Raw genomic sequence first — 114,180 nt, 5'->3', positions numbered from 1 at the left:
GCCGGCGTAGGCGCAGCGGTCCGACACCGCCACGGCGGCGGTCCAACCCAGCACCCGCCCCTCGTCATCGAGGGCCACGTGCCGGTGGGCGGGCAGTTTCGTCACGTCGAACCGCTCCCAGTCGGGGGCGGCGGTCTCGAAGGTCGCCTGTCCCTCGTCGATGCCGAGCCGGTAGATCGCGAGTACCTGGTCGGCGTGCTCGGGTGCCATGGCGGCGATGCGCACGCCGTCAGCGACTTGCTTTGACATGTCTCGGACCTGCCGGATCGGTAGCTCCCACTCGACACGGACTTTACCGACACGGCCGTCAACATCGCCCCCAGCCGGGTAGAGGGGCAGCCACACCGCGTGCGGACCCGAAAACGACGGATACCGCACAACGGGAACCCGAGAGGAGGAGGGGCGGTCTTCCCCACCTCGCGCACGGAGGCGGGGTTCTCCGCCCCAAGCCTTATGACCGATCTCGAGATCACCCGAACCCACCTCCCCGCCACCAAACCGGCCCGAAGCGCCGCGCGTCGCGGACTCCTTCTCGGAGCCGCCACCGTGCTGCTCCTCGCCACGGGTACAGGCGTGGCCGCCGCGGCCAGCGGCGACTCCCCCTCCGCCCGGACGACGCTGTCTCCGAGCGAGGAGACGCCCGGCGGCCACTCGATGGGCTCCATCCGCGGCGAGCTGACCATCACGAAGGAGGGCGGCGGCCAGCAGGCCCTCACCGTGCAGAGCGGCACCGTGACATCGGTCGACCAGAACTCCATCGAGATCAAGGGCCTGGACGGCGTCGCGCAGAAGTACGCCATCACCGACACCAGCCGCGTCTCCACGGGACCCAATGGGCTGGCCGAGATCACGACCGGCGACAAGGCGTTCGTTGTCGCCGTCGGAAAGGGCGACTCCGCCCCCGCCGCGTTTGTCGCGGACCTCAGCCGGCCGATGTGGCCGGGGCACGGCGGTGGCGGCACCGCGCCGACACCCTGATCGTGATCGGCTCCGGCCGGTAGAACGGCCCGCGTGAGGCGGGCCGTCGGAGCGGCGACGGCGACACGCCGTCGCCGCTCTCCGCACGGCGATGACACCCCGGGCGGCAGCGGTCGTGCTCGGGTCACATCGGATGACGGCGCTACGGAGAGAGCGATCAGGCCGGTCGCGCGGCGCCTCAGGCGTCGCCGATGAGCGCGTAGGCGAAGGCGAGACGCCGATCCAGCCATTCCTTGCGGATCCTGACCTGGGCGCTCCCCTCCGACGTCATCACGACCTCATCGCCCGCCCGCCATTCGAGTGAGCGGGGTTTCCCACCCTGATCAGACCCGTCTCCAGGAGAGAGCAGACCGTCGACAACCGTGGACAGCAACCGTACGGCCGCCAGCCCGGCGACCTCTGTGGCGCTGCCGCTCGCCCACTCGTTGCGTCCCGTGATCTCCGGATGTCCCGGCTGCTCGATCCGCCAGGTGTGCCGGAACGGGCGCTTCGGCGGGATCCGCTTTATGGTGCCGATGACCTGGCCCTGGCCGTCGTGCACGACATGGTGGCGCTCCCCGTCCACCTCCTGGGGAGCCGCGACGTAACAGAGCAGACGCTGCTGGGCGGCGTCCTCGAAGAGGGTCAGCCCCGGAGCCGCGGGCAACCCCTCGGACCGCCCGGAGGCGACGTACGCGCATGGGGCGAGGACCTTGTCGAACTTCCCGCCGCGGGGAACCCGCACCGCGTGCGCTCCCCAGCTCTCCTTCTTGCGCTTGGGCGTCTCCGGGCGCTCCACCTTGCCCACGACGAACTCCCAGGCCTCCGTCCACGCGACGGGCTCCACCGGCGGCTCATCGGCTTTCCGGATCCTGCCGAACGCCACAACTGCCTCCTGATCGCTTGATCTTCCAGGAAGCGACGACTCTAGCCGCGGTTGTGCGCGGTCGCCCATCGGCGATCTTCGCGCCGTCACTCGGCGGCGGGCTCCTCCGATCGGGGGCCGGGCCGGAGCGGCACGATGCTCTGGGGCAGGTAGACGCGCTGATCGGGTACGGACGCACAGGCACCCGTGAGGCGCAGGAACTGCAGAACCCACGCCTCGACGCCGATCGGATCCGATGGCGTGAGGGCGTCGTTGGCCATGTGATTCCCCCGACTGCTGTGTTGAGGAGCTCCCGCCGTAAGTGCGGGTCGCGCGATGTGTCTCGCAGTGGATGCCCGTTTGATCGGTGCCGGCATCGGAGCGACTGCGGACAGTAATTGCCCGTCCGACGAGCGGCGAAACGAAATGATCAGGACGGTCGTCGTCCCGGCGAACGGCTCGCGTCCGCTCTCAGGCGGGCACCAGTACGCGCAGCGCGCCCGGCACCACCGCGCAGGTCACGGGGACCGGGCCCACCCGCTCCCCGTCTGCGTAGGCGACCACATCGGCCCCGGGCCCGACCGCCTCCAGCGTGACGCGGGCCGCCCTCCGGATGGTCACCGCCGGATGCCCCACGTGATTGCCCCGGTAGACCTTCGGGAACGTACGGAGGAACTCCCCCTTGGGCACCGCCCCCAGGACGAGCACGTCGAACAAGCCGTCGTCCGGCCGGGCATCCGGACAGACCCGCATTCCGGCGCCGTACGAGCGGGTGTTGGCCACGGCCACCAGCATCGCCTCCCGCTCGATGACCTCCGTCTCCTCCGCGCCGTCGCCGGAGCCGAGCGTGATCCGGAACGGGATCGGGGAGAAGGTACGCAGTTCCTGGACCAGCGCCACGAGGTACTTGGCCATCCCCGGGGGCCACGCGATGCCGTTGGCGCGCTCGTTCACCCGCGAGTCGAAGCCGCAGGCGACGACCCCGGCGAACCATCGTCGGTCCTCGCCGCCCGGGCCGCCGACCTGGGCCGCGTCCACCGACCGGACCGCCGTACCGTCGCCTCCCGCCGCCGCGGCCACGACGGCGGCCGCGGCCAGCGGATCGCGGGGGATGCCCAGCGCGGACGCGATGTCGTTGCCCGTCCCGGCCGGGATGATGCCGAGGGGGACGCCCGTGCCCGCCACGGCCTGCACCGCGAGATGCACCAGCCCGTCGCCGCCGAGCGCGACCAGCGCGTCCGATCCCTGCGCGACCGCCGTACGCGCCTTGGCGAGGGCGTCCTCGGCGGACGCGCCGACGATCACGCGGACGTCGTGTCCGCCCTCCCGCAGCCGCTGTACGACAGGACCGACCACCCGGCGGGCCCTGCCGCCGCGGGCGGTGGGGTTCACCAGAACGACGAGATCACCGGACACACCCGGAACCTATCGGGACGAATCCCCTCAGTCGAGACCCCGGAGCGATCTCCTCGCAGTGGGCCGGACCCGCGCCCGGCCGGCTACCAGTCGTCGTCGGCGGCGGCCGTTCCGTTGAGCTCCTCTTCGAGCGCCTTCTCCCGGGCGGCCTCCTCCGCATCGCGCTTGCGGTCGCGGAGGTACATGACGCCCTCGGCGGCGAAGAACAGCAGCACCATGGGGATCGCCAGCGCCAGCATGGTGAACGGGTCCTGGCTCGGCGTGGCCACCGCGGCGAACACGAAGAGCAGGAAGACGACCATCCGCTGGTGCTTGGCGACCATCTTGAACCTCAGCACCCCGAGGAAGTTCAAGAACACCATCAGCAGCGGCATCAGGAACGAGATCCCGAAGATGACGAGCATCATGATCAGGAACCCGAGATAGTCGCTCACGTCGATCAGCGGGACGGCGTTCATGGGGACGAACCCCAGGAGCAGCGCGAGCCCCCTGTCCAGGGTGAGGTACGCGAGAGCGGCGCCCGCCCCGAACAGCGGGACGGCCAGGCCAAGGAAGGCCAGCGAGTAACGCCGCTCGTTGTTGTAGAGACCGGGGGTGACGAACGCCCAGATCTGGTAGAGCCAGATCGGCGCGCTGACGACGGCGCCGAAGATCGCCGCGACCTTCAGGTTGATGAAGAAACCGTCCAGCACGCCGTGCACGACCAGCGTGCAGCCCGCACCGCCGTTGAGCTTGTACGCCTCGGGAAGCCGGCAGAACGGCCCCGTCATGAAGGTCCAGATGGGGTCGAAGAAGACGAACCCGATGATCGTGCCGGCGAGCACGGCGAGGATCATCTTGATCAAACGGTTGCGCAGCTCACGGACGTGCTCCATGAGGGTCATGCGACCGTCGTCGTCGGCGGGGGCAGCCGTGCTCGACCGCTTCAGCAGCGCCATCTGGGGATCCTTACCGCGGGGAGGGAGCTCAGCTCGACGACTGGTCCTTCTGCGTCTGCGAGAGCGGCGCGCCGTTGACCGTGGGCTCGGCGGTGGCGGCCTTCAGGCGCCGGTTCTCCTCCTCCAGCACCCGGAGCCGGTCCTCGACCGAGGGGGCGGTGGTCACCTGCTGCGGCGCCGCCGGCGTCGTGACGGTCTCGGCCTGCGCCTTGACCACGGTGGGCTCGGACGAGTCGTCGTCGCGGAGCTTCGCGGTCTCCTTCTTGAAAAGCCGCAGGGACTGGCCCAGCGCCCTCGCCGTGTCCGGCAGCTTCTTCGCGCCGAACAGCAGAACGAGCACCACGCCGATGATGATCAGCTCAGGTGCACCCAAACCAGCCATAACGCATCCTTAGCAAACGCAGGGAGTACCTCAGCCCGATGGTACGCGGTGTGGCGGGCAGTCTTCACCCTTGCCCGTCCCGGTTGGTCCCTATCCGCACCCGAAATTCACCGGAATGTCGCTCCAGCCGCTGACGCGTCCGGTCGAGTTCCCGGCTCAGATCGCGGGCCGCGACGAACACCCGGGCCCCGAGCACGCCGAGAACGGCGAGGCCCAGGACCGCCAGTCCGACCGCGGTAGAGATCCAGATCATGATGCGCCATCGTACCGATGCCGGGTCGCGGTCGCCGCCCCAGGTCGCAGCCGATCAGGCCACGTGCTCGTAGTTGGCCAGGGCCTGCCGGGCGGCGTCGGCGATTTGCTCGGTCAGCGACAGGGGCGCGATCACCGTGCCGTTCTCGCCCAGCCGGAGCGCGAGCCGTACGAGCCAGGACTGGTCGCGCACCCGGAGGGTGACCCGCAGACGGCCCTCACCCAGCTCGGTGACCTCCTCGCAGGGGTAGTACTCCGCGACCCAGCGCCCCATGGCGGTGAGTTCCAGCTCCACCAGCTCGTCGCTTTCGGAGGGCCGGAACACGCCCTCGGTGACGTCCATCGGCTCGGCCTCGGCCGGGGGGTCGGCGGGCACGTCGAGAATCTCGACCTCGACGATCCGATCGACACGGAACATCCGCATGGCCTCGGCCCGGTAGCACCAGCCCTCGAGGTAGTGCCGCCCCTCCACGAGCACGACCCGGATCGGGTCCACCTCGCGGGGAGTGATCTCATCCCTGCCGGGCACGTAGTAGCGCAGCGAGAGCCGCCTGCGCCGCCGCGTCGCGTCCGTAATGGCCGCGTGCGCGCCCGGCGCCGCGCCGATCTCGACCTGGACCTGGGCGCTGACCGTGGCCGCGCCCTCGCCCGCCGCGCTCTCCAGCTTGGCGATCACGCGGCCGAGCACGTCCATGTCCTTGAACTCGGGTAGCTCGCCGAGCATCCGCAGCGCCACGAGCAGCGCGCTCGCCTCGTCCACGCCGAGCTTGAGCGGCCGGGCGATCGTGTCGGCGTTGTCGATGATGATCTCGCCGCCGTCCCAGGAGACGTCGATCAGGTCGCCGGGGGTGTGGCCGGGGAGCCCGCACATCCACACGAGCTGGAGGTCGTCGATGAGCTGCTTCTCCGACAGGCCGAACAGCTCGGCCACCTCGGGCACCTCCGCGCCCGGGTGCGACATCAGGTACGGCACCAGCGCGAGCAGGCGCGGCAGCCGGTCGGAACTCATCGCTCGATCCCCCTTCGTACGGCGCGGCGGTGCTGGGGCGGCGTGGCGGTCACTGGAGCGCGCCCTTCAACCGGCGGATCACGGCCTCGCGCGCGTCCGGCGGGCCGACGACGACGGCGTCGGAGCCGAGGCTGGCGATCCAGCCGGCCAGCCACTCGGGGTCGGAGAAGGTCAGCTCCGCCTCGTCCCAGCCGTCCGGGCCGGGCCGCAGTTCCTGTGCCGCGCGGCGCAGCCCGAGGCAGGTGCCCCGGCGGACCCGGACGAGGGCGGTCCGCTCGACGCCCATCTCCTGGAATCCGACCATGGCGCGCAGGTCCACGCCCTCCGGCACGATCACGCTGCCGGGCCTGCCGATCGGGGTGACCGTGCCGACGATGCGGCCGAGCCGGAACACCCGGGACGCACCCCGGTCGCGGTCGTGGCCGACGACGTACCACCGGCCGCGCCGGCTCACCACGCCCCACGGCTCGACGGTGCGGGTCAGCACCGACTCGCCCGCCGCCCGCCGATAGCCGAAGGTCACCGCGCGGCGGTCCCTGACCGCCTCCCACAGCGGGGGGAAGGCCGGGTCGCGGGTGTCCACCCGGAGTTCGAGCGGGCTCGGGGAGAGGTCCGCGCGCACGCCGCCCGCCCGCAGCTTGAGCAGGGCGCCGCTGGCCGCCTCGGCGAGGCTGGCCCGCTGCCAGACCTGGGCGGCGAGCCCGATGACCGCCGCCTCGTCGTGCTCGAGCGTGATCTCGGGCAGCTCGTACGACTCACGGACGATCCGATAGCCGGGATCGTCGTCCCAGGGGTCCTTGTGGACATCGATGGGGATGCCGATCTCGCGCAGCTCGTTCTTGTCGCGCTCGAACATGCGCTGGAACGCCTCGTCGTTGTCCGGGTCGTACCCGGGCACGGCCTGCCTGATCTGCTCGGCGCTCAGCGGCCGATGGGTCGCGAGCAGGCAGATCACAAGATTGAGCAGGCGCTCGGTCTTCCGACGTGACATCGTGCCTCCCCTCCGGCCTCGTTCGGACGCGCCCCGTCATTCCGTGCTGAACGCTACCCTTTGCGACGTGATCAGATGGCGCAAGGGCGAGGTGCTCCGGGTCCGGCGGGAATGGCCGGGGGCCATGGAGCTGGACGTCACCGTCCCGGAGGGAGAGTGCCGGGCGCTGGCCTATCCCTCGCTGGTCGGTCGTCCTGAGCCCGGCGACACGGTGCTGCTGAACACGACCGCGCTCGCCATGGGTCTCGGTACGGGAGGTTACGCCATGGTGGTCGCCGTCCCGGACCGTTTGCCACAAGATCCTTCGGGACCGGGCCATCTGGTCAAGGCGCGGTACACCCCGCTGCAGGCGACGGTCCTCGGCGCGGACGAGCAGGACTCGCCCCACCACCTGCTCCTCAGGGACGCCGACTCGATCGACGGGATGCCCGTGATCGTCGCGGACCTGCACTCGGCCCTGCCCGCCGTCCTGTGCGGCCTGTTCGACGCGACCCACTCCGTCGCGGGGGACGGCGATCTCCCCTGGCCGGGGCCGCATCCCCGCGTCGCGTACGTGATGCCGGACGGCGGGGCACTCCCCGCCTGGTTCTCCATGTCGGCCGCCCGCCTGCGCGAGCTGGACTGGCTGTGCGGCGTGGTCACGACGGGCCAGGCGTTCGGCGGCGACGTGGAGGCGGCGACCCTGCACACGGGTCTGCTCGCGGCCCGGCACGTCCTGGGCGCGGACGTCGCGATCGTCGCCCAGGGGCCGGGCAACCTCGGCACCGGCACGCGCTGGGGTTTCTCCGGCGTCTCGGCGGGCGAGGCCGTCAACGCGGTGGCCACCCTCGGCGGGCGTCCGGTGGCCGCGCTCCGGGTGAGCGAGGGCGACCTGCGCGAACGCCACCAGGGGGTGTCGCACCACTCGCTCACCGCGTACGGGCGGGTCGCGCTCACCCGGGCGCAGGTCGTGGTCCCGGAGCTGCCGGGCGAGTTCGGCAGGCGGGTGGCGGAGCAGGCCGAGGCCCTCGCAGTACGGCATGAGCTGGTCCGGGTGCCCGTGGACGGCCTGTACGAGGCGCTGCGGCGCAGCCCGGTCCGGCTGTCCACGATGGGCCGGGGACTCGACGAGGACCTCGCCGGCTTCCTGGCCTCGGCCGCGGCCGGCCGCCACGCCGCCTCCCTCCTCGCCTGACGCCCTGAATCCGAGGCCGCGCCAGGGCGCGGTCGGTCAGGAGCTCGCGAAGGCGCCGTCGGGCTCGTAGAACTCCTTGAAGGTGAACGCCTCCGGGCCCGGCCCCTCGGCGCGCAGCAGGGCCAGCCGCGCCATCCCCTCCTCCAGTGACGGGATGTGGCCCTCGGAGATCCACCACATCACCGTGTACGGCACGGCCACCCGGTGGAACCACTCGCGGCGGCGCTTCAGCACCGGAAGGTGCGGGCTGCGGTAGACGAAGTTCCACAACGTCTCGCGCGACTCCCAGACCGAGAAGTTGATCAGTAGATCGTCCCCGTAGTCGTGCTTGACGGTGTCGGTCGGCTGGTCGCCGCCCTTGAGCCGCCAGACGAAGCCGGGCGCGACGTCGGAGACGGCGTTGACGGGTTCGAGGTTGGCGACGAAGTCGGCGAGCTGGGGGCTGTCGAGGGACGCGATCAGATGCGCGACGTTCAGCTGGGCGAGATGCATGCCGCCCAGCCTTCCGCGCCCGTCGCTTCTATGTCAACTCTCATTGTTTTTAGAAATCGAGACACAGCACTCCCCCGGACGCGGGTCCAGCTCCGCCGCCCCTTCGGACACGCCGAGCCCCGCGAGCACGCCCTGGCACAGCGCCAGGTTCATCGAGCACACCAGCAGCGGATGCCGTTCGGCCGACATCCGGAACGGGCAGTTGCGCAGCCGGATCCGGCCGCCTTCCTCGTACGGCTCGTAGCCGCGCTCCGCGAGCAGTGCGGGCACGTCGCCCCCCTTGTCCGCCGGGGACGCGGCGCGCGCCAGCCGCTCACCCGCTCGCCGGGCGACCCGCTCGGCCTCCTCCTCGGCCCCGAGGAGATCGACGACCTCGGCCATCATCAGCGCGAGGGCGCGGTAGTCGCGCGGAGGCAGGCTCACCAGCCGCTCCACCCCGGCCCGCCGGTACACCTTGGCCGGGCGGCCGCTTCCCGGCCCCGTTCGCTCGCCGAGGCGCCGGAAGTCCGTTTCGAGCAGGCCGGCGTCGGCCAGCTTGTCGAGATGGAAGGCCGCGAGAGTGCGCTGGATCCCGAGGGCCTCGGCCGCCTCGTTCCGGCCGACCTCGCGCCCGCGCTCGGCCACGAAGCGGTACAGCTTCCGCCGGAGAGGGTCGCTCAGCAGGCCAACGGCGTCGAGTTCGTCGCTTTCCACAGCCGGAGTCTAGGCGGACCGCCCGGGGCGCGACGTTGACGGCGGAGATCAACCCCGCTCTCGGTAGGAAACCTTCTTAACTTGCGTCTTTCTGCCAGGATGTCCGCGGATCTTCCCCCTCACTCGACCGCCCTCGCTCCCCCGACACGCCGGCAGCGAGCGGCGGGAAACGGAGACGACCTCCATGCCTCACCCCGCCATCAGGCGAACCGCTCTCCTGCTCGCGGCGACCGCCGTCGCCGTCGCCACGGCCCAGCTCCCCGCGCGGCATCCGGTACGGGCCCAGCTCGCGGCCGCCCGGGTCTCCGCCGCAGCCGCCGACGGCCGTCACACCGACCTCAGCGACCCGCACAAGGAGGAGATCGCCATGCGGTTGGTCTCCAGCGCGGAGAACTCCTCCCTCAACTGGAAGGCGCAGTACAAGTACATCGAGGACATCGACGACGGCCGCGGTTACACGGCGGGGATCATCGGGTTCTGCTCGGGCACCGGCGACATGCTCGACCTGGTCAGGCGCTACACCCGGCGCAAGCCGGGGAACGTGCTCGCCCGGTACCTCCCGGCCCTGCGCAAGGTCAACGGCACCGACTCCCACAAGGGGCTCGGCCCCGCCTTCGAACGCGCCTGGCGCCGGGCCGCCAAGGACAGGAAGTTCCAGCGCGCGCAGAACGACGAACGCGACCGGGTCTACTTCACCCCCGCCGTACGGCAGGCGAAGCGGGACGGGCTCCGCGCGCTCGGCCAGTTCGCCTACTACGACGCCATCGTGATGCACGGCGGAGGGGACGACGCGGCGAGCTTCGGCGCGATCCGGCGGAACGCCATGAAGAAGGCCAGGACGCCGGCGCAGGGAGGCGACGAGGTCGCCTACCTCAACGCCTTCCTCGACGCGCGCACGGCCGCGATGAAGACCGAGGAGGCGCACGGCGACACGAGCCGGGTGGACACCGCGCAGCGGGTCTTCCTCAGGGCGGGCAACCTCGACCTCGACCCGCCGCTCAGGTGGAAGGTGTACGGCGACAGCTATTCGATCAAGAGGTGATCGGGCCCGGGGGCTCCGGGCATACGAGAGCGGCGCGCCGGAGACGGGTCCCGTCTCCGGCGCGCCGCCGCTTCACGACGCGGTCGCGGGCTCAGGCGGCCCCGAGGACGTCCACGACGAACACCAGGGTGTCGGTGCCCTTGATGCCGCCCTGGGGGTTGCCCTCCTTGCCGTAGCCGAGCTCCGGCGGGATGGTGATCAGCACGCGGCTGCCGACCGGGACGCCGGTGAGGCCCTGGGACCAGCCCTTCACGACCTGGTTGAGGGCGAACGTCGACGGCTCGCCGCGCTCCCAGCTCGAGTCGAACTGCTTGTCGGTGCCCCAGATCTTGCCGGTGTAGTGCGCGAGGACCGTCTGGTCGGCGGTGACCTTGGGACCCTTGCCCTCGATCACCGTCTTGACGACCAGGTCCTTCGGCGGCTTGGCGTCCGTCTTGGTGGTCAGCGTGGGAGCCTTGTCATCGCCCGGGTTGACGATCTTGACGCCCTTGATTCCCGGGTCGGTCGCGGCGCCCTGGGCCGCCTTCGGCGCCCTCGCCAGGACGTCCACCACGAGGACCTGCGAGCTGGTGGTGAAGTCGGTGCCCTGCTGCTTCGCGTTGGAGACCTGGTCCTCGGTCAGGTTGTCCTTCGCGATCACCGCGAGGACCCGCCCGCCCGGCTTGGCCCCCTGAAGCGCCTGGTACAGCGCCTTGGGCAGCTGCGGGCTCACGGTGACGAACTCGGACTTGCCCTGGTCGTAGTCGGAGCCGGGAGACTTGTTCTCCTTGCCGTCCCAGTTGTAGACGGTGACCTTGGCGGTGAGCACGTCACCTTCCTTGACCGGGTCCCCATTCCCCTCAATGATCGTCTTGGAGGAGGAGGTCAGCGACGGCTTCCCGGTCGGGAAGGTCAAGGTCGGCTTCTGGTCGGCCTTGCCCGTCACCTTGATCTCCGAAGCCGCCGCCGAGCTCCCGCTGGAGTCGCTCTTCTGGGCGGTTCCGCAGGCTGCGGCGAATATCAAGGGCAGAGCGGCGAGTACTGCCGTACGGCGGCGCATGTGGATTTCCTCAGACAGACAGCTAGGTTCGCGTAACCCTACCCGAACCCGCTGTCCGCCCGAGGTAAAGAGATCACATGCCCGCGATCAGCTTATCGACCCTTTCGTCAACGCTACGGAAGGGATCCTTACAGAGCACCGTCCGCTGAGCCTGGTCGTTGAGCTTCAGATGCACCCAGTCGACCGTGAAGTCACGGCGCTTCTCCTGGGCCTTGCGGATGAACTCGCCGCGCAGCTTCGCCCGCGTGGTCTGCGGCGGAACCGACTTCGCCTCGAAGATCCGGACGTCCGAGGCGACCCGCTCGACCGAGCCGCGACGCTGCAGGAGGTAGTAGAGCCCCCGCTTCCGATGCACGTCGTGGTACGCCAGATCGAGCTGGGCGACCCTCGGCGACGACAGCGGCAGGTCGTACTTCCGTCTGTAACGTTCAATGAGCTGGTACTTGGTGACCCAGTCGATCTCGCGCGCGACGAGGTCGAGATCGCCGGTGTCGACCGCGCGGAGCGTGCGCTCCCACAGTTCCAGGACCCGCTTGCTCGTCTCGTCGCCGCCCCTGCGGTCGACGAAGTCCTTCGCCTTGACGAGGTACTCCTCCTGGATCTCCAGCGAGGAGGCCTCGCGGCCGTTCGCGAGCCGGACCCGGCGGCGCCCGGTCATGTCGTGGGACACCTCGCGGATCGCCCGGATCGGGTTCTCCAGCGACAGGTCCCGCATCACGACTCCGGCCTCGATCATGCGCAGCACCAGGTCGGTGGCGCCGACCTTGAGCAGCATCGTGGTCTCGCTCATGTTCGAGTCGCCGACGATGACGTGCAGGCGGCGGAACCGCTCGGCGTCGGCGTGCGGCTCGTCCCTCGTGTTGATGATCGGCCGGGATCGGGTGGTCGCGGACGACACGCCCTCCCAGATGTGCTCCGCCCGCTGCGACACGCAGTAGACCGCGCCGCGCGGCGTCTGCAGCACCTTGCCCGCCCCGCAGATGATCTGCCGGGTGACGAGGTACGGGATCAGCACGTCGGCCAGCCGGCCGAACTCGCCGTGCCGCCCGACGAGGTAGTTCTCGTGGCAGCCGTAGGAGTTTCCCGCGGAGTCGGTGTTGTTCTTGAAGAGGTAGATGTCCCCCGCGATGCCCTCCTCCCGGAGCCGCTTCTCGGCGTCCAGGAGGAGTCCTTCGAGGATGCGCTCCCCTGCCTTGTCGTGGGTGACCAGCTCCACGACGTTGTCGCACTCAGGGGTGGCGTACTCAGGATGGCTGCCCACGTCGAGATACAGACGTGCGCCGTTGCGGAGGAAGACGTTGCTCGATCGGCCCCAGGACACCACTCGACGGAACAGGTACCGCGCGACCTCGTCCGGCGACAGCCTCCGCTGTCCACGGAACGTGCAGGTGACGCCGTACTCGTTCTCGAGCCCGAAGATGCGACGATCCATCACATCACCCTATTCCCCGAAGGCGACAAGCGGATAGGGATCGGTCACAGGTGTGTCGACGTACGGCTACCGCGGCGTGCGTGTGGCGGTAGCCGTACCCGGTCACGACGCGTAAATCTCCACGACTTTCGCGATCTGGTGGTTCTTCACTGTCACCAGAGCGTACAGACCGCCCTTGACCGCGCGTGAGATGAGCGTGTCACGGGAGCAGCTCTGGGTGCCGACGTACTGGCCGTTGATCGTCTGGTCCTTGCCGTCACAACCGACGGCGCTCAGGAAGACCACGTTCTTGGCGACCGGCGCGGCGAAGGCCATCACGTCGCCCTCCGCCGGCCCCTCGAACCGGCCCTGGTTGGTGCTCGGGTCCTTGACGAACTTGATCGGGACGTACTCGGCCACGTTCGCGTCCTGCATGGTCCGCAGCTCGGCGCGGATGACGCCGTCCCGGCTGGGGCTGACGCCCTTGGTGAAGTCGTGGCCGGGGTCAGCCTGGAACTGCTCGCCGAAGACCGGCGGGTTCTTGCCCGTGATCGGCGGCCAGTCGTCGTCGGCCGGGTCGTCGAAAACGCCGCCCGCGGCGGACGCGGACGCCGACGGTGACGCGTCCGGGGCCGGCTCGGAGGACGGCTCCTCGGACGGGGAGGGGGGCGCCGTCACCGTCACCGTGGCGGCGGGGGCGGCGTCGGTGCCGGACCCCGAGCAGGCGGCCAGCGAAAGGGCGGAGACGGCGATGGCGACGGGGACACCCACCCGCCGGAACGCACCGAACGTCGTAAAGTCCGTGAATATGGTCATAACCGCATGAGACTAGCGAACCCTGGGTTGGGTTTGTCCGCGGTCCGTGATCTTCGCCACTGACGCGCCGCCGGCGCGGCGGACGCGGAAGGCCGCGCCCCCTGGGGGGCGCGGCGGGGGGCGGAGAACGTCGGGGCTACTCGCCGGAGCCGGTGTCGATCTCGCCCTCGGGGCCGATCGGCGGCTGGGTCTCGGGGGCGGGAGCCGGGGACGGCTCGGCGGGCAGCGTGGGGAGCTCGGTCTCCTCGAGCAGCCGCTGCAGGCGGGGACCGGTCAGCCGGAGGAACTTGCGGTGCTCGCGGTTGCGGTCGAGCACCGCCACCTCGAGCTGGGCCGGGGCCGGGCGCTCGCCTCCCGGCTCGGTGAGCGCGAACAGCGCGGCCTCGAGCGCCTGGGCGAGCGGCAGGCCCTCCCGGTAGCGCTCCTTCAGCCGGCCGCCGACCGCCTCGGCCTGACCGCCGATGACGGCCATGCCCTGCTCGTCGAAGACCGATCCGTCGAAGGTGAGCCGGTAGATCTGGTCGCGTTCCGGCTCCTCGCCGACCTCGGCGACCACGATCTCCACCTCCAGCGACTTGATCGACTCGGTGAAGATCATGCCGAGTTGCTGGGCGTACAGGTTGGCCAGCCCGCGGCCGGTCACGTCGCTGCGGTTGTAGGTGTAGCCGTTGATGTCGGCGTAGCGGATGCCGGCCAGGCGGAGCGACTCGAACTCGTTGTACCGCCCGACGGCCGCGAACCCGATGCGGTCGTAGATCTCGCTGATCTTGTGCAACGCCTTGGACGGGTTGGGCGCCACGAACAGGATGCCGTCGGCATACTGCATGACGACCACGCTGCGGCCTCGCGCGATGCCCTTCCGCGCGTATTCCGCGCGGTCCCGCATGATCTGCTCGGGTGAGGCATATCCAAAGGGCATGGACACCGGTGGTGATCCTCTCTTCGACTTATCGCAGCGGGGCGGTCGGGCCGTCGGGGTCGGTCATCCTGCCGTCGATCAATCGCTGGACGTACTCCGCGACCTCGTCGTCGGACAGGCGGCGATAACCGTCCGCGGTGATCACGGCGACCACGGGCCAGATCTTCCGCGTCACGTCCGGCCCGCCGGTGGCCGAGTCGTCGTCGGCGGCGTCGTAGAGCGCCTGCAGGCAGGTGAGCACGACGTCCTCGGCGGAGGAGTTCTCCCGGTACAGCTTCTTCAGCGAACCGCGCGCGAAGATCGACCCGGAGCCGATCGAGTGGTACTGCCGCTGCTCGTACGGCCCGCCGCCCACGTCATATCCGAAGATGCGCCCGGCGTCGCGGTCGGGATCGTACGCGGCGAAGAGCGGGACGACCACGAGGCCCTGCATCGCCATGGCGAGATTGCCGCGGATCATGGTGGCCAGGCGGTTGGCCTTGCCCTCGGTGGAGAGCGAGCGGCCCTCCATCTTCTCGTAGTGTTCGAGCTCGACCCGGTAGAGCCGGGCCAGCTCGATGCCGGTGCTCGCGGTCCCGGCGATGCCGACGCACGAGTAGTCGTCGGTGCGGAAGACCTTCTCCATGTCCCGCTGGGAAATGATGTTCCCGGAGGTGGCGCGCCGGTCGCCGGCCATCACCACGCCTCCGGCACAGGTGGCGGCGATGATGGTGGTGGCGTGCGGGATCTGGTCCTCGACCGGGACGGCCAGCGCCTGCGCGCGGGTCGGCAGCAGGTCCGGTGCGTACGCGCCGAGAAACTCGGTGAACGACGGCGATCCCGTGTTCGTGAAGAGGTTGTTCATCCAGGCCTGCTGAGATGCCACGCGACTCCCTCCAAGCGTGCGTTGTTACGAACCGACCCTACTCATGTCGCGGCGCTGGTTGCACTCTTCCCGATCAGCTAAGGGCGAACCACCCCAACGCGGAAGCCCTTACCGGACAGGCCGACTCGTTCTTTACCGTCACGTCATCACGTGCGACTGTCGATTTGTCTGTACGTCCTAACCTCGACGAGGAGGCCGTCCATGAGACCTGCGTTCGCGGTGGTGGCGGGAGCCGTACTGGCTCTGGCGGGGTGCGGGACCGGCGGTGGATCCGGTGGTGGGTCAGGCGGGTCCGGCGGCTCCGGCGGTGAGGTCACGCTCGTCATCACGGCGAACGCCATCTCCGGCGGCAAGAACTCCGAGTCCGCCGAGTGGACCGAGAAGTGGGTGATCCCCCGGTTCGAGGCCGCGCAGAAGGCCGAAGGCCGTACCGTCCGGGTGCGCTTCCAGCCGAGCGGCGTCGCCGACGAGCAGTACAAGACGAAGATCGCGCTGGACCTCAAGTCGCACGCGGGCGCGGACGTGATCGATCTGGACGGCATCTGGGTCGGCGAGTTCGCCCAGGCCGGCTACGTGAAACCGCTCGCCGACGTGGCCGGGCCCGAGGTGGACGCGTGGGAGGGCTGGGCGCGCATCCCATCGGCCGTACAGGGACTCGGCGTCTTCGACGGGAAGCGGTACGCGCTGCCGCAGGGCACGGACGGGCGGGTCCTCTTCTACAACAAGAAGCTGTTCGCCGCGGCCGGCCTGCCCTCCGAGTGGCGGCCGAAGAGCTGGCAGGAGATCCTCGACGCGGGCGCGGCGCTCAAGCGGGCCGGGGTGCCCGTGCCGATCCAGATCGACGCGGGCACGGCGATGGGCGAGGCCACGACCATGCAGGGGATGCTGCCGCTGCTCGCGGGCGCCGGGGCCGAGATCTACGCCGACGGCAGGTGGACGGGCGCCACCCAGGCGGTGAAGGACGTGCTGGGCTTCTACCGGCAGATCTACACGACCGGGCTCGGCGATCCGCGGCTGCAGCAGGAGGCGCAGGGCCGGGACAAGTCGTTCGCCCGTTTCGCCGAGGGCAAGGTCGGCATCCTCGCGGAGGGCGACTACTTCTGGCGTTCGGTGATCGACCCCAAGACCGGGGTCGCGCCGATGGCCGCCCGCGACTCCGACGTCGGGTACGCGCTGATCCCGGCGGAGCGCCCCGGCGCGGGCATCCGCGGGCAGGACGCGGTCAGCATGTCGGGCGGCGCCGTACGCGTGGTGAACCCGTTCTCGAAGAACCCGAAGCTGGCGTGGGAGCTGCTGTCGTTCATGCACTCGGCGGAGGCGACGACGGCGCAGCTCGCGGGCGCGGTCCGGATCACCTCGCGCACGGACGTGAACGACACGGTGCTGAGCGTCGACCCGATGCTCAAGTTCGTCTCGGACGAGGTGCTGCCGATCACCGCGTACCGGCCGCCGCTGGCCGTCTATCCGCAGGTCTCGGTCGCTCTGCAGGAGGCCACCGCCGAGGTGGTGTCCGGCCGGTCGGTCGATGAGGCGGCCGCCGCCTACCAGCGCAAACTCGAATCCATCGTTGGCGCCTCCAACGTCTCCCGATGAGCCGCCTCAAGGGCGCCCCGAGCCCGCCGGGCGAAGCGAGGCAAGTAAGCACGTTCGTGCTGCCGGCGCTGGTGTTGATCGGGGTGTTCCTGGTCTTCCCCGCGTTGTGGACCATCTATCTGGGGCTGACGGACTACCGGCTCACGGGGTTGGAGGCGGCCGAGCCGCAGGTGGTCGGGCTGGACAACTACACCTCGGCGCTGGGTGACGAGCGGTTCCGCGGGTCGCTGTGGCTGACGGTGCAGTTCGTGCTGGGGTCGGCGGTGATCGGGCAGGCGGGGCTGGGGTTCGCGATCGCCTGGGTGCTGCGGGACCGCCGGGGGCCGGTGAAACGGGTCACCGAGGGGCTGGTGCTCCTGGCGTGGATCCTGCCGTCGTCGGTGGTGGCGTTCCTGTGGATCGCGCTGCTGGACCGGGACGAGGGGACGCTGAACGCGCTGCTGCACACCCCAGGGTCCGCGTGGCTGCTCGACCACCCGATGCCGTCGATCATCGTCTTCAACGTGTGGCGGGGGACGGCGTTCTCGATGATGTTGTACGGCGCGGCGCTCTCGAACGTCCCGCCTTCCCTTCTGGAGACGGCCCGGCTGGCGGGAGCGTCCACGTTCCAGCAGCTCCGGGATGTGGTGTTGCCGCACATCAAGGGGCACGTGCTGACGAACCTGCTGCTGATCAGCCTGTGGACGTTCAACGACTTCTCGACGTTCCAGATCACGGCCGGCGGGCCCGACGGGCGGTCGGAGATCCTGCCGGTCTACATCTACAACGTGGCCCTGAGCGGCGGGCGGCTCGGCTTCGGGGCGGCGATCTCGTTCCTCGTCCTGCTTGTCAACCTGGTCTTCGCTCTCGCCTATCTGCGGCTGCTCCGTTCCCGCCACGCGGAGGCCGCCCCATGAGGGAACACTTTCGGCATGTAGTGGCGGTGATCGGGCGGGCGACGTTCCTGGCCGCGGTGTTGGGGTTCTTCGCGTTGCCGCTGCTGTGGCTGGCGACGGCCCCGTTCGACGCGCGGCCGGGGATCGCGGTGTCGGTTCCGGAGTTCACGCTGCGGAACTTCCAGGCGTTGCTCGACAATCCGTACGCGCTGACCTCGCTGCGGAACTCGCTGATCCAGGCCGGGGGAAGCGCGGTGCTGGTGGTGACGCTCGCGGCGCTGGCGGCGTACGCGCTGTCGCGGGCGCGGGTCCCGGGCCGGGACGCCCTGCTGTACGTGCTGTTGCTGCTGTCGTCGGTGGTGACGGGCACGGCGGCGATGGTGCCCCTGTTCGAGCTGGCGACCAGGCTGGGCCTGATCGACACGCATCTGGGCGTGGTGCTGACGTTGTCCGGCGGCCTGCTGCCTGCGGCGATCTTCATCATGAAGGACTTCATGGACGGCACGCCGACCTCGTACGAGGAGTCGGCGCGGGTGTTCGGCGCGTCGTCGGGGCAGATCCTGCGGCACGTCGTGATCCCGCTGGTCCGGCCGGGTCTGGCGACGATCGCGGTGTGGGCGGTGGCCAACGTGTGGGGCAGCTTCCTGCAGCCGTTCATCCTGCTCCGGGATCCGGAGAAGGCGCCGGGGGCGGTCATCCTCTACACGCTGTACACCGAGGGCGGCGCGCCGCGGCTCGACCTGATCTCCGCGTTCTCCCTGCTCTACTCGCTGCCGGTGGTGGTCATGTACGTGTTCGTCAGTCGCAGGTACGGCTTCCGCTTCCACGGAGGGATCAAGAGTTGATCGCGTTGCGCGGGCTGACCAAGGAGTTCCCCGGCGGGGTGCGGGCGCTCGACGGGCTGGATCTGGAGATCGCCGACGGCGAGTTCTTCGCGCTCCTCGGCCCGTCCGGGTGCGGGAAGACGACGCTGCTGCGGACGATCGCCGGCCTGGAAACCCCCACATCCGGAAATATCTGGATCGGCGGGACCGAGGTGACGTCCGTCCCGCCGGGCAAGCGGGACGTCGCTATGGTGTTCCAGGACTACGCGCTGTTCCCCCACATGGACGTCACGGCCAACATCGCCTATCCCCTCCGGATCAGGAAGGTCCCCCGGGCCCGGCGCGAGGCCAGGGCGGCCGAGACCGCCTCCCGGCTCAGCCTCTCGGAGCTGCTCACCCGCCGCCCCGGCCAGTTGTCCGGCGGGCAGCAGCAGCGGGTGGCCCTGGCCCGGGCCGTCGCCTGCCACCCGAGGGCGTTCCTCTTCGACGAGCCGCTGTCCAACCTCGACGCGCGGCTCCGTCTGGAGGCGCGCACCTTCCTCAAACGGCTCCAGCGCGAGCTCGCGGTGACCACCGTCTTCGTCACGCACGACCAGGGCGAGGCGCTGGCGCTCGCCGACCGGATCGCCGTCATGTCGGCGGGCCGTTTCACCCAGGTCGGCACGCCGACCGAGGTCTTCCAGCGGCCGGCGAACACGTTCACGGCCGCGTTCATCGGCTCGACCCCGATGAACCTGCTGCCCGGCACGGCGGGGAACGGCGCCCTGCGCGTGGCCGGGGCCGTCCTCCCCCTGCCGGGCGGTATCCCGGACGGCCCGATCGTGTACGGCGTACGCCCGGAATATATGGATTTATCGCTCACGCCGCGAGCAGACGCGTTCGCGGGGAAGGTAGCGGTCGTGGAGAACCTCGGCACGGCGCATCTCGTCACCCTCGAATCCGGAGAACACCTGATCCAGACCGTCGTCCCCGAGGGCGCGGAGCCGTCCCCGGGCACGGCCGCGTGGGCGGTTCCCCGGCCCGGCCGCGCGCTCGTCTACCGCGATGACCGGCTGGTGTCCCCCTGCCCCGCGAACGGTGCGAACCGATGACGGCGATCAGAGGTGTGTGGACGCTCGACGACCGGATCCGCGGCCCGGTGCGGGAGGTGCCGGTCGAGCTGCCCCCGGGCACCACCGCCGTGACCGTGCGGCTCTCCTACGACCGGTCCGCGGGGACGCTGGACCTCGGCTGCTCCGGGCCGGGCGGCTTCCGAGGCTGGTCGGGCGGCGCGCGTTCGGAGTTCACCATCGGGCCGATGTGGGCCACGCCCGGATACCTGCCCGGCGAGATCGAGCCGGGTGTGTGGTCGGTCCTCCTCGGGCTCTACCGGGTCCCGGCGGAGGGCCTGCCGTACGAGATCAGCGTGATCCCGCACCGGCGCCCTCCGGCGATGCCGCGCGACCATCCGGTCGCCGGCGTCCGGGTGCCGCGCGTTCAGCACCGGGAGCCGGCCGCCTCCCGTCGCGGGCTGCCCGGACTGGAGGGGCTGCGCTGGCTCGCCGGCGACCTGCACGCGCACACGACCCACTCCGACGGCTCGCTCGGCGTGCACGAACTGGCCTGCCTCGCCGCCGACCGCGGTCTGGACTTCCTCGCCGTCACCGACCACAACACCGTCAGCCACCACGCCGAGCTGGCCGCCGCCTCGGCGCTGGCCGGACTCCTTCTCGTCCCCGGACAGGAGGTGACCACCGATCTCGGGCACGCCAACGCGTACGGCGACATCGGCTGGGTGGACTTCCGTACCGGTCCGGACGAGTGGGCGAAGACCGTGCGCGAGCGGGGCGGCGTCCTGTCGGTCAACCACCCGGTGGCGGTCGACTGCGCGTGGCGGCATCCGTGGGCCGCGGAGCGGCCGAGGGTGGCCGAGCTGTGGCACTGGAGCTGGTGGGACCGCACCTGGGGCGCGCCACTCGCCTGGGGCCAGGCGTGGGCGGAGGATGTCGTGGTGGTCGGGGGCGGCGACTTCCACCGGCCGGAGGAGGGGCATCCGCCCGGAGCGCCGACGACCTGGGTGCTCGCGGACCCGGCGGCGGGAGCCGAGGGGGTCGTCGCCGCCGTGGCGGAGGGCCGCACCGCCGTCTCCGCCGCGCCGGACGGGCCGCTGCTGCTGCGCCACGGCGACGAGTTCCTCGCAATAAACGCGGACGGCTTGGTCCTGTGGGGCCCCGAAACGCGCGCGGTGGTCCGGGGCGAGCGGGCCGCGTTCCCGGCGGGCCCCGGTACGCACCGGCTGGAGACCCCGGCGAACGAGGTCATGGCCCTGTGCACCTGACACCCGGGCCCGGTCCGCCGCATGCCGGGGCGCTTCCCAGGGAATCTGTACCTGGTCACAAATCCGACAAAGAGCTCATTCGCCCATTTCTTCCGGGCGATCGCGCCCACCGCGATTGGGGGAGCCATGAAGATCGCCGTCATGGGGCTGGGGATCGCCGCGCAGGTGATGTACCTGCCGCTGCTGGCCCGCCGCAGGGACCTCTTCGAGCTCGCCGCCGTCTGCGACCTGGACGACGCCCACGCCGCCAGGATCGGCGGAGAGCTGGGCGTGACCGCGTACGGCGATCCCATGGTGCTGCTCGACAGAGGCGGCTTCGACGCGCTCATCGTGCTCACCAACGGAACGCACGCCCCGTTGGTCCGGGCCGCCCTCGACCGCGGCTACTGGGTGCTGTGTGAGAAGCCGCTCGCGTACAGCAGGGCCGAGCTGGACGCCATCCCGGCCGACGCGCGGCTGATGGTGGGCTACATGAAGCAGTACGACCCGGCCAGCCAGCGGATGGCCGAGGTCCTCCACGAGGCGGGCGGCCCGGAGTCGGTGCGGCATCTGGACGTGACCGTGCTGCATCCGTCGAGCGAGTCCCAGCTCCTCTTCGCCAAGGTGCGCACCTCGCACCCGTCGCCGGAGGCGCTCGCGCCGTACGCCGAGGTGGACGAGAAGGCGGTCACGACGGCGCTCGGCCCGCGGGCGCCGCAGCGGCTGAGACGGCTCTACTCCCAGGTCGTGCTGGGCAGCCTCTGCCACGACATGGCGCTGATGCGGATGTTCACCGACCCGCCGACCGGGGTGGACCACGTGGCCGTCTGGCCGGACGACGTCTTCCCGCCCTCGGTGGAGGCGAACGGGGACCTGGCCGTCGGCAGGTACAGCCTGCGCTGGCACTACCTGCCGGGATACCCCTCCTACCAGGAGCGCGTGATCATCCACCACGAGCACGGCTCGCTCGAACTCGACTTCGCGTCGCCGTACCTGATGAACACGCCCACGACGCTCACCTCGGTGACCCGGATCGGGACCACCGAGCGGAGGATCGTGTTCCGGGACATCGCGGAGGCGTTCGAACGGCAGCTCGTCGCCTTCCACCGGTTCGCCACCCAGGACGAACCGCCACTCACCGGACGGGACGGCGCCCTGAGCGATATCGTCACGGCGCAGCGGATCGTCCGACGCCTCGCCGAGTCCGCCGGACTGCCGATCGGAGGCGAGGCGGCCACACCGGAGGCCTCCCCGGACGTGGGCGCGCCGCCCGCCGCGTCCCCGGAAACCTCGCCGACCACGACCTGAAGCGCATCGCCCGGCTGTCACTACCCGCAGCGCCTCGTCCGCCGCCCGGCCGCGCGGACCAGTCCGTCAGGAGGACGCGTGAACGCCCCCCACGAGATCGTCATCGTCCCGCACACACACTGGGACCGCGAGTGGTACCTGCCCTTCCAGCGGTTCCGCATGGGACTGGTCCGCATGCTGGACGAGGTCCTCGACATCATGGCGGCCGACCCGCTCTACCGCTTCACCGTGGACGGGCAGCTCGCCGCCGTCGAGGACTACCTGGAGATCCGCCCGGAGCGGCGCGACGACGTCAGGAGGTTCGTCGAGGAGGGCCGCCTCGCCGTCGGCCCCTGGATGATCCTCGCCGACGAGTTCCTCTGCTCCGGCGAGACCCTGATCCGCAACCTGGAGTACGGCATGCGCGGCGCGGCCGCCCTCGGCGGGGCCATGCGGGTGGGGTACCTGCCCGACCAGTTCGGGCACTGCGCGCAGATGCCGCAGATCCTCTCGCTCGCCGGACTGCGCCGGGCGTGCCTGTGGCGCGGCGTGCCCGCGTCGGTGCGCCGGGACGCCTTCGCGTGGACCGGCGCCGACGGCTCCACCGTCGAGACCCGCTACCTGCCCGGCGGGTACGGCAACGCCGTCGCCCTGTTCAGCGGCCCCGGCGAGGGGCTGCCCGACCGGCTCTCCGCGTTCGCCGCGTCCATGCGCCCGTGGCGTCCGGACGGCCCGCTGCTCGCCATGTACGGCGCCGACCACTCCGCCCCGGCCGCCGAGATCACCGGACACGGTCCGCGCGTCGCCACCCTCGAGGAGTTCCTCGACCTGGCCGGCGCCCCCTCGGACCTGCCGGAGGTGCGCGGCGAGCTGCGCTCCCACGCGCGGGCGAACATCCTGCCCGGAGTCGTCTCGGCCCGCGTCCCGATCAAGCAGGCGATGGCCCGCGCGGAGCGCGTCCTCATCCGGTACGCCGAGCCGCTGTCCACCCTGTGGTCGGCCGACCGCACCGCGTCCGCCCGGCTGCTCGACCTCGCCTGGCGGCGGCTGATCGCCTGCTCGGGGCACGACTCGGTGACGGGGTGCGGTGCCGACGCGACCGCGCAGCAGGTCGCCGCCCGGATCGCCGAGGCGGAGCAGATCGGCCAGGCCGTGGTGGACCTGGTGAGCGCCACGCTGGCCGCCGAGTCGCCGCGCGGCGCGCTGGTCGTGGTCAACCCGTCGCCGTTCGAACGGACCGCGCTGGTGCTGGCCGACCTGCCCGAGCACCGCTCGCGGCTGACGGACTCGGCAGGGGACGCCGTGCCGATCCAGCGGCTGGAGCACGCGCCCACGCTGCTCGACGAGACCGTCATGGACGATCTCGCCCAACTCCTCGGCCGGGTGCACGAGCGGGAGCTGTTCGGGCACGAGATCGTCTCGTGGGAGGCCGCGGACGGCGTCTTCACGATCACCGTGAGCCGGCACGCCTCCGGAGACTACGCGTACGAGGACCTGCGCCGGGCCATCGTCGAGGCGGGTCCCGGCCCGTGGACGGTGCAGACGCTGGCCGAACCGGTCGTCACCGTCGCGGCACAGGTCACCGTGCCGCCGCTCGGCCGCTCCGTCCTGACCGCGGAACCCGCTTCCTGGGGCTCCATCCCGCTGACCCGCACACCCGAGGCGGCGGCCGCCCTCGCCGCCCCCGAGAACACCCTGGACAACGGACTGCTGCGGGTGACCGTCGCCGACGACGGCACGCTCTCGCTGTACGGCCGGGACGGGACCGAGGCGCACGGCGTCGGCCGGATCGCGCACGGCGGCGACGTCGGCGACACCTACAACTACGCGCCCCCGCCGGGAGACCGCGTCGTCGACCGCCCTGCGTACGTGAAGGTCGAGGAGATCTGCCGGGGGCCGCTCGTGTCCGTGCTGGAGGTCTCCCGGTCCTACGAGTGGCCCGTGGGCGCCCTGTCCGCCGAATGGGGCGCGTCCCGCGACGAGAGCGTGAGCACGGTCGTCACCACCCGGGTGGAGCTGCGGGCGGGCGAGCCGTTCGCCCGGTGCGCGATCGATCTCGACGTCCGCTGTCGTGATCACCGCCTCCGGTGGCACGCGCCGCTCCCCCGCCCGGCCGCCGAGTCGTTCGCGGAGGGCCAGTTCGCGGTCGTACGGCGCGGCCTGACCCCGGTGGGCGACGCGGCAGCAGGTGCGGACGACAAGGCCGGAGGCTCCGGTGAGCGGCCGATCCCGACCTTCCCCGCCGAGGGATTCGTGGCGGCCGGCGGCCTCGCGGTGCTGCTCGACCACGTCACGGAGTATGAGGTGCTTCCCGCCGGGCGAGGAGGCGGCACGGATGGTGCGCCTGGGCGTGCGGAGCTGGCCCTCACCCTGATGCGGTCGATCGGATATCTGTCACGGAACCGGAACCCCTATCGGGACGAGCCCGCGGGACCGGAGCTGGCGACACCCGCCGCCCAGTGCCAGGGGCCGTTCTCGGTGCGGTTCGCCGTTCTCCCCTACGCGGGCGGCTGGGCCGAGGCGGACCTGCCGCGCCTGGCCGAGGAGTACCGCCACGATCTGCTCGCCGTCCCCGGAGCGGGAAACGCCCCGAAGCCGGTCGCCACGGCTGCTCCTGAACGGAGGAACCGCGAGATCGCGGTGTCGGGCGAGGGCGTCGTGATGGCGGCGCTGCGGGACCGGGACGGCCTGCTGGAGGTCCGCCTGGTCGCCGAGCATCCGACGGCGACAGAGGCCGTGATCCGCGGCGACTTCACGGCCGCGCGCCTGGCCGACGCCCTCGGCTCCCCCACCGCACCCCTTGCGGTCTCGGCGGGCGTCGTACGGCTCCCGCTGCGTCCCTTCGAGATCGCCACCGTTCACCTCTCGGCCTGACCGGCGACGTCAGGGGAACGCCGGGTGCCGGCCCGGGGCCTGGAGTCCGCGGATCACGTCCGCGATCTCCTCCGGACCCGGGCCTCCCCTTCGCGGCCGTTCCCGGCCTTACTGTCCGCCCTTCTGGACGTACGACCTCACGAACTCCTCCGCGTTCTCCTCAAGGACCTCGTCGATCTCGTCGAGGATGGAGTCGACATCGTCGCTGAGCTTCTCGTGGCGCTCCTGAACATCGGGAGTCGGCTGCGCCTCGGTCTCCTCGACCTCGCTCTCCTGACGGCCCGTCTGCTTCTGGCCGCCGGTGTCCCTCGTCGCCATATGGATACCTCCGCTCGGGGGATGCCTCTCTCTCGTATCTTCCCCGAACCGGCGACAATTCGCGCGGATCACCCGCGATCTTTCGCCCAGCTCGGGGAGCGGTCCAGACACTCAACCCTCCGCGCGGCCGGAAAGCAAGCCCGCGTCCCGCCCGCGGAGTCCGGGCGGGCATGCCAAGATCATCCCGGAGACCGGATCGTTACCCCCACCGGGGCCGTACCCCGGACAACCGTGATCCTTTTTACGACCACAATATGTATCCGGGAGACATTGGGGCCGTGTCGTGTCAGGGGGTGGCTCATGGGGACGGATCACGAACTACTGGGGGATCGCTATCGGCTGCTCTCCGCCGTTCGCCGCGGGCGGGAGATGGTCATGTGGCACGCGCATGACCTGCGGCTGCGGCGCAACGTGGCGATCAAGGAGTTGCGGCCGTCCCACGAGGAGGACGAGCCCGACCTGCAGACGGCGCGGCGGCGGGCGCTGCGCGAGGCCCGGTCGGCCGCCCGGCTGAGCCACCCCGGCGTGGTGACCGTGCACGACCTTCTGGAGGCCAACGGCCGGCTGTGGATCGTCACGGAGCTCCTCGAGGGCCTCACTCTGGAGGAGACGGTCCGCCACCTCGGCCAGTTGCCGGCCCATTGGGCCGCCTGGGTCGGGTTCCAGCTCCTCTCCGGCGTACGGCACGCCCACGAGACGGGAGTGGTCCACGGGGCGATCGAGCCGGCGAACGTCCTGCTGACCGAGGACCGCGTCGTGCTGACCGACTTCGGGATGGCGGCGATCGACGGCGCGGGTTCGACCACGCTCCCGATCGTCCGTACGGCGGCCTATCTGGCCCCGGAGCGGGTGACCGGCGCGGCGCCGACCGTGGCGGCGGACCTGTGGTCCTTCGGGGCGACGCTGTACCGCGCCGTGGAGGGCCGTCCCCCGTACGGCGAGACGAGGTCGCTGGCCGATCTGGTGCGCGCTCTGGGGAGTGAACCCGCGCCGTCACACCGTGCGGGCCCGCTCCGTCCCGTCCTCGAGGGCCTGCTGCGGCCGGACCCGGACGACCGGCTGACCGCCAAGGAGGCGGTCTCGCTGCTGATCGGCGTGCTCCGGCGGCTGGGCATCTCGGCGGCGCCGCCCGGCCGGCGGCCCGAAGTGCCTCCGGCCCGCGCCTTCACCAGGTAGATCTCGCCGGACCGACGTCACTTGTCGCCGGTCAGGGCCGCCACGAGGGCGGCGGCGGTGCGGCAGCGGTCGAGCAGATCCCCGACGTGGGCCTTGGTCCCGCGCAGCGGCTCCAGGGTCGGCACCCGCTGGAGGGACTCCCTGCCGGGGATGTCGAAGATGACCGAGTCCCACGACGCGGCCGCCACGGAGTCGCTGTACTGGCGCAGGCAGCGGCCCCGGAAGTAGGCGCGGGTGTCGGTGGGTGGCAGCTCGATCGCGCGCTCCACGTCCGGCTCCTCGACGAGGCGCTGCATCCGGCCGCGTGCGACCAGGCGGTTGTAGAGCCCGCGGTCGGGCCGGATGTCGGTGTACTGCAGGTCCACGAGCTGGAGCCGCGGGTGCGACCAGGGCAGGCCGTCCCTGGTGCGGTAGCCCTCCAGCAGTTCGAGCTTGGCCACCCAGTCGAGCTCGCGCGAGAGCTGCATCGGGTCCTCGGCGAGCCGGGTGAGCACCGACTCCCACCGGTTGAGAACATCCTTGGTCATGTCGTCGACGCCCGCGCCGTAGCGGTCCTCGACGTACTTGCGGGCCTGCTCCAGGTACTCCATCTGGAGCTGGACGGCCGTCATCTTGCGGCCGTTGCGCAGGGCGATCTCGTAGCGGCAGGTCGGGTCGTGGGAGACCGCGCGAAGGGCCGCGACCGGCGACTCGACCGAGAGGTCCTGGGTGAGGAAGCCGTCTTCGATCATCGCGAGTACCAGCGACGTCGTCCCCAGCTTCAAATATGTCGAAATTTCCGACATATTGGCGTCGCCGATGATGACGTGCAGCCGGCGGTACTTCTCCGGGTCGGCGTGCGGCTCGTCCCGGGTGTTGATGATCGGCCGCTTGAGCGTCGTCTCCAGGCCGACCTCGACCTCGAAGAAGTCGGCGCGCTGGCTGATCTGGAAGCCCTCGCCGCGCGAGTCCTGCCCGATGCCGACCTTGCCCGCGCCGCAGACGACCTGGCGCGAGACGAAGAACGGCGTCAGGTGCCGCACGATGTCGGCGAACGGCGTCGCCCGCCGCATCAGGTAGTTCTCGTGGCAGCCGTAGGAGGCGCCCTTGGCGTCGGTGTTGTTCTTGTAGAGCTGGATGGGCGCGTTGCCGGGCATCGCCGAGGCGCGGACGGCGGCGTCGTACATGACCCGCTCCCCTGCCTTGTCCCAGATCACCACGGCACGCGGGTTGGTGCACTCGGGCGTGGAGTACTCCGGGTGGGCGTGGTCCACGTACAGGCGCGCGCCGTTGGTCAGGATCACGTTGGCGAGGCCCAGGTCCTCGTCGGTGAGCTGGCTCTGGTCGGCCACCTCCCTGGCGAGGTCGAACCCCCGGGCGTCGCGGAGCGGGTTCTCCTCCTCGAAGTCCCACCGAGCCCGGCGAGCTCTCGCGGCCGAGGCCGCAAGGTACGCGTTGACGACCTGTGAGGAGGTCACCATCGCGTTAGCCCCCGGCTGCCCGGGTACGGCAATGCCGTACTCGGTCTCGATGCCCATCACCCGCCGTACCGTCATGCGCACCCCGCCTGCTTTAGGCCGTCGTTCCGCCGTTATATCCCCGAGCCTAGCCTCTTCTCTATGCCCGGCTACCGGATAGTTACGGCACAGATGCTTCCTTTGTTTGCGTAGCGGCCCCCGCCACCGGTGCGGGAGGGGGCGTTGCGGAAACCCCGTCGCGCAGCCGGATCCGGTCCAGCGAGGCACCCAGGGCGGCCCGCAGCCACCGCTGTCCCGGCCGGTCCACCAGCCGGTAGATGAGGTAGGCGACCGCGATCGAGGTCGCCATGGTGAGGCCGACCAGCGGCCAGCGGCCGATCGAGTCCTTCAGGCCGGGGATGAGCACGGCCGAGACGTTCTGGTGGATCAGGTAGAGCGGGTAGGTGAGCGCGCCGAGGGTGGTCAGCGCCCGCCACCGCAGCCAGCGGAGCCAGCCCAACGCCACCGCCGCGATCAGCAGGAAAATCAGCGTGATCGCGATGATCGCGCCCTCCGGGGGAGCCGGATAGTGCGCGAACCCGATCATGTCCACCCGGCCCTTGATCCGTTCGGTGGCCGCGAGCAGGCACAGCCCGTACGACACGCCCACGAAGGTCCACAGCACCAGCGTGGAGCCGAACCGGTAGATCAGGTAGAACGCCATTCCGGCGATGAAGTAGGGCGCCTGGCGGGGCATGAACAGGAAGGTCAGCACGTCGTTGTGGGTGCCCTCGGCGAGGACCACAAGGATGAGCCAGGCCGCCATGAAGCCGAGACATCGCCGCAGCGTGATGCCGACCAGCGTGAACAGGCCCACCAGGATGTAGAACCTGAGCTCCACCCAGAGCGACCAGAAGACGGCGCCCGCGTGCCCGATGCCGGTTCCGCCTTGCAGCATGGTCATGTTGACCAGGTAGTCGCGGAGCGACAGCTTGGGGTCGAAGCCCTTCACACCGACGAACGTGTACATCACGAAGAGCGCGATCACGACGAACCAGTACGCGGGGTACAGCCGGGAGACCCGGGAGACCACGAAGTCGCCGAGGCTGTGCCCCCACGCGCTCATCAGGATGACGAACCCGCTGATGAGGAAGAACAGCTCGACGCCGAGGATGCCGAGTGTCGTGACGCGGTTGACGCTCGAGAACAGCGCCGTGGGGTAGTCGTCCCAGAGCGACTTGCTGGCCGCCATGAAGTGGAAGGACATGACGGCGAACGCGGCGATGAAACGTAGCACGTCGAGTTCGACGAGGCGTGGCCCCCTCGTCGTACGGCCCGCAGCCGAACCATGCGCAGGCACATACGTCACGGGCGCACACCTAGGTAGATCACGCCCCTTTGACGTAAATCCGATCTCCCCGGTTCCACGAAATTTCCGGAATCCTCACATGACTTTCCGGAAATTAGTACATTTCACCCTAAATAGCATGTTTCCGGATATATGGAAAGGCCGGGAGGGAGATCCCCTCCCGGCCTTCGGTGTACCGGAGCCGGTGACTAGAGGTACTGGCCGGTGTTGGCGACCGTGTCGATCGAACGGCCGGCCTCGGTGCCCTGCTTGCCCTGCACGAGGGTGCGGATGTAGACGATCCGCTCGCCCTTCTTGCCGGAGATGCGGGCCCAGTCGTCGGGGTTGGTGGTGTTGGGCAGGTCCTCGTTCTCGGAGAACTCGTCCACGCAGGCGGCCAGCAGGTGTGCGATCCGCAGGCCCTTCTGCTTGGTGTCGAGGAACTCCTTGATCGCCATCTTCTTCGCCCGGTCCACGATGTTCTGGATCATGGCGCCGGAGTTGAAGTCCTTGAAGTAGAGGACTTCCTTGTCGCCGTTGGCGTAGGTCACCTCGAGGAAGCGGTTCTCCTCGCTCTCGGTGTACATCCGCTCGACGACCCGCTGGATCATCTCCGCGATCGTGCTCTCCCGGCTGTCGCCGTGCTCGGTGAGGTCGTCGGGGTGCAGCGGCAGGTCGCTGATGAGGTACTTGGAGAAGATGTCCCGCGCCGCCTCGGCGTCCGGCCGCTCGATCTTGATCTTGACGTCCAGGCGGCCGGGCCGCAGGATCGCCGGGTCGATCATGTCCTCGCGGTTGGACGCGCCGATGACGATGACGTTCTCCAGGCCCTCCACGCCGTCTATCTCCGACAGCAGCTGGGGGACGATGGTGTTCTCGACGTCGGAGGAGACGCCGGACCCCCGGGTGCGGAAGATCGAGTCCATCTCGTCGAAGAACACGATCACCGGGGTGCCCTCGGACGCCTTCTCCCTCGCCCGCTGGAAGACCAGGCGGATGTGCCGCTCGGTCTCGCCGACGTACTTGTTCAGCAGCTCGGGGCCCTTGATGTTGAGGAAGAAGCTCTTGCCGGACTGGCCGGTCTTCTCCGCGACCTGCTTGGCCAGGGAGTTGGCGACCGCCTTGGCGATGAGCGTCTTGCCGCACCCGGGCGGGCCGTACAGCAGCACGCCCTTGGGCGGACGGAGCTTGTGCTCACGGAACAGGTCGGCGTAGAGGTAGGGCAGCTCGATCGCGTCCCTGATCTGCTCGATCTGCCGGGAGAGGCCGCCGATCTCCTCGTAGGAGATGTCCGGCACCTCCTCGAGCACCAACTCCTCGACCTCGGACTTGGGAATGCGTTCGTAGACATAGTTGGAACGAGGTTCGAGCAGGAGCGAGTCACCCGCGCGGACCGGCTGCTCCTTCAGCGAGTCGGCCAGCTTGACCACGCGTTCCTCGTCGGCGTGCGAGATCACCAGCGCGCGCTCGCCGTCCTCGAGGAGCTCCTTCAACATGACGATCTCGCCGACGTCTTCGAAGCCGAGGGCCTCGACCACGTTGAGCGCCTCGTTCAGCATGACCTCCTGGCCACGCCGGAGCGAGTCCACGTCCACGGCCGGGCTGACGTTCACCCGGAGCTTGCGGCCCCCGGTGAACACCTCGATCGTGCCGTCCTCCCTCGTCTCCAGGAAGACGCCGAACCCGGATGGCGGCTGCGCCAGCCGGTCGACCTCTTCCTTCAATGCGACGATCTGGTCTCTGGCCTCCTTGAGTGTCGAGACCAGCCGTTCGTTCTGCCCAGTGAGGGCGGCCACCTGGGCCTGTGCCTCATGGAGACGCTCTTCGATGACCCTGGCCTGGCGAGGGGACTCTGCCAGCTTCCGCCGCAGTGCGGTGATCTCCTCCTGCAGGAAGGAGACCTGCGTTGTGAGGTCGGCGACCTCCCGTTCGCGCTGCGCGGCCCGAGCCTCAGCGTCGTCGCGAGCTGCCACGCCCCGTCACCTCCTTCCCCGTCGAGAACGACTACTCAAGACCCTACCTATCTTGCCGCTGTACGTAACCTGGCCGGGCAGTGTTCGTGTAGTTACATCGGGTGTCCGGTGTTTAGCACCGAATGGACGGTTTATTCAGGTGAGCATTAGGGACACACCTAGTTGTTCCCCAATCACGCGGTTTTGCCGGTTTGTGGCTGAATCGTCATATCGAGTCGGTCCCCTCTCCGTACGCCCCCTTGGCGGGGCGCCTGCGCCTCGGCGGCGGCGTGACGCCGTCCGCCATGCGGCGAGCCGTGACAAGGAACCCGGTGTGCCCCACCATGCGGTGGTCGGGGCGTACCGCGAGCCCTTCCACATGCCAGTCGCGAACCAAGGTCTCCCACGCGTGGGGCTCCGTGAAACTCCCGTGTTCCCTGAGGGTTTCAACGGTTCTTGAGAGCTGTGTGGTCGTCGCGACATAACAGCAGATCACGCCACCGGGGGTGAGCGCCTTGGCCGCGGCGTCGACGCACTCCCACGGGGCGAGCATGTCGAGGACGACGCGGTCGACGTCCTGCTCGTCAAGGGCGGAGACGAAGTCGCCGACCACCAGCCGCCACTGGTTCATCGGGCCGCCGTAGAACTTCTCCACGTTCTTGGTGGCGACCTCGGCGAAGTCTGCGCGCCGCTCGTAGGAGGTGACCGAGCCCTCCGCGCCGACGGCCCGCAGCAGGAAGCACGTCAGCGCGCCCGAGCCGACCCCCGCCTCGACCACGCGGGCCCCGGGGAAGATGTCGGCCATGGCGACGATCTGCGCGGCGTCCTTCGGATAGACCACCGCCGCGCCGCGCGGCATCGACACCGCGTAGTCCTGCAACAGGTGGCGGAAGGCGACATACGCGGTGCCTCCCGACGAGCGGACCACAGAGCCCTCGGGCTGCCCGATCAGGTCGTCATGCGGGATGGAGCCCTTGTGGGTGTGGAAGACGCCACCCTCTTTCAGCGTCACCGTGTGCCGCTTGTCCTTCGGATCGGTGAGCTGAACCTGATCTCCGGCCTGGAACGGCCCGTGCCTGCGAAAACCCATGGCGCCAAGGCTATCCGTGTTCGACCTGTACCAATCGCGCCCCGGCCCCGCCCCGTTTCTTCCCCGGGTCTTCCGGGCCGCCGCGTCCGTAACCCCGTCGCGGCGAATCGGCTCACGCTGGTAGAACCACCGTATGTACCCCGAAAACATGGTTTCCGCCGGGCCGTACACGCTGCGCAGGGCCGTGGAGGCCGACGCCGACGCGGTGGCCAGAGCCTGCAACGACCCCGAGACCGCCCGGTTCCTCCCGGTAATGCCGTCGCCGTACACGCGCGAGGACGCACTGAACTGGATCAACGAGATCTCCCGCGCGACGTGGGAGGGCGGGGGCGCGGACTACGCGATCACCGAGCCGGACACCGGCGAGTTCCTCGGCGCGGCCGGGCTCAAGCCCGCCGACCGGTTCGGCAACAGCGAGGTCGGATACTGGGTGGCCCCGTGGGCGCGCGGCCGCGGGGTCGCCACCGCCGCCACCCGGGCGCTGGCCGAGCTGGCCTTCACCCGGGACGTCCCCCGGGTCGCCCTGCAAGCCGACGCCGAGAACATCGCCAGCCAGCGGGTCGCATACGCCGCGGGCTTCCGGCGCGAGGGGGTGCTGCGCGGCGCGTCGAACCGGCGCGACGGCTCGCGCGCCGACGTGGCGTACTTCGCCCGCCTGGCGTCCGATCCCGGCGACGCGATCCGGCCGTACCTGCCCTTCTTCCCCGGCGGCGAGCTGACCGACGGCGTCGTGCGGCTGACGCCCCTCACCGTCGCGGACGCCGGCGACTACAACGCCACGGTGTCCCTCCCCGACATCTACATGCGCCGCGTGCCCCCGGAGCCGCCGCAGTACGCCGAGTCCGAGGAGCGCTGCCGGTACGCCCGCCATCGGTGGCTGGCCGGCCTCGCGGCCGAGATGGCGATCCGGGACGCCGTCACCGGCGAGTACGCGGGCGACATCCAGCTCGCGAACGTCGTCCCGCCACTCGACCAGGCGATGATCGGCTACGGCCTGCGTCCCGAGTTCCGCGGGCGCGGCCTGGTCACGCGCGCCGTGGACCTGCTCGCGGACTGGGCGTTCACGCACACCCGGCTGCGCCGGCTCATCGCGGGCACCGCGCCCGACAACCCGGCCTCGCAGCGGGTGCTGGAGCGCGCGGGGTTCGTCCAGGAGGTGCTCGTCAAGGGCTTGCTGCCCGGCCCCGACGGCACCCGCGTGGACGACATCCAGTGGTCGCGCACCCGCTGAACCCCGACCAATACTGCGTCAGTCGGCGCCGAACGCCGCCCTGAGCTTGGCGAAGGCGGCGTCGGTGCCGAGCAGCGCGCGGTCGATCTCCTCGTCCGTGTGGGCGGTGGACAGGAACCAGTTGTGCCAGGGGTGGAGGTAGACGCCCTCGCTCAGGCAGGCGGCCGCCCACCGCATGCCCTTGTCCAGGGTGGCGTCGTCCGCGAAGGACAACCAGGGGATCGACACCGGGCCGGTCTGCTTGATCACGAACCCGTGGGAGGCCGCCTGCGCGGCCAGGCCCTCCCGCAGGCGGGTCCCCGCGCGCTCCATGAGGGCGGGGCCGTCGGTCTCACGCAGGATCTCGATGGTCGCCTTGGCCGCCGCCATGGCGGTCGCCGAGAACCAGAAGGATCCGGTGGAGTACAGCGTCTGCGCCGGGCCGCGCAGGGCGTCCACACCGGTGACGGCGGCGATCGGGAAGCCGTTCGCCATCGCCTTGCTCCACGCGGTCAGGTCCGGGCGGACGCCGAAGGGCTCCCAGGAGCCGCGCAGGTCGAGCCGCCAGCCCGCGCGCACGTCGTCGATGACCAGGGCGGCGCCGATCCGGTCGGCGAGGGCGCGCAGCCCCCGGGCGAAGTCCGCCTCGGCGAACTCCTGATCCTCGAACGAGTCGTGCTTGAACGGGGTCACCAGGATCGCGGCGACGTCCCCCGCCGCCTCCTCCGCCGCGGCCTCCGCGCTCGCCAGGTCGTTGTACGTGAACTCGACGGTGTCGGCCCGCTGGTTCGGGGTGGTGCCGGACAGGCCGGGCGTGCACCAGGGGTCCGCGCCGTGGTAGGCGCCGTGCGCGACCAGCGCCTTGGTCCGCCCGGTCGCCGCGCGGGCCACCATGAGCGCCTGCGTGGTGGCGTCGGTGCCGTTCTTGGAGAACATCGCCCAGTCCGCCGACGGGATCAGGTCGACCAGCAGTTCGGCCAGCTCGACCATGACCGGCCCCGGGCCGTTCAGGCAGTCGCCGAGCGCCTGCTGGGCCGCGGCGGCGGCCTCGACCCTGGGGTTGCGGTGCCCGACGATCATCGGCCCCCAGCTGCACATCAGGTCGACGTACTCGCGGCCGTCGGCGTCCCACTGCCGGGCGCCTTCGCCGCGTACGAAGAACTGGGGGTAGGCGTCGCCGTGCAGGGCGGCGTTGAGGTGGCCGTACATGCCGCCGGGGACGACCTTGGCGGCGCGTTCGCGCAGCGACGCGTCCGAGAAACCGGTCACGGGAGAGCTCCTTCGTCCTGTCGGGGTGGTCACAGGGTGGCCGGGTCGAGCCCGGCGAGGCCCGCGTCGCTGCCCAGTCCTCCGGCGACCCTGGCGGCGAGCGCGGTGCCGAGCCGGGCGGCGCCGACGGCGTCGCGGCCCCCGAGGAGACCGGCGATGTAGCCCGCGCAGTACGCGTCGCCGCAGCCGGTGGTGTCGACCACCGGGACGTCGAGCGCGGGGATCCGGATCCGGCCGCCGGCGGTGGCCACCAGGCTGCCCTCACCACCGAGCGTGATCACCGCGCTGGACGGTCCTGTGGCGAGCAGGGCGCCGGCCGCCTCCTCGACGTCGCCCGCGCCGGTCAGCATGAGCGCCTGCTCCTCGTTGGGCAGGACGTGGTCGACGTGGGGAAGGAAGGTCCGCGCGCCGGCGACGAGGTCCGGCATGTTGGACAGCAGGTCCATCGTGACCACCGTGCCGCCCGCGCGGGCCTCGTCCAGCAGGGCGAAGAACGCGGGGTCGTGCAGGCCCCAGGTGACGTCCATGCCGCCGAGGTGGAGCACGGACGCTCCCAGGACGCGGTCCTTGTCGAGGTCGGCCGTGGCCAGCCCGAGGTTCGCCCCCGGCACGTGGAAGGACGGGCGGCCGCCGTCCGGCCGGATCGGCAGGATCGACGCGGCGGTCTGCTCGCCCGGCCTGCGGACGATCCCGGAGACGTCCACCCCGCGCCGCCGCATGATCATGACGAGGAAGTCGCCGAGCTCGTCGTCGCCCACCACCCCCATGGAGGCGACCGGGAGTCCGATCGCGGCCAGGTCGACCGCGGTGCCCGCGGCGGCCCCGGCCGCCGTGATGCGGATCTGTTCGAGCAGATGTGTGTCCTGGCCCTGGGGGATGGATTCAACCGGGCGGGCCAGCACGTCCACGATGTGGACGCCGAGGGTGACGACCGTCATGCCCGGGATAATAGACGGGCGTCCGACTAAAATGTCAACAGACGAAGGGGGAATCGGGATGCCGAAGATCGTGGACCACGCCGAGCGGCGGGACGAGGTGATGGCGGCGGCCCGGCGGGTCATCCTGCGCGACGGCGTCGAGGGCGCGACCACCCGCGCGATCGCCAAGGAGGCGGGCTACTCCAACGGCGTGCTCACGCACTACTTCGCCGACAAGGACGACATCCTCCTGTCCGCCCTGCGCGACTCGCACCGCCGCATCGCCAACCGGCTGAAGGACAAGCTGGCCGGGCTCACCGGCCTCGCCGCGCTGCGCGAGGTCCTGCTGGACAACCTGCCACTCGACGAGGAGCGGGCCGCCGAGACCGGCCTCGAGGTCGGCTTCTGGGGACGCGGCCTGAGCAGCCCGGCGCTCCTCGCCCTCCAGCGTGAGGACGCGGCCGAGCTGCGCTACCTCGTGCGCAGCCTGCTCTCCTCGGCGGCCGAGGCCGGAGAGATCCGCGCGGCCGCCGACCTCGGCGAGGACCTCGACGACGTGACCGAGCGGCTGCTCGCGCTGGTCGACGGGCTCAGCGCGCACCGGCTCCTCTACCCCGACCGGATGTCCCCGGAGCGGCTCGAACGCCTCATCCTCCGCGAGCTGGACCGGCTCGCCGGCCGCTGACGCCCGCGCGCCCCCGGGGCACGGTGATCCCGGGAGCGCGACGCCGAGGGCCCGCGGAACGGGCCCGGCCGGCTCAGGCCGTACGGTGCGGCTCGTAGCGCATGGTGCGGGAGACCCCGATCCGCACGGTCGTGCCCGGAGCGATGGCGACGACCTCGTTCGGCGGGATGTCGTAGAAGTTCGGGTCGCCCGGCGGCTGGATCTGGGTGCCGTTGACCGAGCCGAGATCGACGAGCGTGACGTCCCAGCCGTCGAGCGTGATCCGCAGGTGGCGCCGCGACACCGAACCGTCGGGGCTGGTCACCCTGGCCGGGCGCGCCTCACCCGACTGCGCCTCGGGCGCCCGCTCCGGGTCGCGCCCGAGCACGTAGTCCGAGTCGAGGCTCAGCGTGACGCCGTCGTCGAGCACCAGCACCCCGAGCGACGGCCGCACCCCCTTGTACGGCACGAGCACGTGCGCGGGGACGGGAACACCGCAGACCGCGCAGAACTGCGCCCGCGGGTCGTTGAAGTGGTCGTTCTTGCAGTCGACGCCGTAGACCATGGGCATCGGGTCCGACGACGGCGTGGAGTCGAGCTGGGTGGAGTCCCCCACCTCCTCCTCGGGCGGCGCCGACGACGAACCGGCCGGGGAAGAACCCAGGAACGGCTCGAACCCTCCGCTGTCGTACAACGACCCCTCGTCCTCGTTGCCTCGCAAGGACTCCGGCTCCGGCTGCGGGCCGGTGGAGTGGCCGGGGAACGCCTCGCCGATCGGGCCGGGGCCGAGCCCCAGGATCGGGCCGGACGGCGGGCCGGAGATCTCCGGGCCGGGCGCGGGCGGCGCGGGGTACGGCGACGCCTCGGCGAACGGCGCCGGGTAGGGGCCGGAGTCGGTCGGCGCGATGGAGTACGGCAGCGGGTCGGGCGTCACCGGGGCGAACGGTCCCGAGTCGCGGTCGGGGTCGGTCCTGGGGAAGGGCGACGGCGGCGCCTGCGGCTCCCGGTGCGGCTCCCCGGGCGGGAACGGCGGCTCCATCGGCGCGAAGGGCGCCGGCGGCGGCACGACCGGCTCGCGCGCGACGATCGGCTCGGGCGCCGGCGGCGCCACCGGAGCCGGCGTCGGCTGCCGCCTCGGCGGTGGCGGCGGGAAGGCGACCCCTCCGGTCTCGGTGAAGTCCTGGACCAGGCCGGCGCCCGTCACCACGCCGCCGTCCAGCCGCGCGTACGGGCTGGAGGGGCCGGCGCCGGGAAGGCGCAGCTCGATCGACGTCACCGGGCCGCGCACCAGGCGATCGGTCCAGGTGAGCGCGTCACGCCCGGCAAGATGGACGTCGCCGTCGGGCCCGCCGCGCACGCTGGCCTCGGCCGCGCCGCTGACCAGGACCGCGACGCCGCCGTCGGTCGGCCCGGCGATCGCGCAGGCGACCGGCTCGCCCGTGGTCCGGTCCATCGTCCCGGCCAGGACCTGGGCGACCCGGCGCGCCAGCGCCCGGCCGTCCCCGCCGGAGGTCGCGGTCTCGCGTAGCGCCGCGAGCAGCTCATCGACCGGCTGGTCCTCGGCTCCGCAGACCAGCAGCAGGCCGTTCACATGAGCGACGACGCCATCTCCCGGCAGCGGGCGGACCACTCCCACGCCCTGTTCCGTCACTGAACTCTCCCTTTCCGGAAACCCCACCAGTTGAACGGCACCGGCATCGGCGCGCTCACCGGGAATCCGTCCGCGGGGGGCGGGGCCCGGAACGTGACCGAAGGCGACACCAGGTCGATCACCCCAGAACGTAGCAAAAAGAACGGCATACAGCCTTCCTGAGGCCATCCGCTCCCGGACGCCCGCGCCCGGACATCCGATCGGCCCGCCGCCGTGCGGGGCGCGGGCACGACGCCGAATGGCTCGCGGGTCGGCGCGCCGACGCTTTGAGGGCTGGCCACTGCACGCTCCTGATCGGTTTGATCAGAACACTAGTCGCACCTGCCCCCACTAGACGAGTGGGGAGGTCGGATCGGCGTCCGCGGCCGGACGCGCCGTCAGACTCCGGAGAAAACCCGGTTCACGTCGGAGGTGACGAGCACGCCGTAGATCTCGCCGCCGCGCTCGACCAGCAGGTACTCCCCCGACGGGCTGCCGCGCATGGCGTCGAGCAGCGGCTCGCCCTCCAGGTCGGCCCCGAGTACCAGCGACGGCTCCAGGCTGCGGGCCAGGGCTCCGACGTTCACCCAGGGCCGCCTGTGCTCCGGCGTGGCGTTCACCGCGGCGTCGTTGACGATGCCCACCGGGCGGGCCTCGTGGTCGACCACGACCATGGCTCCGGCGCCCGCGTCCTGCGCCCGGCGCAGCGCTTCCGACAGCGGCACCTCGGCGGTCACCGGCACCGCGCGGCGGGCGAGGGTGCGGGCACGGAGGTGGGGAAGGCGGGCGCGCACCCGGGCCACCCGCAGCGACTGCGTGGCGCCCATCCAGATGAACGAGGCCAGGATGACCGACCAGAGCATCAGCGGGATGTCCATCTCCTGCCCGGTCATGACGGACGTCAGGAGCGGCCAGGCGATCATGACGACGGCGAGGCCCCGGCCGACCCAGGCGGCGGCCACGGTGCCGCTGACGGGGTTGCGGGTGATCTTCCACACACCCGCCCGCAGGATGCGGCCGCCGTCGAGCGGGAGGCCGGGCACCAGGTTGAAGACCCCGACGATCAGGTTGGCCCCGGTGAGCTGGAAAACGAGTACGTAGAAGAGGCCCTCGGGCGGCATGGCGAAGGTGAGCAGCAGGGACCCAAGGCCGCCGAGGCCCAGCGAGAGCGCCGGGCCGGCCGCTGCGACGAGGAACTCACGCCCCGGGGTGTCCGGCTCGCGCTCGATCTCCGAGACGCCGCCGAGCATGTAGAGGACGATCCTGCGCACCGGGTAGCCGTAGTGCTTGGCGACCACGCAGTGGGCCAGCTCGTGCGCGAGCACCGACAGATAGAGCAGCACCGCGAACAGCAGCGCCACCGCGTACGTGGCGGGGCGGCCGTATCCGGGGAGGTAGGCCGCGAACCACGGTTCGGCGCTCCAGGTGATGAAGGCGGCCACAAGGAGCCAGGTCGGCGAGACGTAGACCGGGATGCCGAACGGCCGTCCCATCCGCAGGCCGGGGGAGCCATTCACAGGGGTACTCATGGTGGTCGTCTTCCCTCCTTGGCCTCGATGGTACGCGCCGCGGGGTGGCCGCAGGCCACGCCTGACACGGGCCGTACGAGCACCGGGACCGGTTTCTGTCAGCGTGGTGTCCTACAGTGCGGGACATGGCTCTCACCGAAGAGCGCGCGATCATCGGCGCCCTCTCCCCATCCCGTGCCGGCGATTTCATGACATGCCCGCTGCTCTACAGGTTCAGGGTGATCGACCGGCTCCCCGAGAAGCCCTCCCCCGCCGCGGTCCGCGGCACGCTGGTCCACGCCGTCCTGGAGCGGCTGTACGACCTGCCCTCGGAGGCCCGCACGGTGGCGGCCGCGCAGGATCTGCTCGAACCGCAGTGGCGGCGGCTGCTCGACGAGGCCCCGGAGTACGGCGGGCTGTTCGCCGACGACGAGGAGCGGGACCGCTGGCTCGCCGAGGCCAGGGGGATGGTCGAGCGGTACTTCACGCTGGAGGACCCGCGTCGTCTCGAACCGGCCGAGCGCGAGATGTACGTCGAGGCGGTGCTGGACAGCGGACTGCTGCTGCGCGGCTACATCGACCGGCTGGATGTGGCGCCGACCGGCGAGGTGCGGGTCGTCGACTACAAGACGGGCAGCGCGCCGGGCCCGGAGTTCGAGGCCAAGGCGCTGTTCCAGATGCGGTTCTACGCCCTGGCGCTGTGGCGGCTGCGCGGCGCGGTGCCGCGCATGCTCCAGCTCATGTACCTCGGCAACGGTGAGATCATCCGGTACGTGCCGGACGAGGCCGACCTGCGGGCCACCGAGCGGAAGGTCCAGGCGCTCTGGGAGGCGATCGAGCGCTCACTGCAGTCGCGCGAGTGGCGGGCCAGGCGCTCGCGGCTGTGCGACTGGTGCGACCACCAGGAGCTGTGCCCCGAGTTCGGCGGCACTCCCCCGCCCGTCCCCGACCGTGACCCGGGGCTCAGCTCGCGCAGGAGCAGCCACCGGGCGGCCAGCGACGAGCTGTGACGCCCGCCGCCCGGCAGGCCTCGCGGGACTCATCCCTTCGGACGAGCCGAATATCCGCCCGGGGCAGGGTCGGTCGCTCAGGCGGGGTCCGTAAATTGGGAGCGTGCGCTCCACCCCCGGCAGTGCGAGATCCTCGATCCGATCGCACCCCCTGATCACCGACTCGGCTGTCGCGGCGGTTCTCACCGCGGCGTCGCTCGCGCTCATCCTGCTGCTGGGCGACGGGCTGATAGAGAGCTGGGCGGGTGTTCCAGCGGTGGAGCCGCGCGCCTCGGGCGCGCTCGGCCTCGTCCTGGCCGTGCTGTGCACGCTGCCGGTGGCGCTGCGCCGCCGCTACCCGCTGATCGCGCTGGCCTTCGCCACGCTGCCCGAGGTGGCCCTCCACGCGTTCGACCTCAACCCGGGGCTGGGCGGCGTCGCGACGCTGATCCTCCTCTACTCGGCCGCCGCGCACCGGGGGTTCGCGGTCAGCCTGATCGCCCTCTCCGTCGCCGGCCTCGGCTACGCCGTGGGCGCGCTGCTGGGCGACGAGCCGCTCTCCTGGGCGGACCATGTCATCGCGGTGGTGGTCGCCATGCTCTGCTGGATCGGCGGGCGCAGCGTGCGGCTGCGCCGCGCCTATCTCGCCGAGCTGGTCGACCGTACCGACCGGCTGGAGCGGGCGCGGGAGGCCGACACCCGGGCCGCCAGGGCCGAGGAGCGGTCCCGGATCGCCCGGGAGCTGCACGACGTCGTGGCGCACCACGTGAGCGTCATGACGGTCCAGGCCGCGGCCGCGCGCAAGATGCTGGCGGTCAAGCCGGACGTGGCGCGGGACGCGTTGAGCGCCATCGAGGAGATGGGGCGCACGGCGATGGCGGAGATGCGCAACATCGTGGGCGTGCTGCGCACCGACGGCCCGGCCGAGCTCGGGCCGCAGCCGGGCATGCAGGACGTGCCCACGCTGGTCGACCAGATGCGCGAGGCCGGCCTGCGCACCGAGCTGAGCGTCGAGGGCGGCGCGGGGGGCGACCTGCCGGCGCTCCCGCCCGGTGTGGACCTCGCCGCCTACCGCCTCATCCAGGAGGCGCTCACGAACAGCCTCAGGCACGCGGGACCGGCGGCCAGGGCATGGGTGACCGTCCGCCGGGAGGGCGGCGAGCTGCGGGTTCACGTGGAGGACGACGGGCGCGGCCCGGCGCCGGAACCCGAGCTTCCGACCCGGACCGGTCACGGCCTTGTGGGCATCAAGGAGCGGGTCGCCCTTTATGGTGGAGTCCTGCGAATCGGTCCCCGCGACGGGGGCGGGTTCGAGGTCAACGCCCGTTTCCCCCTCAAGGACAGATGATGCCGATCAGAGTGCTGCTGGTGGACGACCAGCCGCTGCTGCGTACCGGATTTCGCTTCATCCTTGAGGCCGAGCAGGACGTCACCGTCGTCGGCGAGGCGGGCGACGGCGCGATGGCCATGGAACAGTCCCGGGCGCTGCTGCCCGACGTCGTCCTCATGGACATCCGGATGCCGGGCATGGACGGCATCGAGGCGACCCGGCGCATCGTGCGGGAGGCGTCGGCCAGCGCGCACGTGCCCAAGGTCCTGGTGCTGACCACGTTCGACCTGGACGAGTACATCGTGGAGGCGCTGCGCGCCGGGGCGAGCGGCTTCCTGCTGAAGGACGTGCCGCCGGACGACCTCGTGCAGGCGATCCGGGTGGTGGCGGGGGGCGACGCGATCGTGGCGCCGAGCGTCACCCGGCGGCTGCTCGACCGGTTCGCCACCCGGCTGCCGTCCGCGCACGAGCGCGCGGTCCCGGCCCGCCTCGACCGGCTGACCGAGCGCGAGCTGGAGGTGCTCCAGCTCATCGCCAAGGGCATGTCGAACGCCGAAATCGCGGCGAAGCTGGTGGTCAGCGAGACCACGGTGAAGACGCACGTCGGCAACGTGCTGACCAAGCTGTCCCTGCGCGACCGGGTGCAGGCTGTCGTCCTCGCCTACGAGACCGGGCTGATCACGCCGGGCGCCCGCTCCTGAGGGGCCGCCCGGCGTGACCGCGCGTCACGAGGAGGTCGTCGCGCCCTCCCCCGGCGCGGCCTCTCCCTGCGTACCGTTCCCGTCCGCCGGCTCGGCGCCGGTCGCGGCCCCGCCCGCGGGGGCGTTCTCCGGGAAGTGGCAGGCCACCTGGTGGCCGGACGCGAGCGCCAGCAGCGGCGGCTCGACCTTCGAGCAGACCTCCTGCGCCTTCCAGCAGCGGGTGTGGAAGCGGCACGCGGGCGGCGGGTTGAGCGGCGAGGGCACGTCCCCCAGCAGCCGGATGCGGTCGCGCTCCTTGCGCCGCTTCACGTCCGGGATCGGCACCGCCGACAGGAGCGCGTTCGTGTACGGGTGCATCGGCGCCTCGTACAGGCTCTTGCGGTCGGCCAGCTCGATGATCTTGCCGAGGTACATCACCGCGACCCGGTCGCTGATGTGCCGGACCACCGACAGGTCGTGCGCGATCACCACGTAGGTGAGGTCGAGCTCGTTCTGCAGGTCCTCCAGGAGGTTGACCACCTGCGCCTGGATCGACACGTCGAGCGCGGACACCGGCTCGTCGGCGATGATCAGCTTGGGCTTGAGCGCGAGCGTGCGCGCGATGCCGATGCGCTGGCGCTGGCCGCCGGAGAACTCGTGCGGGTAGCGGTTGTAGTGCTCGGGGTTGAGCCCGACCATCTCCAGGATCTCCTGGACCGCCTTCTTGGTGCCCTGCTCGGTCTTGATCCCCTGGATCCGGAACGGCGCCCCGACGATGGCGCCGACCGTGTGGCGGGGGTTCAGCGAGCTGAACGGGTCCTGGAAGATCATCTGAACGTCACGGCGGAGCGGCCGCATCCGCCCCTGCGGCATGTGGGTGATGTCGTGACCCTCGAAGACGATCTTGCCGCCGGTCGGCTCGATCAGCCGGGTGATCAGCCGTCCGGTGGTCGTCTTGCCGCAGCCCGACTCCCCGACCAGGCCGAGGGTCTCGCCCTTGAAGACGTCGAAGCTGATGCCGTCGACGGCCTTGACCGCACCCACCTGCCGCTTGAGCAGCCCCTTCGTGACCGGGAAGTGCTTCTGCAGGTCCTGCACGCTCAGCAGAGGATCCCGGGCCGCGCCGGTTCCGGCCGGCGTCCCACGCTCGCTCACGACGCCTCCAGGTTGGGCTTGATCTCGTTCTCCCAGGCGGTGCGCCGGACGTCGCGGGTCAGGTGGCAGCGCACCAGGTGACCGCCCTCGCTCTCCAGGAGCTCGGGGACCTCCGAGGTGGACTTGCCGCCGGTGCGGTCGGCGAACGTGCAGCGCGGGTGGAAGGCGCACCCCGGCGGCACGTTGATCAGCGAGGGCGGCGAGCCCTTGATCGGCAGGAGGCGCTCGGTGCGCTCCCGGTCGAGGCGGGGCATCGAGCCGAGGAGACCCCAGGTGTACGGATGCTCCGGCCGTTCGAAGATGTCCTCGGCCGTGCCGTACTCGATGGCCTTGCCCGCGTACATCACCAGGATGTCGTCGGACAGCTCGGCGACCACGCCCAGGTCGTGGGTGATGACGATCAGCGCGGCGTTGAAGTCGCGCTGCAGGTCGCGCATCAGGTCGAGGATCTGCGCCTGGACGGTCACGTCGAGGGCCGTCGTCGGCTCGTCCGCGATGAGCAGTTCGGGGTCGCAGCTCAGCGCCATGGCGATCATGGCGCGCTGCCGCATGCCACCGGAGAACTCGTGCGGGTAGCTGTCCACCCGCCGGTCGGGCTGCGGGATGCCGACCCGGTCGAGCATCTCGATCGCGTGCTTGCGCGCGACCTTCTTGCTCACGTCGTGGTGGATCCGGTACGCCTCCATGATCTGCGCGCCGACCGTGTAGAACGGGTGCATCGCGGACAGCGGATCCTGGAAGATCATCGCCATCTTCTTGCCGCGCAGCGTACGCACGTGCTCGGTGCTCGCGGTCACCAGTTCCTCGCCGTCCAGCCAGATCTCACCGGAGATCTTGGCGCGGCCGCCCTTGTGCAGGCCGAGGATGCCGAGGCTGGTGACGCTCTTGCCCGAGCCGGACTCGCCGACGATGCCGAGGGTCTTGCCCCGCTCCAGCCGGAACGAGAGCCCGTCCACCGACTTGACGAGACCGTCGTCGCTCGGGAAGTGGATCCGCAGATCCTTCAGTTCCAGGAAGGTCACGCCAACCTCACCCTCGGGTCGACCACGGCGTACAGCAGGTCGACGATCAGATTCGCCACGACGACGAAGAACGCGGCGAACAGGACCACGCCCATGACCTTCGGCAGGTCCTGGTTCGTGATGGCGTCGATGGCGTACTTGCCCATGCCGGGCAAGGAGTAGGTGCTCTCGGTGAGCACCGCTCCGCCCAGAAGAAGGCCGACGTCGAGACCGAAGATGGTCACGAGGGGGGTGAGCGCGCCGCGCAGGCCGTGCTTGAGCACCACCGTACGCTCGGCCAGCCCCTTGGCCCGAGCAGTGCGGATGTAGTCCTCGTTCATCGTCTCCAGCATCCCGGCCCGGGTGAGCCGCGCGTATCCGGCGGCGTACAGGAAGGCGAGGGTGACCCACGGCAGGATCAGGCTGTACGCCCACTGGGCCGGGTTCTCCGTGATCGGGGTGTAGCTGCCGCCCGGCGCGGTGATCGAGAACGGGTTGCCGTAGCTGAACACCACCATCGACACGATGCCCGTGAAGAAGATCGGGAGCGAGACGCCGCCGAGCGCGATCGTCATCGCCGCCCGGTCGAAGAAGCTGCCCCGTCTGAGGGCGGACACCACGCCGGTCGCCACACCCGCCAGCACCCAGATGATCGCCGCGCCGAACGCCAGCGACATCGTCACCGGGAGGCGGTCGAGCAGGTCCGGCCAGACGGGCAGCCGGGTGAGGAAGGAGTAGCCGAAGCACGGAGCGGGGCAGCGCTCCACGCCCGGACCGTAGTCATAGTCCGCGCCTGCGACAATGCCCTTGGCGAATCGTCCGTACTGCACGACCAGGGGATCGTTGAAGCCGAGCTTCTCGGCGGCGATCTGCACCTGTTCCGCGTTGGCGGTACGGCCGACGTAGCGAGCGGCGAGGCTCTCCGGCGTCGCGCCCGCCAGGCGCGGCACCAGGAAGAAGATGGCAAACGTGATGATGCTCACAATGGTGAGCATCACGGCCGCCCAGATCAGCCGCTTGAAGATGTATGTGACCACAGTCCCCCCGGCTCCGAGGGCCGGCCCGAACGGGCCGGCCCTCTGCCGTGCTCAGGTGTGTCGGATCGGTTTCGCGATTACTTGACGCCGAGGCCCAGGTAGTCGTACATGCCGTACGCGTCGTTCACGAAGATGTTCGTCGCGTTCTTGCTGCGGACGAGGAGGGTCTTCGTCCAGATGCCGGGCAGGACGTAGGCGTCCTCCATGACCTTCTTGTCGATCGCGGTCCAGATCGCGTTGCGCTTGGTCTCGTCGGTCTCCGCCATCGCCTGGTCGAGCAGCTTGTCGACCTCGGGGTCCCGGACGCTGACATTCGAGGAACCGCCGGTGTCGCGGATGACGCGGCTGTCGACGATCTGGCCGAAGAAGCCGAAACCGTCGGGCCAGTCGGACTGCCAGCCGTTCTGGGCCAGGCCGATCTTGTTGTCCTTCGCGAAGCCCGGCTTGCCGGCGTACAGCGCGAAGTAGTCCGCCTGCGGGAACCCCTTGAGCGTCACCTTGATGCCGACCCGGCCCAGGGCCTGCTGCAGCGCCTCGGCCGCGGCCTTCTCGTTCGGGCGCTCGACGCGGTAGGAGATGTTGGTCTCGAAGCCGTCCGGCTGACCGCAGGCCTTCAGGGACTCCTTCGCCTTCTCCAGGTCGCCCTTGTTGTCGGCACCCGGCGGGTAGAGGTTGAAGTCCTCGTGACCGGGGATCGCCGGCGGGAGCATGCTGGACGCGATCTGACCGCCGGCGAACTCGCCGCCGAAGGCGGTCTGGTAGTCCACCTTGTTCGCGGCGTACTGAACGGCCTTACGGCAGTCGATGTTGTCCAGCGGCGGAACGTTGCCGTTGATCGAGGTGTACCAGAGGCGGGTGCTCGTCGGGTTGTCGGAGTTGGCCTTGACCGTCGGGTCGCCGAGGACACGACCGAGGGCCGCCTGCTTGATGCCGGTGCCGAGCACCGCGACGTCGAGGTCGCCGGAGAGGATCCGGTTGTCGATGTCGTCGGCGTTGACGTTGGTCGAGACCTCGTAGCCGTCCGGGAGCGCGCGGCGGTTCGGGTCGGTGGCCGGGTCCCAGTTGGGGTTGCGGACCAGCGTGAAGCCCTTGCCGATGTCGTTCTTCTCGAACATGTACGGCCCGGAAGCGATCACGTGCTCGCGGTACTTCGCACCCGTGTCCTTGGCCTCCGGGACCGGGATGGTCGCGGGAAGCTGGGCGAAGTAGTCGAAGTTGCTCAGCGACTGCTTCAGGTGGAAGACGATCGTCTGGTCGTCCGGCGTCTCGATCGCCTGGTCCGTCTTGACACCCTTGGACTTGTACGGGCCCTTGTAGCCCTTCGGCAGGTCCAGGAAGTCGTTGAAGTAGGTGTACCCGTCGGGGAACACCTCCTTGTCGAGCGAGCGCAGCACGGCGTACTTGACGTCCTTGGACGTGATCGGCGTGCCGTCCTCGAACTTGATGCCCTGCTTGAGCTTGTACGTCCAGGTCTTGGCGTCGTCGCTCGGCTGGCCCATGCCCTCAGCCAGGTCGGGCGCGAGCTCGTTGCCCTCCTTGCCCACCGCCGACTTGAACATCAGCAGCGAGCGACCGTAGAGCCGGACGAAGTTCCAGGAGTAGCCGTAGTACGTGTCGCCCGGGTCGAGGGAGTCCCAGTCACCCTCGTTGGCGAGCTTGAGGACCCCACCCTTCTTGTCCGACGGGTTGACGATCCCCGTGAGGGCGGCGTTGAACTCTGCCTTGCCCCCCTGGTCGGCGGGCTGCGCCGAGTCCTTCGGCGTCGAGCCAGAGCCGCCGCCGCAGGCGGACAGCGCGAGGGCGAGCACCGCGCCCAGCGCAGCCGCGCCCGTCGTGGTTCTTCTCTTCATCTACAAACCCCTTGGTTTCGTGGCGGGGAACAACAGGGAATCGGGAGAGGATCAGCGAGCCTTCGGGTCGAGAGCGTCCCTCAGGCCGTCACCGAACAGGTTGAAGGCCAGTACGGTGATGAAGATCGCCATGCCGGGGAAGAACATGAAGTGCGGGATCGTGTAGAACCGCACCGCGTCCGAGAGCATGCCGCCCCAGGTGGGTGTCGGCGGGCGCACGCCCACCCCGAGGAAGGACAGCGCCGCCTCGAACAGCACATTGCTGGGGATCAGCAGCGTTGAGTAGATCAGGATCGGCGCGACCAGGTTGGGCAGCATCTCACGGAAGATGACGTACGGCCCGCGCGCACCGAGGCTGCGCGCGGCGTCGACGAACTCGCGCTCGCGCAGCGACAGCGTCTGGCCGCGGATGATCCGGCCGATGTACGGCCAGTTGAAGAAGCCGATGACGAAGACCAGCATCGCGACGCGCAAGGTGTCGCCGGTCAGGCCGAACGCGCTGTCGGGGATGATGCCGGCCAGCGCCATGGCGAAGACCAGGAGCGGGAAGGCGAGGAAGACGTCCATCGCCTTGCTGATGATCGAGTCGACCAGGCCGCCGAAGTAGCCGGCCGTGACGCCCAGCAGCGTCCCGATCGCCACCGACAGCAGGGTGGCCAGGAAGGCGATGAGCAGGGAGATGCGCGCGCCGTAGACGACCCGGCTGAAGATGTCGCGGCCGTTGACCGGCTCAAGGCCGAACAGGTGGTCGGCGCTGATGCCCGTGCCGCCCTTCGGCGCCATGGTCGACGCGTCGATGAGATCGGAGTTGAACTGGGTCGGGTCCTGTCCGAACGCCTTGACGAGGAGGGGCGCGAAGACGGCGACCAAGATCAGGAAGATGACGACCAGCGCGCCGGCGATGGCGACCTTGTCGCGCTTCAACCGCATCCAGGCGATCTGTCCCAGCGAGCGGCCCTGGATGGCAGCGGCGCCGGCTCCGGCGACCGCGGGTGCCGATGCGGGGTCCACCGACGCGTCCGGCACGTCGAGCGGCGCCGTCATCGGCCCTCACCCGTCATGTGCGCCGAAAGCGCCGTCTCGCGCTTCACCGTGAGATGCGGCGTCGACTCCGCGACCGGGATGCGGTGCGTATAGATGACCTTGCTGCGCGCGGCCATGCGTGTCGGCCCCCTGGGATCCAGACGTTCTCCTGCGGTCCCGGCAGCCCCCGGGTCCCAGAAGGGAGGATCTACGTTCTGAGCTGCATAAACAAGCCCAAAGGGGGTCTATGTGGCCCAACTGTGATTGACGCGAAACTTATTCGTACTGATCTTGCAAGGAATGTCCGAGAGCCGTTTCAGTTCCGTCTCAGAATCATGACATTCACGCCATTCGGGCACCGGGGTCGCTCGGCCGCGCGCTCCGCGCCGAAGCGGCCGGGCCGGCTCAGTCGATGCCGCGCTTCCGGAGGAGGTCCTCGATGTCGGAGAAGTCGTCCGCGGCGGCGGGCTGGGCGGAACGCTCGACCGGCTTGGCCTTTCCGGCGGGCGCCGCGGCGGGGGCTCCGGTGGGGGCCGCCGTGGAGGCGTCCGCGGCGGCGGACCCCTTGCGGTCCCGCGTGACGGCACGCCCGCGCAGCGCGCCGGAGACGACGAAGAGCAGGACGGACAGGCCGGCCAGGACGATGCCCGTCCACACCATGGGCGACAGGACCAGCCGGGTCACGAAGGACACCAGTGTGGAGACGACGTTCCACAGTGTCTCCAGGATCCCGGTCAGCAGCGCGGCGAGCGGCAGCAACGACCACGCCGTGGCGCGCAGCCCGGCGGCCAGCCCCCGGCGGCGGAACGCCAGGTAGCTCAGCACGAGCCCCACGACGGTGATTCCGACGCACAGCGGCGTCCAGGCGATGGCGGTGAAGGACATGACATGCTCCTTTTACGGCGTTCGTTCCATCCTGGCACGCGCCGCCGCCGGGCGAGTGCCCCGAGATCGCCGGGAGGACCCTGAGATCCCCCTGAGATCACGCGGACGGGGTCAGGGACGTGCCGCGAGGAGCCGCGGAGGAGCCGGTCAGCCGATGAGGCCGCGCAGAAGCGCGACGTCCACGTGGCACAGCGACGGAACGACGACCCGCCCGGGCGCGGGGTCGATGTCCACCAGGCTGGGCACCGCGACCACCCGGCATCCGGCCGCCGACGCGGAGGCCACGCCGTTCGGGGAGTCCTCCAGCACCGCGCAGCGCGCGGGATCGACCGAGAGCAGGCTGGTCGCGGTGAGGTACGGCTCGGGGTGCGGCTTGGTCCAGGTGACGTCGTCGGCGGTGACGATGACGTCGAAGTGCTCGCGGCCGACCGACTTCAGCACCGAGTCGGCGATCACCCGCAGCGACGAGGTGACCAGCGCGATGGGCACGCCCTCCTCCATGATCGCGCGGAGCAGGTCGAGGGCGCCCGGCATGGTCTCGACCCCGTCGGCGAGCCGCTGCTCCATGCCGTCGAGCAGCCACTCCCCCACGATGGACGGGGCCACGTCGGCCCCGGTCACCTTGAGCATGTAGGCGATGCTGCGCTGCCACGAGCCGCCCACGAGCTGCCCCTGGTGCTCGGGACCCCAGGTGCCTCCGAGGCGGGCCACCACCTCGGACTCCACCTCGAACCACACCTTCTCGGTGTCGACCAGCAGCCCGTCCATGTCGAAGAGAACCGCGTCCAAGCTTCCCCCTTGCCGCTTCGCCGTACCGGGTGATCCAGGCGCGTCGCCGCGTGCCGGGGGAGCCCCGAGAGGTCACGATCAACGGATGCGCAGGTCAGCCATGCTATACGGGCGCATCCGGTTGATCGCGCGCGGGGCCGCTCAGACGTTGAAGTACTTCGCCTCCGGGTGGTGGACCACGAGCGCGGACGTGGCCTGCTCGGGGTGGAGCTGGAACTCCTCCGACAGGGTCACCCCGATCCGCGACGGGTCGAGCAGCTCCATCAGCTGAACCTGATCCTCCAGGTTCGGGCAGGCCGGGTAGCCGAAGGAGTAGCGGCACCCGGCGATGTTGACCTTGAGCATGTCGGCGAGCGTCTCGTCGCCGCCGATGCCCAGCTCCGAGCGGACCCGCGCGTGCCAGTACTCGGCGAGCGCCTCGGTGAGCTGGACGGACAGGCCGTGAAGCTCCAGGTAGTCGCGGTAGGAGTCCTTCGCGAACAGCTCGGCGGCGGCCTCGCTGATGCGGCTGCCCATCGTGGCCACCTGGAAGGCGACCACGTCCACCTCGCCGGAGTCGCGCGACCGGAAGAAGTCCGACAGGCACAGGTGCCGGTCCCGGCGCTGGCGCGGGAAGGTGAAGCGGGTGCGCTCGTTGCCGGCCTCGTCGAGGATGACCAGGTCGTCGCCCTCGCTGACGCACGGGAAGTAGCCGTAGGCGACGGCCGCCTCGAGCAGCCCCTCGGTCTGCAGCCGGTCCAGCCACATGCGCAGCCGCGGGCGGCCCTCCAACTCGACGAGCTCCTCGTAGGACGGTCCCTCGCCGCCGCGCGCCGCCTTGAGGCCCCACTGGCCCATGAAGGTGGCCCGCTCGTCGAGGAAGGACGCGTACTCGGCGAGCGGGATGCCCTTGACCACCCGGTCACCGAGGAAGGGCGCGCGCGGGACGGGGTTGTCCGCGGCGACGTCGGACCTGGCCGGCAGCTGCTCGACCGGGGTGCGGGTGAGGACCGCGCCGGTCTTCACCCGGCGGGCGCGCAGCGCGGGCAGCTCCGCGCCCTGCTCGCCGCGCTTGACCGCCATGAAGGCGTCCATCAGCCGCAGGCCCTCGAAGGCGTCCCTGGCGTAGCGGACCTCGCCCTGGAACAGGTCGGCCAGGTCCTGCTCGACGTACGCCCGGGTCAGCGCGGCGCCGCCGAGGAGCACGGGGAACCTCTCGGCGATGCCCCTGGAGTTCATCTCCTCCAGGTTCTCCTTCATGATGACCGTCGACTTCACCAGGAGACCGGACATGCCGATCACGTCGGCCTTCTTGTCCTCGGCGGCCTCCAGGATCGCCGACACCGGCTGCTTGATGCCGAGGTTGACCACCTCGTAGCCGTTGTTGGACAGGATGATGTCCACGAGGTTCTTGCCGATGTCGTGCACGTCGCCCTTGACCGTGGCGAGGACGATGCGCCCCTTGCCGCCTCCGTCGACCCGGTCCATGTGGGGCTCCAGGTAGGCGACCGCGCTCTTCATCACCTCGGCCGACTGGAGCACGAACGGGAGCTGCATCTCGCCGGAGCCGAACAGCTCGCCGACGGTCTTCATGCCGTCGAGCAGCACGTCGTTGATGATCTCCAGGGCGGGCCGCTGCGCGAGCGCCTCGTCCAGGTCGGCCTCCAGGCCCTTCTTCTCGCCGTCGATGATGCGGCGCTTGAGCCGCTCCCACAGCGGGAGCCCGGCCAGCTCGGCGGCCTTGGTCGCCTTCAGCTCGGCGGCGTTCACGCCTTCGAACAGCTCCATGAACCGCTGCAGCGGGTCGTAGCCCTCGCGGCGCCGGTCGTACACCATGTCGAGCGCGACCTGGCGCTGCTCGTCGGGGATCCGCGACATCGGCAGGATCTTGGACGCGTGGACGATCGCCGAGTCGAGCCCGGCGTTGACGCACTCGTTGAGGAAGACCGAGTTCAGCACCATGCGGGCGGCGGGGTTCAGGCCGAACGATATGTTGGAGAGGCCCAGCGTCGTCTGCACGGTGGGGTGGCGCCGCTTGAGCTCGCGGATCGCCTCCAGGGTCTCCATGCCGTCGCGCCTGGTCTCCTCCTGGCCGGTGGCGATGGGGAACGTGAGGCAGTCGACGATGATGTCCTCGACCCGCATGCCCCAGTTGTGGACCAGGTCCTCGATGAGGCGGTCGGCGATCCTGACCTTGCTCTCGGTCGTACGGGCCTGGCCCTCCTCGTCGATGGTCAGCGCCACGACGGCCGCACCGTGCTCCCGGACCACCCGCATGATCCGGGTGAACCGGGAGTCGGGCCCGTCGCCGTCCTCGTAGTTGACCGAGTTGACGACGGCCCGGCCGCCGAGCATCTCCAGGCCGGCCTCGATGACGGCGGGCTCGGTGGAGTCGATCACCATCGGCAGTGTGGAGGCGGTGGCGAACCGGAACGCCAGCTCGCGCATGTCGTTCACGCCGTCGCGACCGACGTAGTCGATGCACAGGTCCAGCATGTGGGCGCCGTCCCGGGCCTGCGCCCGGGCGATCTCGACGCACTCCTCATGGCTCCCGGCGAGCATCGCCTCACGGAACGCCTTGGACCCGTTGGCGTTGGTGCGCTCGCCGATGGCGAGGAAGGAGGTGTCCTGCCGGAACGGCACGTGCTGGTAGAGCGAGGACGCGCCCGCCTCGGGACGGGGACGCCGGGCCTCGCGCCGCCGGCCGCGGATGCGCTCGACGACGTGGCGCAGGTGCTCGGGGGTGGTGCCGCAGCAGCCGCCGACCAGGGCGAGGCCGTAGTCGCGGGTGAACGCCTCGTGCGCGTCGGCGAGTTCCGCGGGCGTGAGCGGATAGTGGGCGCCGTCGGCGGTGAGCTCCGGCAGGCCGGCGTTGGGCATGCACGACAGCGGCAGCCGGCTGTGCCGGGCCAGGTAGCGCAGGTGCTCGCTCATCTCGGTCGGCCCGGTCGCGCAGTTGAGGCCGATCATGTCGACGCCGAGCGGCTCGACCGCGGTCAGCGCGGCCCCGATCTCCGAGCCGAGCAGCATGGCGCCGTTGGTCTCGATCGTCACCTGGGCGATGACCGGCACGTCGCGCCCGGCCGCCTCGACGGCCCGCTTGGCGCCCACCACGGCGGCCTTCACCTGGAGCAGGTCCTGGCACGTCTCGATGATGATGGCGTCGGCGCCGCCGGCGATCAGGCCCGCCGCATTGTCGCGGTAGGCGTCACGGAGCGTGGCGTACGGCAGGTGGCCGAGTGTGGGGAGCTTGGTGCCGGGGCCCATCGAGCCGAGGACGAAGCGGGGCTGGTCCGGGGTGGACCAGCGGTCGGCCTCTTCACGGGCGAGGCGGGCGCCGGCCTCGGACAGCTCGAAGATGCGGTCGGAGATGCCGTACTCGCCGAGCGCGGCGTGGTTGGCGTTGAAGGTGTTGGTCTCGACACAGTCGACGCCCACCGCGAGGTAGGCGTCGTGCACGGCCCGCACGATGTCGGGTCTGCTGACGTTGAGGACGTCGTTGCAGCCCTCGTGCCCCTGGAAGTCGTCGATCGTGGGGTCGTAGGACTGCAGCATCGTGCCCATCGCCCCGTCCGCCACAAGCACGCGCTCGGACAGGGCTCTACGGAAGGACAGTCCACTCGTCATGGGCCAAGCCTATCCGGCCCCGCGTCAGGCCTATTGGACAATCCGGCCAATAAGAACGCACGGGGTCCGCGCCCGGTTCCCTCCCGTGCCGGAGCGGACGATCATGTTGGGCGCGTGGGTGACGCCGGAGGCTCCCCACCGAATAGTCTTATGAAAAGGTCACATCCCTGTGGGCCAGTGAAGGAGGCGGCGCGTGATCGAGCTCGAAGGGCTCCCTGAGCTCGTCGACCCGGTGCTGATCGCCGCGTTCGAAGGGTGGAACGACGCGGGCGAGGCGTCCAGCGGAGTGCTCGCGCACCTTGAGTCGGAGTGGAAGGCCACCCCGCTGGTCGAGCTGGACCCGGAGGACTACTACGACTTCCAGGTGACCCGGCCGCTGGTCGAGATGGGCGACGACGGCCTGACCCGGTCCATCGTCTGGCCGACCACCCGGCTGCTGCTCGCCCGGCCGCCGGGCGCGCAGCGGGACGTCCTGCTGCTGCGCGGCATCGAGCCGAACATGCGCTGGCGTTCGTACTGCGCGGAGATCGTGGGCCTGTGCCACGAGCTGGGCGTGGAGCTGGCGGTGCTGCTGGGCGCGCTGCTCAACGACTCGCCGCACACGCGGCCGGTGCCGATCACCGGCTCGGTGAGCGACCCCGGGATGGCGCGCGCGCTCAACCTGGAGCTGACCAAGTACGAGGGCCCGACCGGCATCGTCGGCGTGCTCCAGCACTCCCTCGGCACGGCCGGGCTGCGCACCGTCTCATTGTGGGCGTCGGTGCCGCACTACGTCGCCCAGCCGCCGAACCCCAAGGCCACCCTCGCGCTGCTGCGCCGGATCGAGGACATGCTCGACCTGCCGATGCCGTACGGCGACCTGGCCGAGGAGGCCAGGGCGTGGGAGCACGGCGTGGACGAACTGGCCGCGCAGGACACCGAGGTCGCCGAGTACGTCCGCGAGCTGGAGGAGCGCAAGGACGCCACCGAACTGCCCGAGGCGAGCGGCGACGCCATCGCGGCCGAGTTCGAGCGCTACCTGAGGCGCAGGGACCGCGGCACCGACGGCTGACCGGCCGGAAGCGAACAACCCGAGGCGTCGCCCAAGGCCGGGCGGCGATCCGCGCACGATTACTCTCCGCAACCACACGAAGATCACACATGGCGCGCGGCGCGTCATCGGATCCGCCGCGGCAACGGTGTAATAGGGATCTACCCGAGATTGGACCGCGCCCGGTGTGGGCATTTCGTTGTGGTGTCGTCGTAGCCGCGGGGAGCGTGCATGAGTGTCCGGCAGATCCGAATGTTCGGTGATTCTTCGCTACGCGACGTAGCCGAACCGGTCACCGCCTTCGACCGGTCCGTACGCGACCTCGTCCGGGCGCTCACCGCGACCATGCGGGCCGGGGCGGGACGGGCGGGGCTCGCCGCGCCCCAGATCGGCGTCCCGCTCCGGGTGATCGCCTTCGAGGTGGAGGGGCGGGCCGGCCACATCGTCAACCCGCGCCTGGAGGTCTCCGGCCGGCTGATCCGGGCCGACGAGGCGTGCCTGTCGGCTCCCGGGATGTGGTGGCCGCTGGAACGCTCCTTCTCCGCCGTCGCCCGCGGCCGCGACATGTACGGCAAGCCGATCACGGTGCGCGCCATCGGCACGCTGGCGCGGGTGCTCCAGCACGAGGCCGACCACCTGGACGGCGTCCTCTTCGTCGACCACCTGCCCGCAGAGGAGCGGGAGCGCTTCCTCGCCGCCATCCCGTAACGGCCCCTGCCCCCCGCCGGACTGGGCGGAAATGGCGCCAAACAGGGCGCAGGACAGGGCAGCGGACATACCTGTCACTATCCGACCGCGAGGAGTAGCCGTCTCCGACGCTGGGGACGATGGCTTCGACCTCCCCAATGGTCGTGGAAACCCCGAGAATCCACGCTCAACTCGGGAGGGTCAACATGTCCGTGTTCCACCGCGGTCTCACGCCGGCTGGTGAGCCCGCACGTTCCGGCGACCTCGGGTCGGCTCCCGAGGTCGTGCGCACACGCGGTCTCACGCCGGCTGTGGAGGCCGCGGTTTCCGGCGGCCTCTCGCTGGACGGCCCGCTCCCTGACGGGGTGGCCGGCACGGCGAGCGACTCGCCCGCGATCAGCAGGCGGGCGTTCCTGGCAATCGGAGGCGGCATCGCGGGAGCAGCGTTGCTCCGGCCACCGGCTCCCCCGGGCTCGCCGGGGACCGCGCGGACGCCGGCCACGGCGACCGGTGAGGGCGCGGCAACCGGAACGACGGCCGCCGGGGCCGCGAGCGCCGCTTCGGGCGGCGCGGCGACAGGCGCGGCGACAGGCGCGGCGACGTGGACGACCGACGAGTGGGCCGCGACAGAGATGGGACTCCCGGCAGGCGCGACGGGCATGGAAACGGCGGCCGGCCCCAACACGGGCATGACCGCCGCGAGCATAGATGGCACAGGCGTGGCAGGAACAGCCGGAATGACGCGCGCGGGCGCGGGCAGGACCGGCACGACGGGCACGGGCATGCGGGGGGCCGCGCCGATCGCCCGGCTCACCACGGGAACCGCGTTAGCCCTCCCGCCGCACATCTATACCCGGCAGGAGTGGCGGGCCCGCGCGCCGCGGCGGCGCGCCCAGGTGGTGCACCACGGGCCCGACCGGATCGTCATCCACCACACCGCGACCGCCAACGTCTCCGACACCGGGATCGACGCCGCCTTCCGGCTGTCGCAGGCGATCCAGCGCTACCACATGTACCGCAACGGCTGGAACGACATCGGCCAGCAGTTCACGGTCAGCCGCGGCGGCTACGTCATGGAGGGGAGGAACGGCACGCTCGCCGCCATCGCGCGCAGGGAACACGTGGTCGGCGCGCACACGGCCAACCACAACAACCACACGCTCGGCATCGAGACCGAGGGCACGTACATGAAGGAGCTGCCTCCGCAGCAGCAGATCGACGCGCTGACCCGCCTCGCCGCCTGGCTCTGCGGGGTCTACGGGCTCGACCCGACCGTGGCGATCGTCGGCCACCGCGACCTCAACACCACGTCGTGTCCCGGCGACAGTCTCTACGCATACCTGCCGGAGCTGCGCCGCCAGGTGGTCCGGCGGATGGCGCAGTTCCAGAACCCCTCGCAGGCGGCCGCCCTGGCGGCCCGGGCGGCGCGGGCCGCGCCGCCGGTGCCGTTCGAGCGCCGGCCGCCGCGACGGCTCGCGCTTCCGGGCAGGGGGGACTTCCTCGGGAGCGGCGTGCCCTTCGAGCACGGCCCGTCCTTGGGACGGCGCGACATTACGGACTGACGAACTCGGCGCGGGCGTGGGATCGGACCGTTTCCACGCCCGCGCGGCCGCATCGGGGGCCGGCCAGGCAGCGCACGACGGTTGGATCACGTTTTGGGAACGCGGTAAACGGGACGAGGAATCCGGACGTCAGCGTTGACACCCTACCGCGCGCTTGGTCAGATGAGTTTAACGATCAGCCGCCGCCGGGGGTCACGCGGTTTATCCCTCCTCCGATTCCGTGCCCCGCGTCGGCGCGAAGACCGAGTTCGGCGAGGGTGTGGGGGCATTGCGCGAGATCCGCTCGAAAATCGGGGCAAAAGGCGTACCACGCGATCGGCCGCCCGGGACATAGATCAGGAATGTAACGTAGCCCTCGTTTTTCGCCGGATTTTCGGTCGTCCTGCCAACCTGACCGGGCCGTCGCGAGACCTAACAGGTACGTTCCAACGTCCTCGCTGATAGCGACGGGCAATGTGCCCCCGCGCCGATGACGCCGTCAGCACCATGCCCCGAATGCCCCCGGAGGATCCTCATAACATGAACCCCGAGAGCACCAAATCTATCTCGCGTTCACATTTAACGACATTCACTCACAAGCCGTCCAGCGACGGATTTATCCGCTTAACGCCCGATATGGCGATATCCCCGCGCGTCAGCGTCGTGGTCCCCGCCCTCAACGAGGCCGAGAACCTCCCGCACGTCTTCGCCACGCTCCCCCGCTGGGTGAGCGAGGTCGTCCTGGTCGACGGCAACTCGACCGACGACACCGTCGCGGTGGCCCGGCGGCTGCGTCCCGGCCTGCGCGTGGTCCAGCAGAGCGGGAAGGGCAAGGGCGACGCGCTGGCCGCCGGGTTCGCGGCCTGCACGGGCGACATCATCGTGATGATCGACGCCGACGGCTCCACCGACGGCCGCGAGATCATCAGGTTCGTCGGCGCGCTGGTCGCCGGCGCCGACTACGCCAAGGGGTCGCGGTTCGCCAGCGGCGGCGGCAGCGACGACATCACCCTCTGCCGGCGCCTCGGCAACTTCGTGCTCAGCACGCTGGTCAACCGGCTCTACGGCACCCGCTACACCGACCTGTGCTACGGCTACAACGCCTTCTGGGCCCGCCACCTCGACGTGCTCGGCCTCGACTGCGACGGTTTCGAAGTCGAGACGCTGATGAACATCCGCGTCGCCAAGGCCGGGCTGCGGGTGCACGAGATCCCCAGCCACGAGCGCAACCGCATTCATGGGACGAGTAACCTGCGCGCGGTCCGGGACGGGTGGCGGGTGCTCAAGACGATCGTGCGCGAGCGCGCGAAGCGGACGGCGGCGCCCGTCCGGACCCCCGCCCAGGCCCCGCCCGCCGCGGCCGACCAGGGGGCCGCGTGACCGTCCGCACGGCTCCGCCGCTTCGCGATTCCCCTTGCGGCGCGGCGGTGTCCTGCCGGACAATCACGTCGATCTTGCCGTGCCGCCGCCCGCGGCGCGGCGTCGCCGTCCGGCCCGATGTGGGGGTACCCGCTGTGCCGCTGGAAGCAGCCCCGTGACTGAGATCCTCCCTCGCACGACGCCCGACGACGTGACGCGGGAGGATCAGGGGCGCGCGACTCGTGGCGCACGCTTCACCCTCGGCCTGCGCGACCCCCTGCTCAGGAACGCGTACGCGCTCATGGTCAGCGCGGTCGGCTCCGGCGGACTCGGCCTGATCTACTGGGTGCTCGCGGCCCGCCTGTACGACACGGCGAACGGCGGCCGCGCGATGGCCGCGATCGGGGCGATGCGCCTTCTCGCCGCGATCACGTCGTTCGGCTTCGTCGGCACCCTCACGCGGTTCATCCCGGACGCCGGCCGGGCGACGGGCCGGTTCATCCGCTCGGTCTACCTGGTCTCCCTCGCCGCGGCGGGCCTGGCGACCGTGGTCTTCCTGCTCACCCTGGACCGGTGGGGGGACAACTACCGCGACCTGGCCGGGCTCGGCCCGGGGACGCTGTTCGTCGGCGCGGTGCTCGTCTGGGTCGTCTTCACCCTCCAGGACGTGGCGCTGACCGGGCTGCGGAAGGCGACCTGGGTCCCGTTCAGCACCATCGGGTCGAGCCTCGTCAAGATCGTGCTGCTGGTCGCGCTGGCCCGGCTCCTGCCCGCGGCCGGGATCACCGTGTCGTGGGTGGTCGCGGTCGCGCTGTCCGTGGTGCCGGTCAACCTGCTGATGTTCCGCAGGCTCGTCCCGCGCCACGCGCGCGACACCGCGGACCGCACGCCGCCCACCCTGCGCGCCGTCGGACGGTTCCTCGCGGGCGACTACCTGGGATCCACGTTCATCCTGGCGATCACGTATCTGCTGCCGGTGATCGTGGGCGTCCACGTGGACGCGACAACGTACAACTACTACTACAGCACCGGGATGCTGGGCGGCATCCTGGAGATGCTGGCCTTCACGATGGCCTCCTCGCTGACCGTGGAGGCCGTCTTCGACTCGGCCGGGCTCGCCCAGCACGCCCGCCGTGCGCTCGCCCGCTCGCTGGCGGTCCTCGCCCCGGCGGTGCTCGCCGTCCTCGTGCTCGCGCCGTACGTCATGGCGGTGTTCGGGCCGGGGCACGCCGCGCACGCGACCGCCCTGCTGCGGCTCATCGCCCTGGCCGCGCTGCCCCGCGCGGTGATCGAGATCTATCTGGGCGTGCTGCGGGCGCGCAGCCGCGCCAGGACGCTCGCCGTCGTCCAGGGCGCGATGTGCGCCCTCGCGTTCGGCGGGGCCTTCCTGCTGCTCCCCCGCCTCGGGATCAACGGCGTGGGCACGGCCCTCCTGGTCGCGCAGCTCGCGGTGGCGCTCGCGATCGCGCCCTCCCTGCTGCGTGCGTTGATCGTCCCGGGACACGCCCCGACCGGCCCGGTCTCACGCATGATGGTCTCCGTGGCCACCATCCCCCACCGTGCCGGCGCCCTCGTCTCCTCGCTCGGCCGGGCCGTGCCGATCCGCGCCGGCGGCCCCGGGCCGGGCTGGGCGGAACGGGCGCGACGCTGGGTGCTGCCGGTGCTCGCCACCGAGGGTTTCGCGATCTTCGTGATCGCGCTGGTCGCCCCGCGCACCTCGCTGACCGGCGTCGACACGGACCGGATGAACGGCCTCGGCCTGATCTCCGTGCTCCCTCCGGTGGCGCTCGGCGGTCTGGCGCTGCTCATCGCGTCGTTCTTCGTGACGCTGACGCAGCGCCGCTACCGTCCGGTCCTGCTGCTCCTGCAGCTCTTCGCCGTCACCTTCTGCCTGCACGGCGCGTCGGCGCTCGTCTCCGGCGAGCCGCGGTTCCCGACGGCCTGGCTGCACGCGGGGTTCGTGGAGTTCATCGCGCGCAGCGGCGAGACGCTGCCCGGCCTGGACGCGCGCTTCAGCTGGCCCGGGTTCTTCTCGCTGTTCGCCTTCGTCGGCAGCGCGATGGGGATGGACGACCTGCGCCAGTTCATGAACTGGTACCCGGTCGCCGCGAACATCCTCTACCTGGTCCCCCTGCTGCTGATCCTGCGCCGGATGCGCGCCGACCGGCGGGCCAAGTGGCTGGCCGCGATCCTGTTCGTCACCCTCCAGTGGATCGGCCAGGACTACTTCTCGCCGCAGGGCACCACGTACTTCATGTACCTGCTGTTCCTGGCGATCATCGTCACCTGGTTCGGCAGGGAGGAGCGCGCCGAGCCGGGCCGGCCGCCGCGTACGGTGTTCGGCCGGATCGCCCGGCTGCTCGACGCGGCGGACCCCGGCGAGTTCGCCTCCCGTCCCGCGGACGGGATGACGCGGATCGTGCTGTTCGCCGTCCTGATCGTGCTCGGCGCCGCGGCCACCGCGAGCCACCAGATCACCCCGTTCATGATGACCTCGGCCGCCCTCGGCCTGGTGATCGTACGGCGCTGCTCGCTGAGCACGCTGCCGTGGCTGATCGGCGGGCTGGCCGTCGCGTGGGTGAGCTACCTGGCCACGCCGTACTGGGCGGGTCACCTCGGGGACATGTTCGGCGCCTTCGGGTCGCTGGTGAACAACCTGACCACCAACACCACCGGCCGGATCGCCGCCTCGACCGGCGACCCGGTGCACGCGCTCGTGCTGAAGGTGCGGCTCGGCTTCGCCGTCGCGCTCGCGCTGCTGGCCGGGATCGGCCTGCTGCGCCGGCTGCGGCGCCGGGTGATCGACCGGGTCGCCCTGGTGCTGACCGTGCTGCCGGTGTCCGCCATGGCCATGCAGAGCTACGGCGGCGAGATGGGGCTGCGCGTCTACTTCTTCATGCTGCCCGGGGCCTGCCTGCTCGCGGCGTACGCGTTCTTCCCCAGCTCGCCCGACAGCGTGCGGCTGCGCGAGGTCCGCCAGACCCGGCCGGCCCGCTCCGCCCTGGTGCGGCTGCGGGCCCGTCTCCCGATGGCGCTCGCCTTCGTGACCGTGCTCAGCCTCGCCGGCGGCTTCTACATCGCCAAGTACGGCAACGAGCAGTTCGAGCGGGTGACCTCCGGTGAGGCCGCGGCGCTCGACTACATCTACGCCCACGACAAGCCGAGCGCGCGCGTCCTGATGCTGACCCCGACCGAGGAGAAACCCGGCACGGTGACGGGCGACACGGCCTACAGCGTGATCCCGTGGCGGGAGAAGCACGTCGAGCGGATCGAGTGGCTGGGCGTCTCCCCGCCGGTCGATCCCACCGACATCGCGCCGATCGTGGCGGCACTGCGTGAGACGGGGCCGGGCACCTTCCTGCTGGCCGCGCGCAGCCAGGAGACCATGATGGAGGTCACCGACCCGCTCGGCGACGGGTTCCCCCGCGACTGGGGCGTCCGGATGCGCGGGGCCATGGCCGCCTCCCCCGACCTCGTCACGCTGTACGCGAACCGGGACGCCGCGGTCTACGCGCTGCGCCGGCCCCCGGCGGGTTCGGTCCCCCCGGCGCCCGACCTCACGGTGACTCCGCCCGGCGGCACCCCCTGGACGCCCGTGGGCGTCGCCGCCGTCGTCCTGTACACCGGCACGCTGATCTCCGCCGAGACGATGCGGCTGACCGGGTCGCCGCGGACGCGGACGCGCCGCCGCCTCATTCAGGCCGCCGCCGTCCTGGCGGTGATCGCGCTGGCCGTCGTGGTGGAGCGCTTTCTCACCCTCGGCCTCTGACCGTCAGCCGGTCAGCGGTCCGTCCAGCGCACCTCGTACGGCTTGAGCGTCAGCTCGCGGCCGTCCACCCGGGCGGTGAGACGGCGGTCGGTCGTGTTCACGACGATCGTCCGTCCGACACCGCCGAGAGCGCGCACCCGGGGCGTCGAGACGTCCACGGCGACCGGTTCGGTCCCTTCGGGGAACCGGTGGGCGAAGTCCCGCAGCAGCGCCAGCGCGGGCCGCGGGGCGCCGTCATCTCCCGACCACAGGCAGAGCGGGCAGTCGCGGGCCTTCGGCCGGTGGGTGTCCCAGTAGAGCGCGGTGTCCGCGCCGCTCGCGGCCAGTTCGATCAGCGCCGCCGCCGTCACCGCCGTACGGCGCCGCTCGTCCCAGTCGAGCGCGGGGCAGGCGCCGCCCGGCTCCAGCGAGGCGCAGGGCAGCGGGTAGAACTCGGCCCACCACACGGGCAGGCCGGAGCGCTCGCGCAGCCACGTGGTCATCGCGCCGAACTTGCCGAGCGCCCCGAACTCGTCCGGCCGGGACCGGCCGTCCTCGCCGGTCACCCCGCCGTCGACGACCACGAAGTCCGCGCCCCGCTTGTGGCGCAGCCAGTAGTCGACCGCCTTGAGCACCGTGGGGTCCACCGCGCCCCAGGGACCGGCGACCTCGGAGCCGGCCGCGTCCCCGGCCCGGCTGGCCACCGGCACGTACGGCCCGCCCACCTTGATCGCCGGGTTCACCGCCTTGAGCGCGTCGTACACCTGGTTGTACAGCTCGGTGTAGGCGGCGGCGTTCCATTCCCGGCGCGGGCCGTCCCAGAAGCCCTTGAACTCGTTCCACACGATGAAGTGGCGGATGTTGGGATAGCGCCGGGCCACGGCCGCGGCCAGCCGGGCGAAGTCGGCGAAGTGCTCGCGCCGCGGGGCGATCTCCAGCAGACTCCAGTCGGTCTCGCCGGGACGCCCGCCCTTCATCCAGTCGGGGGCGCAGCAGAGCGTGATGACCGGGGCCGCCCCGGTCTCCGCCATGAGCCGCGCCCGCTCGTCCAGGGAGGAGAAGTCGTACGCTCCCGGCTCGGGCTCCGGGTTGCCCGCCCCGAACCCCATGATGTGCTGGTTCTGCACGACGGGCCGGGCGCCCAGTGCCTCCCGCGCGCGCTCCGCGGCCGCCGGATCGTCCTCGGTCACGCTGTACTGCGTGTGGGTCATGCCCCAGCGCGGCCACCGCTCAGGCGGGCCCGCCACCCCCTCGAAGGAGAGCGGCGTCACCGCGGAGACCGGGCGCGGCGCCGTCGTCGCGCCACCCGCGCCTCCGGAGCGCCGGGCGGCGGCGCCCCCAAGGATCGCCGCCATCGCGGCGACCGTCACCACGAGGAGGCCGACCGCGAGCGGCCAACGAGGCGACCCCGTACCGGTCGAGTGCCGTCCCACGCGCGAAAGAATATCGAGGCGAGATAGACCTTGCGGGCGATTGGGGTCGCTTATCGGCTTTAAAGCGAGATTATGGCGTGGTGCAGATTTCTGTGATCCATCCCAGTGATCTCGGCGAACCGGAACTCGATCGGTGGCGAAAGTTCCAGGACGCGGATCCGGAACAGGACAATCCCTTTCTGTCCCCCGAGTTCGTCCAGAATGTCGGGATCCTCCGCCCGTACGTGCGCGTGGCCGTCATCGGCGACGGTTCGGGAATCGCGGGATTCTTTCCGTTCGAGAAACACCGCCTCGGCATCGGCCGCCCGGTCGCGGCGGGGCTCACCGACCTGCAGGGCATGGTGTACGCGCAGGGCCTGGAGCTCGACGCCGGACGGCTGCTGCGCGCCGCCGGCCTCGCCACGTGGGAGTTCGACCACCTCTCCGTGGCGCAGCCGATGTTCGCCCCCCACCACGCGGCCCGCTTCCCGTCCCCGGCCATCGACATCGCCGACGGGTTCGACGCGTACCTCACCGCGCTGCGGCAGCGCTCCCCGAAGACGCACAAGATGACGCGCTACCAGCGCGGACGGCTCGGCCGCGAGGTGGGCGAGGTCAGGCACGTCGCCGAGTCCGCCGACGGTGCCGCGCTGCGCGAGCTGCTCGCCTGGAAGTCGGCGCAGTACCGCAGGACCGGCCGCACGGACAGGTTCGCGCATCCGTGGATCGTCGAGCTGGTGGAGCGGCTGCACGCGATCCGCACCGACCGCTTCGCCGGCGCCCTGTCGCTGCTGTACGCCGGGGACCGGCTGATCGCCGGGCACTTCGGCCTGCGCACCGGGACCCGGCTGTGCATGTGGTTCCCCACCTACGACGTCGAGTACGCCCGCTACTCCCCCGGCATGGTCATGCACCTGGACATCGCCCGGGACTTCGCCGCGATGGGCCTGACGCTGATCGACATGGGCCGGGGCGAGAAGGACTACAAGGAGAAACTCAAGACCCGCGACCTGGAGGTGGCCGAGGGCCGGGTGGCCCGGCCGTCGCCGGGCGCGGCCGTACAGTGGCTGGCCCGCACGCCGGTGCGCGCGCTGCGCAACACCGTGCTGGCCAACCCCGTCCTGCGCGACCGCGCGGACCGGGTACTCAAGACCTACGCCCGGCTCAGGAGAACGTGACGGGCAGCCGCCGGATGGCGTGATTGAACGTGGACACCATGGGCTCGGGGGGCGCGGCGAGCCGGATGTCCGGCAGGCGGGTGAACAGCTCCTGGAAGAGCACGGTCAGCTCGCGCTTGGCCAGGTGGGCGCCCAGGCAGTAGTGGGCTCCCGGGCCGCCGAAGGCGACGTGCGGGTTGGGGCCGCGGGTGATGTCGAAGACGCCGGGGTCGGTGAAGACCCGCTCGTCCCGGTTGGCGGAGTTGTAGAACAGCACCACCTTGTCCCCGGGGGCGAGCCGCTGCCCGCGCAGCTCGTACTCCTTCGTCACGGTGCGCTGGAGCTGGGTGATGGGCGAGGCGTAGCGCACGATCTCGTCCACCGCGCCGGACATGTGGCGGTCGTAGTCCGAGAGCAGCAGCTCGCGCTGCTCGGGGTGCTCGCTCAGCAGCGCGAGCGCGTGCGACATGGTGTGGCCGGGGGTGTCGATGCCGGCCACCACGAGGAGCAGGAAGAACGCGCCCAGCTCCATGCCGGTCAGCCGCTCGCCCTCGACGTCGGCGCCCGCCAGAGCGGAGATGACGTCGTCGCCGGGGTCCCGGCGCCGCTGCCTGCCCAACCGGATCACCAGGTTGCGCAGGCCGAAAGTGGCCCTGGTGTTCTTCAGCGCGTGCCGCAGCATCCCCTTGGGGTCACTGCGCACCGCCTGGTACTCCACGGTGTCGCGGACCCAGCGCATGACCTGCGGCCGGTCCTCGTCCGGGATGCCCAGCAGGTCGCAGACCACGTGCGTGGTGTAGTCCTGCGTGACCAGCTCGACGAAGTCGCCCGGACCGTGCGCGGCCAGGGCGCTCACGGCCTGCTCCGCGCGCCGCCGCATGGGCTCCTCCAGCCGCGCCATCATGCGGGGAGCGAACGCGCGGGAGACGATCCGCCGCAGCCGGGTGTGCTCGGGGGCGTCCTTGTTCTCCAGCGAGTCGCCGTAGATGTATTTCACCCATTTGGGGGGTTCTGGATTAGTAACCGCCGGGCTGTTGGCGAAAACCGCGCCGTTCCTGCTCGCCTCGGTCACGTCCGAGTGGCGGACGAGCGCGTAGAAACCCTTGCCCGCGCGCGCCAGGGGGACCTTGGGCTGGGCGAAGAACAAAGGACGCTCTTGCTCCCTGAGCCACGCGAAAGCCTCGTGTCGCTCGGAAACGGGCCGCTCCCAGAAGTCCAGCTTCGCAATGTCAAGATCAGCGGTGAGCTCCACTCCCAAAGGATCCCACATCGCGGCATTCCGTCACCCTAGAATGGGCATTCCCCCCGCCGCGAAAGGATCTCATGCAGATCTCGGTCATCCGCCCGAATGAACTCGGCCCCGGCGAACAGGCGGAATGGCGGTCGATGCAGGACTCCCAGCCGCATTTGGCCAGCCCGTTCCTCTCCCCGGAATTCACCATGGCCGTCGGCGAGGTGCGAGGCGACGCCTTCGTCGCGGTGCTCTCGGAGGGGAACCGCACCGTCGGATTCTTCCCGTTCGAACGCCATCCGATGGGGGTGGGAAAGCCGATCGCCGGCTGGGTCTCGCTGGCCCAGGGCGTCGTCCACCGGCCGGGGACCGAGATCGACGCCGCGCGTTTGCTGCGCGGCTGCGGGCTGGCCGTCTGGGAGTTCGAGTTCCTGGTCGGCGGCCAGCCGTGGTTCGCCCCGTACGCCGCGCTGGAGGCGGAGTCGGTGCTCATCGACGTGGGCGGCGGATACGACGACTACCTGGCCAAGGTGAAGGCCAACGCGCCGCGCACCCTCAAGATGGGCCTCTACCGCGAGCGCAAGCTCGGCCGCGACGTCGGGCCGCTGCGGGTGGAGTTGCACAGCGCCGACATCGCCGACCTGCGCACGCTGATGCGGTGGAAGTCGAGCCAGTACCGCCGCATCGGCCGCCCGGACCGGTTCGGGCAGCCGTGGGTGGTCGAACTGGTCGAGCGGCTGCACGCCGGCGACGCGCCCGGCTGCGCGGGCCTGCTGACCATGCTGTACGCCGGGGACACGCCGATCGCCGGGCACATCGGGCTGCGCTCGGGCCCGCTGCTGGCCGGCTGGTTCCCCGCCTACGACGCGGAGTATTCCAAGTACTCCCCCGGGCTGGTCCAGCACCTGCTGATGGCGAAGGCCGCCGCGCAGGACGGCATCACCCAGATGGACTGGAGCGTCAGCAAGGGCGACGACTACAAGCAGAACCTGCGCACGAGCGGCCACATGGTGTCCGAGGGGTGCGTACGCCGCCGCTCGGCCGGGGCGGCGCTGCACTGGGTCCGCCACTCCCCCGTCCGGGCCGCGAAGCAGTACGTGCTGGACCGGCCGCGCCTGTACGGCGTCGCCGACCGGGTGCTGCGGCGGTACGGGAACCTGCGCCGCGGGGCCGCGGCGGACTCGCGCGGCGACGGCGGCGCGGTCAGCTCGTAGCCCCGGCGGCCGCCAGCCGGGCGAGCACCCACGAGCGGCTCACCGCGTGCAGCGCCATCGCCGCGGCCACGTACGAGCGGATCTCCAGCGGGCTGGCGCGGAACGCCCGCGAGGCCCAGCGCAGCGCCTCGCGCCGCTGGCCGAGCATGCCCTTGGACAGGGCGATCTGCCCGGCGATGCGCGCGTGCCCGCGGCGCACCCCGGCGAAGTCGGGATACTCCCGCAGCAGCCACTCCAGCGCCTCGGCGATGACCGCCCAGTTCCCGGTGAAGTGGGAGGTGCGGCCGTGCACCCGGATCCGCACCCCCACCTGCCGCACGTACGCCACGGGAGCGTGCGCGGCCAGGCGCAGCAGCATCTCGTAGTCTTCGGCGAAGCCGCCGGGGATCTCCTCGGAGAACAGCCCGGCGGGGCCGAGCAGCACGTCGCGCCGCATCAGGAACGAGGACGGCGGCGCCTCCTTCACCCGGGAGCGCAGCAGGTCGGCGAAGGTGATCTCCGGCTTGCCCCAGACGCACTCGCTGGTCCAGCCGTCGTGCAGGGACACGGCCCCGCAGGCGACGGAGCCCGCGTCGGGACGCCGCGCGAGCTCGTCGACCTGCGCGGACAGCTTGCCGGGCAGCCACGCGTCGTCGTCGTCGCAGAAGCCGACCAACTCGGAGTCGGTGGCGAGGACGCCGGCGTTCCGGCTGGCGGGCAGCCCCGCCTGGCGGTCGCTGAGCATGACCCGCACCTCGCGCGCGGGGCCCGCGGCCAGCTCGGTGAGGCTCTCGTCGGGCGCCACCCGGTCGTGGACCACCATCACGGTGATCCGGCCCGGATAGTCCTGGCGAACGATCGACTCCACTGCCTCCCGCAGGAGCTCGGCACGGTCACCGCGGGTGCAGATGACGGCCGCCACCGAAGGCGGGCGCTCTTCGCTCATGACCGTGATCGTAGCAGCGCGATCCGTTATTCATGGGGTTTGTGAGAAGGTGCGGCTTTCGCCGTGCACATGTACGTCACGATGCGATCACGAACCCGAAAGCGTGCTAATTGAATTCCTACACTTCTTAAGTGCCTGCGATCTGGATGTATCACTCAGTCGATCACTACACGTACGATCCCTACACATTGACTGTCACTCCCGACAATTTCGAAACGCAGATCAGGTGGATCTACAAGCAGGACAAGCGCGGCGTGACGATGCGGGAGCTGCTCTCCGCCGATGACCGGAGCGGCATGATCGCGCTCACCTTCGACGACGGGTACGCCGATTTCATGGAGCACGCGCTTCCCGTCCTGCGGCGCTACGACTTCACGGCGAGCCTGTACATCGTGTCGGGGCTGCTGAGTCAGTACAACAAGTGGGACGAGCCCGGCCCGCGCAAGGAGCTGATGAGCGCGGACGACCTGCGGCGCGCGTCCGACGCCGGCATGGAGATCGCCTCGCACGGCCTGACCCACACCGCGCTGACCACGCTGGACGACAAGAGCCTGGCCAAGGAGCTGACCCGTAGCCGCGAGATCCTGCGTGAGATCACCGGCCAGCCCGCGGACGGCATCTGCTACCCGTACGGCTTCGCCGACGGGCGCGTGCTCGACGCGGTCCGCGCCGCCGGGTACGCCTACGGCTGCGTCACCGTCGATCCGTACCGGGAGCAGGGCCCCTTCGCCTACACCCGGTCCTGCATCGGCGACGGGTACGGCTCGCTGCGGCTGCGCGCCGCGCCGGCGGAGAAGTGGCTGCGCACCCAGCTCCGGCGGGCCCGGCCGGTCCGCGCGGCCGGGCACATCGCGGCGATCCCGCCGCTGATCGACGGCATCGCCCGGCTCGCCGACAACCTCACCTGAGGGACGGCGGTCAGGAGGTCGCCCCGGCGGCGTTGAGGCGGCGCTGGACCCAGGAGCGGCTCACCGCGCGCATCGCCAGCGCGGTGACCACGTACGACCGGATCTCCAGCGGGTTGGCCAGGAACGCGCGCCACGCCCAGTGCAGCGCCGCGCCACGCCGGCCGAGCATGCCCCAGGCCAGGCTGATCTGCCCCGCCACGCGGGCGAACCCCCGGCGCTCCGCGCGGAACTCGGGATAGGTGGAAAGGAGCCACTCGTTGGCCTCGGCGATGGTCTCCCAGTCGCCGGTGAAGTGCGACGTGCGGCCGTGGCCGCGGACCCGGACCCCCACCTGGTGGGCGTACACGATGGGCGAGTGGCGCGCGGCGCGCAGCAGCATCTCGTAGTCCTCGGCGAAGCCGCCGGGGATCTCCTCGGAGAACAGTCCGATCGGGCCGAGGAGCGCGCCGCGGTAGACGAGGAAGGAGTCGGCGTTCGCCTCCTTCACCCGCGACATGAGCAGGTCGGCGTGCGCGATCTGCGGCTTGGGCCACATGCACTCGGCCGACCACCCGTCGTACATGGTCACCGCGCCGCAGGAGGCGAACAGCGCGCGGGGCCGCGCCTGCAGGGCCTTCACCTGGCCGGTGAGCTTGCCGGGCAACCAGGCGTCGTCGTCGTCGCAGAAGCCGACCAGCTCGGAGTCGGTGGCGAGGATGCCCGCGTTCCGGCTCGCCGGCAGCCCGGGACGGCGGTCGCTGAGCATGACCCGCACCTCGCGCGTGGGGCCGGCGCCCAGCTCGGTGAGGCTCTCGTCGGGCTCGGCGCGGTCGAACACCACCATCACGGTGATGCGACCCGGATAGTCCTGGGCGACGATCGACTCGACCGCCTCCCGCAGAAAGACGGCGCGGTCACCACGGGAGCAGATGACGGCCGCAACGGAAGGCCAGTTGTGGTCGCTCATGCCGAAAAATGCTACCTGAACGGATTATCCCCCGCGAGAAATCCAGCGGACCTCATATGGCGCAAGATCAACGACTTTTCGGTCAATTGTCGCTTTGACCGATTTATCCCGAGTGTTCACGACGACGATTCTGTCCGCCTGCCCGAGCGCGCGTACGGACGCGGGCGAGACGTTCACCGGCACGATCGGGGTGCCACTGGGGAACGAGCGGGCGAACTCCTGGATGAGGCGGAGCATCGCACTCGGCCGCCCGCCGTCCGACTCGCGCGGGTTCGTCCAGAGGCAGCCCTCGGGGCACTCCCCCCTCTCCTCCTGGCGGCTCCAGTAGAGGGCGGCGGTGGTCCTGCTCCGGGCGAACTCCATCATGGCCGCGGCGTGGACCGCGAGCCGCTTGTTCTCCGGCCAGCCGGAGCGGGCCGGCTCGGCGTACCACTCGGCCCACCAGATCGGCAGGTTCGTGTGCCGGTGCAGCCACGCGTTGACGGCGGAGAACTTCTTCAGCGCGCCGAACGCGTCGGGGACCATCCCCTTGTCGCTCTCGGACGTCCCGTCCACGACGATGAAGTCCGCGCCCTTGTTGTGCTTGATCCAGTATTTCAGCGCGTCGAGCACGCGCTGGTCCACGTTGCCCCAGTCGCCGTGCACCTCAGACGGCGCGTCGAACCCGCCCAGGGCCGGGTACGGCCCGCCGACCTCGATCTTGGGGTTGACGGCCTTGAGCGCCTGGTAGACCCGGTTGTACATGTCGGTGTAACCCTCGTAGTTCCACCGGTGCTTGTTCTCGTCGAAGAAGCCCTTGAGCTCGTTCCACACGATGAAGTGGGTGACGTCGGGATATCTGCGGGCGATCCGGGCGGCGAGGTCGGCGAAGTCCTGGTAGTGCTCGGGCAGCGGCGCCACCTCGATGCGGCTCCAGTTGGTACGGCCGGGGGTGCCGCCCTTCATCCAGTCGGGCGCGCAGCACAGGGTGATGACGGGGATGCCGTGGGTCTTGCGGATGAGGTCGATCCGCTCGTCCAGGCTGGCGAAGTCGTACACACCGGGGCGGGGCTCGGGGTTGAGCGCGCCGAAGCCCATGATGTGCTGGTTCTGCAGGACGCGCTTCTCGGCGATCGCGTTGCGGGCGACCCGGAGCGCCTGCCGCTGACCGTAGTCAACTGTGTACTGCGTATGCGTGAAGCCGAAGACGGGCCAGGTGGACGCGGTCGCGGCGGCCTCGGTGGCGGTGACCTCCGCCCCGGAGACCGCCTGGCCGGACGCGCCGCCGCCGAACGAGCAGGCGATCAGGATGAGCCCCAGAATCGTCGCACCGGCAACCATGCCGGCCCATCGGCGGAATCGAACACGCACCGTGTCTCCCCTTTGGGCCGGCCCACGCTCAGAGCCCCCGGCCTCGGCTCAAACGCTATAGCTTCCTTCACGCAAGCAGGCAAGGTTGAGGCGTGCCTGTGAGAACCTTGAAAGTCGGCTGACCGTCGGCGTGACGGTCAGAGCGCGACCCCGAGCAGCGCGTCGGCGACGTCCCGGACGAGTGCCGGGGCCTGCGTGTCGGTCCCCTCCTCCGCGGCCCATCGGTCGATCACGCGCAGCGCGCCCGGCGCGTCCAGGTCGGCGGCGATCAGCTCCCGGACCTCCTCGAGTACCGCCCGGCCGTCCGGGCCGGAGGGACGCGCCACCGCCGCCCGCCAGCGGGCCAGCCTGGCCTCGGCCTCGGCGAGCTGGTCCGGCGTCCACTCCCAGTCCGTCCGGTAGTGCCGGTCCAGCAGCGCGAGCCGTACGGCCATGGGGTCGGTGCCCCGCCGCAGCCGGGAGACGAAGACGAGGTTGCCCCGGGACTTGGACATCTTCTCGCCGTCCAGGGCGACCATGCCGGCGTGCACGTACGCGCGGGCGAACGGCCACTCCCCGGTGGCGACGTGCCCCTCGCAGGCGCCCATCTCATGGTGGGGGAAGATCAGGTCGGAACCGCCGCCCGCGACGTCGAAGCCGGTGCCGAGGTTCGCCAGCGCGATCGCGGTGCACTCCACGTGCCAGCCGGGACGGCCCGGGCCGAACGGCGAGGGCCAGGACGGCTCACCTGGCCGGTGGCCGCGCCACAGCAGCCAGTCGAGGGGGTGGCGCTTGCCCTCGCGGTCGGGGTCGCCGCCGCGCTCGCCGAACAGTTCGAGCATCTGCTCCTCGGAGTAACCCGACACGGCACCGAACTTCGGCGCCGCCGCCGCCGAGAAGTAGACATCCTCGCCGATCCGGTACGTGGCGCCTCGGTCGCCGAGCCTCCCGATCAGCTCCGCGACCTGGTCGACGACCTCGGTCACACCGACGTACTCACGCGGCGGGATGATCCGCAGCGCCTCCATGTCGGTGCGGAAAAGCTCGATCTCACGCTCGGCCAGCTCCTGCCAGTCCACACCGGTCGCCTGGGCGCGCTCGAGGAGCGGATCGTCCACGTCCGTGGCGTTCTGGGTGTAGTGGACTTCATGGCCGGCGTCCCGCCATGCCCGGTTCACCAGATCAAACGCCAAGTAGGTGTTGGCATGCCCCAGGTGGGTTGCGTCGTAGGGGGTGATCCCGCAGACGTACAACCTGGCCTCGCCCTCCGGCCTGGTCTCACGGACCTCTCGCACGGCGGTGTCGTACAGGCGCAGGGGAAGACCCGGACCGGGCAGGGCGGGGATGTTAGGAGCAGACCACGATCGCATGAACCCGAGCCTATCCGCGCCGCGGAGAGCTCGGATCAGCTCCCCTCCCCGTCACACCGTCTCGACCTGGTGCCAGGACGAGACGTCTCCGGGGACAGGGCAGAAGTCGTAGCGCACACCCTCGTCCGCCAGCGCCACCAGGGTGACCGAGAGGGACGCGAAGATCCGGCCGTCCTCGGTGACCTGCCGGAAAACGAGGGCGCGGGGGTCCTCCAGGGGCAGGCCGTCTCCCGACGCGATCGGCAGCCACTCCCCCCAGAACCTGCGCGGGGAACCGGAGCCCAGGCGCGCCGGACGTGGCGCCGCCGCGAACCTCGGCCGGAACCGGCTGACGCGCGGATTGTCGTCACCGCGCTCCCACCCGCCGTTGACGATCATGTGGACGCCGGAGGGCAGCTTCTCCTCCGTCACCCGCTCGCCGTTCCAGCTCCACAGCCGTACGCCGTCGAGGCCGCCGACGACGAGGTGGAAGGGGTCGTAGGCGGCGAGGTCGATCCGGGGCAGTTCGCCGGTGTCCGCGGCGCGCAGCGGGAGGTCGCCCCGGGAACGCCGGATGTTCTCCGGCGCCGGTGTCCCCTGCCCGTTCAGCAGGGCGGCCACCCGCCGGTTGGCCGGGTCGACGGCCAGCCAGGTGCCGCCGGCCCGCAGGTCACGCCCGCCGATCAGCCCCGGATGGGCGGCCCAGTATCGCGCCGGCGACATCCACGGCCGCGACACGAACTCGTCCCTGACACCCGCGAGGAGCACCGGCACCCGAGCCTCGGGGTCGACACTCACGATTACCGTGCACAATGCTGGTTTCCCTCCAGAATCGGTAGAGACGCATGCAGAGTGCATGGTTTCGAGCGATTTGCACAAGTCCGCCGATGTCTCAAATCGGTGGCCACGGAACCGCCGGCCAGTCATCGGAGGGGTAGGGGTGCACGCCGGTGTCGAGCAGCCGCCGTACGCGCTGCCAGGTGGCCTCCACCTCGGCCTGGGTGAGGAGCTCGCGCAGCCGGCGCCCCAGCCGGCCCCGGTCGATCTCGCGCTCGAGATGCACCAGGACCGAGACGGCCTCGCGGGAGAGCGGCTTGCCGCGCCACTGCCACAGCACCGTGCGCAGCTTGTCCTCCACGGAGAAGCAGACCCCGTGGTCGACGCCATAGATGTGCCCGTCGCCCAGCGGGAGCAGGTGCCCGCCCTTGCGGTCGGCGTTGTTGACGACGGCGTCGAAGAGGGCCATGCGGCGCAGCCCGGGAGTCCGGCCGCGGATCAAGGTCAGTAGGTCAACGGCCGGGTCGGCGTCGATCCAGAGCTGAACCATGCCCGCACCGAAGGGGCCGTCGCGGTAAACCGTCGGAGGGACGATGCGCCAGCCAGTGGCGGCGGCCACCTCGTAGGCGGCGACTTCGCGGGCGGCCAGCGTGCCGTCGGGGAAGTCCCAGAGTGGCCGCTCGCCGCGCACCGGCTTGTAGACACAGGCGGCGACGAGCTCGTCCAGGCGCACCGAGCAGTAGAGCGTCATGTTCGTGGCCTCGACCAGACGGCCGGCCACATCGATGGTGCCGTCGCGCAGCAGGCGGAGCGCCGTGGCGTCGTCCAGCCCGGCGACGCCGTCCACGCCGACGGCCGGATCGCTCTCCGCGGTCATCCGGCCCCCCTGCCCGGCGCGCCGCCCGCACCCCCGCCGGGCGGCTCGCCCGCCCCGCCGCTTCGCTCGCTCACGCCGACATTCCCCCGGGGTGGTGTCCGTTGAGACGTACGCAGATGTGCCCCTCCGGCTCCAGCGGCTGCCCGCACAGCGGGCACGGCGGACGGCCGGCGGCGACGAGGTCGAGGGCCCGCCGGCTGAACGCCCGTGCGGCGGCGGGGCTGATCCGCACCCGAAGGACCGCGGGCTCGAGCTCGAGCTCGTCGGGCTCGAGCAGCTCGTCCTCCTCCTCGGCGGCCGTGGCCTCCTGCGCCTCGATGATCACCTGGGAGGTCTCGGGGTCCCAGGCGAGCGCCATCGTGCCCACCCGGAAGTCCTCGTCGATCGGCAGGTCGAGCGGGGCATCGTCGGCGAGCTCGACGGGCGCGGAGGCGGGGACGGGGGCGCGGCCTCCGGTGCGGCGCAGCACCTCGTCGAGCAGCTCGTCGAGCCGGTCGGCGAGCACGGCGACCTGGAATTTCTCAAGCGCGACCGTGGTGATCCTGCCCTGGCCGCGGGCCTGCAGGAAGAAGGCCCGTGCTCCCGGTTGCCCGACGGCACCGGCCACGAACCTGTCAGGCGGATCGTAGTCGAAGACCGGCATAACCCGACCTTACGTGGTCCCGGCTCCGCCGCCGACGGCGGCATCGCTCCCGGTGATGTTTTCTCCCCCGCCGTGCTCCTCCGGAACCTCACTGGGAGGGATCAGGTCCGCCACGTCGCCGCCGATGTCGTTGAGCCTGAGCAGGAAGGGGCGCAACGGGGTGTAGCGGATGACGGTGAGCGAGGCGGGATAGGCGGTGATCCGCTGGAACTGGTCCAGATGCAGCCCCAGCGCGTCGGCGACGATCGCCTTGATCACGTCGCCGTGGGTGCAGACCGCGTAGGTCGCCTTCTCGCCCAGCCGGTCGTTCCACTCGCGCACGGCGCGCACGGCCCGGCTCTGGGTGTCGGCGAGCGCCTCGCCTCCGGGGAACACCGCGGCGCTGGGGTGGGCCTGGACTACCTGCCAGAGCGGCTCGCGGGCCAGCTCCTCGATCGGCCGGCCGGTCCAGTCGCCGTAGCCGCACTCGCCGAAGCGGTCGTCGGTCTGGACCGTACGGCACCGCTCCTGACGCAGCGCCACCGCGCGCGCGGTCTCCTGGCAGCGGTCGAGCGGGCTGGACACGATGGCGTCGAGGTCGAGGGGCGCGAGCCTCGCGGCCAGCGCGTCGGCCTGCCCTCGCCCGCGCTCGTCGAGGTGGACGCCCGGCGTCCAGCCCGCGAGCACCGGCCCCGTCATCGCGGTGAGGCCGTGCCGCAGGAGCAGGAGGGTCGTCATGAGGAGATCACGCCCAGCGAGAGGAGCGTGAGCAGGAAGGCGCCCGCGAAGACCCGGTAGACCACGAACACGATGGTCGAATGCTTGGCGACGTAGCGCAACAGCCAGGCGATCGAGGCGTACCCGACGATGAACGAGACGATGGTCGCGATCGCGGTCGGCACCGGGGGCACGCCTCCCCCGTCGCCGATGTGGCGCAGCTCGAACAGTCCGGACAGGACCACCGCCGGGATCGACAGCAGGAACGAGTACCGCGCGGCGGCCTCCCGGGTGTACCCGAGGAACATCGCGCCGGTCATCGTGGAGCCGGACCGGGAGGCGCCGGGGATCAGCGGCAGCATCTGCCAGGCGCCGATGATCAAACCGTCGCGCAGGCCGAGGTCGGCGACCTCTTTCTTCTTCCGCCCCATCTGGTCGGCGGCGAGCAGCAGCAGGCCGAAGAGGATGAGCATGCCGGCGTTGAGCCACAGGTTGCGTGCCGGGCCCTCGATCGCGTCCTTGAACAGCAGGCCGGCGACGCCGATGGGAACGGTCCCGAGGCCGATGTACCAGCCCATGCGGGCGTCGAGGTGGCCGCGCAGGTCCGGGGTCCACAGGCTGCGCAGCCAGGTCCACAGGATCCGGACGATGTCGCGCCAGAAGTAGATGAGCACCGCCAGCATCGTGCCGAGCTGGATCACCGCGGTGAAGGCGGCGCCGGGATCGGACCACCCCAGCAGCTTCGGCACGATCAGCAGGTGCGCGGAACTTGAGATGGGCAGGAATTCGGTGAGTCCCTGCACGATGCCGAGCACGATGGCCTGGAGAGAGTCCACGATGGGCCAGCCTAAACGTTCCGACGCGCTAATCTGGCCTGACAATGGATCAGCGACTTGTCGGGCGCAGCGGTCTGTCGGTGTCCCGGTTGGGGCTCGGCACGATGACCTGGGCCCGCGACACCGGCGCCGAGGAGGCGACCGCCCAGATCACCGCGTTCGTCGAGGCCGGGGGCACGCTGATCGACACGGCCGACGTCTACGGCGGCGGCGACGCCGAGCTGCTGATCGGCCGCCTGCTCCGCGACGTGGTGCGGCGCGACGAGCTGGTGATCTCCACCAAGGCGGTGCTGACCCCCGGCGGACGGCCCGACGCCTCGCGCCGGCATCTCATCCGCGCACTCGACGCCTCCCTGTCGCGGCTGGGGCTGGATGACGTGGACCTGTGGCAGCTCCACGCCTTCGACCCCGACGTCCCCCTGGAGGAGACGCTCGCCGCCGTCGATCTCGCCGTCTCCACGGGGCGTACGGCCTACGCCGGCGTGTGCGACTACGCCGGCTGGCAGCTCGCCGCGGCGGCGGTGTGGCAGCGCGCGGCCGACTCCCGCGCCCCCATCGTCTGCGCCCAGGGGGAGTACTCCCTGCTCGCCCGGGACGCGGAGCAGGAGGTGCTCCCGGCCGCCGCGCACGTCGGCGCCGGCTTCCTGGCCTGGTCGCCGCTCGGCCGGGGCGTGCTGACCGGCAAGTACCGCACCGGCATCCCCGCGGACTCCCGCGCGGCGACGCCGCATTTCGCCGAGTTCGTCCGGCCATACCTGGATGAACGGTGCCGCAGGATCGTGGAATCGGTCGCTACGGCGGCCGACGGCCTCGGCGTGTCGCCGCTCTCGGTGGCTCTCGCGTGGATCCGGGACCGCCCGGGCGTGTCGGCCGCCGTGGTCGGCACGCGCACGCATGCCCAGCTTCTCGGGGTTCTCCAGGCCGAGGAGCTCACCCTCCCGCGGGAGATCCGCGAAGCCCTGGACGACGTCTCCGACTCCTGAGCCGCCCCGACGTCGGTCTCCGGCACCCCTGACGTAAAAACGAGAGTTCTTCTCGCGTATCACGCGTCGATACCGAATCGCAACTTTCGGCGAAAAATCGGGGCGCATGGGAAAAGAGTGGGAGTCGTAGGGCTCGTCCGGCACATGCCGCCCATCACGTTCACGCGACATTCCACGACATTCACCGTACGGCGACGGCGAGGTGTGGCCGGGTCGGGAGCGGCGGGGCGCCGGACACGTCCGACGAGCGGGGAAACGACGAATCCGGATTTCGGGAAGGGGAGCATATGGAGATCGGACGTCACACCTCCGCGATCTCTGCGGGGGCGCTGGCGGTTGCCCTCAGCGTGGGAGTCCCCCTGCTGGCGGCCGAGCCGGCGCAGGCGGCCGACTGCACGGGCAGCGGGATCCTGTCCGGCGTGACCAACGGACTTTGCTCGGTGGTCCACGGCGTGACCGGCACGCTGGACGCGGCGACCGGCGGCGCGACGTCAGGGCTCAGCGGCGTGGTCGACACGGCGGTCGGTGGTGTGACGGGCACGGTGAACGGCACGGTCAACGGCGTGACCGGCACGTTGAGCACAACCGTGGGCGGAGTGGCCGACACGGTGGGCGGCCTCGGCGGCGGTGGCGGGCTCGGCGATACGGTCGGCGGCCTGACCAACACCCTCGGAGGCACCGTCGGCGGCGTGACCAACACCCTCGGGGACACCGTCGGCGGGGTCACGGACACGCTGAACGGCACGGTCAAGGGACTCGGTGACGCGCTGGGCGCCCAGAGCGGCACGGGCGGCACGGGTGCTTCGGCCGGCTCAGGATCGTCCGGAGGCGGTGTCGGCGGCGCGGTCGGCGGAGTCGTAGGGGGCGCGGTGGGCGCCGTCGACGACGTCGTGCGGGGCGCGGCGGACCTGACCGGCGGGCTGACCCAGACGGAGACGGAGAAGGACGGCTGCCTCCCAGGGGCCCCCGGCGGCGCCTGCGGCGACACGGGGGGCGGTACGGCCAAGCCGTCCGGCGAGGACGCGGCGGACAAGACCAAGGCGGGCATGGTGCGCGGCGAGGCCGGGAACGACATCCTCCCGACCGAACCCATCCGCCCCCCGGAGAGCCGGCCGAACCTGATCGACGAGGGGCGGACCATCCGCCCGGTCGACCTCTCGGTGGACCCGGACGACGTCGGCATCCCGCTGCTGTGGCCGGGGCAGTACGTCCCGGGGCTGTCCACCCACATGAAGGGCGCGGCGATCCCGGCGCGACGGTCGCAGAACGGCATGGAGACGGCGCTGACCGCGGCACTGCTGCTGTCGGCGGTGCTCGCCACCCGCGTGGTGTCGGCGCGCCGCGCCCGCGCGAACGTGCCCGAGTCGATGCCCCTCGAGGGCATCCGGCTCAGCGGCTCGCCGGGCCGCCACCGCATGGCCTGAGCGCCGGTCATCGGCGACCGACGGCGCCGCCGCACGATGAGTGCGGCGGCGGCCGGGTCAGGCTCCGATCGCGTGGACGCCGCCGTCGACGTGCACGATCTCCCCGGTGGTGGCGGGGAACCAGTCGGAGAGCAGGGCGAGGCAGGCCCGGGCCGCGGGCTCGGTGTCGGTCAGGTCCCAGCCGAGGGGCGCCTTGTCCGGCCAGCTCTCCTCGAACTCCTGGAAGCCGGGGATGCTCTTGGCGGCCATGGTGCGCAGCGGCCCGGCGGCGACCAGGTTGACCCGGATGCCGTGCTTGCCGAGGTCGCGCGCGAGATAACGGGAGCAGGACTCCAGCCCCGCCTTGGCCACACCCATCCAGTCGTAGACCGGCCACGCCTTGGTGGCGTCGAAGTCGAGGCCGACGACCGCGCCGCCGTCCTTCATCAACGGCAGGCACGCGACGGCGAGCGACTTGAACGAGTAGGTGGAGACGTGGAGGGCGGTCGCCACGTCCTCCCAGCTCGTGTTGAGGAAGTTCCCGCCCAGGCACGTCTGCGGGGCGAAGCCGATGGAGTGGACGACGCCGTCCAGGCCGTCCAGGTGCTCGCCCACGCGGTCGGCGAGCGTGTCGAGGTGCTCGGTGTTCTGCACGTCCAGCTCGATCACCGGCGGCGGCTCAGGCAGCCGCTTGGCGATGCGCTCGACCAGGCTGAGGCGGCCGAAGCCGGTCAGCACGACGCTCGCGCCCTCCTCCTGCGCGAGCTTCGCCACGCTGAAGGCGATCGAGGAGTCGGTGAGGACGCCGGTGACCAGCAGCCTCTTGCCGTCCAGCAGACCCATGTGTCAGCTCCAGTTCCCGGTGGCCCTCGGCCACCCGTTCTCGTCCGTGCCGGAATGCCTTCCGGGTTGCTTCCAGGAGGTCAGTGGCCCATTCCGAGGCCACCGTCCACGGGGATGACCGCGCCGGTTACGTAGGAGGCGTCGTCGCTCGCCAGGAACCTGACGACCTTCGCGATCTCGTCCGCGCTCGCCTGGCGGCCGAGCGGGATGCTCTTGCGGATCGCCTCCTGCTGGGCCTCGTCGAGCACGGCGGTCATGTCGGTCTCGACGAAGCCGGGCGCGACGACGTTGACCGTGATGCCGCGCGAGGCCAGCTCCCTGGCCAGCGACCGGCCGAACCCGATCAGCCCGGCCTTGGAGGCGGCGTAGTTGGTCTGGCCGGCCGACCCGAGCATGGCGACGACCGAGGAGATCAGCACGATCCTGCCGCGCTTGAGCCGCAACATCGGCCGCACCGCCCGCTTGGCTACGCGGTACGCGCCGGTGAGGTTCGTGTCGATGACGTCGGTGAAGGCCTCTTCCTTCATCAACGGCAGCAGCGTGTCCTTGGTGATGCCGGCGTTGGCGACCACGACCTCCACCGGGCCGTGCTCGGCCTCGGCCTTCTCGAAGGCGGCGTCCACGTCCGCCGTGTTGGTCACGTCGCAGCGGACGCCGAAGAGGCCCTGCGGGGGCTCACCGGAGCGGTAGGTGACGGCGACGGCATCGCCGGCGGCGGCGAGTTCGCGGGCGATGGCGAGACCGATGCCGCGGTTGCCGCCGGTGACGAGAACAGAACGAGCCATGCACGGGACGCTATCGCTTACTGCCGGGTAACCCACTTGTCCGCAGGGCACAAGATCACACGGTTAGGATCGTGGACATGCGCCAGATCGATCCCGATTTCCTCGCCCTGCCGCTCAGGCGGCTGGCGGACGCGGCCCTGCAGCGCGCCCGTGACCTGGGCGCCGAGCACGCGGCGTTCCGCCTGGAGCGGGTGCGCTCGGAGACCCTCCGCCTGTTCGACGCCCGGCTCGAGGGTTCCATGGACGCCGACGACCTCGGCTTCGCCGTACGAGTGATCAAGGATGGCACCTGGGGCTTCGCCTCCGGCGTCGAGTTGACGCCCGAGGCCGCCGTTCGCGCCGCCGAGGAGGCGGTGCGGGTCGCCGAGGTCAGCGCGCCCATCAACCGCGAGGCGATCGAGCTCGCGCCCGAGCCCGTCCACGCCGACGTCACCTGGGTCTCCGCGTACGACGTGGACCCGTTCGACGTGCCGTTGCGCGACAAGGTCGAGCTGCTCGGCGGCTGGTCGGCCGGTCTGCTGGGCCGGGTCGACCACGTCTCCGCCTCGCTGATGCAGGTCAAGGAGCAGAAGTTCTACGCCGACACGGCGGGGACGGTGACCACGCAGCAGCGGGTGCGGCTGCATCCGGTGCTGACCGCGATGCGCACCGACGGCGACCGGTTCGACGACATGCGCACCCTGGCGCCCCCGGTCGGCCGCGGCTTCGAATACCTGACCGGCACCGGCTGGGACTTCCCGGCCGAGCTGGCCGAGATCCCCGACCTGCTGACCGAGAAGCTCAAGGCGCCCTCGGTCGAGGCGGGCTCGTACGATCTGGTGGTCGACCCGTCCAACCTGTGGCTGACCATCCACGAGTCGATCGGCCACGCCACCGAGCTGGACCGCGCGCTCGGCTACGAGGCGGCGTACGCGGGCACCTCGTTCGCCACCTTCGACCAGCTGGGCACCCTGAAGTACGGCTCGCCGGTGATGAACGTGGTGGGCGACCGCACCGCCGAGCACGGCCTGTCCACGGTCGGCTGGGACGACGAGGGCGTCGAGGGGCAGTCGTTCGACATCGTGCGCGACGGCGTCCTGGTGGGCTACCAGCTCGACCGGCGGATGGCCCTGCTGAAGGGCTTCGGGCGCTCCAACGGGTGCGCGTTCGCCGACTCCCCCGGTCACGTGCCGATGCAGCGGATGGCCAACGTGTCCCTCCAGCCGGCCGAGGGCGGCCCCTCCACCGAGGAGCTGATCTCCCGGGTGGAGCGCGGGATCTACATCCTCGGTGACAAGAGCTGGTCGATTGACATGCAGCGGTACAACTTCCAGTTCACCGGCCAGCGCTTCTACAAGATCGAGAACGGCCGGCTGGCCGGGCAGCTCCGCGACGTGGCCTACCAGGCGACCACGACCGACTTCTGGCGCTCCATGGAGGCCGTCGGTGGCCCGGGGACGTACGTCCTCGGCGGCGCCTTCAACTGCGGCAAGGGCCAGCCGGGGCAGGTGGCGCCGGTCAGCCACGGCACGCCGTCGGCGCTGTTCCGGGGCGTGCGGATCCTCAACACGGTGCAGGAGGGCGGCAAGTGAGCGAGCGCATGGGCACTCCCCAGGAGACGGTCGAGCGGGCCCTCGCGCTCAGCCGCGCCGACGACTGCGTGGTGATCGTGGAGGAGGGGTCCACGGCGAACCTGCGGTTCGCCGGCAACACCCTCACCACCAACGGGGTCGCGCGGTCCTCACGGCTGACGGTGATCTCGATCGTGGGGCAGGGCGTGGGCGTGGTGTCCCGGGCCGCGGTGCGTCCCGACCAGCTCGCCGACGTGGTGGCCGCGGCCGACCAGGCCGCGCGGGACGCCCAGCCGTCGGAGGACGCCCGGTCGCTTCCCGGCGGCGACTCCCTCGGTGACTGGAACCGGGCGGTCGAGCCGACGACCATCGAGATCTTCCGCGACTTCGCGCCCGCGCTGGGCGAGTCGTTCGCGGCGGCCGAGGCTTCCGGCAGGAAGCTGTACGGCTTCGCCGAGCACATCCTGGCCTCCACCTTCGTCGGGACGTCGTCCGGGCTGCGCGCCCGGCACGACCAGCCCACCGGACGGCTGGAGCTCAACGCGAAGTCGGCGGACCTGTCCCGGTCGGCGTGGACCGGCGTGGCGACCCGCGACTTCTCCGACGTGGACGTCGCGGCGCTCGACGCCACGCTCGCCCGGCGGCTCGACTGGGCCAAGCGCCGGGTGGACGTCCCGGCCGGGCGGTACGAGACGATCCTGCCGCCGACCGCGGTCGCCGACCTGATGATCTACCTCTACTGGTCGTCCGGGGCGAGGGACGCGGCCGACGGCCGTACGGTCTTCTCGAAGCCGGGCGGCGGCACGCGGGTCGGGGAGCGCCTCTCGGACCTCCCCGTACGGCTCTACAGTGATCCGGCGCACCCGGGCATCGAGTGCTCGCCGTTCGTCCTCGCGCACGCCTCCGGCCGGGAGCAGTCGGTCTTCGACAACGGCCTGGGCCTCGGCGCCACGGACTGGATCTCCGGGGGACGGCTGGCCAACCTGGTGCAGACCCGGCACTCCGCCGAGCTGACCGGGCTCGCGGCCACCCCGTCGATCGACAACCTGATCATGACGGGGCCGGACGGCGGCCGCTCGCTGGAGGAGATGATCGCCGGCACGGAGCGCGGGCTGCTGCTCACCTGCCTGTGGTACATCCGCGAGGTGGACCCGCAGTCGCTGCTGCTCACCGGTCTGACCAGGGACGGCGTCTACCTCGTCGAGAACGGCGAGGTGGTCGGGGAGGTCAACAACTTCCGGTTCAACGAGTCACCGGTCGATCTGCTCGGCCGGCTGTCCGAGGTCGGGCGGAGCGAGCAGACGCTGCCGCGCGAGTGGAACGACTACTTCACCCGCACCGTCATGCCGGCGATCAGGGTGCCCGACTTCAACATGTCCACGGTCAGCCAGGCGAACTGACCCCGAGGTCTTGTCGAGGCGCGGCCGTTCCCGTGACGGCCGCGCCTCAGGCGTCTTCGAGGCGGAAACCGACCTTCAGCCCGACCTGGATGTGGGCCACTTCGCCGTCCTCGATGTAGCCGCGCACCTCGGTCACCTCGAACCAGTCGAGGTGACGCAGAGTCTCGGCGGCGCGCCGGATGCCGTTGCGGATGGCCCGGTCGACGCTCTCCCCCGAAGTGCCCACTATTTCGGTCACCCGATAGGTTCGGTCCGACATGACGTCCTCCCTCTCGCTCGGACTCATGCTCGTATCGCTGCGGCGCTTTCGCGCCCCCACCATGCGGGGTCTACCGTGGAGTTTGTGAAGCTTTTGGGCCGGAACCGGACAGTGCACAAGGTTACGGACGCCAGGCCCTCGCTGTCGGCGGACATCCGGCGCCGCGAGATCAGCTACGTGATCAAGATGTCCATTCGTCTCGTGTGCCTCGTGCTCGCCGTCGCCGTGCCGGCGCCGTGGCCGGTGCGGGCGCTGCTCGTCGCGGGGGCCGTGGTTTTGCCATACGTTGCCGTGATCGGGGCCAATGAGCGAGGGAAAGGTCAACCGTCGCCCATGGAAACCGTGGAATCTAACCAAAACGAGATACCACGGCATCGACGCGAGATCGGGTCGTGACAAAGTCTTGACGCAACCCATGGGTTGTAGGTGTACAGTTTAGCCAAGCGCTCTGGTCCCCCGTCGGAGCGCTGGTGCCGGCGTTCCGGGCCCCCGTCGGAACGCCGATGAAGCGGCGCCGGGTGGTTTGCCCCCGTAACCACCCGGCGCTGCCCTTCTTTTTTCTCGAATTTCGCCTTAATTCGAACAAATTACCGCTTTTATGCGAACGCCATCGTTTCACAGCGTGTCGCGATATATCCGCAACCTTCGGACAGGCACTACGGGATCACGGATCCGTGGTCAGGCGTCCTTGCGGGTTTCGGTCGTCGCCTGCTCCCAGTTGCGGGCCATGGCGGAGAGACGCTCCAGCGCGTCTTCGGGGGCGGTGCCCGCTCCCTGGGCCAGCCCGAGCAGGTAGGCGGTGAGCGGCGCGGCGGGCCGGGCCACGCCGTGGGCCACATCACGGGTCAGGTCGAGCACCGCCTCGCGGTCCACCCTCGCGGGATCGACGCCCAGTTCGCGGCAGACCAGGGCGGTCCATTCCTCCAGCACGTTCACGCGGTCTCCTCGTTCGTCCCTCGAGTCCGGCGCGCCCGGTCGAGATCGTCCATAGTGTCGCAGTCGAACCAGGGGGCCCGCCCGCCCGCCTCCGCGGCGAGGCGGACGGTCACCGGTTCGAGCGGGCCGAGCACCCCGCGCAGCGAGCGGCCGCCGTACCGGGCGAGCGCCTCGCGGAGCGCCCGCGTCCGCCACACGCCGGTCAGCCACTGCTCGGCGCCCTCGTCGTCGATCAGCACGGCGCCCGCGGCGCCCGCCTCCCGCGCCGCGGCCCGCAGCGCCGTCACGTGATCCGCGGACAGGAAGGGCAGATCGGCGGCGAGCAGCGCGATCTCATCGGCCGTGACGAGGGCGAGCCCGGCCCGCAGCGCCGGCACCGGGCCGGATCCGGGCGGCTCCTCCCGGGTGTGCACGGCCCGCTCCAGCCCGCGCCCGGGACGCGGGGGGCCGACGACGACGAGGGTCCGCGCGCCGGGAACGGCCGCGGCGACCCGCTCGATCAGGGACCGTCCCGCTACCGGCTCCGCCGGCTTGTCCCGTCCCCCCAGCCGCCGCGCGTGCCCGCCGGCCAGGATCACCGCGTCGTACGGCACAACCTAGCCTCCGATGGCCGACATGGGCCGGGCCGGCTGGAGGAAGGACGGGTCGTCGATGCCGTGACCGGCCTTCTTCCGGCCAACGGCGCTGATCCAGCGGGCGGCGAGGTCGTCGTCGGACGCCCCGGAGCGCAGGGCAGTACGGAGATCGGACTCCTCCGTGGCGAACAGGCAGTTGCGGATCTGGCCGTCGGCGGTGAGCCGGACGCGGTCGCACGCTCCGCAGAACGGACGGGTGACCGAGCCGATCACGCCCACCCGCGCCGGGCCGCCGTTCACGAGGAAGAGCTCCGCGGGCGCGCTGCCGCGATCGCGCGGATCGTCCCCCACCAGGTCGAAGGAGGCCTTGAGCCGGCCGAGGATCTCGTCGGCGGTGATCATGTTCTCGCGGCGCCAGCCGTGCTGGGCGTCGAGCGGCATCTGCTCGATGAAGCGCAGCTCGTACCCGTGGTCGAGGCTGAAACGCAGCAGCGGGACCGCCTCGTGCTCGTTGACGCCCCGCATCAGCACCGCATTGATCTTTACGGGGGTGAGCCCGGCCCGGTGGGCCGCGGCCAGCCCGTCGAGGACGTCGGGCAGGCGGTCGCGGTGCGCGAGGCGGAGGAACACGGCCGGGTCCAGGGTGTCGAGCGACACGTTGATCCGGTCCAGCCCGGCCTCCGCCAGCGGGGCGGCGAGCCTGGCGAGGCCGATGCCGTTCGTGGTCAGCATGATCTGGGGGCGCGGGCGCAGCCGTGCGGTCGCGGCGACGATCTCCACCAGCTCCCGGCGGAGCAGCGGCTCGCCCCCGGTGTAGCGCACCTCGGTGATGCCGAGCCGCTCCACGCCGATCGTGACGAGGCGGACGATCTCCTCGGCGGTGAGCAGGTCGGGCTTGGGAAGCCAGTCCAGCCCTTCGGGCGGCATGCAGTACGAGCACCGCAGGTTGCATCGGTCGGTCAGTGAGACGCGCAAGTCGGTCGCGACCCGGCCGAATGAGTCAACCAGCAAGGGGGACCTCCCGGACGTTCGGAGACCTCAAGCCTATGGCCTGTCGCCTCTCCGCCCACACCTCTCCGCCCGCACCGTCGGCCCCGCGTCAGGCGAGGGCGGGTGAGGGAACGCTGCGGCGCGGGTCGAGGAGGCTGGGGTCGGTGGCCATGAAGACGTCCATGGAGTCGCTGTGCCATCCCGCGGCGAGCAGGGGGCGGGTCGCCACGTGGGGCGCGGGCAGGCAGACCGTGGCCCGGCCGCCGGGCGGGTCCAGCGTCGCGAGCACGGCGACGACCGCGTCCCTGACCGCGTTGGCGCCCGCCGCGGGGTCCGCGGCCATGTGGGTGACACCGTACTCGGGCTCGGCGCCGCCCACGGCGGCGGCGGCGACCACCACGCCGTCACGGGAGACGAGGAGCGCCCGTCCGCCGGGACGGGCCACCCAGGCGGTGTGGTCGGCGGCCCGGTCCACGCCGGTCCACTCCAGTTCCAGCGCGGCGACCTCGCCGGGACCGGTCTCCGAGACGGTCCAGCCGCGCGGGAGGCGAAGGGCGCGCACGTCGCCGCCCAGGTAGAGGAGCGGCCACCAGGCGTCCAGGCCGGACCTCGTGTACAGCGGCAGCGCGTGCGCGTGCAGGCTGCTGAACGTCATGCGCCGGGGGGTGTCCTGCCAGAGGGCCCTGAGCATCGCGTTCCCCGCTCCGCGGCCGTGGGATCGGGGGTCGACGAACAGGTCGCAGAGCATCGTCACCGCGTCCGGCCCGTCGCCGATCCTGCGGGTCGCGCCGAACCCGGTCACCGTGCCGTTCTGCTCGGCGACGACCACCCGGCCGTGGGCCAGCAGGTGACCGACGTACGCCGGATCGGCTCCGGTCCACTCCTCTCCCTGGCCGGTGGCCAGGGCCACCGCCGCGATGGCGTCGAGGTCCTCGAGGGTTGCGCCCCTTATGTACGTGTTTGTCACGGCCATACTGTGCCACAGCTCTCAGCCTGGAAGCCCTCCCCCGGAAGGGCGCGAAATAGTGACGCGATCTCTCCCGGAGCGGCTCCGCCCCCTCTTTCCGCGCCCCGCGGGCCTTGGACCCGGCCCGGTGCGGCCGGATCCCAGGCATGACGCCCATCAAACCGGGCAAATAGTGATAAATGGCACATATCTCCCGCCTTAGGGGGTTTCGATGCCGCGAATCACCGCCGTCGAGTGCGTCCTCCCCCCGAACCGGTACGCCCAGGAGGAGATCACCGACCGGCTGGCGGAGCTGTGCCCGATCCCGGAGGACGTCCGCCCCCTCCTCGACCGGCTGCACACGAGCGCCCGCGTCCGTGAGCGCCACCTCGTGCTGCCGATCGAGAAGTACGCCAAACTCGACGGATTCGGCGCGGCGAACGAGGTCTACGTCGACGCCGCGGTCGATCTGGGGGCGGAGGCGGTCGCCGCCGCGCTCGAGGCGGCCGGCCTGGAAGGCTCCGACGTGGACCTGATCATCGTCGCCTCCACCACCGGAGTGGCCGCGCCCTCGCTGGACGCCAGGATGGCCGGGCGGCTCGGGCTGCGCCCCGACGTCAAGCGGCTCCCGGTCTTCGGCCTCGGCTGCGTCGCCGGAGCGGCCGGGATCGCACGGCTGCACGACTACCTGCGCGGCGCGCCTGGCGAGGTCGCCGTACTGCTCGCGGTGGAGCTCTGCTCCCTCACCCTGCAACGCGAGGACAGCTCGATCGCGAACCTGATCGCGAGCGGCCTCTTCGGGGACGGCGCCGCCGCCGTCGTGGCGTGCGGCGACGAGCGGGCCTGCTCCGGCCCCGCCGTAGTGGCCACGCGCAGCCGCCTCTATCCCGAATCCGAAGGGGTGATGGGCTGGGACGTGCGCGACAGCGGCTTCCAGGTGGTGCTGGACGTGCGCATCCCCGAGCTGGTACGCGAGCACCTGGCCGACGACATGCGCGAGTTCCTGGCCGACCAGGGGCTGACGACGAAGGACGTGACGGCCTGGGTCTGCCACCCCGGCGGCCCGAAGGTGCTCCAGGCCGTCGCCGCCGCCCTCGACCTGCCCGAGGGCGCGCTGGACGTGACCTGGCGCTCACTCGCCCAGGCGGGGAACCTCTCCTCCGCCTCGGTGCTGTTCGTGCTGCGGGACACGATGGCGTCACCGCAGCCGCCGCCTCCGGGCACGCCGGGCGTCCTGCTCGCGATGGGCCCCGGCTTCTGCTCCGAACTCGTCCTGCTCCGCTGGTAGGGACACCGTGAGCTGGTACGCCCTGCTCGTCCTCGCGGTGGCGGCGGAACGCGTCGCCGAGCTGGTCGTGGCCCGGCGCAACACCCGGTGGAGCCTGGCCCGGGGTGGTGTGGTCAGCGGGCGCGGCCACTACCCGGCGCTGGTGGCGCTGCACACCGGGCTGCTCGTCTCCTGTCTGGTCGAGGTGCGCCTGGCCGGTCGGCCGTTCGTCCCGGCGCTCGGCCTGTCCATGCTCGCCCTGGTCCTCGCCGCGCAGGGGCTGCGCTGGTGGTGCGTCGCCACGCTCGGCCCCCGATGGAACACCCGCGTGATCGTGGTGCCGGGGATGCCGCCGGTGCGGCGCGGGCCGTACCGGCTGGGTCGGCTGCGCCATCCCAACTATGTGGCCGTGGCGGTGGAGGGCATGGCGCTGCCGCTGGTGCACTCCGCGTGGCTGACGGCGATCGGGTTCACCGTGCTCAACGCGGCCCTGATGGCGGTCCGGATCAGGTGCGAGGACGCCGCCCTCGCGGCCGCGGCCCAGTGAAGAACGGCTCCGGAGAAGAGAAGACGGAAGGCCCGGCTCCCATGAGGGAGCCGGGCCGAGTCGTGGCGGCGCCGGTACGCGCCGTCAGGTCCTCCGTTCAGCGGTGGCCCCAACCGCGGCCGACGACCTTGACGTACGCGGACGCCTCGGAGCCCTTCAGCCGGCGGTCGCCGTCGAAGCGCACGGCCCAGGTGCCGGACTGGGTGGCCCGGACCTTGGTCGCGAAGCGGCCGGAGCCGTCGGTCTCGGCGGTCTGGACGTACTTCCAGCGCCGGGAGCCCTGGGGCTGGAAGTAGACGTCGACGTCCTTGCCACCGAGCCAGTGCCAGTCGTGCCAGTAACCCCGGCCCTCGCGGCAGTCGTCGCCCCGGCCCCAGCGGCCGGTGTAGTCGTCCCAGTCGTAGTACCAGTCGCTGTAGCACTGCGCGACATCAAGCCTGCCCTGCAGGTTGAGCCGGTTCCCCTTCCGAACCGGCTTCGGGGAGGCGGTGAAGTCGTTGATGCGGGTGGCCTTCGGCCCCTGCGGCGCGGGCGGACGCTGCCAGTCGTCGTGCTTCACGGAGATGGTCCGGTCGGCGGTGATGACCTTGCCGTCGTAGCCGAACGCCTCGACGTGGACCGTCCAGGTGCCCGTCTTGTGGCTCCAGTCGAAGTCCCAGGACTGCGACTTCGTGTCCCACTTGGGCCCGCGCAGCCGCTCCGGGTTGTCGTCCTTGCGCGCCCCCCAGTGGCCGTGGCCGCCGCCGTGGCCGCCGCCCCGGGGCTCCACGACGTCGATCGTGACGTCCTTGACGTCCTTGGTCCGGACGGTCGCGGTGACGCGGACCGAGCCGTGCCGGCGGACGACGACCGTGCCGGGGTTGACGTCGACCGACACGATCCGGGAGTCGGCCCGGTAGAAGGAGGCATCGGGCGTCTGGGAGACCTGCGGGCTCGGGCTGCGGGAGTCGTCCGGTGCGTCAGCGAAGGCCGGCGTGGCCGTCGCGAGCGCCGTGGCGCCCATGACGGCCACCGCCAGAGTGGCGGTGATGCGTTTCACCATGAGGGTTCTTTCCTCTCCCCGTTTGTGAACGCGCCCCGGCACGGGGCGCGCTTACGTCAAGAGACGTGTAAAGGAAGAGAAAAGTTGCCCCTAAAACATCACAAATTCGCAACTAGCCTTCTAAAAGGGTGATATCAGCCTGAGGCGACACCGGTGTCCGAACCGTAGTGCGCGGTCCCCCCGAACTCGACCTGCCAGGTGCCCCCGGTCCTGACCGGCGCCCGGCTCTCGAACCAGCCGTCCTTGTTCGTGACGGCGGTCCCCATGTTCTTCCAGTCGGCCGCGCCCGACTCGCGGAATCGGATCGTGACCTCCTGCCCGGCGAACGGCCGGTAGTCGACCTGGCCCTTCGGGTCGACCCGCATGAGGGTCCCGGTGACGCGCGTGCCGTCGCCGCCGCGGTTCACGTTGATGCCTTCGAACCGCGTCGACCGGCGGAGGTAGAAGGTCGTGTAGCTGTTGACGGTGGCGCCGTTCGCGCCCTTGGCGGTGGCGACCACGGTCCACTGGCCGCTCGGGTACCAGCGGGACAGCCCCACCTCAGGTTGGAACCTCCACTTCTCCCACCCGGTGGACCGTCCGGCGCCCTGGCCGCCCTGGGTGGACCGCGTGGCCGAGACAGAGACGGAGCCGGTGCTCCCGTCGATGAGCGGGCGCACCGGGGCGGCCCCGGGCCGGGGCGGGACGACGGCCGGGGCGGCGCCCGGGGACTGTCCGGTGGAGGCGGCCGGCGGCGGGCCGGGCTCGACCTTGACGGTGACCGCGCGGTCGCCGCGCGTCCCGCGCGTGACCACGTCGACCACCAGCTTCTCTGATCCCGACGGGCCGACGACCGGGTCGCCCGGCTGCACGGTGACGGATCGGATGGCCAGCTCGTCGTCGGCCAACGCCGGTGTCTGCGCCGCCCCGAGGGCGGCCAGCGGGACGGCGGCCGCGACGGCCGCCCTGGCGATTAGACGTCTGCTCATGGCCGAAGACCGTAGGCAGGCCCGGGTAATGCCCCCGGGGTGGAAAACCACCCCGGATGGCAAAACGTCACCCGATCCGGCTCGTCCGGCTCACTCGTACAGCGTGGCGATCAGGTCGGCGTACTTCGCGTGGATGACCCGCCGTTTGAGCTTCAGGCTTGGCGTGAGCTCCTCGGTCTCCGGCGTCCACTCGACGGGCAGCAGCCGCCACCTCTTCACCTGCTGCACCCGGGCCAGTTTGGCGTTCGCCGTGTCGACGGCGGTCTCGACCGCCTTCAGCACGTCGGGGTGCCCGGCCAGCTCGGCGAGGTCGTCGAACTCGATGCCGCGCGCCCGCGCCCATCCCGGGGCCACCTCGGCGTCCAGGGTCAGGATCGCCACCGGGTACGGCCGGCGGTCGCCGTACGCGAGGGCCTGCCCGATCAGGGGGTGCGCCTTGAGCGTGTTCTCGATGTTGGCCGGCGAGATGTTCTCGCCGCCCGCGGTGATGATCAGCTCCTTCTTGCGGTCCACGATCCGGACGAAGCCGTCCGCGTCGATGGAGCCGACGTCGCCGGTGCGCAGCCAGCCGTCCGCGTCGAAGAGCCCCTCGTCCGGCCGGTTGAGGTAGCCGCCGGTGTTGAGCGGGCCGCGGGTGAGGATCTCGCCGTCCTCGGCGATCCGCACCTCGACGCCCGGCTCGGCCCGGCCGACCGAACCCAGCTTGTACGCCGCGGGGGTGTTGGCGGTGAACGCGCCGGTCGTCTCGGTCATGCCGTACACGTCGATGACCTTCATGCCGAGGCCGGCGAAGAAGCGCTGTACCTCGGCCGGCAGGGGCGCGGCGGCGGTGGCGAGCCAGTTCGCCCGGTCGAAGCCGATCAGCGACCTGATGGACGACAGCAGCGCGGCGTCCGCCCGGTCGTAGGCGGCCTGGATCTCCGGCGTGACGGACGAGCCGTACTGGCCGGCCTCGACGTAGGCGAGCCCGGCGGTCATGGCCGCGCGGACCTGCTCCTGCCGCTCCTCCGGCTGGGTGGCGAGCAGCGCCTGGAGCCGGGCGGCCATCTTCTCCCAGACGCGCGGCACGCCGAAGAACATCACCGGCCTGACCTGGGCGAGCGTCGGGGCCAGGTTCGCCAGGTCGGTGCAGAAGTGGACATGGGAGACCTTGAAGAGCGGCAGGTAGAGGCTGAGCACACGCTCGGCGATGTGGGCGTAGGTCAGGTAGGAGATCTGCGCACCCAAGGACGGCAGGTTCGTCATCCTGTCGGTGGCTACGGCCTCGTAGGCCAGGTTCGCGTGGGTGAGGGGGACGCCCTTCGGGTCACCGGTGGTGCCGGAGGTGTACAGGACGGTCGCCACGTCGCCGGGGCGGACCGCCCGCCAGCGCGACTCGACGGCCTCCGGGTCGGCCGCCAGCCGCGCCGCCCCGAGGGCGAGGAAGTCGTCCCAGCTCAGGAAGCGGTCGTCGCGAGGAGGCGTCCCGTCGAGCACGACGACCTTCTCCAGCAGGGGCAGCCGCGACAGGATCGGCTCCCACCGGACCAGCTCGGCGGAGCCGACGACGGCCACCCTGGCCTCGACGTCACGGGCGATGTACGCCACCTGGTCGGCGGTGAAGGTGCTGTAGACCGAGCAGGCGAACGCGCCCGCGTGGACCGCCCCGAGGTCGGCCAGGACGTGCTCGCTGCGGTTGACCATCATCAGGGCGACCGCGTCGCCGGGGCCGACGCCCAGCGCGGCGTACGCGGCGGCGATCTCCAGGACCCGCCGCCGTGCCTCGGCGTAGCTCAGCGTACGCCAGCCGCCTTCCACGGGATCGGAGTAGGCGGGGGCGTCGGGATGTTCGGCGGCGGTCCGCCTCAGCTGTGCACAGATCGTCAGGCCCGCGATCTCGCTTTCGATCGCGGCGCGCTCCTCAAGGACCCCGGGCATCGCGCCTCCAAGTGCGTGGAGTCTTGGACGAGTGGCATGCATCGCACCACATCGGACGGGCAGCGACAAGACCCACTTCTCTCGACGTTTCGCGCTTGCTCGCAGCACGACGGGGCAGACATCGGTAATACCCGCCGGGGGCGGTTCGGGGGTGGTCCTGGGCGTGTGGGAACAGGGCATGGAGTCGCAGACGGGGGCGCGTGAGCGGACGTTCTTCGGGCATCCGCGCGGCCTGGCGACGTTGTTCGGCACCGAGATGTGGGAGCGCTTCAGCTATTACGGGATGCGCGCGATCCTCGTGCTGTTCCTCACCGCTTCCCCGGCCCGCGGCGGGATGGGACTGCCCGGGGTGACCGCGATCGGCGTCTACGGCGTCTACATCGCCTCGGTCTACCTGCTCGCCCTGGCCGGCGGCTGGCTCTCCGATCGGGTCTTCGGCGCGCGCCGGGCCGTGCTGTACGGCGGGAGCGTCATCATGGCCGGGCACGTGAGCATGGCCGTACCGTCCGGGGGCGGGTTCGTGTGGCTCGGCCTCATCCTGATCGCGCTGGGCAGCGGCATGATGAAACCGAACATCTCGGCGATGGTCGGCGACCTCTACCGGCACGAGGACGACGCCCGGCGCGACTCGGGCTACTCGGTGTTCTACATGGGAGTCAACGTCGGGGCGTTCGCCGGGATCCAGGTGGTGCCGTGGCTCCAGCGGGGCGACCGCTGGCACCTCGCGTTCGCCGCGGCGGCGGTCGGCATGGCCTTCGGGCTCCTGCAGTACGTGCTGGGCAAGCGGCATCTGAAGGGCGCGGGCGAGCACGCGGAGCACCGGCTGACCCCGGAGGAGCGCGCCCGGTTCGTCCGGGTCGCGCTGCCCTCGGGCTGCGCGGCGGTCGCGGCGATGGTCCTGTGGGCGATCACCGGCACCCTCAACCTCGACCGGTTCACCATCGTGCTGACCGTGGTGTCCGCCGCGGTGCCCGCGGCGTATTTCGCCTTCCTGTTCCTGGGCTCGCACGAGATCACGCCGCGGGAGCGGACCCGGCTGGTCGCGTACTTGTGGCTGTTCATCGCGGCCGCGATCTTCTGGATGATCTACGACCAGGCGGGCGGGGCGCTCACGCTCTTCGCCCAGCATCAGACCGACCTGAACGTCCTCGGCTTCGAGATCCCGGCCGGGTGGGTGTCCAACGTCAACTCGCTCGTGATCATCATCCTGGCGCCGGTGTTCGCGGAGATCTGGATCAAGGCGGGCGACCGGTTCGGCACACCGCTCAAGTTCGCGGCCGCGCTCGTGCTGGTCGGCCTCAGCTTCGTGGTGATGGCCCTGGCGGCGGACGCGGCGTCCGGCGGGACCAAGGTGTCGATCATGTGGCTGATCTCGGTGTACCTCGTGCAGACGCTCGGCGAGCTGTTCATCAGCCCAGTGGGGCTGTCGGTCACCAACAAGCTCGCCCCGCAGGCGTTCGTCAACCAGATGATGGGCGTCTGGTTCCTCGCGGTCGCCCTGGGCGACTCCATCGGCGGCCAGGCGTACCGGCTCACCCGCGTGGTGCCGATGCCGTGGTATTTCCTGATCCTCGCCATCTTCGCGGTGATTGCGGGCCTCGTCATGCTGGCCTGCGCTCGGAGGCTCTCCCGGCTTATGGGAGACTGAGCAGACGTGAACCACGTGCTCGACCTCGCCGGAATCTTTGTCTTCGCCCTGTCCGGCGCGCTTGAAGGCGTCCGCAAACGGCTCGACGTTGTCGGCATGGCGGTCCTGGCCTTCTTCACCGCCGTCGGCGGCGGCATCATGCGCGACCTGTTCATCGGCGTGCCGCCCGCCGCGTTCCGCGACACCGGATATCTCCTGGTGCCGATCGCGGCCACCGTCGTGGCGTTCTTCTGGCATTCACGGGTCGAGCGGGCCATGCCGGGCGTGCTGGTGTTCGACGCGGCGGGCCTCGGCCTGTTCTGCGCGGTCGGGACGGCCAAGGCGCTGCACTCCGGCATGGCCCCCTTGCACGCCGTGTTCCTCGGCGTCTGCACGGCGGTCGGGGGCGGCGTCATCCGCGACGTCCTGTCGGGCGAGATGCCGACCCTGCTCTACGACCGCCAGCTCTACGCCCTGCCCGCGATGCTCGGCGCGACCGCGATGGCCGTGCTGTACACGGCGGGCGTGCGTGGGTTCGTCGCCACCCTGTCCTCGGCCGTGCTCGCCTTCACGTTCCGCATCCTCGCCATGCGGTACGGCTGGCGCGCGCCCCTGGCGTGGGGCGTCAGAGGGTCGGTGTGAGCGGCTCGGCCGGGCGGTAGCCGTACGAGCCGGTGCCGGCGGCGATGCGGTGGACCGCGTCGGTGAGGACGTCGGGCGGCTGGGTGAACGGGATCCTGACGTAGTGTTCGAGCGTCCCGTCCACGCCGAACCACGGGCCGGGCGCGATCCGCACGCCCCGCGCCGCGGCCGCGTCCGCGAGCGGGGTGGCAACCGGCGCGTCCAGCCTGATCCACAGTGAACCGCCTCCGGGCGGCGGCGTGAACGTCCACGAGGGCAGCTCCGCGTGCAACGCCGCGACGAGCGCCGCTCGTGAGGCGCGCAGCGAGCGGCACCGGTCGGCGCGGGTCTCCTCCAGGCGGTCGAACAGGTGGGTCACCGCGAGCTGCTCGACGATCGCGCCCGAGATGTCCACGGACGCCCGGAAGAGGGCGAGCCTGCGGACCAGCGCGGCGGTGGTGCGGATCCAGCCCACGCGCAGGCCACCCCACCAGAGCTTGGACGCGGAGCCGATGCTGATCACCCGGCCGTCGGTGTCGAAGGAGGCGAGCGGCCTGCGGGGGCCGACGTCGTCGAGCGCCAGCTCGGCCCAGGTCTCGTCGGCCAGCAGGATGGCATCGTTACGGCGTGCGGCGGCCACCAGCGCGGCCCGGTCCTCGTCCCCCATCAGGTGGCCGGTGGGGTTGTGGAAGTCCGGGATGACGTACGCGAGCCGGGCGGCCGACTGCCGGAGCGCGCACTCCAGCAGGTCGAGGTGCCAGCCGTCCTCCTGGATGCCGACCGGGACGAGCCGGGCGCCGCGCAGCCGCGCGACGTCGATGGCGTGCGAGAAGGTGGGCGACTCCACCAGCACCGGGTCCTGCGGGCCGACGAGCAGCGACATGACGAGGTGGATGGCGTGCTGGGCGCCCGCGGTGATCATGATCTGCTCGGGGCGGGTGGCGACGCCGCGCTCGCGGTACCTGCGGGCGACGGCCTCCCGCAGCGGCGCGACCCCGATCGGGTCGTACCCCATGCCCAGCGCGTACCGGTGGTAGGCCTCGGCCGCCGCCGCGATGGCGTCCCCGAGGTACGGCGTGGCGGGCGGCGCGGCGCAGTGCAGCGGCAGCCGGCCCTCGTCGTCGGACACGACCCAGGGGCCCTCGACGCCGAGCGCGGCGGGGTCGGGCAGCGCGGTCCAGCTTCCGGCCCCCTGGCGGCTCTCCAGGTAGCCCTGCTCCCGCAACCGGTCGTAGGCGGTGGTGACGGTGGTGCGGCTGACGCCCAGCTCCTCGGCGAGGTGCCGCTCGGCGGGCAGTCGCACGCGTACGGCGAGGCGGCCGTCGAGGATCAGTGACCGCACCGACTCGGCGAGTGCCTTGTAGTAGGGCCGCGTCTCGGCCGGGACCTGGACAAGGCGGGCCAGTTGCCGCGCACTAAGATATCGGTCCATAAAGCCAATTGTCCTGATTGGCCCTTTATTTGCAAGTCAATGGCCCGGACCATGGGACCACTATGAGCGAACTCTCACTGCCCCGTGCCGGGTCGCTGCCCGCGCGGCTCCTGCGGCTGTACGTCGGGCTGGCCGGCTACGGCGCCGGGATCGGCCTGCTGGTCCACTCCGGGCTCGGCCTCGACCCCTGGGAGGTGTTCCACCAGGGGATGTCCATCCGCACCGGCTGGTCGATGGGCCTGTGCATCAACCTCGTCGGCGCCCTCGTGCTGCTGCTGTGGATCCCGCTGCGCCAGCGCCCCGGCCTCGGCACGATCAGCAACGTGCTGGTGGTCGGGACCTGCGCCGACGCCACCATGGCGCTGGTGCCCGCGCCGTCCTTCTGGGTGGTGAAGTGGGCGTTCCTGCTCGGCGGCATCGTCTGCATCGCCGCCGCGTCCGGCCTCTACATCGGCGCCGGCTTCGGGCCGGGGCCGCGCGACGGGCTGATGACCGGGCTGCACCGCCTCGGCCTGTCCATCCGCGTGGCCAGGACCCTGGTGGAGCTGACCGTGCTCGCCGTGGGCTGGCTCCTGGGCGGCACCGTCGGCGTCGGGACGATCGTCTTCGCTCTCGCGATCGGGCCCACGACCCAGTTCTTCATGAAAGCTCTGCGCGCCGATCCTTCCCGTACGTATTAGCGTGATCCGCATGCGGATCGAGGACTACGCGCTCATCGGCGACATGCAGTCCGCCGCCCTCGTGGGGCGGAACGGCTCGATCGACTGGCTCTGCCTCCCCAGGTTCGACTCCCCCGCCTGCTTCGCCGCCCTCCTCGGCGACGCGTCCAACGGCCGCTGGAAGCTCGCCCCCGCGAGCGCCTTCGGCGCGAACGGCCCGGGCGGCCGAGGCGGCGGGGGCGAACCGGAGCCCATGGCCACCCGGCGGTCCTACCGGGACGAGACACTGATCCTGGAGACCGTGTGGGAGACGCCGACCGGCGCGGTCAAGGTGATCGACTTCATGCCGCCCCGGCAGTCCAACCCCGACCTGGTCCGGATCGTCGAGGGCCTGTCGGGCAGCGTCGAGATGGCCACCGATATCCGCATCCGCTTCGACTACGGCCGGATCGTGCCCTGGGTGCGCCGCGTGGACGGCCAACTGCTGGCCGTCGGCGGACCTGACGCGGTGTGGCTGCACTCCGCCGTCCCGCTGAAGGGCGGCGACTACCACCACACCGGGACCTTCACCGTCTCGGCCGGGGACCGGGTGCCGTTCGTGTTCACCTGGCACCCGTCCCACCTGGACGGCCCCGAGCGCATCGACGCGTTCGAGCAGTTGACGGAGACCGAGCAGCTCTGGAAGGAGTGGGTCTCCGCCTGCGACTACAAGGGCCGCTGGCGCGAGGCGGTGGTCCGCTCGCTGATCACCCTCAAGGCGCTGACCTACTCTCCGACCGGCGGCATCGTCGCCGCCCCCACGACCTCGCTGCCGGAGGACTTCGGCGGCGTGCGCAACTGGGACTACCGCTACTGCTGGCTGCGCGACGCCACGATGACCCTCGACGCCCTCGTCGGCACCGGCTATCTCGACGAGGCCCGCGCGTGGCGCGAGTGGCTGCTGCGCGCCATCGCCGGCCGCGCCGAGGACCTGCAGATCATGTACGGCGTGGCCGGCGAGCGGCGGCTGCCCGAGATGACGCTCGACTGGCTCGCGGGCTACGAGGAGTCCCGCCCGGTCCGCATCGGCAACGGCGCGGCGAGCCAGCTCCAGCTCGACGTCTACGGCGAGGTGGTCAACTCCCTGTACGTCGCCCGCCGCGGGGGGCTGCCGCCCAACGGCCACGCCTGGTCGCTGGTGCGCAAGCTGATGGACTTCCTGGAGAGCGGATGGGAGGAGCCGGACGAGGGCCTGTGGGAGGTCCGCGGCCCCCGGCGGCACTTCGTCCACTCCAAGGTCATGGCGTGGGTGGCCGCCGACCGCGCCGTCCGCCTGGTCCGCGAGCTGGAGCGCACCGGCCCGATCGAGCGCTGGACGGCGCTGCGCGACCGCATCCACGCCGAGGTGTGCCACAAGGGCTACGACTCCGAGCGCGGCACCTTCACCCAGTCGTACGGCTCACGCGAGCTGGACGCGGCGCTGCTGATGATCCCGATCGTCGGCTTCCTCCCACCGCAGGACCCGCGGGTGCGCTCCACGATCGAGGCGATCGAGCGCGAGCTGATGGCGGACGGCTTCGTCCTGCGCTATCCGACCGCCGAGGACAACCCGGTGGACGGCCTGCCGGGCGGCGAGGGCGCGTTCCTCGCCTGCAGCTTCTGGCTGGCCGAGGCCCGGGCGATGGTGGGCCGCAGGAGGGAGGCGGTCGAGCTGTTCGAGCGGCTGCTGTCCCTGCGCAACGACGTCGGCCTGCTCGCCGAGGAGTACGACCCGCGCCGGGGCCGGCTGGCGGGCAACTTCCCGCAGGCGTTCAGCCACGTGCCGCTGATCCACACCGCGCAGGCCCTCAGCCTCTGACCCCGACCCAGGCCCCGGCTCAGGGCCGGGCCTGGCCGGCGATCCTGGCCAGCAGCCGGGCGAACTCCGGCGGCGGCGCGATGACGAGGCGGGTCTGGCCGTCCTGCGCGATCACGTCCGCCTGGATGCGGGTGAGCCGCCACCCGTGCCCGGCGTCGATGTGCCACCAGTAGACGTGGGGGCTGAGCCCGTCGCGCCGCTCGTCGTACTCCCGCTGGGCGAAGATCCGCAGCCGCTCGATCGCGCGCACCACGCCGATGCCGTCCACGGGGTGGAGGGCCAGCACGCCGGGGTGGGGCAGCGCGACCAGCATTCCGTCGTCGGGGACCGGCACGTAACGTTCCAGGCTGCGCAGGTGCGCCGCCGCGCTGGGCGCGGCGAGCAGCCCCGCCCGCACCCCGCCGAGGTCGATCCGCGACACCGCGGGCCGCTCGTCGGCCAGCGCGTTGGCCACGGCGACGCCGAGCGCCTCGGCCGGGGGGATGGGCCAGCAGAACGCCTCCTCGGGGCGTACCGGCCGGGCTCCGATGGTGAGCACCTCAATCAGGTCGGCGCTGAGATGGCGGCCGATGATCCGGGACGGGTCGGGGATCGCCGGGTCGTCGGCGGCGCGCACCCGGGTGCGCAGCAGCGGCCGGATCGGCGCCAGGTTGCACGCGTCGAACGGCTCGCCCGACACGGCGTGGGCGAGGTGCTCGGAGACGAGCATCGGCCAGTCCTCGCGGGACCGGCGGGCGGCCTCGCGCCGCAGCCCGACCAGGTTGACCACCCGCATCTGGCCCGGCCGGTCGTCCCGGCCGTCGCCGGGCGGCGGGGAGCCCATCGTCAGGGACGTCCCGTTCGGGGCGAACGAGCAGGTGAAGCCCATGGTCTCGGCGACCAGGGCGAGCAGGGAGTCGAGGTCGACGTCCTCGACGGATCTCGGTGCGGGAAGGTCAGGCCGCTTCCGGCCGCGCAGTCGCCGCAAGAGTCCCAAAGCACCATCCCTCCGCCGCGCCAGGATTTTTCCGGGCGCGTTTCAGGGTGCCCGCTCCGGATAGCGGAAGAGACCAGTCAGAGAACACGATTGCGTATCAATAACCCCATCCGCCTCCATCCACACACTGAACTGTGGTGAGCCATGGCCGATGGGGAGGCCGGCGACGATCGGGACGCCGAGCGGGGCCAGCCGCCCGGCCACCACGTCGAGCACCTCGTCCGGGTCCCCGCAGCGCGTCCACGACCCGAGCGCGAACCCCGCCGCGCCGTCCAGAACGCCCGCCTGCAGGAGCTGCGTCAGCATCCGGTCGATCCGGTACGGCACCTCCCCCACGTCCTCCAGGAGGACGATGTGGCCGTCCGCGCGGAAGCTGTACGGCGTGCCGCAGAGAGCGGCGAGCAGGCTGAGGTTGCCGCCGCCCAGCGGGCCCTCGGCCCGGCCCTGGAGGAGGACCCGGTCCCCGTGGACGGGCTCGGGCCGCTCGCCCGCGAACAGCGCCGCGCGGAGCCGGGCCAGCGTCTCCGGCTCGGGGCCCTCCGGGACGCCGAGGAGGGAGCAGGCGGGCATCGGGCCGAAGAGCGTCGCGACGCCGAGTTCCGCGGCGAACGCCCGGTGGAGCGCGGTGACGTCGCTCGACCCGAGCAGGATCTTCGGCCCGGCGGCGCGCATCGCGTCCCAGTCCAGCACCCCGAACAGCCGGGTGGCGCCGTAGCCGCCTCTGGCGCAGATCACCGCGGACACCTGCGGATCGCACCAGGCGGCCTGGAGGTCGGCGGCCCGGGCGGAGTCGGGGCCGGCGAGGAACCCCTGCCTGCCGAGCGCCCGCGAGCCGACGATCACGTTGAGGCCGAGCCCGCGGAGAACACCGGTGCCGCGTTCCAGCCGCTCGGGATCCACCGGACCGCAGGGGGCGACGACGGCGACGGTGTCGCCGGGACGCAGCCGGCGCGGACGTTCAACCACGACACGACCCGGTGTCGCTGCGTTCGTTCACCTCGCAAAGGGTGTCAGACTAGCCGTACCTATGCGACCTCCGACACACATCCTGGTTGTCAACGGCGTCAAGGTCCATCGTCCGGTGTTCGTGCTCGGCGCCCCCCATTCCGGCGCTGACCTGCTGGCCCGCGTGCTGAAACGTTCCGCCGGCTTCCACGTGACGATGGGTCGCCCCGCCGTCGCCCGCGTCGTCTACGCGTTCGCGCGCCGGCCGTCGATCGCGCGCAGCGGCGGCGCGCCGAGCGTGATCAGGGACGCGCTGGCGGAGGCGTGGCGGATCGGCCCGGACGCCTGTACCGGGTGCCCCGCCGCCTGCCGGGAGGCGAGCGGCGTCGTCGAGGACGGCCCGTGCGTGCGAAGCCGGGCGCCCGCCGTGTTCGGCGACGCCGGGCCCGATCTGCTCTACAGCGCCCCGGTGCTGCTGCGGGCGTTCCCCGACGCCAGGTTCGTCCAGATCGTCAGGGACGGCCGGGACGTGGTCGCCGACATGCTGGCCGACCCCGCGTGCATGACCTGGTTCCGCCCCCACATGCTCAGCGAGGACGCCGAATTCCCCAGCCCATTCCTCGGGGTGCGGTCGGCCGAGCACCGGGAGCGCTGGCTGAAGATGCCCGCCGCGGGCAAGTGCGCCCTGCGCTGGCGGGCCGCCGTACGGCTCAGCGCGACCCTGCGCAGGGAGCTGCCCCGCGAGCAGCTGCTGACGCTCCGCTACGAGGACGTGCTCGCCGAACCGGGCGAGGCCGTGGCGGCGACGGCGGAGTTCCTCTCGGCCCCGCTCTCCACGGCCGCCCTGTACGGCACGGCGCCCTCGCCGGCCGGGGCGTGGCGGGCGCGGCTGTCCGCCACCGATCTCGCGCTGGCCGAGAAGGTGGCGCGCGAGGAGCTCACGCGTCTGGGCTACCTGTGAACTGGGTCCGGTAGAGCTCGGCGTAGGCGCCGTCGCGGGCGAGCAGCTCGTCGTGGCCGCCCCGCTCGACGACCTGGCCGTCCTGGATCACCAGGATCGTGTCGGCCTCCCTGATCGTGGAGAGCCGGTGCGCGATCACCAGGGAGGTACGGCCGGCCAGCGCGATCTTCAGCGCCTTCTGCACCGCCGCCTCGGACTCGGAGTCGAGGTGGGCGGTGGCCTCGTCCAGCACGACGACGCTGGGGGCCTTGAGCAGCAGCCTGGCCAGCGCGACCCGTTGCTTCTCACCGCCGGAGAGCCGGTACCCGCGGTCGCCGACGACCGTGTCCAGCCCCTCGGGGAGCGCGCTGACGAGGTCGACGATCTGCGCCGCCCGCAGCGCCTCCCAGATCTCCTCGTCGGTCGCCTCCGGCCGGGCGTAGCGCAGGTTGTTGCCGATCGTGTCGTGGAACAGGTGCGAGTCCTGCATGACGACGCCGACTGTGTCCCTGATGCTGTCCATGGTGGCGTCCTTGACGTCGCGTCCGTTGAGCCGGACGGCGCCCTCGTTCACGTCGTAGAGGCGGGAGACCAGCGACGTGATCGTGGTCTTGCCCGCGCCGGAGTGACCGACCAGGGCGACCAGCTCTCCGGGCCGCGCCGTGAACGACACCCCCTGCAGCACCGGCTGCGACGGGCCGGTGTCCGGCCGGGCGACGGACTCGAGCGAGGCCAGCGACACCTCGGATGCCGCGGGGTAGCGGAAGTGGACGTCGTCGAACTCGATCGTCACCGGCCCGGCGGGGACGGGGCGGGCGTCGGGCGCCTGCGCGACCATGGGCTTCAGGTCGAGTACCTCGAAGACCCGGTCGAAGCTGACCAGCGCGGTCATCACGTCGACGTGGACGTTCGACAGGCTGGTGAGCGGGCCGTACAGGCGCATCAGCAGGGCGGCGAGGGCGACCAGCGTGCCCAGTTCGAAAGCGCCACCGATGGCGAAGGCGCCGCCGAGGCCGTAGACGAGCGCGGTGGCGAGCGCGGCGACCAGGCCGAGCGCGATGCGGAAGACCGCGCCGTACATCGCGACGATCACGCCGATGTCGCGCACCCGTCCGGCCCGCCCGGCGAAGTGGACCGCCTCGTCCTCGGGCCGGCCGTACAGCTTGGCCACCATGGCGCCGGCGACGTTGAACCGTTCGGTCATCAGCGAGCTCATCTCGGCGTCGAGCTGCATCTGCTCGCGGGTGAGGGCCGACATGCGGCGCCCGACCCATTTCGCCGGGAAGATGAAGATCGGCAGCAGGACGAGGGCGACCAGGGTGATCTGCCAGGACAGCGCCAGCATGGCGCCGAGCACCACGACCAGGCTGACGACGTTGGACACCACGGACGACAGGGTGCTGGTGAGCGCCCGCTGCGCGCCGATGACGTCGCTGTTGAGCCGGGACACCAGCGCGCCGGTCTGCGCCCGCATGAAGAACGCCACGGGCATGCGCTGCACGTGGTCGAAGACCTCGGTGCGGAGGTTGTAGATCAAGCCCTCGCCGATGCGGGCGGAGAACCACCGCTGGGCCAGGCCGATCAGCGCGTCGACCACGGCGAGCCCCGCGATGCCGACGGCCAGCCAGACCACGACGTCGACCCGGCGCGGCACGATGCCGTCGTCGATGACCGACTTCATCAGCAGCGGATTGGCGACCACGATCAACGCGCCGACCACCACCAGCGCGAGGAAGCCGCCGATCTGCCGCTTGAACGGCCGGGCATACCCCGCGATGCGCCGGACGGTGCCGGGCGCGAGCCGTTCCTTGGTCACCGAGCTGTCACGCCGGAGAGACCGCATCACCTGGGGGCCGTAGCCCCCGCCCATCATCGCCACGCTCATCCTCCCGCTTGTGAAGCACCGGGGAGGATACCGCCCATTCCCGGAGTCAGCTGGAGGCGAACAAGGCTCGGATGCGGAGCGCCTGCTCGGCGCGCTCGGCCGCGGCCTGCTCCTCCAGGGTCCGGCCGGGGGCACCCTGAAGCAGCCGTTTGGTCGCGGCCGCGGCGTCCCGGTTCGTACCGAGCAGCGCCGCGGCGAGATCCCGTACGGCCTGGGACAGCTCCTCGCCCGGGACCACCAGCTCGGCCAGGCCGAGCCGGTGCGCCTCGTCAGCGCCGACGGTGCGCGCGGTCAGGCAGATCTCGATCGCCCGGGAGACGCCGACGATGTCGACGAGCGGCTTGGTGCCGGTGAGATCGGGGACCAGCCCGAGCGCCGGCTCCTTCATGCAGAACTTGACATCCTCCGCGACGACCCGCAGGTCACAGGAGAGCGCGAGCTGGAACCCGGCGCCGATCGCGTGACCCTGGACGGCGGCGATGGAGACGATGTCAGGCCGGCGAAGCCACAGGAACCCGCGCTGGGCCTCGGCGACCGCCTGCTCGAAGGCTGCGTCGTCGAGCGTGGCGACCGTACCGAATGATCCCTGCCCAGGCACCCCCTCGGGCGTGAACATGCGCAGATCGATGCCCGCTGAGAAGGACGGCCCCTCACCACGGATCACGACCACCCGTACCTGGCCGGGGAGGCTCTCCCCGATCCTGGCCAGTGCCGACCAGGTGGCGAACGTCTGAGCGTTACGCCGTTCCGGCCGATCAAGGGTGATGGTCGCGATCTCGCCGTCCACCTCACAGCGCAGTCCGATCTCCGCGAGCTCAGCCGCCGAGATCGCCTCCGTGCTCCCCCCAAGTGTCGCGTCCGCCATCCACAGCTCCTGCGTCCGTCGTTTTCCGCGGTCCCGCCCGAGCCTACCGAATATCGTTCTGATGGCTCTTGGCGGGACCGTACGACGTCTGGAACGTGCGGCTGCGGTCGCGCGCCCGCGAGGCGGATCTCTAGCGCTTGGACTTCCCTCGGGTCGCCCCGCCGCGCCCGCGCAGAGCCACGCCGGACTCGCTCAGGATGCGGTGGATGAACCCGTAGGACCGGCCGGTCGAAGCGGCCAGCGCGCGGATGCTCTCACCCGCGGCGTACCGCTTCTTGAGATCGCTGGCCAGCTTTTCACGGTCGGCCCCGGTCACCCGGGTGCCCTTCTTAAGAGTCTCGGCCACGAGTACCTCCTGTAGTGCCAGACTTCCGCAGCGTTACTCAGGCCATGATCAGTCATTTCCGCGGGATCGGCTACCTACTCAGCCGGAAAAGATCCCTACCCGCTCAAATTAAGATCAGGCGAGGGCCACAAGATCGGAAAATTCGTCACTCCACGCGTCCTCTACCCCGTCCGGCAAGAGGATCACCCGGTCGGGCTGGAGCGCGTCGACGGCGCCCTCGTCGTGCGTGACGAGTACGATCGCGCCGGCATACGAGCGCAGCGCCGACAGGACCTGCTCCCGCGAGGCCGGATCGAGGTTGTTGGTGGGCTCGTCGAGCAGCAGCACGTTGGCGCTCGACAGCACCAGCGTCGCCAGGGCGAGCCGCGTCTTCTCCCCGCCAGACAGGACGCCCGCGGGCTTGTCCACGTCATCGCCGGTGAACAGGAACGAGCCGAGCACCTTGCGCAGGTCCACGTCGGCCAGGTCGGGGCCGGCCGAGCGCATGTTCTCCAGGACCGTGCGGTCGGGGTCGAGCGTCTCGTGCTCCTGGGCGTAGTAGCCGAGCTTGAGGCCGTGGCCGGGCCGCACCTCGCCGGTGTCGGGCTGCTCCAGACCGCCGAAAATGCGCAGCAGTGTGGTCTTGCCCGCGCCGTTGAGGCCCAGGATGACCACCCGGGAGCCGCGGTCCACGGCGGCGTCCACGTCGGTGAAGACCTCCAGCGAGCCGTACGACTTCGACAGCCCGGCCGCGGTGAGCGGGGTCTTGCCGCAGGGGGCGGGCTCGGGGAAGCGCAGCTTGGCGACCCGGTCGCTGCGCCGCTCACCCTCGACGCCGGACAGCATCCGGCGGGCGCGGCGCTCCATGTCCTGCGCGGCCTTGGCCTTCGTGGCCTTGGCCCGCATCCGGTCGGCCTGGGCGAGCAGCACCGACGCCTGCTTCTCGGCGTTGGCCCGCTCGCGCTTGCGGCGCTTCTCGTCGGTCTCGCGCTGGGTGAGGTAGGCCGTCCAGCCAACGTTGTAGGTGTCGATCACGCAGCGGTTGGCGTCCAGGTGCAGAACCCGGTTTACCGTCGCTTCAAGTAGGTTGACATCGTGGCTGATGATCACCAAGCCGCCCTGGTGGGATCGCAAAAAATCACGAAGCCACCCGATCGAGTCCGCATCGAGGTGGTTTGTCGGCTCGTCAAGCAGGAGAGTCTCCGCTCCGCTGAAGAGAATCCGGGCCAGCTCGACCCGGCGGCGCTGCCCTCCTGAGAGGGTCTCCAGGGGCTGGGTGAGCACCCGGTCCGGCAGACCGAGGCTGGAGGCGATGGAGGCGGCCTCCGACTCGGCCGCGTACCCGCCGAGGACATGCAGCCGGTCCTCCAACCGCCCGTACGCGCGGACGGCCCGGTCGCGGGTGCGCGTGTCGTCGGCGGCCATGCCCTGCTCGGCGGCGCGCAGCTCGCGCAACACGTCGTCCAGCCCGCGGGCGGACAAAATGCGGTCGCGAGCGAGGATGCTCAGGTCGCCCGAGCGGGGGTCCTGCGGAAGGTAGCCGACGCTGCCGGTGGCGGTGACGGAGCCGACGGCGGGGATGCCCTCGCCCGCGAGCACCTTGGTCAGTGTGGTCTTTCCGGCGCCGTTGCGGCCGACCAGGCCGATCTTGTCGCCCGGGTTAACCCGGAACGAGGCGCCCTCGATGAGCAGCCGGGACCCGGCGCGCAGCTCGATATCAGTTGCAATGATCATGATCAGGGGAACATCCCGTGTGGTGGGGTCAGGACCGGCGCGTGGTCGCACGAACGCCCGGAGGGGTGCCAGAGCGGGTCCGTGCGATCTCGGGGAGATGATCTAGTCGGGAGCGCGCATAGCGCCCAGTGTACGGCCTGCGCACCGCTCCTCCCGGGACCATAAGATCCACGGCGGCTCCTCGGGATCGCCGGGCTGTACCGGTTCAGCCGACGACGCGGACCCGGACCGCGCGGAACGTCGCCGGCGTCTCCCTGAGAACGGCCAGCCGGGGATCGGGCACCGTGAGGAACGGCGGCTGCTCCAAGGCGAGCAGCGGGGCCAGCCGCCGGTCGCGGCGCACACCGTCGATCGCCCGCCGATCCCCGCCGAGCACGACCGCCTCCAACTCACCGGCGTACGGCAGCAGCACGCGCGCGGCGACGTCGGCCGCCGCCTCCAGCGCCTCGGCCGACTGCTTCTCCCTGCGCCGGGCGAACCGTTGCTGCGACCACCCTCCCGCCGCACTACGGCCGTGGACCTGCCGGGAGCCGACCTTGGACGCCACCAGCCGCTCCCCGTCGAACACGCCCGCCGCGTGGCCGCCGAGCCGTACGAGCAGGACACCGACCAGGCGGTCGCGGCGCGCGTGCGCGGCGAGCGCCGCCACCGGGTCGCCAAGCGCGGCCTCGGAGTGCTCGGTGTCCGCTCCCACTCCGTGCCCCGCCCCCTGGTCGGCGACGCGCGCCAGGTCCCGCCGGGCGCCGCTCTCGGGCTCAACCGCCCGGATGGCGGCCTGTTCCAGGGCCTCTGCCAGCATCAGGGGCGGGAACGGGACGTGCAATTCGGCCACCGCCCCGTCGGCGGCGGTCAGCCGTACGAGATCGGGGGTCGCGATCGCCTCGGCGCCGCCGTGCCGGGCCGCGAAGCCGCCCGCCCAGCGCTCAACGCGCTCCGGGGCCACCGTGACCCATCTGCCCCCACCCGCGGCCGGTCGTGCCGTCATGGGACCCGAGGTTATCCCCTACTTCCCCCCGGCCGGGCTGCTCCGGCGCTCCGCGATAGCGGGCCTCTGGTGATGCCGCTGGCGCGGCCATCGCGCGCTTTCCCGCCACACCCGCTTCCCACGGTTACGCCCCTGCACCGTGTGGCACACGTGGGCCTACCGGACGTGGCGGCACGCCATATTGCAGACGGGCGGGATGTCCTCGGCCGGGTCAGCCGGCGGACCGGCACGAACAGTGACCTCCTGTGCCGTGTCCGGTTTGGCGAGGGGTTCCTCCCACCAGGCGGGTTCATACCGGTAGGCCGGTACGTAGGGCAGTTCGTCGACGGCGGGGTCGGTGATGCTGCCCGCGCCGTACCCGGAATCGGCGGGCCTGAGGTGGGCCCAGCCTGCCGGGGCGAACGGCTCGGGCAGCGGTTCGATGACGGGCGGCGGCTGGGCCGGGTAGCGGTGACCCGTCCGGCTGATCCACGTCACATGACCAGGCCCCGTCCGCACGACCTGCCAGCCGTTGTCACGCAGGTCATGGTCATGCGCGCACGCGGCGGCCAGGTTCCCCTCGCTCGTGGAACCACCCGCAGCGTAGGGGCGGGTGTGGTCCAGCTCCGACCGGGTCGCCGGGGCACGGCAGCCGGGATGCGTACATACCCTGTCCCTGACCTGGATGTGCCGCCGCAGGCCCGCTCTGGGGAACCGCCGCCGCCCATCCCCGCTGTCGCTCGCACCGTCATGCGGGGCCGCCTCCTGCGGGACAGCCCCGGCAGGTGCGGAATATGCACCGCCGCTGCTCCGGACACCATCAGCCCCACCAGCACCAGCGCCTCGACCGGCATCAGCGCCATCGCCCGCACCCTCGCCGGGGGCGTGGTCCGGGCCGGCGGCCTCGTACTGGCCGACGGCATCGGCGACCACACCGGCCCAGCCGCCCAACGCGTGTAGATCGGCATGCAACGCGCGCAGCAGAGACAGCGGGAACTGCAGCTCAACGATCCCGCGACCGCGTACCGACGCCGCTCGCACATCTCGCTCCGCTTCCCCGGCAACCCCCAGCTTCTGGGCAACCCCTGTCTGGCGGGGCCAGCCTCCGGGACGACGCCGGGTAACCCCGGCGAACAACAGGTGCCCGTCCTCATCGCACACGGCGAACCGCCACTCGCCGCCGATCTGGCGCTTGGCGACGATACGAGCGAGATGAGCGTGAATGGGCCCCCATCCGGCCAATTCGGCGGGCAGGTCGTCCAGATGCATCAGCGTGGACGCCCGCACCCGCAGTTCACCGGCCGCATACCCGAGGGGCGCGCTCTGACTGCCATCAGACGCTGCCCGCACCTTCCCACCCCCTCGGACACCCGCCCTCCCGTCAGTTTCGGCATCTGAACGCGCCGATTCAGCGGCGGTCCGTGTTCGTGTCCGGCCCCCGGCCCGCGCCTTGCCGATCGCGCCGTTGCCAGCCCCCACCGACGCGGCAGCAGCCGGGGAAGCCGCGTCGGATGAGAGGGGGTCGCAGCCGCCCTGGCCCTCCCGCGCCTGCGGTTGGGACGTGGCCTGCGGTTGGGACGTGGCCTGCGGTTGGCGCGTGTCGTCGGGCCCGCTGGGGTCATCGGGTGTGCTGGGGTCACCAGGGGTGCTGATGTGGCCGGTCTCGCCGCCATCGAAGGGGCGAGGGGCGCCGGGATCGGTGGTGTGGCCTGGACGGCCCTGACCCTCCCGCACCTGCGGTTGGGACGTGGCCTGCGGTTGGGACGTGTCGGCGGGTGCGCTGGTGTCATCAGGAGTGCTGGCGTGGCCGGTCTCGCCGCCATCGAGAGGACCGGAATCCTCAGGGCTGCCGGTGGAGGGGTCTTCGGTCGAGGGGTCGTCAGAAAGCTGGTCGTCGTAGTCCTCTTCCTCACCCGCCTTCCTGCGGGCGGCGGCGGCGAACAAGACGGCGATCACGCCGTCGTCGTCCAGGCCGGACATGCTGCCGTCCAGCAGGCCGAGGAACACATCCGCGCGGATGTGGTCGATCGGGGCGTGCAGGCCCGTCCTCTTGGCCCGTATCGCGATGGCGTCCACGCGGGCGATCGCGGCGGCGGCCTGGTCCACCGGCAGTTGCTGGCCGGTGATGGTGGCCGAGCCGTCGGCGTGGCGCACTCCGACGACCCGCCGCTGGTGAACCACCCGCTCATAACGGCGGCGGGCCCAGCCGGGATCGGCGGCGATGAGCAGCTTCTTGATCTTCTCGCGTAGTTCGCTGGTGGTCCACCGGCCTGCGTTGGGGAGCAGGTGCCCTGCGACGGCGCGGGCGAGTTCGATGGGGATGTCTTCGAGCCAGTCGCAGAACACCACCGCCCGTGTTTTGTCGATCGTCCCGGCTTCCAGGGCGTCTCGGACCATGGGGAGGCGGACTTTGAGGTCGTAGGCGATCCCGTATTCACGCTCGGCCGCGCGGCGGGTGAGCCGCAACGCGGCCCGGATTTCGTCGGGTGAGTTCTTGTCCGGCTCGGGCATTTTCTCCATGCCGCTGGCGGAAATCTCATAGAGGCCGACTTCGGCCATCACGGTGGCTTTCCGGGCCTGCACGTGCGCTTCGAGGCGGGCATAGGCCTGCAGGACGATGACGGCGTCGAAGCCGTCCAGGAGGGTGATGTCGATCCCGGCCAGGACGGCGGCCAGCTCCGCGCCGGGGGCAAGGTGCTCCAGGCCGGGCGGGATCGGCTGCCGTTGTTTGGTCACAGGGTGACGGTAACCATCGGCACCGACAAAAACGCCTTCCCCGTAAGCCCGCATGAATGGGCTGGGAAGCATCTTCCTGGAGTCACAGTTCCCGCTCCGGAAAACGCCGCAGAGTTCCGCCTACGCACCTAACTCGGCGATCGGTAGATGGGTCAATAAAGGCCCATTTGGGGAATCTGTGGATTTGGTTCGGTAAGTCTGCTTTCCCGAACCAGCGGCTCTGGAATGTGGACGTAGGTCGGTGCGGCGGGAGAGCGGGACAGGGTGCGTGGCGGTGAGGAGTGGGTGCGGCGGGAGAGCGGGACAGGGTGCATGGCGGCGGAAGCAGGTGCGCCGGGAAGCGGGGCAGGGCGTGTGACGGTGAGAAGTGGGTGCGACGGGAAAGCGGAGCGGAGTGCGGGTGGGACCTCCGGCGCGCGTAGGACCGTGCCATGTACCGCCGCGCCCGAAGCCGCGAAGCGGCATCACCAGAGGTCCGCTATCACGGCGCGCCGGAGGGCCCGCCCGCCGCAGCGCAGCGGCGTTCCCGGCAGCACCTGACCATGAGCTGGTTTCCCGGTAGCGCCTGACCATGAGCGGGTTTCCCAGGTTGCGGTGAGAAGAAGGCCGAGGACGAGGCGATGCGCCTACGGCGAGGAGCCGGCGCGAGGGTGAGCGGAGCGGAGTGCGGGTGGTTGTGGAGGCGCGCGTAGGACCGTGCCATGTACCACCGCGCCCGAAGCCGCGAAGCGGTAACGCCAGAGGCCGGCTATCACGGCGCGCCGGAGCAGCCGCCCGCCGCAGCGCAGCGGTCACCGTTCAGCAGTGGTCGCCGTTCAGCAGTGGTCGCCGTTCAGCAGCGCTCACCGCTCGGCAGCGCTCGCCGTTCAGCAGCGGCGCGAACCACGCACTCGGGAGCAGCCACCCGCCGCAGCGCAGCGCCGCTCATCGACGGCGAGTACCGCCCGCGCGGGCCTGCACGCGCGGGCCTGCACGCGCGGGCCTGCACGCGCGGGCCTGCACGCGCGGGCCTGCACGCGCGGGCGCGGCCTATCCGGGGTGCAGATGGTCATCTCCGATGCCCACGCCGGTCTGGTCGACACTGTCATGCGGCGGCGGGATGCGCTCCTGCGGCTCCTCGGGGCAGGCGCTCAGGCGGCATACCGGGGAAGGTTCCGGCGGCTCCGAAGGGCGCATCGGATCGTCCGGTGACGTGCCGGACCTGCGGCGATATATCCCCACAGAACAGCAGGGGAAAAGTGGGTGAACTTCGCTTTCTGCCCCACCGATCACGGGTATCGGGGCAGCACAATTCAACCGTGTCGGTCCCCCTTCCCTTCGCGGCGCCATCCGCCCAGACCGCCCCGGACGCACCCGCGCCCGGCTCCTCCGGCGCCCACCCGCGGGCTCCCGGCCACCCGCCCACCCCGGTCTTCGTGCCGATCGTGGATCTCGACACCGGCGGAGTCGTCGCGGTGGAGGTGAACACGGGCGACGTACCGGGGGCCCCGCCGTCCGACGTCTCCGGCACGGTGCGAGGCCTGCTCGCCGCGTCACGGGCGGCGGCCCTGCTCCCGCTCGTGCTGCCGATCCCGGCCCGCGCGGTGATCGGCGGCTCCGGCGGCCTGGCCCCGCTGCACGAGGCGGTGCGCGTGTCGGGCCGCAGGTCGCGCGAACTGATCCTGGTGGTCGAGGGGGAGGTCCCGGAAGCCGACCGGCGCGCCCTGCTCGCCGGGATCGACGGCCTGCGGGCGGCCGGATATCTCATCGCCTTCGGCGGGCTCGGCAGCGCGCCGTTGCCGCTCGATCTGCTCGCCGACACCTCGCCGTACGTGGTGGTGCTGGCACGCGACCTGGTGGACCGGCTGCCGCGTGACCCGCGTCGCAGCGCGCTCGCCGAGTCGCTCGTCGGGGTGGCGCGCGGTCTCGGCACGCACGTGCTCGCCCCCGGACTGCGGGACGAGACCCAGCTCGCCGCGGTGCGCGGCTGGGGCATCCGGCTGGCGCAGGGCCCGCTGCTCGCGCCGATCGACTGGAAGCCGTCGGCGGGGCGGGTCCGGGTGCGCGTCCCGCTTCCCGTGCCGGACACCACGCCCGCGGCGGCGCTGCTCGGACCGCGGGTCCAGGAGCTGCTGCTCCCCGGCGTGACGCTGTCCGCGGAGGCGACCGCGGAGGAGGTGGTCGGAGCGTTCGGCTCCGAGCCGTCGATCACCAGCGTCATCCTGGTGGACGAGTACCAGCGGCCGGTGGGGAGCGCCGATCGGAGCCGTTTCCTGCTCTTCATGGCCGGCGCGTACGGCCACGCGCTGCATGCCAAGAAACCGGCCAGGCGCATCGCGGATGCCCCGAGGACGGTGCCCAGGACGACCCCCGCGATCGCGGCGATGCAGCTCGCGGGGCGTGACGCGTCCCGGGTCTACGACGATCTGGTGGTGGTCGACGAGGTCGGCCGCTGCATGGGCATCGTCCGCGTCGGCGACCTCATCCGCAACGTGGCCGGCCTCCGGCCCGCCCGCTGACCTCGCCGACCGCCCGGGCACGGCCATGCCCGGAGTACCGCGAGGAGTGCGGGGCGGTCAGAGCCAGCCCTGGAGCCGCGACCGCTGCACGGCCTCGATGCGGTTGCGCGCGCCGGTCTTCTGGATCGCCGAGGAGAGGTAGTTGCGTACCGTGCCCTCGGAAAGATGCAGCGCGCGGGCGATGTCCATGATCGTGGAGCCGTCCGCGGCCGCGGTCAGGACGTCGCGCTCCCGGCGCGAGAGGGGGTTCGGCCCCGCGCTGAGAGCGGCGGCGGCCAGGCCGGGATCGATCACCCGCTCGCCGCCGAGTACCCGCCGGATCGCGACCGCCAGCTCGCGCGCCGGGCTGTCCTTGACGAGGAACCCGTAGGCACCCGCCTCCATGGCCTGGCGCAGGTATCCCGGCCGTCCGAAGGTGGTCAGGATCACCACCCGGCATCCGGGCGTCCGCGCGCGGATCCGCGCGGCGGCGGCGATGCCGTCCAGCACGGGCATCTCGATGTCCAGGAGGGCGACATCGGGTTCGAGGCGCTCCACGACGGCGACCGCCTCCTCTCCGGTGGCCGCCTCCCCCACGACCTCGATGTCGGGCTCCAGGTCCAGCAGTGACGCCAGCGCTCCCCTGACCATCGCCTGGTCCTCGGCCAGAATGACGCGGATCATGTGCCCGAGCCTAGATGGACGCCGGTGTCGCGAGCGGCGGACTCGTCTTCCGGCCCGGCGAGGTGCGGAGCGGGCACGGCGATGCGCAACCGGAATCCGCCCGGCGACGGCCCGGCCTCCATCGCGCCTCCCTCGGCGCGGACCCGTTCCGCCAGGCCGCGCAGGCCGCTTCCCGGCTCGTACGGCCCGGCGACGCCGTTGTCGGTGACCTCGAGCGTGGCATGGGTCCCGTCGTTGGTGACGGTGATCTCGCAGCGGGTGGCGCGGGCGTGCCGTACGACGTTGGTGGTTGCCTCGCGCACCCCCCAGCCGAAGAGGCCGTCGAGGGTGTCGGGCAGCGGGGTCCCGGCGATCCGGGCGGCCACCGCCAGCCCGGCGGCGGCGAGCGCGGCGCGCGCCCCGTCGAGCTCCTCGGCGAACCCCCGCCGGCGATATCCGGTGACGGCCTCGCGTACCTCCACCAGGGCCTGCCGCGCGACGGACTCGATGTCCGCGATCTCGTGGACCGCCCGCTCCGCGCCCTG

At 71.2% G+C, this 114,180-nt stretch carries 101 protein-coding genes and 1 pseudogene (2 of these 102 cut by a window edge); 37 read left to right on the top strand and 65 right to left on the bottom strand.

Going from position 1 to position 114,180, the window contains the following annotated elements; all coding sequences use genetic code 11:
- A pseudogene (locus tag ACQP1V_RS15555) lies at positions 1-210 on the bottom strand (N-acetyltransferase family protein) (its annotated part extends 162 nt beyond the left edge of the window); the annotation flags it as partial.
- A 243-nt stretch (positions 211-453) separates the two neighbouring features.
- Between ACQP1V_RS15555 and ACQP1V_RS15550 the strand changes: the two are divergent.
- Positions 454-978, top strand: a complete 525-nt coding sequence (locus tag ACQP1V_RS15550) for a hypothetical protein (protein ID WP_433423362.1) — start codon at positions 454-456, stop codon at positions 976-978.
- Between the two features lie 178 nt (positions 979-1,156).
- Here ACQP1V_RS15550 and ACQP1V_RS15545 read toward each other — a convergent pair whose 3' ends face one another.
- The 8 genes from ACQP1V_RS15545 to ACQP1V_RS15510 all read right to left on the bottom strand — a co-directional run bounded on the left by ACQP1V_RS15545 (position 1,157) and on the right by ACQP1V_RS15510 (position 6,810).
- Entirely contained in the window at positions 1,157-1,843 is a 687-nt protein-coding gene (locus tag ACQP1V_RS15545; protein ID WP_433423359.1) for a hypothetical protein, read from the bottom strand.
- 86 nt (positions 1,844-1,929) lie between these two features.
- Positions 1,930-2,103 carry a hypothetical protein gene (locus ACQP1V_RS15540; protein WP_387411140.1) on the bottom strand — a complete coding sequence of 58 codons (174 nt, stop codon included), beginning with the start codon at positions 2,101-2,103 and terminating at the stop codon, positions 1,930-1,932.
- Between the two features lie 190 nt (positions 2,104-2,293).
- The gene (locus tag ACQP1V_RS15535; protein ID WP_433423356.1) at positions 2,294-3,238 is read right to left on the bottom strand and encodes a diacylglycerol/lipid kinase family protein; all 945 of its coding nucleotides are present in this window, start codon (positions 3,236-3,238) and stop codon (positions 2,294-2,296) included.
- A gap of 83 nt (positions 3,239-3,321) precedes the next feature.
- Positions 3,322-4,176 carry a twin-arginine translocase subunit TatC gene (tatC, locus tag ACQP1V_RS15530; RefSeq protein ID WP_433423353.1) on the bottom strand — a complete coding sequence of 285 codons (855 nt, stop codon included), beginning with the start codon at positions 4,174-4,176 and terminating at the stop codon, positions 3,322-3,324.
- 28 nt (positions 4,177-4,204) lie between these two features.
- The gene (gene tatA / locus ACQP1V_RS15525) at positions 4,205-4,558 is read right to left on the bottom strand and encodes a Sec-independent protein translocase subunit TatA (protein WP_433423350.1); all 354 of its coding nucleotides are present in this window, start codon (positions 4,556-4,558) and stop codon (positions 4,205-4,207) included.
- A 64-nt stretch (positions 4,559-4,622) separates the two neighbouring features.
- On the bottom strand, positions 4,623-4,811 hold the full coding sequence (locus tag ACQP1V_RS15520; RefSeq protein WP_387411133.1) for a hypothetical protein: 189 nt from the start codon (positions 4,809-4,811) through the stop codon (positions 4,623-4,625).
- Between the two features lie 54 nt (positions 4,812-4,865).
- Entirely contained in the window at positions 4,866-5,819 is a 954-nt protein-coding gene (locus ACQP1V_RS15515) for a helix-turn-helix transcriptional regulator (RefSeq protein WP_433423347.1), read from the bottom strand.
- A 49-nt stretch (positions 5,820-5,868) separates the two neighbouring features.
- Entirely contained in the window at positions 5,869-6,810 is a 942-nt protein-coding gene (locus tag ACQP1V_RS15510) for a helix-turn-helix transcriptional regulator (protein ID WP_387411130.1), read from the bottom strand.
- Positions 6,811-6,877: 67 nt separating this feature from the next.
- Between ACQP1V_RS15510 and ACQP1V_RS15505 the strand changes: the two genes are divergently transcribed.
- Positions 6,878-7,984 (top strand): DUF3866 family protein, encoded by a 1,107-nt coding sequence (locus tag ACQP1V_RS15505; RefSeq protein WP_433423344.1) that lies wholly within the window; start codon positions 6,878-6,880, stop codon positions 7,982-7,984.
- Positions 7,985-8,020: 36 nt separating this feature from the next.
- On the opposite strand, the gene ACQP1V_RS15500 is transcribed toward ACQP1V_RS15505, so the two are convergent.
- Together ACQP1V_RS15500 and ACQP1V_RS15495 are read right to left on the bottom strand one after the other, a co-directional pair.
- Positions 8,021-8,476 (bottom strand): DUF3291 domain-containing protein, encoded by a 456-nt coding sequence (locus tag ACQP1V_RS15500; RefSeq protein WP_433423341.1) that lies wholly within the window; start codon positions 8,474-8,476, stop codon positions 8,021-8,023.
- A gap of 33 nt (positions 8,477-8,509) precedes the next feature.
- Entirely contained in the window at positions 8,510-9,169 is a 660-nt protein-coding gene (locus ACQP1V_RS15495; RefSeq protein ID WP_433423338.1) for a helix-turn-helix transcriptional regulator, read from the bottom strand.
- Between the two features lie 184 nt (positions 9,170-9,353).
- Here ACQP1V_RS15495 and ACQP1V_RS15490 point away from each other — a divergent pair, with 184 nt between their 5' ends.
- Positions 9,354-10,211, top strand: a complete 858-nt coding sequence (locus tag ACQP1V_RS15490) for a chitosanase (RefSeq protein ID WP_433423335.1) — start codon at positions 9,354-9,356, stop codon at positions 10,209-10,211.
- A 91-nt stretch (positions 10,212-10,302) separates the two neighbouring features.
- On the opposite strand, the gene ACQP1V_RS15485 is transcribed toward ACQP1V_RS15490, so the two are convergent.
- The 5 genes from ACQP1V_RS15485 to prcB form a co-directional block, all read right to left on the bottom strand.
- Positions 10,303-11,250: an FKBP-type peptidyl-prolyl cis-trans isomerase gene (locus tag ACQP1V_RS15485; protein WP_433423332.1), complete on the bottom strand. Its 948-nt coding sequence runs from the start codon at positions 11,248-11,250 to the stop codon at positions 10,303-10,305.
- Between the two features lie 73 nt (positions 11,251-11,323).
- Positions 11,324-12,682 carry a Pup--protein ligase gene (pafA, locus tag ACQP1V_RS15480; protein WP_067131841.1) on the bottom strand — a complete coding sequence of 453 codons (1,359 nt, stop codon included), beginning with the start codon at positions 12,680-12,682 and terminating at the stop codon, positions 11,324-11,326.
- Between the two features lie 102 nt (positions 12,683-12,784).
- A complete protein-coding gene (locus tag ACQP1V_RS15475; protein WP_433423329.1) occupies positions 12,785-13,477 on the bottom strand; it encodes a hypothetical protein in 693 nt (230 codons plus the stop codon).
- A 136-nt stretch (positions 13,478-13,613) separates the two neighbouring features.
- The gene (prcA, locus tag ACQP1V_RS15470) at positions 13,614-14,396 is read right to left on the bottom strand and encodes a proteasome subunit alpha (RefSeq protein ID WP_387411375.1); all 783 of its coding nucleotides are present in this window, start codon (positions 14,394-14,396) and stop codon (positions 13,614-13,616) included.
- 28 nt (positions 14,397-14,424) lie between these two features.
- A complete protein-coding gene (prcB, locus tag ACQP1V_RS15465; protein WP_067131832.1) occupies positions 14,425-15,240 on the bottom strand; it encodes a proteasome subunit beta in 816 nt (271 codons plus the stop codon).
- 222 nt (positions 15,241-15,462) lie between these two features.
- Between prcB and ACQP1V_RS15460 the strand changes: the two genes are divergently transcribed.
- From ACQP1V_RS15460 to ACQP1V_RS15430, 7 genes are all read left to right on the top strand, one after another.
- Positions 15,463-16,854: an extracellular solute-binding protein gene (locus ACQP1V_RS15460; protein ID WP_433423326.1), complete on the top strand. Its 1,392-nt coding sequence runs from the start codon at positions 15,463-15,465 to the stop codon at positions 16,852-16,854.
- On the top strand, positions 16,851-17,750 hold the full coding sequence (locus ACQP1V_RS15455; RefSeq protein ID WP_433423323.1) for a carbohydrate ABC transporter permease: 900 nt from the start codon (positions 16,851-16,853) through the stop codon (positions 17,748-17,750). The genes ACQP1V_RS15460 and ACQP1V_RS15455 overlap by 4 nt, the downstream gene beginning before the upstream one ends.
- Positions 17,747-18,574 (top strand): carbohydrate ABC transporter permease, encoded by an 828-nt coding sequence (locus ACQP1V_RS15450; RefSeq protein ID WP_387411118.1) that lies wholly within the window; start codon positions 17,747-17,749, stop codon positions 18,572-18,574. The genes ACQP1V_RS15455 and ACQP1V_RS15450 overlap by 4 nt, the downstream gene beginning before the upstream one ends.
- Entirely contained in the window at positions 18,571-19,644 is a 1,074-nt protein-coding gene (locus ACQP1V_RS15445; protein WP_433423320.1) for an ABC transporter ATP-binding protein, read from the top strand. The genes ACQP1V_RS15450 and ACQP1V_RS15445 overlap by 4 nt, the downstream gene beginning before the upstream one ends.
- Positions 19,641-20,870 carry a CehA/McbA family metallohydrolase gene (locus ACQP1V_RS15440; protein WP_433423317.1) on the top strand — a complete coding sequence of 410 codons (1,230 nt, stop codon included), beginning with the start codon at positions 19,641-19,643 and terminating at the stop codon, positions 20,868-20,870. The genes ACQP1V_RS15445 and ACQP1V_RS15440 overlap by 4 nt, the downstream gene beginning before the upstream one ends.
- A gap of 126 nt (positions 20,871-20,996) precedes the next feature.
- Complete coding sequence (locus ACQP1V_RS15435; RefSeq protein ID WP_433423314.1) at positions 20,997-22,157, top strand: Gfo/Idh/MocA family protein; 1,161 nt, start codon at positions 20,997-20,999, stop codon at positions 22,155-22,157.
- A 78-nt stretch (positions 22,158-22,235) separates the two neighbouring features.
- Positions 22,236-25,010, top strand: coding sequence for an alpha-mannosidase (locus tag ACQP1V_RS15430; RefSeq protein WP_433423312.1), 2,775 nt, complete (start codon positions 22,236-22,238; stop codon positions 25,008-25,010).
- Positions 25,011-25,118: 108 nt separating this feature from the next.
- On the opposite strand, the gene ACQP1V_RS15425 is transcribed toward ACQP1V_RS15430, so the two are convergent.
- Complete coding sequence (locus tag ACQP1V_RS15425; RefSeq protein WP_066937146.1) at positions 25,119-25,328, bottom strand: ubiquitin-like protein Pup; 210 nt, start codon at positions 25,326-25,328, stop codon at positions 25,119-25,121.
- 300 nt (positions 25,329-25,628) lie between these two features.
- On the opposite strand from ACQP1V_RS15425, the gene ACQP1V_RS15420 reads away from it, so the two are divergent.
- Entirely contained in the window at positions 25,629-26,504 is an 876-nt protein-coding gene (locus tag ACQP1V_RS15420; RefSeq protein ID WP_433224953.1) for a serine/threonine-protein kinase, read from the top strand.
- A gap of 17 nt (positions 26,505-26,521) precedes the next feature.
- On the opposite strand, the gene dop is transcribed toward ACQP1V_RS15420, so the two are convergent.
- The 4 genes from dop to ACQP1V_RS15400 all read right to left on the bottom strand — a co-directional run bounded on the left by dop (position 26,522) and on the right by ACQP1V_RS15400 (position 32,330).
- On the bottom strand, positions 26,522-28,039 hold the full coding sequence (gene dop, locus ACQP1V_RS15415) for a depupylase/deamidase Dop (protein WP_067131808.1): 1,518 nt from the start codon (positions 28,037-28,039) through the stop codon (positions 26,522-26,524).
- 82 nt (positions 28,040-28,121) lie between these two features.
- Positions 28,122-29,309, bottom strand: a complete 1,188-nt coding sequence (locus ACQP1V_RS15410; protein WP_433423307.1) for an acyltransferase family protein — start codon at positions 29,307-29,309, stop codon at positions 28,122-28,124.
- Positions 29,310-29,497: 188 nt separating this feature from the next.
- Entirely contained in the window at positions 29,498-31,261 is a 1,764-nt protein-coding gene (gene arc, locus ACQP1V_RS15405; RefSeq protein WP_387411106.1) for a proteasome ATPase, read from the bottom strand.
- Between the two features lie 205 nt (positions 31,262-31,466).
- Positions 31,467-32,330: a tRNA (adenine-N1)-methyltransferase gene (locus tag ACQP1V_RS15400; protein WP_067131800.1), complete on the bottom strand. Its 864-nt coding sequence runs from the start codon at positions 32,328-32,330 to the stop codon at positions 31,467-31,469.
- Between the two features lie 133 nt (positions 32,331-32,463).
- On the opposite strand from ACQP1V_RS15400, the gene ACQP1V_RS15395 reads away from it, so the two are divergent.
- Complete coding sequence (locus ACQP1V_RS15395) at positions 32,464-33,561, top strand: GNAT family N-acetyltransferase (protein WP_433423302.1); 1,098 nt, start codon at positions 32,464-32,466, stop codon at positions 33,559-33,561.
- Positions 33,562-33,579: 18 nt separating this feature from the next.
- On the opposite strand, the gene ACQP1V_RS15390 is transcribed toward ACQP1V_RS15395, so the two are convergent.
- Both ACQP1V_RS15390 and ACQP1V_RS15385 read right to left on the bottom strand, forming a co-directional pair.
- Positions 33,580-34,809, bottom strand: a complete 1,230-nt coding sequence (locus tag ACQP1V_RS15390) for an aminotransferase class III-fold pyridoxal phosphate-dependent enzyme (protein ID WP_433423300.1) — start codon at positions 34,807-34,809, stop codon at positions 33,580-33,582.
- 29 nt (positions 34,810-34,838) lie between these two features.
- Positions 34,839-35,747 carry a carbohydrate kinase family protein gene (locus tag ACQP1V_RS15385; RefSeq protein ID WP_433423298.1) on the bottom strand — a complete coding sequence of 303 codons (909 nt, stop codon included), beginning with the start codon at positions 35,745-35,747 and terminating at the stop codon, positions 34,839-34,841.
- A 58-nt stretch (positions 35,748-35,805) separates the two neighbouring features.
- On the opposite strand from ACQP1V_RS15385, the gene ACQP1V_RS15380 reads away from it, so the two are divergent.
- The gene (locus ACQP1V_RS15380) at positions 35,806-36,411 is read left to right on the top strand and encodes a TetR/AcrR family transcriptional regulator (RefSeq protein ID WP_067131788.1); all 606 of its coding nucleotides are present in this window, start codon (positions 35,806-35,808) and stop codon (positions 36,409-36,411) included.
- A gap of 73 nt (positions 36,412-36,484) precedes the next feature.
- On the opposite strand, the gene ACQP1V_RS15375 is transcribed toward ACQP1V_RS15380, so the two are convergent.
- Both ACQP1V_RS15375 and ACQP1V_RS15370 read right to left on the bottom strand, forming a co-directional pair.
- Positions 36,485-38,041 (bottom strand): FHA domain-containing protein, encoded by a 1,557-nt coding sequence (locus tag ACQP1V_RS15375; protein WP_433423295.1) that lies wholly within the window; start codon positions 38,039-38,041, stop codon positions 36,485-36,487.
- A 377-nt stretch (positions 38,042-38,418) separates the two neighbouring features.
- Positions 38,419-39,549 carry a site-2 protease family protein gene (locus ACQP1V_RS15370; RefSeq protein WP_433423293.1) on the bottom strand — a complete coding sequence of 377 codons (1,131 nt, stop codon included), beginning with the start codon at positions 39,547-39,549 and terminating at the stop codon, positions 38,419-38,421.
- Between the two features lie 125 nt (positions 39,550-39,674).
- Between ACQP1V_RS15370 and ACQP1V_RS15365 the strand changes: the two genes are divergently transcribed.
- From ACQP1V_RS15365 to ACQP1V_RS15355, 3 genes are all read left to right on the top strand, one after another.
- Positions 39,675-40,538 carry a RecB family exonuclease gene (locus ACQP1V_RS15365; protein ID WP_433423290.1) on the top strand — a complete coding sequence of 288 codons (864 nt, stop codon included), beginning with the start codon at positions 39,675-39,677 and terminating at the stop codon, positions 40,536-40,538.
- 103 nt (positions 40,539-40,641) lie between these two features.
- The gene (locus ACQP1V_RS15360) at positions 40,642-41,865 is read left to right on the top strand and encodes a sensor histidine kinase (RefSeq protein WP_433423287.1); all 1,224 of its coding nucleotides are present in this window, start codon (positions 40,642-40,644) and stop codon (positions 41,863-41,865) included.
- On the top strand, positions 41,865-42,548 hold the full coding sequence (locus tag ACQP1V_RS15355) for a response regulator (protein WP_433423284.1): 684 nt from the start codon (positions 41,865-41,867) through the stop codon (positions 42,546-42,548). Before ACQP1V_RS15360 ends, ACQP1V_RS15355 begins: the two co-directional genes overlap by 1 nt.
- A 24-nt stretch (positions 42,549-42,572) precedes the next feature.
- Here ACQP1V_RS15355 and ACQP1V_RS15350 read toward each other — a convergent pair whose 3' ends face one another.
- The 8 genes from ACQP1V_RS15350 to metH form a co-directional block, all read right to left on the bottom strand.
- Complete coding sequence (locus ACQP1V_RS15350) at positions 42,573-43,682, bottom strand: ABC transporter ATP-binding protein (RefSeq protein WP_433423281.1); 1,110 nt, start codon at positions 43,680-43,682, stop codon at positions 42,573-42,575.
- A complete protein-coding gene (locus tag ACQP1V_RS15345) occupies positions 43,679-44,704 on the bottom strand; it encodes an ABC transporter ATP-binding protein (protein WP_387411093.1) in 1,026 nt (341 codons plus the stop codon). The genes ACQP1V_RS15350 and ACQP1V_RS15345 overlap by 4 nt, the downstream gene beginning before the upstream one ends.
- A complete protein-coding gene (locus ACQP1V_RS15340) occupies positions 44,701-45,720 on the bottom strand; it encodes an ABC transporter permease (RefSeq protein ID WP_433423278.1) in 1,020 nt (339 codons plus the stop codon). The genes ACQP1V_RS15345 and ACQP1V_RS15340 overlap by 4 nt, the downstream gene beginning before the upstream one ends.
- Before the next feature lie 77 nt (positions 45,721-45,797).
- Positions 45,798-47,570 (bottom strand): ABC transporter substrate-binding protein, encoded by a 1,773-nt coding sequence (locus ACQP1V_RS15335; protein WP_433423275.1) that lies wholly within the window; start codon positions 47,568-47,570, stop codon positions 45,798-45,800.
- Between the two features lie 51 nt (positions 47,571-47,621).
- Positions 47,622-48,614, bottom strand: coding sequence for an ABC transporter permease (locus ACQP1V_RS15330; RefSeq protein WP_433423272.1), 993 nt, complete (start codon positions 48,612-48,614; stop codon positions 47,622-47,624).
- Positions 48,615-48,998: 384 nt separating this feature from the next.
- Positions 48,999-49,478 carry a cellulose synthase gene (locus ACQP1V_RS15325; protein ID WP_433423269.1) on the bottom strand — a complete coding sequence of 160 codons (480 nt, stop codon included), beginning with the start codon at positions 49,476-49,478 and terminating at the stop codon, positions 48,999-49,001.
- Between the two features lie 147 nt (positions 49,479-49,625).
- On the bottom strand, positions 49,626-50,267 hold the full coding sequence (locus ACQP1V_RS15320) for an HAD family hydrolase (RefSeq protein ID WP_387411086.1): 642 nt from the start codon (positions 50,265-50,267) through the stop codon (positions 49,626-49,628).
- A 141-nt stretch (positions 50,268-50,408) separates the two neighbouring features.
- Positions 50,409-53,873: a methionine synthase gene (metH, locus tag ACQP1V_RS15315; RefSeq protein WP_433423266.1), complete on the bottom strand. Its 3,465-nt coding sequence runs from the start codon at positions 53,871-53,873 to the stop codon at positions 50,409-50,411.
- A gap of 193 nt (positions 53,874-54,066) precedes the next feature.
- Here metH and ACQP1V_RS15310 point away from each other — a divergent pair, with 193 nt between their 5' ends.
- The 5 genes from ACQP1V_RS15310 (at position 54,067) to ACQP1V_RS15290 (ending at position 62,259) form a co-directional block, all read left to right on the top strand.
- Positions 54,067-54,924: a PAC2 family protein gene (locus ACQP1V_RS15310; RefSeq protein WP_433423263.1), complete on the top strand. Its 858-nt coding sequence runs from the start codon at positions 54,067-54,069 to the stop codon at positions 54,922-54,924.
- 210 nt (positions 54,925-55,134) lie between these two features.
- On the top strand, positions 55,135-55,611 hold the full coding sequence (locus ACQP1V_RS15305; RefSeq protein ID WP_433423260.1) for a peptide deformylase: 477 nt from the start codon (positions 55,135-55,137) through the stop codon (positions 55,609-55,611).
- 185 nt (positions 55,612-55,796) lie between these two features.
- On the top strand, positions 55,797-57,152 hold the full coding sequence (locus ACQP1V_RS15300; RefSeq protein ID WP_433423257.1) for a peptidoglycan recognition protein family protein: 1,356 nt from the start codon (positions 55,797-55,799) through the stop codon (positions 57,150-57,152).
- A gap of 615 nt (positions 57,153-57,767) precedes the next feature.
- Positions 57,768-58,511 (top strand): glycosyltransferase family 2 protein, encoded by a 744-nt coding sequence (locus ACQP1V_RS15295; protein WP_245658244.1) that lies wholly within the window; start codon positions 57,768-57,770, stop codon positions 58,509-58,511.
- 154 nt (positions 58,512-58,665) lie between these two features.
- Positions 58,666-62,259 carry a lipopolysaccharide biosynthesis protein gene (locus ACQP1V_RS15290; RefSeq protein ID WP_433423254.1) on the top strand — a complete coding sequence of 1,198 codons (3,594 nt, stop codon included), beginning with the start codon at positions 58,666-58,668 and terminating at the stop codon, positions 62,257-62,259.
- Positions 62,260-62,270: 11 nt separating this feature from the next.
- Here ACQP1V_RS15290 and ACQP1V_RS15285 read toward each other — a convergent pair whose 3' ends face one another.
- The gene (locus ACQP1V_RS15285; protein WP_433423251.1) at positions 62,271-63,671 is read right to left on the bottom strand and encodes a xylan 1,4-beta-xylosidase; all 1,401 of its coding nucleotides are present in this window, start codon (positions 63,669-63,671) and stop codon (positions 62,271-62,273) included.
- An 80-nt stretch (positions 63,672-63,751) separates the two neighbouring features.
- On the opposite strand from ACQP1V_RS15285, the gene ACQP1V_RS15280 reads away from it, so the two are divergent.
- Positions 63,752-64,828, top strand: coding sequence for a GNAT family N-acetyltransferase (locus ACQP1V_RS15280; protein ID WP_387411072.1), 1,077 nt, complete (start codon positions 63,752-63,754; stop codon positions 64,826-64,828).
- On the opposite strand, the gene ACQP1V_RS15275 is transcribed toward ACQP1V_RS15280, so the two are convergent.
- Positions 64,815-65,954 (bottom strand): cytochrome P450, encoded by a 1,140-nt coding sequence (locus tag ACQP1V_RS15275; protein WP_433423247.1) that lies wholly within the window; start codon positions 65,952-65,954, stop codon positions 64,815-64,817. The genes ACQP1V_RS15280 and ACQP1V_RS15275 overlap by 14 nt on opposite strands.
- Before the next feature lie 176 nt (positions 65,955-66,130).
- Here ACQP1V_RS15275 and ACQP1V_RS15270 point away from each other — a divergent pair, with 176 nt between their 5' ends.
- A complete protein-coding gene (locus ACQP1V_RS15270) occupies positions 66,131-67,252 on the top strand; it encodes a GNAT family N-acetyltransferase (protein WP_433423244.1) in 1,122 nt (373 codons plus the stop codon).
- On the opposite strand, the gene ACQP1V_RS15265 is transcribed toward ACQP1V_RS15270, so the two are convergent.
- Complete coding sequence (locus ACQP1V_RS15265) at positions 67,242-68,177, bottom strand: glycosyltransferase family 2 protein (RefSeq protein WP_433423241.1); 936 nt, start codon at positions 68,175-68,177, stop codon at positions 67,242-67,244. The genes ACQP1V_RS15270 and ACQP1V_RS15265 overlap by 11 nt on opposite strands.
- A gap of 188 nt (positions 68,178-68,365) precedes the next feature.
- Between ACQP1V_RS15265 and ACQP1V_RS15260 the strand changes: the two genes are divergently transcribed.
- On the top strand, positions 68,366-69,085 hold the full coding sequence (locus ACQP1V_RS15260) for a polysaccharide deacetylase family protein (protein ID WP_433423238.1): 720 nt from the start codon (positions 68,366-68,368) through the stop codon (positions 69,083-69,085).
- A 10-nt stretch (positions 69,086-69,095) separates the two neighbouring features.
- Here ACQP1V_RS15260 and ACQP1V_RS15255 read toward each other — a convergent pair whose 3' ends face one another.
- The 8 genes from ACQP1V_RS15255 to ACQP1V_RS15220 all read right to left on the bottom strand — a co-directional run bounded on the left by ACQP1V_RS15255 (position 69,096) and on the right by ACQP1V_RS15220 (position 76,538).
- Positions 69,096-70,031, bottom strand: a complete 936-nt coding sequence (locus ACQP1V_RS15255; RefSeq protein WP_433423236.1) for a glycosyltransferase family 2 protein — start codon at positions 70,029-70,031, stop codon at positions 69,096-69,098.
- A gap of 24 nt (positions 70,032-70,055) precedes the next feature.
- Positions 70,056-71,381 carry a GH39 family glycosyl hydrolase gene (locus ACQP1V_RS15250; protein WP_387411064.1) on the bottom strand — a complete coding sequence of 442 codons (1,326 nt, stop codon included), beginning with the start codon at positions 71,379-71,381 and terminating at the stop codon, positions 70,056-70,058.
- Between the two features lie 137 nt (positions 71,382-71,518).
- Positions 71,519-72,730 carry a cysteine--1-D-myo-inosityl 2-amino-2-deoxy-alpha-D-glucopyranoside ligase gene (gene mshC, locus ACQP1V_RS15245; RefSeq protein ID WP_433423233.1) on the bottom strand — a complete coding sequence of 404 codons (1,212 nt, stop codon included), beginning with the start codon at positions 72,728-72,730 and terminating at the stop codon, positions 71,519-71,521.
- A gap of 51 nt (positions 72,731-72,781) precedes the next feature.
- On the bottom strand, positions 72,782-73,507 hold the full coding sequence (locus ACQP1V_RS15240; protein ID WP_369407198.1) for an NRDE family protein: 726 nt from the start codon (positions 73,505-73,507) through the stop codon (positions 72,782-72,784).
- Positions 73,508-73,601: 94 nt separating this feature from the next.
- Entirely contained in the window at positions 73,602-74,363 is a 762-nt protein-coding gene (locus ACQP1V_RS15235; RefSeq protein WP_433423230.1) for an SCO1664 family protein, read from the bottom strand.
- A 70-nt stretch (positions 74,364-74,433) separates the two neighbouring features.
- Positions 74,434-75,006, bottom strand: a complete 573-nt coding sequence (locus ACQP1V_RS15230; protein ID WP_433423229.1) for a DUF3090 domain-containing protein — start codon at positions 75,004-75,006, stop codon at positions 74,434-74,436.
- A 9-nt stretch (positions 75,007-75,015) separates the two neighbouring features.
- On the bottom strand, positions 75,016-75,723 hold the full coding sequence (locus tag ACQP1V_RS15225; RefSeq protein ID WP_433423227.1) for a histidine phosphatase family protein: 708 nt from the start codon (positions 75,721-75,723) through the stop codon (positions 75,016-75,018).
- On the bottom strand, positions 75,720-76,538 hold the full coding sequence (locus ACQP1V_RS15220; RefSeq protein ID WP_387411054.1) for an undecaprenyl-diphosphate phosphatase: 819 nt from the start codon (positions 76,536-76,538) through the stop codon (positions 75,720-75,722). Before ACQP1V_RS15220 ends, ACQP1V_RS15225 begins: the two co-directional genes overlap by 4 nt.
- 44 nt (positions 76,539-76,582) lie before the next feature.
- Here ACQP1V_RS15220 and ACQP1V_RS15215 point away from each other — a divergent pair, with 44 nt between their 5' ends.
- Together ACQP1V_RS15215 and ACQP1V_RS15210 are read left to right on the top strand one after the other, a co-directional pair.
- Positions 76,583-77,521, top strand: coding sequence for an aldo/keto reductase (locus tag ACQP1V_RS15215; protein ID WP_433423224.1), 939 nt, complete (start codon positions 76,583-76,585; stop codon positions 77,519-77,521).
- A gap of 287 nt (positions 77,522-77,808) precedes the next feature.
- Positions 77,809-78,945, top strand: coding sequence for a hypothetical protein (locus tag ACQP1V_RS15210; protein WP_433423222.1), 1,137 nt, complete (start codon positions 77,809-77,811; stop codon positions 78,943-78,945).
- Positions 78,946-79,002: 57 nt separating this feature from the next.
- Here the strand turns inward: ACQP1V_RS15210 and fabI are convergent, their stop codons facing one another.
- Both fabI and ACQP1V_RS15200 read right to left on the bottom strand, forming a co-directional pair.
- A complete protein-coding gene (gene fabI / locus ACQP1V_RS15205; RefSeq protein WP_387411048.1) occupies positions 79,003-79,767 on the bottom strand; it encodes an enoyl-ACP reductase FabI in 765 nt (254 codons plus the stop codon).
- Positions 79,768-79,847: 80 nt separating this feature from the next.
- Positions 79,848-80,552 (bottom strand): beta-ketoacyl-ACP reductase, encoded by a 705-nt coding sequence (locus ACQP1V_RS15200; protein ID WP_067131694.1) that lies wholly within the window; start codon positions 80,550-80,552, stop codon positions 79,848-79,850.
- Between the two features lie 77 nt (positions 80,553-80,629).
- Here ACQP1V_RS15200 and ACQP1V_RS15195 point away from each other — a divergent pair, with 77 nt between their 5' ends.
- Together ACQP1V_RS15195 and ACQP1V_RS15190 are read left to right on the top strand one after the other, a co-directional pair.
- Positions 80,630-82,123, top strand: coding sequence for a TldD/PmbA family protein (locus ACQP1V_RS15195; protein ID WP_433423219.1), 1,494 nt, complete (start codon positions 80,630-80,632; stop codon positions 82,121-82,123).
- A gap of 8 nt (positions 82,124-82,131) precedes the next feature.
- Positions 82,132-83,502, top strand: coding sequence for a metallopeptidase TldD-related protein (locus ACQP1V_RS15190; RefSeq protein ID WP_433425841.1), 1,371 nt, complete (start codon positions 82,132-82,134; stop codon positions 83,500-83,502).
- A gap of 46 nt (positions 83,503-83,548) precedes the next feature.
- Here the strand turns inward: ACQP1V_RS15190 and ACQP1V_RS15185 are convergent, their stop codons facing one another.
- Entirely contained in the window at positions 83,549-83,761 is a 213-nt protein-coding gene (locus ACQP1V_RS15185) for a dodecin (RefSeq protein ID WP_067131683.1), read from the bottom strand.
- Positions 83,762-83,845: 84 nt separating this feature from the next.
- Here ACQP1V_RS15185 and ACQP1V_RS15180 point away from each other — a divergent pair, with 84 nt between their 5' ends.
- A complete protein-coding gene (locus ACQP1V_RS15180; protein WP_067131680.1) occupies positions 83,846-84,157 on the top strand; it encodes a DUF3099 domain-containing protein in 312 nt (103 codons plus the stop codon).
- Between the two features lie 282 nt (positions 84,158-84,439).
- Here the strand turns inward: ACQP1V_RS15180 and ACQP1V_RS15175 are convergent, their stop codons facing one another.
- From ACQP1V_RS15175 to ACQP1V_RS15160, 4 genes are all read right to left on the bottom strand, one after another.
- On the bottom strand, positions 84,440-84,697 hold the full coding sequence (locus tag ACQP1V_RS15175; RefSeq protein WP_387411044.1) for a DUF6457 domain-containing protein: 258 nt from the start codon (positions 84,695-84,697) through the stop codon (positions 84,440-84,442).
- Positions 84,694-85,290, bottom strand: coding sequence for a molybdenum cofactor guanylyltransferase (gene mobA, locus ACQP1V_RS15170; protein WP_387411042.1), 597 nt, complete (start codon positions 85,288-85,290; stop codon positions 84,694-84,696). Before mobA ends, ACQP1V_RS15175 begins: the two co-directional genes overlap by 4 nt.
- 3 nt (positions 85,291-85,293) lie before the next feature.
- Positions 85,294-86,283 carry a GTP 3',8-cyclase MoaA gene (moaA, locus tag ACQP1V_RS15165; RefSeq protein WP_433423214.1) on the bottom strand — a complete coding sequence of 330 codons (990 nt, stop codon included), beginning with the start codon at positions 86,281-86,283 and terminating at the stop codon, positions 85,294-85,296.
- 88 nt (positions 86,284-86,371) lie between these two features.
- Positions 86,372-87,229 (bottom strand): GNAT family N-acetyltransferase, encoded by an 858-nt coding sequence (locus tag ACQP1V_RS15160; protein ID WP_387411040.1) that lies wholly within the window; start codon positions 87,227-87,229, stop codon positions 86,372-86,374.
- A gap of 211 nt (positions 87,230-87,440) precedes the next feature.
- Here ACQP1V_RS15160 and ACQP1V_RS15155 point away from each other — a divergent pair, with 211 nt between their 5' ends.
- Both ACQP1V_RS15155 and ACQP1V_RS15150 read left to right on the top strand, forming a co-directional pair.
- Positions 87,441-88,496, top strand: coding sequence for a type III polyketide synthase (locus ACQP1V_RS15155; RefSeq protein ID WP_433423211.1), 1,056 nt, complete (start codon positions 87,441-87,443; stop codon positions 88,494-88,496).
- A 7-nt stretch (positions 88,497-88,503) separates the two neighbouring features.
- A complete protein-coding gene (locus tag ACQP1V_RS15150; protein ID WP_433423208.1) occupies positions 88,504-89,022 on the top strand; it encodes an isoprenylcysteine carboxyl methyltransferase family protein in 519 nt (172 codons plus the stop codon).
- Positions 89,023-89,119: 97 nt separating this feature from the next.
- Here ACQP1V_RS15150 and ACQP1V_RS15145 read toward each other — a convergent pair whose 3' ends face one another.
- The 3 genes from ACQP1V_RS15145 to ACQP1V_RS15135 form a co-directional block, all read right to left on the bottom strand.
- Complete coding sequence (locus ACQP1V_RS15145) at positions 89,120-90,064, bottom strand: hypothetical protein (protein ID WP_433423205.1); 945 nt, start codon at positions 90,062-90,064, stop codon at positions 89,120-89,122.
- Between the two features lie 134 nt (positions 90,065-90,198).
- A complete protein-coding gene (locus ACQP1V_RS15140; protein WP_433423203.1) occupies positions 90,199-91,032 on the bottom strand; it encodes a hypothetical protein in 834 nt (277 codons plus the stop codon).
- Between the two features lie 90 nt (positions 91,033-91,122).
- Entirely contained in the window at positions 91,123-92,949 is a 1,827-nt protein-coding gene (locus tag ACQP1V_RS15135; RefSeq protein ID WP_433423201.1) for an AMP-dependent synthetase/ligase, read from the bottom strand.
- A gap of 178 nt (positions 92,950-93,127) precedes the next feature.
- Here ACQP1V_RS15135 and ACQP1V_RS15130 point away from each other — a divergent pair, with 178 nt between their 5' ends.
- Entirely contained in the window at positions 93,128-94,597 is a 1,470-nt protein-coding gene (locus ACQP1V_RS15130; RefSeq protein WP_433423197.1) for a peptide MFS transporter, read from the top strand.
- A 6-nt stretch (positions 94,598-94,603) separates the two neighbouring features.
- Positions 94,604-95,218, top strand: coding sequence for a trimeric intracellular cation channel family protein (locus tag ACQP1V_RS15125; RefSeq protein WP_387411032.1), 615 nt, complete (start codon positions 94,604-94,606; stop codon positions 95,216-95,218).
- Here the strand turns inward: ACQP1V_RS15125 and ACQP1V_RS15120 are convergent.
- A complete protein-coding gene (locus ACQP1V_RS15120; protein WP_433423193.1) occupies positions 95,202-96,629 on the bottom strand; it encodes a PLP-dependent aminotransferase family protein in 1,428 nt (475 codons plus the stop codon). The two genes, ACQP1V_RS15125 and ACQP1V_RS15120, sit on opposite strands and share 17 nt — an antisense overlap.
- 62 nt (positions 96,630-96,691) lie before the next feature.
- Here ACQP1V_RS15120 and ACQP1V_RS15115 point away from each other — a divergent pair, with 62 nt between their 5' ends.
- Both ACQP1V_RS15115 and ACQP1V_RS15110 read left to right on the top strand, forming a co-directional pair.
- Positions 96,692-97,309: a YczE/YyaS/YitT family protein gene (locus tag ACQP1V_RS15115; RefSeq protein WP_433423190.1), complete on the top strand. Its 618-nt coding sequence runs from the start codon at positions 96,692-96,694 to the stop codon at positions 97,307-97,309.
- 10 nt (positions 97,310-97,319) lie between these two features.
- Positions 97,320-99,125, top strand: coding sequence for a glycoside hydrolase family 15 protein (locus tag ACQP1V_RS15110; RefSeq protein ID WP_433423188.1), 1,806 nt, complete (start codon positions 97,320-97,322; stop codon positions 99,123-99,125).
- Between the two features lie 19 nt (positions 99,126-99,144).
- On the opposite strand, the gene ACQP1V_RS15105 is transcribed toward ACQP1V_RS15110, so the two are convergent.
- Both ACQP1V_RS15105 and ACQP1V_RS15100 read right to left on the bottom strand, forming a co-directional pair.
- Positions 99,145-100,101 (bottom strand): hypothetical protein, encoded by a 957-nt coding sequence (locus tag ACQP1V_RS15105; protein WP_387411027.1) that lies wholly within the window; start codon positions 100,099-100,101, stop codon positions 99,145-99,147.
- 42 nt (positions 100,102-100,143) lie between these two features.
- The gene (locus ACQP1V_RS15100; protein WP_433423185.1) at positions 100,144-101,067 is read right to left on the bottom strand and encodes a S66 peptidase family protein; all 924 of its coding nucleotides are present in this window, start codon (positions 101,065-101,067) and stop codon (positions 100,144-100,146) included.
- Positions 101,068-101,128: 61 nt separating this feature from the next.
- Between ACQP1V_RS15100 and ACQP1V_RS15095 the strand changes: the two genes are divergently transcribed.
- The gene (locus tag ACQP1V_RS15095) at positions 101,129-102,007 is read left to right on the top strand and encodes a sulfotransferase family protein (RefSeq protein WP_433423182.1); all 879 of its coding nucleotides are present in this window, start codon (positions 101,129-101,131) and stop codon (positions 102,005-102,007) included.
- Here the strand turns inward: ACQP1V_RS15095 and ACQP1V_RS15090 are convergent.
- From ACQP1V_RS15090 to ACQP1V_RS15065, 6 genes are all read right to left on the bottom strand, one after another.
- Positions 101,985-103,865 (bottom strand): ABC transporter ATP-binding protein, encoded by a 1,881-nt coding sequence (locus tag ACQP1V_RS15090; protein ID WP_387411366.1) that lies wholly within the window; start codon positions 103,863-103,865, stop codon positions 101,985-101,987. The two genes, ACQP1V_RS15095 and ACQP1V_RS15090, sit on opposite strands and share 23 nt — an antisense overlap.
- 52 nt (positions 103,866-103,917) lie before the next feature.
- Complete coding sequence (locus ACQP1V_RS15085; protein ID WP_387411022.1) at positions 103,918-104,736, bottom strand: enoyl-CoA hydratase/isomerase family protein; 819 nt, start codon at positions 104,734-104,736, stop codon at positions 103,918-103,920.
- Positions 104,737-104,866: 130 nt separating this feature from the next.
- A complete protein-coding gene (locus tag ACQP1V_RS15080) occupies positions 104,867-105,082 on the bottom strand; it encodes a helix-turn-helix domain-containing protein (protein WP_061255603.1) in 216 nt (71 codons plus the stop codon).
- 114 nt (positions 105,083-105,196) lie between these two features.
- Complete coding sequence (locus tag ACQP1V_RS15075) at positions 105,197-106,795, bottom strand: ABC-F family ATP-binding cassette domain-containing protein (protein WP_067131631.1); 1,599 nt, start codon at positions 106,793-106,795, stop codon at positions 105,197-105,199.
- A gap of 205 nt (positions 106,796-107,000) precedes the next feature.
- The gene (locus ACQP1V_RS15070; RefSeq protein WP_433423179.1) at positions 107,001-107,780 is read right to left on the bottom strand and encodes an acVLRF1 family peptidyl-tRNA hydrolase; all 780 of its coding nucleotides are present in this window, start codon (positions 107,778-107,780) and stop codon (positions 107,001-107,003) included.
- 156 nt (positions 107,781-107,936) lie between these two features.
- Complete coding sequence (locus ACQP1V_RS15065) at positions 107,937-110,549, bottom strand: DUF222 domain-containing protein (protein ID WP_433423176.1); 2,613 nt, start codon at positions 110,547-110,549, stop codon at positions 107,937-107,939.
- Between the two features lie 1,244 nt (positions 110,550-111,793).
- On the opposite strand from ACQP1V_RS15065, the gene ACQP1V_RS15060 reads away from it, so the two are divergent.
- Positions 111,794-112,993: an EAL domain-containing protein gene (locus ACQP1V_RS15060; RefSeq protein WP_433423173.1), complete on the top strand. Its 1,200-nt coding sequence runs from the start codon at positions 111,794-111,796 to the stop codon at positions 112,991-112,993.
- 57 nt (positions 112,994-113,050) lie between these two features.
- On the opposite strand, the gene ACQP1V_RS15055 is transcribed toward ACQP1V_RS15060, so the two are convergent.
- Complete coding sequence (locus tag ACQP1V_RS15055; RefSeq protein ID WP_067141929.1) at positions 113,051-113,656, bottom strand: response regulator transcription factor; 606 nt, start codon at positions 113,654-113,656, stop codon at positions 113,051-113,053.
- Positions 113,653-114,180: the final stretch of a sensor histidine kinase gene (locus ACQP1V_RS15050; protein WP_433423169.1), read on the bottom strand. Its footprint extends 666 nt past the window's final position; only the last 528 of its 1,194 coding nucleotides appear in the window; its start codon lies off the right edge, out of view; the stop codon is at positions 113,653-113,655. Before ACQP1V_RS15050 ends, ACQP1V_RS15055 begins: the two co-directional genes overlap by 4 nt.

Source organism: Microtetraspora malaysiensis, assembly GCF_050947145.1.
Taxonomy (GTDB): Bacteria; Actinomycetota; Actinomycetes; order Streptosporangiales; family Streptosporangiaceae; genus Microtetraspora_A; species Microtetraspora_A malaysiensis.
This window is presented reverse-complemented; position numbering and strand designations above follow the sequence as displayed.

Excerpts from the sequence above, each read along its gene's own strand:
- ACQP1V_RS15550 (WP_433423362.1), top strand. The coding sequence starts at position 454 with ATGACCGATCTCGAGATCACCCGAACCCACCTCCCCGCCACCAAACCG.
- ACQP1V_RS15540 (WP_387411140.1), bottom strand. The coding sequence starts at position 2,103 with ATGGCCAACGACGCCCTCACGCCATCGGATCCGATCGGCGTCGAGGCG.
- tatC (WP_433423353.1), bottom strand. The coding sequence starts at position 4,176 with ATGGCGCTGCTGAAGCGGTCGAGCACGGCTGCCCCCGCCGACGACGAC.
- tatA (WP_433423350.1), bottom strand. The coding sequence starts at position 4,558 with ATGGCTGGTTTGGGTGCACCTGAGCTGATCATCATCGGCGTGGTGCTC.
- ACQP1V_RS15520 (WP_387411133.1), bottom strand. The coding sequence starts at position 4,811 with ATGATCTGGATCTCTACCGCGGTCGGACTGGCGGTCCTGGGCCTCGCC.
- ACQP1V_RS15515 (WP_433423347.1), bottom strand. The coding sequence starts at position 5,819 with ATGAGTTCCGACCGGCTGCCGCGCCTGCTCGCGCTGGTGCCGTACCTG.
- ACQP1V_RS15510 (WP_387411130.1), bottom strand. The coding sequence starts at position 6,810 with ATGTCACGTCGGAAGACCGAGCGCCTGCTCAATCTTGTGATCTGCCTG.
- ACQP1V_RS15500 (WP_433423341.1), bottom strand. The coding sequence starts at position 8,476 with ATGCATCTCGCCCAGCTGAACGTCGCGCATCTGATCGCGTCCCTCGAC.
- ACQP1V_RS15490 (WP_433423335.1), top strand. The coding sequence starts at position 9,354 with ATGCCTCACCCCGCCATCAGGCGAACCGCTCTCCTGCTCGCGGCGACC.
- ACQP1V_RS15485 (WP_433423332.1), bottom strand. The coding sequence starts at position 11,250 with ATGCGCCGCCGTACGGCAGTACTCGCCGCTCTGCCCTTGATATTCGCC.
- pafA (WP_067131841.1), bottom strand. The coding sequence starts at position 12,682 with ATGGATCGTCGCATCTTCGGGCTCGAGAACGAGTACGGCGTCACCTGC.
- ACQP1V_RS15475 (WP_433423329.1), bottom strand. The coding sequence starts at position 13,477 with ATGACCATATTCACGGACTTTACGACGTTCGGTGCGTTCCGGCGGGTG.
- prcA (WP_387411375.1), bottom strand. The coding sequence starts at position 14,396 with ATGCCCTTTGGATATGCCTCACCCGAGCAGATCATGCGGGACCGCGCG.
- prcB (WP_067131832.1), bottom strand. The coding sequence starts at position 15,240 with ATGAACAACCTCTTCACGAACACGGGATCGCCGTCGTTCACCGAGTTT.
- ACQP1V_RS15460 (WP_433423326.1), top strand. The coding sequence starts at position 15,463 with ATGAGACCTGCGTTCGCGGTGGTGGCGGGAGCCGTACTGGCTCTGGCG.
- ACQP1V_RS15455 (WP_433423323.1), top strand. The coding sequence starts at position 16,851 with ATGAGCCGCCTCAAGGGCGCCCCGAGCCCGCCGGGCGAAGCGAGGCAA.
- ACQP1V_RS15450 (WP_387411118.1), top strand. The coding sequence starts at position 17,747 with ATGAGGGAACACTTTCGGCATGTAGTGGCGGTGATCGGGCGGGCGACG.
- ACQP1V_RS15440 (WP_433423317.1), top strand. The coding sequence starts at position 19,641 with ATGACGGCGATCAGAGGTGTGTGGACGCTCGACGACCGGATCCGCGGC.
- ACQP1V_RS15435 (WP_433423314.1), top strand. The coding sequence starts at position 20,997 with ATGAAGATCGCCGTCATGGGGCTGGGGATCGCCGCGCAGGTGATGTAC.
- ACQP1V_RS15425 (WP_066937146.1), bottom strand. The coding sequence starts at position 25,328 with ATGGCGACGAGGGACACCGGCGGCCAGAAGCAGACGGGCCGTCAGGAG.
- ACQP1V_RS15420 (WP_433224953.1), top strand. The coding sequence starts at position 25,629 with ATGGGGACGGATCACGAACTACTGGGGGATCGCTATCGGCTGCTCTCC.
- dop (WP_067131808.1), bottom strand. The coding sequence starts at position 28,039 with ATGACGGTACGGCGGGTGATGGGCATCGAGACCGAGTACGGCATTGCC.
- ACQP1V_RS15400 (WP_067131800.1), bottom strand. The coding sequence starts at position 32,330 with ATGGGTTTTCGCAGGCACGGGCCGTTCCAGGCCGGAGATCAGGTTCAG.
- ACQP1V_RS15395 (WP_433423302.1), top strand. The coding sequence starts at position 32,464 with ATGTACCCCGAAAACATGGTTTCCGCCGGGCCGTACACGCTGCGCAGG.
- ACQP1V_RS15385 (WP_433423298.1), bottom strand. The coding sequence starts at position 35,747 with ATGACGGTCGTCACCCTCGGCGTCCACATCGTGGACGTGCTGGCCCGC.
- ACQP1V_RS15380 (WP_067131788.1), top strand. The coding sequence starts at position 35,806 with ATGCCGAAGATCGTGGACCACGCCGAGCGGCGGGACGAGGTGATGGCG.
- ACQP1V_RS15370 (WP_433423293.1), bottom strand. The coding sequence starts at position 39,549 with ATGAGTACCCCTGTGAATGGCTCCCCCGGCCTGCGGATGGGACGGCCG.
- ACQP1V_RS15365 (WP_433423290.1), top strand. The coding sequence starts at position 39,675 with ATGGCTCTCACCGAAGAGCGCGCGATCATCGGCGCCCTCTCCCCATCC.
- ACQP1V_RS15355 (WP_433423284.1), top strand. The coding sequence starts at position 41,865 with ATGCCGATCAGAGTGCTGCTGGTGGACGACCAGCCGCTGCTGCGTACC.
- ACQP1V_RS15335 (WP_433423275.1), bottom strand. The coding sequence starts at position 47,570 with ATGAAGAGAAGAACCACGACGGGCGCGGCTGCGCTGGGCGCGGTGCTC.
- ACQP1V_RS15330 (WP_433423272.1), bottom strand. The coding sequence starts at position 48,614 with ATGACGGCGCCGCTCGACGTGCCGGACGCGTCGGTGGACCCCGCATCG.
- ACQP1V_RS15325 (WP_433423269.1), bottom strand. The coding sequence starts at position 49,478 with ATGTCCTTCACCGCCATCGCCTGGACGCCGCTGTGCGTCGGAATCACC.
- metH (WP_433423266.1), bottom strand. The coding sequence starts at position 53,873 with ATGACGAGTGGACTGTCCTTCCGTAGAGCCCTGTCCGAGCGCGTGCTT.
- ACQP1V_RS15305 (WP_433423260.1), top strand. The coding sequence starts at position 55,135 with ATGAGTGTCCGGCAGATCCGAATGTTCGGTGATTCTTCGCTACGCGAC.
- ACQP1V_RS15300 (WP_433423257.1), top strand. The coding sequence starts at position 55,797 with ATGTCCGTGTTCCACCGCGGTCTCACGCCGGCTGGTGAGCCCGCACGT.
- ACQP1V_RS15295 (WP_245658244.1), top strand. The coding sequence starts at position 57,768 with ATGGCGATATCCCCGCGCGTCAGCGTCGTGGTCCCCGCCCTCAACGAG.
- ACQP1V_RS15270 (WP_433423244.1), top strand. The coding sequence starts at position 66,131 with ATGCAGATCTCGGTCATCCGCCCGAATGAACTCGGCCCCGGCGAACAG.
- ACQP1V_RS15265 (WP_433423241.1), bottom strand. The coding sequence starts at position 68,177 with ATGAGCGAAGAGCGCCCGCCTTCGGTGGCGGCCGTCATCTGCACCCGC.
- ACQP1V_RS15255 (WP_433423236.1), bottom strand. The coding sequence starts at position 70,031 with ATGAGCGACCACAACTGGCCTTCCGTTGCGGCCGTCATCTGCTCCCGT.
- mshC (WP_433423233.1), bottom strand. The coding sequence starts at position 72,730 with ATGCGATCGTGGTCTGCTCCTAACATCCCCGCCCTGCCCGGTCCGGGT.
- ACQP1V_RS15235 (WP_433423230.1), bottom strand. The coding sequence starts at position 74,363 with ATGACCGCGGAGAGCGATCCGGCCGTCGGCGTGGACGGCGTCGCCGGG.
- ACQP1V_RS15230 (WP_433423229.1), bottom strand. The coding sequence starts at position 75,006 with ATGCCGGTCTTCGACTACGATCCGCCTGACAGGTTCGTGGCCGGTGCC.
- ACQP1V_RS15225 (WP_433423227.1), bottom strand. The coding sequence starts at position 75,723 with ATGACGACCCTCCTGCTCCTGCGGCACGGCCTCACCGCGATGACGGGG.
- ACQP1V_RS15215 (WP_433423224.1), top strand. The coding sequence starts at position 76,583 with ATGGATCAGCGACTTGTCGGGCGCAGCGGTCTGTCGGTGTCCCGGTTG.
- ACQP1V_RS15210 (WP_433423222.1), top strand. The coding sequence starts at position 77,809 with ATGGAGATCGGACGTCACACCTCCGCGATCTCTGCGGGGGCGCTGGCG.
- fabI (WP_387411048.1), bottom strand. The coding sequence starts at position 79,767 with ATGGGTCTGCTGGACGGCAAGAGGCTGCTGGTCACCGGCGTCCTCACC.
- ACQP1V_RS15200 (WP_067131694.1), bottom strand. The coding sequence starts at position 80,552 with ATGGCTCGTTCTGTTCTCGTCACCGGCGGCAACCGCGGCATCGGTCTC.
- ACQP1V_RS15195 (WP_433423219.1), top strand. The coding sequence starts at position 80,630 with ATGCGCCAGATCGATCCCGATTTCCTCGCCCTGCCGCTCAGGCGGCTG.
- ACQP1V_RS15190 (WP_433425841.1), top strand. The coding sequence starts at position 82,132 with ATGGGCACTCCCCAGGAGACGGTCGAGCGGGCCCTCGCGCTCAGCCGC.
- ACQP1V_RS15185 (WP_067131683.1), bottom strand. The coding sequence starts at position 83,761 with ATGTCGGACCGAACCTATCGGGTGACCGAAATAGTGGGCACTTCGGGG.
- ACQP1V_RS15155 (WP_433423211.1), top strand. The coding sequence starts at position 87,441 with ATGCCGCGAATCACCGCCGTCGAGTGCGTCCTCCCCCCGAACCGGTAC.
- ACQP1V_RS15145 (WP_433423205.1), bottom strand. The coding sequence starts at position 90,064 with ATGGTGAAACGCATCACCGCCACTCTGGCGGTGGCCGTCATGGGCGCC.
- ACQP1V_RS15140 (WP_433423203.1), bottom strand. The coding sequence starts at position 91,032 with ATGAGCAGACGTCTAATCGCCAGGGCGGCCGTCGCGGCCGCCGTCCCG.
- ACQP1V_RS15135 (WP_433423201.1), bottom strand. The coding sequence starts at position 92,949 with ATGCCCGGGGTCCTTGAGGAGCGCGCCGCGATCGAAAGCGAGATCGCG.
- ACQP1V_RS15130 (WP_433423197.1), top strand. The coding sequence starts at position 93,128 with ATGGAGTCGCAGACGGGGGCGCGTGAGCGGACGTTCTTCGGGCATCCG.
- ACQP1V_RS15120 (WP_433423193.1), bottom strand. The coding sequence starts at position 96,629 with ATGGACCGATATCTTAGTGCGCGGCAACTGGCCCGCCTTGTCCAGGTC.
- ACQP1V_RS15115 (WP_433423190.1), top strand. The coding sequence starts at position 96,692 with ATGAGCGAACTCTCACTGCCCCGTGCCGGGTCGCTGCCCGCGCGGCTC.
- ACQP1V_RS15110 (WP_433423188.1), top strand. The coding sequence starts at position 97,320 with ATGCGGATCGAGGACTACGCGCTCATCGGCGACATGCAGTCCGCCGCC.
- ACQP1V_RS15095 (WP_433423182.1), top strand. The coding sequence starts at position 101,129 with ATGCGACCTCCGACACACATCCTGGTTGTCAACGGCGTCAAGGTCCAT.
- ACQP1V_RS15085 (WP_387411022.1), bottom strand. The coding sequence starts at position 104,736 with ATGGCGGACGCGACACTTGGGGGGAGCACGGAGGCGATCTCGGCGGCT.
- ACQP1V_RS15075 (WP_067131631.1), bottom strand. The coding sequence starts at position 106,795 with ATGATCATTGCAACTGATATCGAGCTGCGCGCCGGGTCCCGGCTGCTC.
- ACQP1V_RS15070 (WP_433423179.1), bottom strand. The coding sequence starts at position 107,780 with ATGACGGCACGACCGGCCGCGGGTGGGGGCAGATGGGTCACGGTGGCC.
- ACQP1V_RS15065 (WP_433423176.1), bottom strand. The coding sequence starts at position 110,549 with ATGCGGGCTTACGGGGAAGGCGTTTTTGTCGGTGCCGATGGTTACCGT.
- ACQP1V_RS15055 (WP_067141929.1), bottom strand. The coding sequence starts at position 113,656 with ATGATCCGCGTCATTCTGGCCGAGGACCAGGCGATGGTCAGGGGAGCG.